This is a genomic window from Paracoccaceae bacterium (assembly GCA_019454225.1).
In the GTDB taxonomy this organism is placed as follows: Bacteria; Pseudomonadota; Alphaproteobacteria; order Rhodobacterales; family Rhodobacteraceae.
This window is the reverse complement of record CP075370.1, coordinates 1,980,211-2,095,553: the sequence shown is the minus strand read 5'-3', so window position 1 is coordinate 2,095,553 and position 115,343 is coordinate 1,980,211. Positions and strand designations below refer to the sequence as shown.

Below are 115,343 nucleotides of genomic sequence, written 5' to 3'. Positions count from 1 at the left end.
CATGGCGCGCCCGCGCCTCGCAGTCGAGCGCCCCCCTGCCGGTCTCGTGCGCCGCGCGCTGCCGTTCCAGCCAGGCATCGGCCAGGTGCAGCGCCGAGAGGGTCAGGACGATGGTTTCGATGGGCGTCATGGGATGTCTCCGGGGCGGAATGCCCCGTGACCTAGATGCCATGCCCGCAGCCGCGACCCTACCGAAGATGCTGAAAACATTGGAAAGGCCGACTGTCATCCAGCCGAAACACATTCGTTACAGGCGACCCTGCAGGTTACAGCACGGCCGGAGCGGCGCGCTCGAACCAGTCATAGATCTGCCCGCGCGCCGCCTGTCCGGCCACCGGCCGGTCGCCCGCCGCCGCGGCCGGTGTCAGCGCCACCGCGAAGCGGACCGTCACCGCCGCCGCCACATGGGCCGCAACGCTCGGCGGCACCGCGCAGAGCCGGGCGGTGTCGGCGACGGCGGATCTGCCCAGCCCGGTCTCCTCGCACAGGTCCGACAGCGGATCGCCCCCGGCCCTCGCGGCGCCCACGAGGACATCCGCAAGCCCCGGCAGGATGGCCGAGAACTGAGCGACCACGACCGCGGGCATCAGTGCGGGATCCGCCAGACGCCGGGCGAAGCCTTGCACGATCAGGCCCGCCTGATGCGGCTGCGTCAGGGTCAGGGGCGATTCCACGAAGCGCCTGATCGTGGGACGACTGACCCCGTGCACCACGTTGCAGATCGGTCCGGCCGCATAGACCAGCCCCGCCCTCGCGCACCAGCGGCGCAGATAGGGCAGGCCGCAGCGCGCCTGCTGCGTCTGGGCCGGACTGGGCGACAGCTGCGACCGCAGGACATCCGCATAACCCATGACACGCTCTCCCTGCCGCAGTTTTCCTTGACACAGGGTCAAGACTTCCTGTGACAGCGGCGTATGGATTCCGTGACCCTCCGATGAAGGCGTCCGGTCAGACCCGGTCGGCCCGTCGCCGCCGCGCCAGCCATGCGTGCATCGCCATCCCCGCCAGACACAGCGGCAGCGCAAAGGCCACCACGCCCCATCCCCCCGCCCCCGCCATCAGCGCGGCCAGGATCGGCGTGCCCGTCACCGTGCCCACATTCCCCATCTGCGCCAGGGCTCCCGCCGCCCGCGCCCGGTCGCCCGGATCGGGGTTCAGCTGCGGAATGGCCGCGAAACTCGCCCCCTGCACGAGGCCCAGCGCCCCCGCCACCCCCAACGCCCCCGCCAGCATCAGCCCCTCGCCCAGCACCAGCCCCAGCGCGAACAGAACCACGCCCGACGCCCCCGCCGCGAACCCCGCCTGCACCAGCCGCACCGCCGCCATCCGCCGCAACGCCCAGACCCCGAGGCTCAGCGACAAGGCAATCGAGACCAGCGGCATCCCCGTCGCCGCCACCCCCCGCAGACCGGGCGAAAACAGCGGCGGCACCAACGTCAGCAACGCCACATAGGCCATTGTATAGAAAACGAACCCCAGCGCAGGCGCCGCCACCCGCGGGCTGGCATAGATCGCCCGGTGCTGCGCCAGCAGGCCCCCGAAGGGCCCCACCTCCCGCGCCCCGTCCCGCGGCACGATCCACAGGCACAGCACCGCGCAGACCGCCATCCAGACAGCATGCCCCCAGAACAGCCCCGCCACGCTGCCCGCCAGCGGCGCCACCAGCGCCAGCACCGCATAGGTCACGCCAAAGAACGACGACCACAGCGTCATCGCCAGCCCCTGATGCCGCCCCGCCGACACGCCCGCAATGATCACCGGCCCCGCCACCACGATCGCCAGATGCGACACCCCTTCGGCCACCCGAAGCGCCATCATGGCACCATAGCCGGGCAACCCCGACTGCAACGCCGAGGCCAGCGCGCCCAGCGCCAGCGCGCCCGCCATCACCCGCCGCGCGCCCAGCCGCGCCACGATCAGCCCCGCCGTCGTGCCGAACACCAGACCCACCAGCCCGACAACCGACACCAGCAGCCCCAGCGCCACCGGCGAAACCCCGCCATAGTGCTGCGCCATCAGATCCCAGGCGACGGATACCTTGCCGAACTGCGCCGCAGCACCCAGCCCGGCGAGCCACACCGCCAGAACGATTCCCGCAGCGCGCATCCCGCCGCCCTCTCACTTCGACAGGCGCCACGCGCCAGGCCAGGCAATCACCCGATGTGCCGGGACCACCGACGCCGCCATGGAACCGTCAGCCATGCTGCATCAGAAATGCAGCGCCCGGCCGTAGGCGTCCAGCACCGCCTCGTGCATCATCTCGGACAGGGTGGGATGCGGGAAAACGGTTTCCATCAGCTCGGCTTCGGTCGTCTCCAGGCTGCGGCCCACGACATAGCCCTGGATCAGTTCCGTCACCTCGGCACCGACCATGTGCGCGCCCAGCAACTCGCCCGTCTTGGCGTCAAAGACGGTCTTGATCATGCCCTCGGGTTCGCCAAGCGCAATGGCCTTGCCGTTGCCGATGAACGGAAAGCGGCCGACCTTCACCTGATGGCCCGCCGCCTTGGCCTTGTCCTCTGTCAGGCCGACGCTGGCAACCTGTGGGTGGCAATAGGTGCAGCCGGCGATGGAATTCGGTTTGATCGGGTGGGGATGTTTGCCTGCGATCAGTTCGGCCACCATGACACCTTCATGGCTGGCCTTGTGGGCCAGCCATGGCGCCCCGGCGACATCGCCGATGGCGAACAGCCCGTCGACGCCGGTCCGGCAGAATTCGTCGGTCACCACATGTGTCCGGTCGATCCTGGCGCCCAGTGCCTCAAGTCCGAGGTTCTCGACATTTCCGACAATCCCGACCGCGGAAATCACCGTGTCGAACTCCTGCGTCTCGACCTTGCCGTCGCGCTCGATATGCGCCGTTACGCCGACGCCGGGCTTGCGATCGAGTTTCTTGACGCTGGCCTTCTCGATGATCTTCATGCCGTGCTTGACGAACTGCTTCTTCGCGAAGGCCGCGATCTCCGCATCCTCGACCGGCAGGATGCGGTCCATCACCTCGACAACCGTGGTCTCGGAACCCATGGTGTTGAAAAAGCTCGCGAACTCGATGCCGATGGCGCCCGACCCGATGACCAGCAGTTTCTTCGGCATGCGGCTGGCCACCAGCGCATGCTTGTAGGACCAGACCAGATCGCCATCCGCCTCGAGCCCCGGCAGTTCGCGCGCCCGCGCGCCCGTCGCCAGAACGATGGCGGGCGCCGCCAGGTCCTCGGTCCCCTTGTCGGTCTTGACGGATACCCGGCCCTTCGCGGGGATCGTCGCCTGCCCCATGAACACCGTGACCTTGTTCTTTTTCATCAGGTGCCCGATGCCGCCGGACAACTGCTTGGCCACCGCCCGGCTGCGCGCGACCACCGCCCCCAGATCGAAGCCGACCTTGTCGGCGGACAGGCCGAACTCCTTGGCGCGGTGCATCAGGTGAAAGACTTCCGCAGACCGCAGCAGTGCCTTGGTGGGGATGCAGCCCCAGTTGAGGCAGATGCCGCCCAGATGTTCGCGTTCGACAATGGCGACCTTCAGGCCCAGTTGCGCGCCCCGGATCGCGGCCACATAGCCGCCGGGACCTGCCCCGATGACGATCATGTCGAAGTCTCGCGCGGCCATCGGATCCTCCCTCGTGGCGAAAGTCGTTTACCCTTAAACTATCGCTGCATGGCGAGCAATGAACGCCGCGTCACCGGCCCATGCAACAGACGCATGGCTAGCCCTGCAGGCGCCGCACCTCTGCCATGTATCCGCCGGCCTCCAGCCACTCCGTCTCTTCCGCCGTGCTCGTGCGGCCCAGCGCGGCATTGCGGAACGGAAAGCGGCCGAACCGGTCGATCACGGCCTGATGGGCGCGGGCGTGCAGCAGGTTTTCCGGTTCGGACGGCAGGCGTTCGGCGAAAAGGCGCACCGACAGGGCCTGGTCGGCGGGGTCCTCGGAATGCTCGAACGGCAGATACATGAACTGCCGTTCCGGTTCCGGTACGGCCATGTCCCAGCCCGCGTCCAGCGCCCGACGTGCTGCGGCGCGCGCCATCGGATCGGTCGCGAAAGCCTCGGCGCGGCCACGATGGATGTTGCGCGGAAACTGGTCGGTCACGATCAGGAAGGCCAGTGTCGGCGCGGGGCCATCAACCCAATGTGCCAGGCCACCCCCATGCGCCGCCGCCCAAAGATCGAGCCAGCGCTCGCGGATCTGGGCGTCAATGGCCTCGCCCCCGACATACCAACCGTCGGGGCCGATCTCGTCCAGCCAGTAGTCCAGCACCGAAGCCGGATCATCCATCGCGCATCCTCCGCCCTTGCCGGGGCAGCCTGACAGGTCGATTGCGATGGCGCAACCGTCCGGCGACTAGGGCTGGCGCGGCACCGGGTCGGAACCCTTGTCCTCGACCAGCCGACCGACAGCCAGGGCCGAGGCCCCCGGTGCGATGGTGACGGCAGCGCCGGACCGCCCGGGCGCCGCCCGGCGTGTCATCCGCCATGCGGCATAGGCCGCGAGGGCCGCGAACAGCACGCCGATGAACAGGAAGAATCCGCCCGGCCCCGCTGTCTCCATGATCCAGCCGGTGGCCAGCGGGCCGAAGATCGCACCGAACCCGTTCAGGAACAGCAGCCCGGCCGAGGCCGCGGCCATGTCCTCCTTCGGCAGGAAGTCGTTGGTATAGGCGATCAGCAGGGCGTAAAGCGGGTTGGCGATGCCACCCAGCAGGAACGATACCATCAGCAGCACCGCGAATGGCGGCGCCGCCAGCACCGCGATGGCCATCACCAGTGCCCCGCCCCCCGACAGCCACAGGATCAGGCCGCGGCGATCCATGCGGTCCGATGCCCAGCCGATGGGGTACTGAAGCACCAGCCCACCCAGGTACATCACCCCGATGAATATCGAGATGCCCTGCACCGAAAGCCCTGCAAGACCGCCCCAGACCGAGGCCATGCCGAACATGGCCGAGAATACCCCGCCCGTCAGCAGCATCCCGACGCAGCCCAGGGGCGAGATACGGAACAGGCGACGAAAGCTGAGCGCGCGTGTCTCCTCGAACACCGGGGCCTGGGTGGCGGCCAGCAGGATGGGCGTGAAGGCCAGCGACACCAGAACCGACGGAATGATGAACAGAACGAATCCCGATGGATCGCCAAGGTTCAGCAGCGCCTGAGACGAAATGATCCCGATCATCTGCACGATCATGTAGGCCGACAGCGCCTGTCCGCGCGTCTCGTTCGTGGCGGCGTTGTTCAGCCAGCTTTCGGCAGTGACATAGACCCCGGAAAAACAGAACCCGATCAGCATCCGCATCCCGGCCCAGGCGATCCAGTCGGGAATCGCGGGATAGAGGATCAGGATCGCCGAGATCAGCGATCCGAGCGCAGCAAAGACGCGGACATGCCCGACCTGCCGGATCATGCGGGGAGCCAGCTGCGAGCCACCGAGGAAGCCCACGAAATAGGCGGACATGACGACGGACATCTGGAAGGTCGAAAACCCCTCGATCGCGCCGCGGATGCCCAACAGCGAGCCCTGGACACCGTTGCCGACCATCAGCAGCATGATGCCCAGAAGAAGCGGCCAGCTGACCTTGAGAACCTTCAGCATTCCGCCCCCTTGACCCGGCGCGATTCGCCGTCGCCCCTTTCCGATGTGCCATCGGTGAACTATCTTCGGCAAGTCGCGCTTCGGCTGCACCGCAAATCTGTGGTGCGCGGGGCTGCGCACCATCACAAGACGTTCCCGGGCCAGGCCCGGAGCGACCCCGCCAAGTCCCGCCCCCGGTGGCCCGCAAGCCCCCCCGGACCCGACCAGAGGAGAGGCCGCCATGAGCCTGCGCGTTACAACGGACGACCACGCCCCTGCGGGAAGCCCCGACGCCGCGCGGCTGCGGTGGCAGGGCATACTGACACCCGCCGACCGTGACTGGTGTCGGCGTGAGGGCATGGCGCTAGGCTTCGATCCCGTCCAGGGTGGCTGGGTCGTGATGCCGGACAGGGGCTATGCCGACGACCTGCCCGAGGCCGATGCCCCGCTGTCGCATGCCGCGGGTCTGTCGCTTCGGCCCTGGGCCATGGGCGACCTGCCCGTCTATCATGCGCTGCTGGACGATCCCGCAGTCTGGCAGTACCTGCCCGAACCGTTTCCCGATCCGCTGACAACCGACATGGCGGCCGACCTTATTGCCCTCTCGGCGATGTCGGACCGCCACGCGGTGCGCGCTGTCGTGTCTGAAGGTCGGCCCGTCGGTCAGGTGCGGCTGGAGTTCGGCAATGATCCGGCCGAGGCGGAACTCAGCTACTGGCTGGGTCGAAACCAATGGGGGCGCGGGATCGGGCGCCGGATGGTGGCGAAGTCGGTGGCCTGGGCGCGGACGGAATTCCCACAGGTAGCGCGACTGACGGCCCGGGTACGGCCGACCAATGCCGCATCTGCCCGCGTGCTGCTGGCGGCGGGCTTCGGCTGCGAGGGCCAGCGCGGCGGCTGGGACCTCTACGGCCTGACCCTGCACCGCGCCTGACGCCCGGCACGGCACACGCGCCGGCGCCGATTATCCCTTCTTGTCCAGATGCTTGCGCAGGCGCGACGGCGTGCCGAAATTCTTCTTCATGCGGAAGGGGTTCTTGTCGCCCTGGCTGCGGAAGGTGATGCGGATCGGGGTTCCGGGCATGTCGAAATGATCGCGCAGACCGTTCACCAGATAGCGGCGATAGCTTTCGGGAATGTCCTCGGGGTGGCTGCACATCACGATGAACCCCGGTGGCCGGGTCTTGATCTGCGTCATGTAGCGCAGACGGATGCGGCGCCCCCCCGGCGCCGGTGGCGGATGCGCCTCGGTCATCGCGCCCAGCCATGAATTCAACCGGGCAGTGGTCACACGACGGTTCCAGATGTCATGCGCGCGGCGAATTGCATCATGCAGCCGGTCGAGGCCCCGGCCGGTCAGGCCCGACACGGTCACCAGCGGCGCGCCACGCAACTGCGGCAGCAGACGGTCGAACATTTCCTTCAGTTCGGCCAGTTTCTCCTGCTTGTCGGTTTCCAGGTCCCATTTGTTGACGGCGACGACCACCGCGCGACCCTCGGTCTCGGCGAAATCCGCGATGCGCAGGTCCTGCACCTCGAACGGGATCTGCGCGTCCAGCAGAACGACCACCACCTCGGCAAAGCGCACGGCGCGCAACCCGTCCGCTACCGACAGTTTTTCCAGCTTTTCGGTCACGCGCGCCTTCTTGCGCATGCCCGCCGTGTCGAAGATGCGCACCGGTGTGCCGTGCCATTCGGCACGCACCGAGATCGCATCGCGGGTGATCCCGGCCTCGGGGCCGGTCAGCAGGCGGTCATAGCCGAGAATCCGGTTGATCAGCGTCGACTTGCCCGCGTTGGGCCGCCCGATCACGGCAATCTGAAGCGGCTTCTTCGCGGTGGGGCGGTGTGCCTCGGGGTCAGCCTCGGTATCGGCATCATCCTCGGCGATATCCTGGTCGATCACCGGGGCATTCTCGGCCTCGCGCTCGGCGAACTCGGCCTCGAACGGCTTCAGCAGGCGGTAGAGATCGTCCATCCCCTCGCCATGCTCGGCGGAAATCGCCACCGGTTCGCCCAGCCCAAGGCTCCAGCCTTCCAGCGCGCCAGCCTCGCCGGCGCGTCCCTCGGCCTTGTTCACCCCCAGGATCACCCGGGCGCCCTTCTTCCGCAGGATGTCGGCAAATGTCTCGTCCGACGGGGTGACCCCGGTCCGCCCGTCGATCAGGAACAGGCTGACGTCCGCAAGGTCCACCGCGCGTTCGGTCAACCTGCGCATCCGGCCCTGAAGGCTGTCGTCGGTCACCTCTTCAAGCCCCGCCGTGTCGATCACGGTAAAGCGCAGGTCGAACAGCCGCGCATCGCCCTCGCGCAGGTCGCGGGTCACGCCGGGCTGGTCGTCCACGAGCGCCAGCTTGCGGCCCACCAGACGGTTGAAAAGCGTGGACTTGCCCACGTTCGGGCGACCCACGATGGCAAGGGTAAAGCTCATGCGAGCCTCCGGCGATCAGGAAGCCGCCCCCTTACACGCCCGCGCCGTCAGCGGAAAGCGTGAAGTTGCCCGTTCTGCCCCGCGATCACCATCAGACCCTGCGCAAAGGCCGGGGCGGCCGCTGCACCACCCGGAACATTCACGGCGCCCAGCGGACTGCCGTCAACCGGATTGAAGAACCGCACCAGCCCGTCACCCGACGCGACCACCAGCCGCCCGCCCGCCAGCACCGGTCCGAAATGCGGCACGATCTCGGCCCGACGGCGTTCGCGGGTCGCGGTGAAATAGGGCATCTCGACCGACCAGACCGTTTCGCCGGTTCCGGCGTCCAGCCGCACCAGTCGCGCCTCGTCCGACACCAGGAAGACGGCGCCACCGATCGGCAGCACGGGGCCGTAGGCGCCTTCCTTGGCCGTCCAGCGGCGGATGCCAGTGCCGGTGTCGATCGCCACGGTGCGGCCCGACTGGTTCCCCACATAGGTCACATCGCCCGCCACGACCGGATCGCCGGTGATCTCGGACAGCCTGGCGTAGGTGCGGCCCCGGCGCGATCCGGCTACCGTCGCCGACCACAGCCGCACACCGCCTTCGCGCAGCGCCGCCGTAACCTCGCCACTGGCAAAGGGCAGCAGCACGGTCGTGCCGGTCACCGCGGGCGACGCGGCACCGATCATCCCCGATGGCGATGGCGTGCCCGGCAGTTGCCAGACCACGCGCCCGTTCTCGGCCGCAACCGCCCAGGCGGAACTGTCGCGCGCGACGGCAAAGACGAGGTTTCCATCAACCGTGGGTGCGCCCGCTGCCGGTGCGCCCAGCTTCTGGCGCCAGATCACGGCACCGGTCTGCGGGTCCATCGCGATCAGTTCGCCATAACCGGTGGTCGCAAAGAGGCGACCATTGCCAAAGGCGAGGCCGCCGCCCGAAATCTCGTTCCGGGCGATCTCGGGCGTGAGGTCGGCCGTCCAGGCGGTGCCTCCGGCGGGGGAAACCGCGGTGACCCGCGCCACCGAATCCATCGCGAACACAAGGCCGCCACCGATCACCGGCTGCGCCGCGATGCGGGTGCGGCGGCTGTTTCCCTGGCCGATGTTCACGGACCAGACCAGCGCGGGTTGTGCAGACAGGGCGGCATGGGGCGGCAGATGGCGGGCGTTGCCACCGCGCTGAGTCCAATCGGCAACCTGCGTCTGCGGCGGCAGCGAAATGGGCTCGGAGCGGTTGACGATCTGGTTTGTGGTATCGACCGGCGGGGGCGCGCCTTCCTCGACAAGGGACGCCTCAAGCGGTGCGCGGGGATCGAAGCGCTCGCCTTCGAGGATCAGCTCGCGTTCCTGGCAGGCGGCCAGAACAAGCAATGCGGCAAGGCCGAAGGCTGCACTCCGGGGGATAGCCCCGATCTTTCCCGCCGCTTGCGCCATTGCCCCACCGTCCTTTTCCTGCGACCGCCCTGCCCGGCGGGGCACGTCACACCCCGTCACGCCCACCCCCGAGCGCGGTGATCATCTGCTCGGCACGGCGCCGCAAACCAGCAGGCGCTTCCTGATCCGTCGTCAGCGCGCGCAGTTGCGTGATCGCAGCGTCGGTGTCACCCGCCTCGACCGCCAGATAGGCAAGCTGCTCCAGCGCAAGCGGCCGCAGGGATCGCCCGGGCGCCGCCAGCGGATCGAGCGCCGCGCGCCGCTCGGCCGCAGGCATGTCGGTCCCCGCCACGATCACGCGCCGAAGGGTCGCCATGTCGCGCCAGACCTGCGGCAGCGCCGCGTCGGTCGCAACGGCATCCAGCGCGGCAAGGGTTCCCGCCCGGTCGCCCTGCGGGTCCGACGCCAGCAAGAGGCCGACCAGCGCCGCACGTTCCCGGCTGTCTCCCGTGGGAACCGAAGCCAGGGCCGCGCGCCGCGCATCGGGCGTCGGCGCATCCAGGGCATCCAGAACGGCATCGCCGAACATCCGCGCCTCGGACTGCGCCTGGGCCTTCCGCCACTCCGAAAAAGCGGTGCCGCCGACGAGAAGAAGCACCGCAAGGATGCCGATCCAGCCATAGCGCCGCATCAGCGCGAACAGGCGGTCGCGGCGCACCTCTTCGGTGACCTCTTCGATAAAGCTGTCGGGGTTGCTCACGCCGCCGTCTCCTTGCCTTCCCGCCGTCTTACACGGGAAGCCGAGACCTTGCCAAGCCCTGCGCCGGATTGGTGGTCCGCGCGATGTGACGTTGCGTCCTGCGTTGTGCATTTGCAGAAAGCACGCAACGTCACCTTGCGCGGCCCTTGCGAAAAGACTAATCTGAACCGGATAGTTCAGCGTATGAGCCTCAGGATCGCGGCGCATGCCCTGCGCCCACCGCCGCGGTTCGTGCGATGTGAGGCAAGAATGCGGTTTCTCCCCCTTCTGACGGCTGCGCTGGTTTCGGCGACGCTTTACCTTCTGGTGTTCGAGCGTGATCGGCTGACGGCCTTCGCGTCCGGCGATGCCGCTGCGGCACCCGACGCCGCCCCTGTCATCGATGCACCGCCGGGCGCTGCCGAGATGCGGCGGATTTCGGTTGTCGTCAGACAATCGACGGCGCAGGAGGTCGACAACGGCGTGCTCGCCCGTGGCCAGACCGAGGCCGCGCGGCAGGTCGAGGTGCGATCCGAAACCTCGGGGCTCGTGATCTCGGAACCCCTGCGCCGGGGGGCCTATGTCGCCGCAGGCCAGGTGCTTTGCGAACTTGACCCCGGCACCCGCGCCGCAACCCTTGCCGAAGCCGAGGCCCGGCTTTCCGAGGCGCGCTCGCGCCTGCCCGAGGCACAGGCCCGCGTGGTCGAGGCGCAGGCGCGCCTGAACGAGGCACAGATGAACGACCGCGCCGCCGTGCGGCTGTCGGAAGGCGGCTTTGCATCGGAAACCCGGGTCGCGGGCACGCAGGCGAGCGTCGAGTCGGCGCGCGCCGCGGTCGAATCTGCGCGGTCCGGTCTGTCGGCCGCCGCGTCCGGGATCAGTTCGGCCGAAGCCGCGGTGGAAAGCGCCCGGCGCGAGATCGACAAGCTGACGGTCCGCGCGCCCTTCGACGGATTGCTGGAATCGGATGCCGCCGAACTGGGGGCGCTGCTCCAGCCGGGCAGCCCATGTGCGACGGTCATCCAGCTCGATCCGATCAAGCTGGTCGGCTTCGTGTCGGAAACCGACGTCGACAAGATCGAGGTCGGCGCGATGGCGGGGGCGCGGCTGGTGTCGGGGCGTCAGGTGGCGGGGCGCGTGACCTTCTTGTCCCGGTCGGCCGATCCGCTGACCCGCACGTTCCGGGTCGAGGTCACCGTTCCGAACTCCGATCTGGCCATACGGGACGGCCAGACCGCCGAAATGCTGATCGCCGCCGAGGGGCGCAGCGCGCATCTGCTGCCGTCCTCGGCGCTGACGCTGGATGACGACGGCAAGCTGGGCGTCCGGATCGTCGACGGGGAAAGCCGCGCGCAGTTCGTGCCCGTGACGATTCTTCGCGATACGCCGCAGGGCGTCTGGCTGTCGGGGCTCCCGGACACGGCCACGGTGATTCTGGTCGGCCAGGAGTTCGTGACCGACGGTGTCGAGGTCACGGCCGTCGTGCGCGAGGTGGCGCCGTGACCGGACTCGTTGACTGGGCCGCATCACGGGCCAGGATGGTCGTTGCCTTCGTGATCCTGTCGGTGATCGCCGGAACGTATTCCTATGTCAGCCTTCCCAAGGAGGGCGAGCCCGACATCGAAATCCCGGCACTTTTCATCTCGGTCCCCTTCCCCGGCATTTCCGCCGCCGACAGCGAGACGATGCTTGTCAAGGTCATGGAGACCGAGATGGCCGGTCTCGACGGCCTGAAAAAGATGTCGGGCACGGCGGCCGAGGGCTACGGTGGCCTTGTGCTGGAGTTCGAGTTCGGCTGGGACAAGACCCGAACGATCGCCGACGTGCGGGACAAGATGAACAACGCCGAGGCAAAGTTCCCGTCCGGCGCGGAGAAATACTCGATCAACGAGATCAACTTCTCCGAGTTTCCCATCGTCGTGGTCGCGCTGTCCGGTCCCGTGCCCGAACGCACATTGCTTCGGGCCGCAAAGGACCTGCAGGACCGCATCGAAGGGATGGATGCGGTGCTGAAGGCCGAGCTTGCCGGCCACCGCGACGAGATGCTGGAGGTGGTGATCGACCCGCTCCGGCTTGAAGCCTACAACGTCACGGCGGGCGAGCTGATCAGCGTCGTGGTGAACAACAACCAGCTGATCGCGGCAGGCGAGGTCGAGAATGCCGAGGGGGCCTTTGCGGTCAAGATCCCGTCGTCATTCTCCAATGCCCGCCAGGTTTATGGCCTGCCGGTCAAGAAGAACGGCGACCGCGTGATCCGGCTGGGCGATATTGCCGACATCCGCCTGACCTTCGAGGACCGGCGCGGCACGGCCCGCGTGAACGGAGAGACCACAGTCGCCATCCAGGTCGTGAAGCGCAAGGGGTTCAACCTGATCGACACGGTCGATGAGGTCCGCCGGGTGGTCGAGGCCGACCGCGCCAACTGGCCGCCCGAAATGCAGACCGCCGTGCAGACCACCGTGGCGCTTGACCAGTCGACGCAGGTGGCCTCGATGGTCAGCCAGCTGGAAGGCTCGGTGCTTACGGCCATCGCCCTGGTGATGATCGTGGTGCTCGCCTCGCTGGGTACCCGCTCGGCGCTGCTGGTGGGCTTTGCCATCCCGACCTCCTTCCTGCTGTGCTTCGCACTGCTGGCGGTGATGGGCATCAGCGTGTCGAACATCGTGATGTTCGGCCTGATCCTTGCCGTGGGGATGCTCGTCGACGGGGCGATCGTGGTCGTCGAATATGCCGACAAGCGCATACAGGAAGGTTCGGGCCCGATGGCCGCCTATACCGAGGCGGCCAAGCGCATGTTCTGGCCGGTCGTCAGTTCCACGGCAACGACGCTCTGCGCCTTTCTGCCGATGCTGTTCTGGCCCGGCGTGGCGGGCGAATTCATGGGGATGCTGCCCGTCACCATCATCTTCGTGCTTTCGGCCAGCCTGGTGGTCGCGCTGATCTACCTGCCGGTCATGGGCGGCGTCGCAGGCCGGATGAGCCGCAACTTCACCCGCGCGGCGCAGGTGCTGCGGCGCGTGATGCCGTGGTGGGCGCGTGCGATCCTGGTGCCGCCATCGCTGTACCTGATCTTTCTCGGGGCGATGCAGGCGCTGAACCCGGCCTACCTGCTGGGCAGCGCCGCGCCGACCGGTGCGATGTCGATCGTTCCCGGGGCGCTGCTGTTCATTCTGGGGGGTATCCTGTCCTCGATCACGCTCGAGGCGGCAAAGATCGAACGGCGCGCACGCAGCATCCGCGCGGGCTATCGCCGCACGCCCTTCGGATGGGTCATCAAGACCATCGCGGGAAATCCGGTGATGCCGCTGGTCACCATCGGCGCGGTGATCTTCTTCGTCGTGTCGGTGTTCGGCTATTTCGCCACGCATTCCAAGGGCGTGGAGTTCTTCGTCGAATCCGAGACCGAGCAGGCCATCATCTATGTGCGCGCCCGCGGCAACCTGAGCCTGGCCGAAAAGGACGCCCTGTTGCGGCAGGCCGAGTCGATCGTGCTGCAGACCGAGGGCGTCGATACCGTCTTTGCCTTCGCCGGCCAGGGCGGTCTGAACTCGAACACCGGCGGTGCCACGGCCCCGCTCGACACCGTGGGGCAAATCCAGGTCGAGATGATCCCGTGGGACGACCGCAGGGACCGCCCGGACCTGGACGGCGACGTGGTGCTTGACGCGATCATGGCGAAGCTTGCCGCCCTGCCCGGGATCGAGACCGAGTCGATCAGCCAGAGCCGCGGCCCCGCCTCCGGCAAACCGGTGCACCTGCGGCTGAAGGGCGACGATTTCGCGACACTGCACGAAGCGGTGCGGATCGTCCGGTCGAAGTATGACGCAACCACCGGCCTGATCGCGGTCGAGGACAGTCTTCCCCTGCCCGGAATCGATTGGGAAATCAGCGTCGATGTCGCGCAGGCGGGCCGTTTCGGTGCGGACGTGGCGACGGTGGGTGGCATGGTGCAACTGGTTACCCGCGGCATCCTGCTTGATACGATGCGGGTGGATACATCGGACGAGGAAATCGAGATCCGCGTGCGCCTGCCCGAGGACGACCGCGTGCTGTCCACGCTCGACACGCTGAAGGTACGCACGCAGGAAGGGCTTGTGCCGCTTTCGAACTTCGTCACGCGCACGCCTGTCGCCAAGCTGGGCCGGATCGACCGGGTCGACCAGCAACGCTATTTCGACGTGAAGGCCGATGTGGCGCCCGGTCTGACGACCGATGCGGGCGCGGCGATCAATGCCAACGAACGCATCGCGCATCTGACCGAATGGCTGACCGAAGAACGCCCCCTGCCCCCCGGCGTGACCTGGGAATGGACCGGCGACCAGGAAGAGCAGGCGGAATCCGGCGCCTTCCTGATGTCGGCCTTCGCCGGGGCCCTGGGCCTGATGTTCATCATCCTGCTGGCACAGTTCAACAGCTTCTATAACGCCGTTCTGGTTCTGGTGGCCGTCGTGCTGTCGACCGCCGGGGTTCTGATCGGGATGCTGGTGATGGACCAGACGTTCTCGATCATCATGACCGGGACGGGCATCGTCGCCCTGGCCGGGATCGTGGTGAACAACAACATCGTTCTGATCGACACCTATCAGGACTTCAGCCGCTACATGCCCAAGGTCGAGGCCATCGTGCGCACGGCCGAACAGCGGATCCGCCCGGTGCTCCTGACCACGATCACCACCATGGCCGGCCTGACGCCGATGATGTATGGCCTCAGCCTCGATTTCATCGGCGGGGGCTGGTCGATCGACAGCCCGACGGCGCTGTGGTGGAAGCAGCTCGCGACAGCGGTGGTGTTCGGGCTTGGCATTGCAACGGTGCTGACGCTCGTCTTTACCCCCGCGCTGCTCGCAGCGCGCGTCTGGTTCGAGACAGGCGCCTATCGCACGGCGCGGGGCCTGGCGGCGCTCGCCGGACGCGACAGCGCGGCATCGCGCGAGATCGCCCTGGACCGGGCCGCCCGCAGGGTGCGTTCGCCCTTGATCCTGTGGGAGGATGCGGCGGAGCCACCGCAGGAGACCACCGCGGACACCGCACCGCCACCGCCCCCCGAGACGGCTGCCGAGGCAGAAAAGACACCCGTCCAGGGCATGCCCCGTCCGCCGCTGCGCGCCGCCGAATAGCAACCGGTCGCCGTCACTTGCGTCACGGGGTCATGGTTCAGCGAACCGTCAGGCTGCGGCCTCTGCCCCGTCCTCGGAGGACTGCGCCGCCCACATCGCGGCATATCGCCCGCCCCGGGCGATCAGCGCCTCATGCGTGCCCTCCTCGATCACGCGGCCGGCCTCCAGCACCACGATCCGGTCTGCATCGGCGATGGTGGACAGGCGGTGCGCGATCATCAGGACCGTCCGCCCCTGCCCCATCTCGCGCAGGCTGTCCTGGATGTCGCGTTCAGTCTGGGTGTCGAGCGCGCTTGTCGCCTCGTCCAGCAGCAGGATCGGCGGATCCTTCAGCAGCGTCCGCGCGATGCCGACGCGCTGCTTCTCGCCGCCCGACAGCTTCAGGCCGCGCTCGCCCACGCGCGTCTCGTATCCCTCGGGCAGCGAGACGATGAAATCGTGGATCTTTGCCGCCCGCGCCGCCGCCTCGACCTCGGCCGGGGTGGCACCCGGGCGGCCATAGGCGATGTTGTAATAGACCGTATCGTTGAACAGCACGGTGTCCTGCGGCACCACGCCCACCTGCGCGTGGATCGACGATTGCGTGACATCGCGCAGATCCTGCCCGTCAATGCGGATCGCGCCGCCGCCCACGTCATAGAACCGGAACAGCAGCCGCCCGATGGTCGATTTTCCCGAGCCTGACGGACCGACCAGGGCCACCCGTTCGCCGGCCCCCACATGCACGGTTATGCCCTTCAGGATCGGGCGCGCGGCCTCATAGCCGAATTCCACCCTGTCGAACACCAGGTCGCCGCCGCGCACGGCGAGGTCGGGCGCACCCGGCCTGTCCTGCACCTCGGCGGGCTGGGCCAGCAGCCCGAACATCTCGCCCATGTCGACAAGCGCCTGCCGGATCTCGCGATAGACGGTCCCGAGAAAGTTCAGGGGCAGCGTGATCTGGATCATGTAGGCATTGACCAGCACGAAGTCGCCGACCGTCAGCACCCCGGCATGGACGCCGCGCGCCGCCATGACCATGACGATGACAAGGCCCGTCGTGATCAGGAACGCCTGCCCCGCGTTCAGGAACGACAGCGACAGGCCGGTCTTGACGGCGGCCTTCTCATAGGCCGCCATGGCCCCGTCATAGCGGCTGGCTTCCAGTCCCTCGGCATTGAAATACTTGACGGTTTCAAAGTTCAGCAGACTGTCGATGGCCTTCTGGTTGGCGTCGGTGTCCTGGTCGTTCATCTCGCGGCGGATCTTCACGCGCCATTCGGTGACGCGGAAGGTGAACGCGACGTAGAGCGTGATCGTGACGACGACGACCAGCATGTACTCGACGCCGAATACCACGGCAAAGATCACCGACACCATGACCAGTTCCAGCATCAGCGGACCGATCGAGAACAGCAGGAAACGCAGAAGGAAATCGACGCCCTTCACGCCGCGCTCGATCACCCGTGACAGTCCGCCGGTCTTGCGCGTGATGTGATAGCGCAGCGACAGGCGGTGGATATGGGTGAACGTCTCCAGCGCCAGCTTGCGCAGCGCGCGCTGACCCACCCGCACGAAGATCGCGTCACGCAGCTCCTGGAAGGCCACGGTGCCCAGGCGCGCGATGCCGTAGGCGATCGTCAGACCCACCGCACCCAGCATCAACATGGTCGGTCCGTCGGGCGCGCCGCCCGCCAGCTGATCCACCGCCGCCTTGTAGAGGAAGGGTGTGGTCACCGCGATGACCTTTGCCATCATCAGCATCGCCAGCGCCGCCACGACCCGGCGTTTGACCCAGGACTCACCATGCGGCCAGAGGTACGGCATCACCCGCAGGATCGTCTGCCAACCCGAGGACGCGCGCCCTGCCGCATCGCTGCTTGTCGCCTTTGCCGTCACTCGCCGCATCGTCCGTCGCCTCCGTCTTCCGCCCCTACCTATGGCGTGACGACGGCAATGGCCAGAGGCAGGGGTCAGGGGCGCGGGGGAACCTCCGGCAGGGTGAATACCTGACCGGGATAGATCAGGTCAGGGTCGCGGATCTGGCCGCGATTGGCCTCGTAGACCTGCACATACAGGACACCGTCGCCATACTGCCCCTTGGCGATGGCCCAGAGGGTAAAGCCCGGCTGCACGGTGACCGACACCGAGGCGGGCGGGGGTGGCGGAACCGGCTCGGCGGGGGGCGCCACCGCGACCACCGCAGGGGCCGATGCTGGTGCCTCGGGCAGCGGGGGTGCGGGCGCGGGAACCTCCGCCGATGGCGTGGTGCCGGCGGCTGCCGGGGCAGGTTCGACCGATACGGCGGCCTGGGCCGGGACGGCGGGCTCTGCCTGAACCGGCGCAGGTGCGACGGTGACGGCAGCAGCGACGGGCGGCGCGGGTGCCGGGGCGGGCGCCTCCGGGGCGGGTGCGGCCGCGATCACCGCGGGGGCCTCGGCGGGCGGCGGCATGACCGGGGCTTCATCGACCGGCGCCGCGGCATCTTCCGGTGCGGCGTCTTCCGGTGCGGCAGGCACCGGGACGGTCACCGTGGCCACCGGTTCCGAAACCGGCACCCCGGGAACGACCGGGGTCTCGGCCATGGGCACGACCGGCTCTGCCGTCGGCATCTCGGCAACGGGCGCCGGAGGCTCGGGCGGCGTCTGCGGGGCAGGCGCGGGCGTCTCGGCAACGGGCGCCGGAGGCTCCGGCGGTGTCTGCGGGGCGGGCGCGGGCGTCGGGGCCACCGGCGTGGCCAGCTGTTCCGGTGGCGATGACCCCTGCCCCAGCACCGCCGCCAGTCGTTCAAGCGTCTCGCGCTGGAACGGGGTCTCGAACCGGGCGGTCACCCGCCCCGTGCCGTCGATCTGATCGGCGCGCAACAGATAGACCCCCGGCGCGATGTCGGGCAGCACGCCGCCCCATCCGCCATCGGCACCCACCGCCATGTCGGCCAGCGGCGCATCGTCCAGATAGAGCCGCACCACCGCCAGCGGCGCCCCCCGGCCGGCGAGGATCACCTCGCCCTCCGGGGTGTAGGAAATCGCGTCGATCCAGACCCGCCCGGCATCGCCCGGTGCCGATCCGGGCTGCAGCACCTTGGCGCCGTCCTGCCCCAGCAGGATCGCAACAGGCGCGGTTTCGGACACCGGGTCCGGCGCGGGTTCCGGCGGCGCATCGGCGACAGCCTCGGCAGCCACGACAGCGGTACCCGGAGATTCGGCAACCGGGGCCGCCGGTTCAGGTGTCTCCTGCGGCAGAACCTCGGGCACGGCCGCCTCGAGCGTCGGCGCCTCGGGCACGGCCGCTTCGGGTGCCGGCGCCTCGGTCACGGCGGTCGCCACTGTCTCCGGCGCGGGCGGCGGTTCCGCTGTCGGTGCCGTCGCATCGGCCAGCGGTTCGGCCGGGGCGGGTTCCGGCGCGGGCGGCGTGGCCGCAAGCATCACCTGCGTGTCCGACACGATGTCACGCCCGTCGGCCAGTCGCATGCGCAGGCTGACAAGACGGGGTTGCGCCGATGGCGGCAGTTCGAACAGCGCGACAAATGCGCCGCCACCGTCGGCCACCGTCTCGGCCGTCACCGCGTCATCCACCAGCACCGCCACCCCGGCCCCCGGGCTGGCCCGCCCGGCAACCAGGGCGGCACCGTCCGGCGCCACACGCACCACATCGAAGCTTGGCGGGGTGACCGCAGCCGGTGCTTCGGCCGGGGCGGACCCGGCCACCACCTCGGCCTTGGACGCGGCCGGTTCCTCGGCTGCGGCCTCGGCGGCTGGCGGGGTGGCGGCCGCTTCGGGCGGCGGCGCGGGGGCCGGATCGGGTGGCGCGGAGGGGGTCGGCACCGCCGGGACCGCGGCGGCGGGCGGCGGGACCGGGGGCGGCGTCTCGGCTGTCAGCAACCGGAGCAGCACCGCCCCTGCCGCGACGGCCGCCACCGCGCCCGCCGCGACTGCGGCCTTCGCCCCCGTCCCAAGTCCCTGCCATCCGGCCATCGCATCCCCCCGTGCCGCCCCGTCGGGCACCTGCGGCACCCCCGCGCGACAGATCCCCATCCGCCGCGCGACCGGGCGACGCCCCGGTCCTCTTCCTTTCCTCTAGGAACGCCATTACAGGCAGGGAAAGCAACAGGTTTTCCGAAGGTAACGCATGAACACGCGCCGTTCCGTCTGCGTCTTCTGCGGCTCGCGCCCCGGGCGCGACCCCGCCCACGCCCGCGCCGCCGCCGACACCGGCCGGATGATCGCGATGGCGGGCTGGAGGCTGGTCTATGGCGCAGGCGATGTCGGCCTGATGGGCGAGGTCGCCCGCGCGGCGATGGAGGCGGGCGGCGCCACGATGGGGGTGATCCCCATCCATCTGATCGGCCGCGAAAAGGGGCGCCGCGACCTGTCGCAGTTCGTCGTGACCGAGGACATGCACGAACGCAAGAAGGTCATGTTCATGAACTCGGACGCGATCATGGTGCTGCCGGGCGGGGCCGGGTCGCTTGACGAGTTCTTCGAGGTGCTGACCTGGGCGCAGATCGGGTTGCACGGCAAGCAGATCATCCTGCTGGATGTGAACGGCTACTGGCAGCCGCTGATCGGCCTTCTCGATCACATCGTGGCCGAGGGCTTTGCCGATGCCTCGATGCTGACGCTGTTCCAGGCCGTCCCCGACGTGACCGCAGCCGAGGCGGCGCTGGCCGCGGTGCTGGGGTGACCGGCTGCGGGCTGCGCAGTTTTCCCAGCCGGCCGCCGGGCCGACGCCGAAGTCCTGCCTGCCCACCCGGACCGGGCGGACCGCTGCCAAAGGAAAGGTCTGCCGGGGGCCCCCCGGCAGACCTGCATCAATCGGCCGCGCGTGGATGCGGGATCACAGGTTCGCTGCGACCGCTTCCCAGTTGACCAGCTTTTCCAGGAAGTTCGTCAGATAGGCCGGCCGCTTGTTGCGGAAGTCGATGTAGTAGCTGTGCTCCCACACGTCGCAGCCCAGAAGCGCGGTCTGGCCGAAGCACAGCGGGTTGACGCCGTTCTCGGTCTTGGTGACCTTCAGGCTGCCATCCTTGTCCTTGACCAGCCAGCACCAGCCAGACCCGAACTGGCCCGCACCGGCAGCGGCGAAATCGTCCTTGAATTTCTGCACCGATCCGAAGCTGTCGGTCAGCGCCTTTTCCAGCGCGCCCGGCATGCCCTTGGCTTCACCCGGAGCCATCCAGCCCCAGAACATGTTGTGGTTCCAGTGCTGGCTGGCGTTGTTGAAGATGCCGTTCTGGGCGACCGCACCGGCCTGATAGGTGCCGCGCACGATGTCTTCCAGCGACTTGCCTTCCCATTCGGTGCCGGCGATCAGCTTGTTGCCGTTGTCGACATAGGCCTTGTGGTGCAGGTCGTGGTGATATTCCAGCGTCTCCTTCGACATGCCGAGCGATGCCAGCGCATCATGGGCATAGGGAAGATCGGGAAGCGTGAAGGCCATGGCCGTTCCTTTCGGTTGACGTGGGATTGAGGGCAATAAGGGCCCGCCCGCGCCCGAGGTCAAGGGATCGGGCGTGCTATTCCGCAGGTCAGCCGCGTTTCGCCTGGCACGTCCCCTCGCCCGTCCACTGGTTGTCATAGCCAGAGGGTGCCGCCGTCATCCGTGCCGGGCGGCCGTTGGAATAGTAGCTGAAGGTATAGACCATCCGGGCCTGCTGACGCTCGCTCAGCCCGCGCCGCGCATCGACCGTCCAGGTGTAGGTGCTGCGCGCGGCCGTCTGGCCCGACAGTGTCGCGGCGATCGGCGCGCCCACGAAGTGCTTGATCACCGGATCAAAGACGATGATTTCGCCCGTCGCGGCGTTGTGGTTGAGCACGAGTTGCGTCGGAATCCAGTTGCCGTCGCGTGCCGTGCCGGTGGCGAACTTGCATTGATACTGCGTCACAGTGGCGGCGGCAGCCACCGGAAAGACCGCCAGGGTGGCAACCAGGGCGAACCGCTTCAGCATCCCCATGACAACCCCCTACCCACCTGCGCCATAATGAGAACCGACGCGGCAACCCGGGTCAAGCCCGTGCCGCGTTCGCCAGAAGGTCGAAGGCATAGCGCGCGACAGAGCGGAAGGTCACGACCGTCAGCCCGCCATCCTGCCGCCACAGCGCGGCAGCCACCTGCGCCATCCGCGTCCGGCGCAGTTCACCTTCGCCAAGCGACGGGAAATCCAGCGGAAACAGCGTCATCGCCACCTCATCGGCCCGATCCCCCTCAATGCGGAACAGGGCACGGGCATCGGATACGTCGACCGCCAGGTGATGCCGCCCCGCCAGCGCCGCCGACAGCGTGCCGACGGCCGCGGGCACCTCGGCATGCGGCAGGACCAGCAGGTATTCGTCGGGCGACATCCAGCCCGCGGCGCGGTCGCCGTTGTGCAGGATGGCCCGGCGCTCCGGCAGGGCCGTTCCGGTGATCGCGCGCAGGGCGGCCTCCAGCCCCTCGGTCCCCGGTCTGGCGCGCAGCGTGATCATGCCCTGCGGGCCGATCTCGCGGACGGTGGCGATGCCGGCCGCGCGGGCATTGCCCATCGGCGTGACGGTGTCAGACATCCTGCCGCTCTCCCTTCGGATCGTAGAACACCGGGTTCACGATGCGCGCCTCGACCGTGCCGCCCTCAAGCTTGGTGAAGCGCAGCGTCTGGCCCATCCGTTCCGGTCCGCGCGCGACCAGGCCCATCGCGATCCCGCGCTTCAAGGTCGGGCTGTAGTAGGTTGATGTCACACGACCTTCCGTCATCTTCTGTCCGTTGTCATTCACCCCTTCGGCCACCGCATAGGCGCCGTCGGGAATGACCGAACCGTCCGTCGTCTCCAGCCCCACCAGTTTCCAGCGGTCGGGTTTGTGGAAGTGGCTGCGCTCCTGCCCGCGCTTGCCGAGATAGTCGGCCTTCTTCTTCGAGATCGCCCAGTCCAGGCCAAGATCCTGCGGAATGACCGTGCCGTCGGTTTCGTCCCCGATCATGATGAAGCCCTTTTCGGCCCGCATGACATGCAGCGCCTCGGTGCCGTAGGGCATGATGCCGTGGGCCGCACCGGCCTCGGCAATCTTCGACCACAGTTGCAGGGTCTGCCCGGAAGGCACTGAAATCTCGTAGGAAAGCTCACCGGAAAAGCTGATGCGGAAGACCCGGACAGGGTGCCCGGCAAGCGTTCCCTCGGACCAGCCCATGAATGGCAGCGCCTCTTTCGAGACGTCCATCCCGCCCAGCGACTCCAGCAGGGCGCGGGCCTTGGGGCCGACGACGGCGATCTGGCCGTACTGCTCGGTCAGGTTGGCGGTGAACACCTGCCAGTCCCACCATTCGCATTGCAGCCAGTCTTCCATCCAGCCGTGGATGCGATCGGCCCCACCAGATGTGGTGTGGCAGAGCCAGGTGTCCGCATCCAGTCGTGCCACCACGCCGTCGTCGGACAGGAATCCCTGTTCGTTGCACATCAGGCCATAGCGGCAGCGGCCTATCGGCAGGGTCGACATCACATTGGTGTAGAGCATGTCGAGGAAGCGGCCCGCATCGGGGCCCTTGACGACGATCTTGCCAAGCGTGGATGCATCAAGCATTCCAACGGCTTGGCGGGTGTTATTCACCTCTCGCTCGACCGCTTGCGCATGGCTTTCCCCGGCCCTGGGGAAGCAGTAGGGGCGGCGCCACTGGCCGACGGGTTCCCAGTAAGCTCCTGATTTCTCGTGCCATTCGTGGATAGGGGTGCGGCGCAGGGGCTGGAAGATCGCGCCGCGCGCCTCGCCGGCCAGCGCGCCGATGGTCACCGGGGCGTAGGGCGGCCGGAACGTGGTGGTGCCGACATCCGGAATTGCCGTGCCAAGGGCCTTGGCAAGGACGGACAGCCCATTGATATTACTTGTCTTTCCTTGATCCGTCGCCATCCCCAGCGTGGTGTAGCGCTTGGTGTGTTCGACCGATTCATAGCCCTCGCGGGCGGCCAGTTCGACGTCCGACACCTTCACATCGTTCTGGTAGTCGAGCCACATCTTGGCCTTCAGCGCGGGCCCCGCACCCAGCGGAACGGGGGCTGGCGCGGGTATGGCAGGCGTCTGGCTTGCGTCTGGCATCCGTCCCGACAGGGCGCCCGCTGACTCGACCGCCTGCGCAACATCCATGAAGCCCGCGGCAGCGCCCACGGGCAGCACCAGCGCCGCCCCGTCATGATTGACCGGCGGACGCGACAGGTCGGGCAGGAAGGCCGACATCCGGTCGTCCCAGACCAGCTTGCCGCCGCAATGGCTCCAGAAATGCACGGCCGGGGTCCAGCCGCCCGACATGGCGACGGCCTCGCAGGCGATTTCCTCAAGCACCGCACCCTCGCCCTGCACCAGCCCGACGCCGATGCCGGTGACGCGCTTGCCGCCCTTGACCCGGACCACGCAGCGACCGGGTTCCACCCGGATGCCCATGGCGCGGGCCCGGTCGGGCAGGTCGCCCGAGACCACCGGCCGGGTATCGAGGATCGCGGGCACCATCAATCCGGCCTCGACCAGCCGGAAAGCGGTCAGGTACGCGCTGTCGTTGTTGGTCACGATCACCGTGCGGTCGCCCGGGCTGACGGCCCAGTTGACCAGATAGTCGCGCACCGCCCCCGCCAGCATGACGCCCGGCACGTCATTGCCGGGAAAGGGCAGCGGGCGTTCGTGCGCGCCGTTGGCGGCGATCACCCGGGCGGCGCGGATGCGCCACAGCCGCTTGCGCGGGCCGGGCGCGGCCAGCGTTTCCTCGGCCAGCGCATAGCCGTGGTCATAGATGCCCGCCGCCATGCAGCGGGTGCGCAGGGTGACATTCGGCAGTCCGGCCAGTTCGGCGACGGTGGCCGCCACCCAGTCCCCGGCGGGCTGACCCTCGATCGTCTCGCCCTCGACCGGGGCGCGGCCGCCCCAATGCGGCGTCATCTCGACAAGGATCACCCGGCGGCCGGCACGGCCCGCCGCCCGGGCGGCGGCCAGGCCGGCAGCGCCGCCGCCGATCACCAGATCGTCGCAGAAGGCATAGGCCTGGTCGTAGGTATCGGCATCACGGTCCTTCGGCGCCCGGCCAAGGCCCGCCGACTGGCGGATCACCGGTTCGAAGACATGCTTCCAGAACGGCCGGGGATGTATGAAGGTCTTGTAGTAGAACCCGGCCGGCAGGAACCGCGCGGCATGGGCGTTCAGCGCGCCGATGTCGAAGTCGAGGCTGGGCCAGTGGTTCTGGCTGGCCGCCTGCATGCCTTCGGCCAGTTCGGTGGTGGTGGCGCGCTGGTTGGGCTCGAAATGCCCCCCGGCGCCGAGATTGACGAGTGCGTTCGGTTCTTCCGCGCCCGAGGCCAGGATGCCGCGCGGCCGGTGATACTTGAAGCTGCGCCCGACAAGCATCTGGCCGTTCGCCAGCAGCGCCGAGGCCAGGGTATCGCCGGGGTGGCCGGTCATCCGCTTGCCGTTGAAGGTAAAGTCGAGCCGTCGCGTGCGGTCGATCAGGCGGCCCTGAAGGGGAAGGCGGGCGGTCATGCGGGGCTCCATCCCGGGCGGCGGGCGCGGATCGCGTCAATGATGTGGTCGGGCGGGGCCGTGGTCTGCGCCGGATAGGTGCCGAACACTTCGAGCGTGGCGGTGCAGCGGGCGGCCAGGAACCACTTGCCGCAGCCATAGGCGTGGCGCCAGCGTTCGAAATGCACGCCGCGCGGGTTCTTGCGCGCGAACATGTAGGCATCGAAATCGTCGTCGGACGATCCCGGCCCGAAACGCTTCAGATGCGCCTCGCCCCCCGGGGCGAGTTCGGTTTCCTCGGCTTGGACGCCGCAACAGGGGCAGGTCAGGATCAGCATGGGCGGGCCTTGGGCATGGGAAAGGCCCGGGGGGCGGTTGCCCCCCGGGGTGTCCGGGTCGTTGCGGCGGGCCCGCGCGCGGCGTCAGTTGGCCGGAGCGGGCGCGGGTTCGGGCAGCGGGTCTGCCGGAGCAGCGGCGTCGGGCGCCGTGGCGCCGGGTTCCGCCGGAACGCTGGGCGCGACAGGATCGACGGCGCCGGGCTCAGTCGGGACGCTGGGCGCGGCGGTGCCGGGCAGCGCGGGATCGGCAGCGCCCGGAGGCGCCGCGTCAGGCGACGGGGCTGCGGGTGCCACGACGGCGGGCTGCGTCGCGGGCGCCGGATCGTCCGAGCCGGTCGAGCCGAAGATGACGAGCGCCACGATGGCGAGGACGGCAACGACACCCGCGAAAGGCCAGAGGCCGTAGCCCGTGGCCGGTTCCGCCGGATGGATGCGGTTGCCGGTGATGCGGTCTTGTTCGTAGGCCATGGGAGTGTCTCCATTCCAGTTGCTACTGGACGAAGAACACCCGCGGCACGGGCAAGGTTCCGGGCGGTTCCCGCGGTACGGCGGAGTTCCGCCCAGGCCGGGGCCGCAGGGCCGGTCTGCACCCCATGCGTGGCGTGGCGCGATTGCCGGGTCAATGTGCCACCCCGGCCGCCACCGATTCGTCGATGAAGCGTCCCTCGCGGAAGCGGAACATGTCGAACTCGGCCGCCAGGGGCCCGGGTTCGCCGCGTGCCATCAGTTCGGCCATCGCCCAGCCCGAGCCGGGGATCGCCTTGAACCCGCCGGTGCCCCAGCCGCAGTTGATGAAGCAGTTGGCCAGCGGGGTTTTCGAGATGATCGGGCTGCGGTCGCCCGTCATGTCGACGATCCCGCCCCACTGGCGCAGCATCTTGAGGCGGCTGAGCATCGGGAAGGTCTCGACCAGGGCGCGCAGCGTCTCCTCGATGTGGTGGAAGCTGCCGCGCTGGGTGAAGTTGTTGAAGCCGTCGGTGCCGCCGCCGATCACCATCTCGCCCTTGTCGGACTGCGACATGTAGCCATGCACCGTGTTGGCCATGACGACCACATCCATGCAGGGCTTGATCGGTTCGGACACCAGCGCCTGCAGGCAGAGCGATTCGACCGGCAGGCGGAAGCCCGCCATGGCGGCGAGCTGCCCCGAATGGCCCGCGACCACGATGCCGAGGCGGGTGCAGCCGATGTCGCCGCGGGTCGTGGTGACGCCGGTGACGCGACCGCCCTCGGACCGGACGCCGGTGACCTCGCAGTTCTGGATGATGTGCATGCCCATGTCCGAGCAGGCGCGGGCATAGCCCCAGGCCACCGCGTCGTGCCGCGCGGTGCCGCCGCGGGGCTGCCACAGCGCGCCGAGGACCGGATAGCGCGGCCCGTCGATCGAGATGATCGGGACCAGTTCCTTGACCCGTTCGGGGGTGATGAATTCGGTGGCGACGCCCTGCAGCGAATTGGCATGGGCGGTGCGCCGGTAGCCGCGCACCTCATGCTCGGTCTGGGCCAGCATCATCACGCCGCGGGGGCTGAACATGACGTTGTAGTTCAGGTCCTGGCTCAGCGTCTCGTACAGGCTGCGGGCCTTTTCGTAGATCGCGGCGGAGGCGTCCTGCAGGTAGTTCGACCGGATGATGGTGGTGTTGCGGCCGGTGTTGCCGCCGCCCAGCCAGCCCTTCTCCAGCACCGCGACATTGGTGATGCCATGGTTCTTGCCGAGGTAATAGGCGGTGGCCAGCCCGTGCCCCCCCGCGCCCACGATGATCGCGTCATAGCGCGCACGCGGCTCCGGGCTGGTCCAGGCGCGGGTCCAGCCGGTATGGTGGCGCATCGCCTCGCGTGCGATGGCAAAGACCGAATAGCGTGACATGGGCGCGCGAATCCTATGGCTGAACGGGGCACCGGTTGCCTTGCCGTTCATGGGGTGAAACCGACCATCCCCCAAGCGCCGATACGGCGCAATCCATCCGATTGCGACATGGTGTCAGACCCCGCGCCCTGGCGTCACCCCCCGCCTGCGCGCTGGATCTGCGCCTCGAGCAGGCGGCGGAACAGGCGGTCCTGCATGAAGCCTTCGGCAAAAAGCCGGGCGTAGGCGCGCGGACCCGACGAGCCGCGGCACGCCTCGAGCAGCCGCCGGACCGTGCCCGGACCTTCGCGCAGCATCTGCTGGATGGCGCCGGTGACGGCGTCTTCCAGCATGGTATTGGTGATTTCCATCGACATCCCGCCGGTCAGGTTGCCGCGGCTGATCTCGCGGCGGGCAAAGGTGGTCACGTCGCCGACAAGCGGTTCCAGGAAGTGGCCGACCACTTCGCCCAGCATCGCGTCGGTCAGGGCGCCGATGGCATCGTTCATGATCTCGGACCCGGTTTCGGAATAGGTCACCCGTTCGCCCGCCATGGTGCGCCCGATGTTGGTGGCACAGTGTTCGATCTGCGAGATCAGGAAGGTCGAGGCCGCCGACCGCATCAGGGCGCTGCCTGTCGTGACCGCCGCGGCCTCGGCCGCGGTGCTGGCACCCGCCGTCAGGATGCCGGCGCAGACGCTGAGCGTGAAGAACGAGGCGTCGCGCGTCACCTCGGCGATCGTGATGAGCGTGCCGGTCCCGCCCACCACCCGGTCGAGATAGCGGCGCATGTCGCGCACGAAGCGCCCCTGCCGACGGTCATATTCGGGGAAACGGCGAAAGAACTCGCCGATCCGCCGCGGCGTCAGGCAGGAGTTCAGGGCACGGTTGAGATTGCGCAGGCGGTTGACGTTGGCCGAGGACGGCAGGGTCGCCCCGCCAAGCGCCTCGACCGTCCAGAGGAACAGGTTGATGTCATGATAGCGGCTGTGGCTCTGCCATATGCGGTAATAGCTCTGGAAATAGGAATCCGGCCCGCCCGCCCTGCCCCAGACCTGGAGGCGGACCATGCGCACAAGCTGTGTGAGAACCCTGTCCGCGTCGGCGTCGTCAAGGATGACCACCTGAGAACCGATGCGCAGGATATACGGCATGATATCACCGTTCCAATATGGTCGCGGACGCCCCGGCAGTGGGGCGCGCGGCAGGAAATTCACTTTGGTCAATAGATCAGATACGGAGTCGGTAGCATCCGGCGGGGGCGTCGGTCAATCGTGGCCTGCAGCTTGGCCGATCGTGAAATCGAGCACATCGGCATCCGCGGCCTCGGGGGTGCCGAACACGATGCGCCCGCTGTTGATCAGGCCGAATTCCTCGCGTCGCAGGCGGATCGGGCGGTCGGCGCCAAGGATCAGGCAGGTGCCGTTGGAACTGTGGTCGATCAGGATCACCTTGTCGCGGCGCAGTTCGATCGTGGCATGCTGGCGGCTGGCCGAGGGGCCGGTCAGGATCACGTCGCAACCGGCCTCGCGCCCGAACAGGATCCGCCTGCTCTGGGCATCCATCCGCAGTCTGCGACCCCGGTAGGACAGGGCGATGCTGATCTCGGCAGCACGCGGCGGCGCAGGTGCGGCCAGGCTGACAAGGGTGTTTTCCTTGGCAGCCGAATCATCGGCCACGCGCGCCACCCGCACCGGATCGTGCCGGCCCTTGACCTCGATCTCGGCAAACTCGGTCGCGAGCGCGCGCATGTAGGGCGCAAGCTGGTCGAGCAGGTCGCCGGTCGTCAGGATCTGGCCAGCGCTGGCCATTTCGGACATGCGGGCGGCGACGTTCACGGCATCGCCGAAATAGTCATCGTGCTCGCGCAGCGCCTGGCCGAAATGCAGGCCGACACGGACGCGCGGCCGGATCGGGCGGTCGCCCGCCTCGATCGCGGGCAGCGCGTTGATCCGGCGCCGCAGGTCCATCGCGCCGAGAAAGGCAGGTTCGGCGGCCGGAAAGGTGGCCATCACCGCGTCGCCGATGGTCTTGACCACGCGGCCGTGCTGCGCCTCGACGGCCAGCGTCATCGCCTCCATGCACGCGTTGACGACGGCCAGTGCCCGTTCATCGCCCAGCATCTCGTAGAGACGCGTGCTTCCGACGATATCCGCAAACAGGATGGCGCAGGCCAGGCGCTCGGTCATGCCCGGAATCTCTGCTGCGCGATCGCGTTGCGCGCAAGTGATTTCGCGATCCGCAGACGCAGCCTGCGACGGTTTAGGGGGTTTTGCCCGGCCCGCGTGGCGCCTATGTGGACAGGGAATGCGCAAGGCACGGGGCGGCGAGTGGCAGACACGGTGTGGTTCTGGGTTGCGGCGGGTGGCATGGCGTTGGCGGTGACGGCGCTGCTGCTGGTCAGCCTGCGGCGAGGCGGGGACGATCCGGGGGCCACCGCCCGGCATGACGCGCAGGTCTATCGCGACCAGCTGGCCGAGATCGCGCGCGACGTGGCGCGCGGCGTGGTGGCCGAGGATGAGGCGGCGCGGCTGCGCACCGAGGTGGCGCGGCGGCTGCTGGCGGCCGACACGCGGGCTGCGGCGCCCGCGGTGGCGGCGGCGCGGGGCCCGCGCGCCCTGGCGGCGATGCTGGCCGTCGCGACGGTGATCGGCGGCGGCATCTGGGGCTATCTGACGCTGGGCGCGCCGGGATATCCCGACCTGCCGCTGTCGGCGCGTCATGCCATGGCCGAGACCCTGCGCGCCGCCCGGCCGGCGCAGGCCGAGGCCGAGGCGGCCGCGACCGCCCTGCCCCCGGCCGAGGCGCCGCCGGATTTCATGGAGCTGATGGCGCAGTTGCGCAGCCGCCTTGCCGAGCGGCCGGACGATCTGGTGGGTCATCGCCTGCTGGCCGAGAACGAGGCGCGGCTGGGCCGCTATCCGCAGGCGCGCGCGGCGCAGGAACGGGTGATCGCCATCCGGGGGGGCGAGGCATCGGCGCAGGATCATGTGCTGCTGGCCCGCTACATGATCGCGGCGGCGGGGGGCGCGGTTTCGCCCGAGGCCGAGGCCGCGCTGGCCGAGGCGCTGGCACGCGCGCCGAACGATCCCGACGCGCTGTTCTTCATGGGGATCGCCCAGTTGCAGACCGGGCGGCCGGACCTGGCCTTCACGCTGTGGCGCCGCTACCTGGAGGTGGCACCCGACGAAAGCCCATGGCAGCCCGAGGTGCGCGGGCGGATCGGCGATCTGGCTGCGGTGGCAGGGGCGCGGTTCGATCCGCCGCCGCCGCTGGCAGGGGCGGCGGCCGGGCCGGATGCCGCGGCGATGGCGGCGGCGGCCGAGATGCCCGAGGCCGAGCGCGCCGCGATGATCGGCGGCATGGTGGACCGGCTGTCGCAGCGCCTGGCCACCGAGGGCGGCCCGGCAGAGGACTGGGCGCGCCTGATCCGCGCCCTCGGCGTGCTGGGCCGGACCGACCGCGCCCGCGCCATCGCCGACGAGGCGCGCGGCAGCTTTGCCGGGCGCGAGGGGGACCTTGCCCTGATCGACGCCGCCGCCCGCGAGGCCGGGGTGGCCGAGTGACCGGGGCGAACGCCGCCACCGAGGACGCTGCCGCATTCGCCGCGCTGCTGCCGCCGGTGGGGGGGCTGATGGGCCTTGACCTGGGGGAAAAGACCGTGGGGCTGGCGCTGTCGGACCGGCTGCGCGTTGTGGCAAGCGCCCTGCACACGCTGCGGCGGGTGAAGTTCAGCCTCGACGCCGCGGCGATCCTGGCCGTGGCGGCCGAGCGCGGGGCCGTGGGGTTCGTGCTGGGCCTGCCGCGCAACATGGACGGTTCCGAAGGCCCGCGGGCGCAGTCGACCCGGGCCTTCGCGCGCAACCTGTCGCGGCTGACGCCGATGCCGATCCTGTTCTGGGACGAGCGGCTGAGCACGGTTGCGGCAGAAAGGGCACTGCTGGAGGCGGATACGTCGCGAAAGCGTCGCGCCGAGGTGATCGATGCCGTGGCGGCGGGCTATATCCTGCAAGGCGCGCTGGACCGGCTGGCGCATCTGGCCCGCCAGGGAGAGGCGCCTTGAAGGACGAGACCGACGACATCTGGCGCCGCGACGAGATCGAGAGCCCCTGCGTGAAGGTCTGCGTGATCCATCCCGAGGCGCGGCTCTGCGTCGGCTGCCTGCGCACGCTGGAGGAGATTGCGGCCTGGTCGCGGATGGGCCATGCCGCCCGCAGCGCCGTCATGGCCGATCTGCCGACCCGCGCACCGCGAATCGCCCGGCGCAGGGGTGGCCGTGCGGCGCGGATCGACGGGCAGAACGGCTGAACCCCGCCGCGCCGGCCTATTCCAGTTCGATGGTGCCCGGGGGTTTCGACGTCACGTCGTAGAACACCCGGTTGACGCCGCGCACCTCGTTGATGATGCGGGTGGCGGTCTCGCCCAGGAAGTCGTGCGTGAACGGGTAGTAGTCGGCCGTCATTCCGTCAACCGAGGTCACCGCGCGGAGCGCCACCGCGAAGTCATAGGTGCGGCCGTCCCCCATCACCCCCACGGTCTTCATCGGCAGGATCGCGGCGAAGGCCTGCCAGATCTCGTCATAAAGCCCGTGCCTGCGAATCTGGTCGATGTAGACGGCGTCGGCGCGGCGCAGGATGTCCAGCTTTTCCGTGGTGATCTCGCCAGGGCAGCGGATTGCCAGGCCCGGGCCGGGGAACGGGTGGCGGCGAATGAACTTCTCGGGCAGGCCCAGTTCGCGGCCGAGCGCGCGCACCTCGTCCTTGAAAAGCTCGCGCAGCGGTTCGACCAGCTTCATGCCCATCTTCTCGGGCAGGCCGCCGACGTTGTGGTGGCTCTTGATGGTGACCGAGGGGCCACCGCTGAACGACACGCTTTCGATCACGTCGGGATAAAGCGTGCCCTGCGCCAGGAACTCGGCCCCGCCGATCGCCCTGGCGTGCTTTTCGAACACCTCGATGAACAGGCGGCCGATGGTCTTGCGCTTGGTCTCGGGGTCGCTGACCCCTTCCAGCGCGCCAAGGAACAGGTCGCGTTCATCGGCATGGATCAGCGGCAGGTTGTAGGCCTCGCGGAACATCGTCACGACTTCCTCGGCCTCGTTCAGCCGCATCAGGCCGTGATCGACGAAAACGCAAGTCAACTGGTCGCCGATCGCCTCGTGGATCAGGATCGCCGCGACGGATGAATCGACACCGCCGGACAGGGCGCAGATCACCTTGCCGTCGCCCACCTGGGCGCGAATCCGGGCGATCGCCTCGGCCCGGTAGGCGCCCATGGTCCAGTCGCCGGTGAAGCCCGCCAGGCGCACGAAATTCTCGTAGAACTGCGCGCCCTTCGGGGTGTGATGCACCTCGGGGTGAAACTGCACGGCATAGAAATGGCGCGCAGGGTCGGCGGTGATGGCGAAGGGGGCATTGGGCGAGGTGCCGAACACCTGGAACCCCGGCGCGATTTCCGAGACATGGTCGCCGTGGCTCATCCAGACCTGTTCGCGCGCCTGCGGACCATCCTCGGGCGGGAACCAGCCCGACAGGATCGGATGCGTCAGCGCCGTGGGCGTGACGAAGGCGCGGCCGAACTCGGCCGTGCCGTGGCCGCGTTCGACCCGGCCACCCAGGCAATGCATCATCACCTGCTGGCCGTAGCAGATGCCGAGGATCGGCACGCCCAGATCGAACACCCCGGCCGGAGGCATCGGCGCACCCTCGGCAAAGACCGAGGCCGGGCCACCCGAAAAGATGATGGCCCGGGGCGCGAAATCGGCCAGGAAGGCCGCATCGACGCGGTTGTAGGGGTGGATTTCACAATAGACGTTCAGCTCGCGCAGGCGACGCGCGATCAGCTGCGTCACCTGAGAGCCGAAGTCGATGATGAGAAGGCGCTGATGGGTCATGCGCTGCCCTAGCGCGCGGCGCGCGAGGGTGCAAGCGGGCGGCGGGTTCAGACCGGTTCCTGTCCGGCCGCCGGCCGCCGATTCATCGACCCCGGCGACCAGGCCCTGGCGCATCCGGCCTTGCCACCCCGCCCTTTCCGGCCCGGCGGCGGCAGGGTGGTCGGGCACGGGCATCGCCGGACTCGGCGGCTTCCGCGAGGCGCGGCCGGGAACTGCCGGGGACCGACATCGCCGGATGTCGTTTTCGGGCGGCAAGCGGCGGATTCGGGGGGCGGCGGGGCGGTGCGCTTCGACATAAGCGAGGCACAGGACGGAGGCGGCAATGAGCGATGTGGCGGATGCGGCGGCGGGCAGCGGGCGGCGGGCGCGGGGCGGCGGCGGATCGGCACGGCGGGCCGAGCGGACGGCCGTGCATTTCGACACCGCACGCTTCATCGAGCGCAACATCCCGAACTTCGAGATCCTGAACGAGGAAGCGCTCCAGATCATCGAATGGAACGCCGAGACGGTGCTGGAAGAGATCGGCGTCAACTTCGTCGACAACCCTGCCGCGCTTGACCTCTGGCGGGGCGCCGGGGCCGATGTGCGGGGCGAGCGGGTGCGCATTCCGCGCGGGCTGGCGCGGAAGCTCTGCGCGACCGCGCCGTCGCGCTTCACCCAGATCGCGCGCAACCCCGCGCGCAACGTCGAGATCGGCGGGCGCAACCTCGTGCTTGCCCCGGTCTACGGCCCGCCCTTCGTGCGTGACCGCGAGCAGGGACGGCGCTATGCCACGATCGAGGATTTCCGCAACTTCGTGAAACTGGGCTACATGTCGAAATGGCTGCACCATTCGGGCGGCACGGTCTGCGAGCCCACCGACGTGGCGGTGAACAAGCGGCACCTCGACATGCTGCACGCCCATATGACGCTGTCGGACAAGCCCTACATGGGGTCGGTGACCGAACCGTCGCGGGCCGAGGATTCGGTCGAGATGAGCCGCATCCTGTTCGGGTCGGATACCGTCGACCGGAACGTGGTGATGACCAGCCTCATCAACATCAACAGCCCGCTGACGTTCGATTCGGTGATGATGGGCGCGATGGAGGTCTATGCGCGGGCCGGTCAGGCCAGCATCATCAGCCCGTTCATCGTCGGCGGCGCCATGGCCCCGGTCACCGTCGCGGGCACGCTGACGCAGGTTCTGGCCGAGGTGCTGGCGGGCGTGGCCTACAGCCAGCTGGTGCGCGCGGGCGCACCGGTGATCTTTGGCGCCTTCGTCACCTCGATCGACATGAACAGCGGCGCGCCGACCTTCGGCACGCCCGAGGCGGCGCATATCACCTGGGGGGCGGGGCAGCTTGCCCGTCGGCTGGGCCTGCCCTACCGGTCCGGCGGGGCGTTCTGCGGGTCGAAGCTGCCCGATGCGCAGGCCGCCTATGAAACGGCGAACAGCCTGAACATGGCGCTGACGGCGGGCGTCAACTTCATGCTGCATGCCTGCGGCTGGCTGGAAGGCGGACTGGTCAGCTCCTACGAGAAGTTCGTGATGGATGCCGACCAGCTGGGCACCCTGCACCATCTGGCGCAGGGCATCATGATGGACCAGAACGGCCAGGGCATGGACGCGATCCGCGAGGTCGGGCCGGGCGGCCACTATCTGGGCTGCGCCCATACGCAGGCGAATTTCAAGAGCGCGTTCTGGCGGTCGGACCTGCTGGACTACAAGCCCTTCGAGACCTGGGACGAGGAAGGCGCGCGCGACACGCAGAGCCTGGCCGCGCTGCGGGTGAAGAAGATGCTGGGCGACTATCAGCAGCCCGCCCTGGACGATGGCATCGCCGAGGCGCTGGCCGACTATGTGGCACGCCGGAAGGCTGCGGTTCCCGACGCCTTCATCTGACCCTGCGGGCGGGGGACAGCACCCCCGCCCGGCCCTCCGGCCTCAGCGTGCCACCAGGCGCACCTCGGCCATCATCGCGATCAGAATCTCGATGTGGCGGCCGATGGAATAGCCCGCGTCGCCCGCAACCCGCGTGGCCTCGATCTGCGCCTCGGCATCGACCAGCCGCGACAGAACCGCCTCGACCGTCTGGGCGGCACCGCCCTCGATCAGCCGCCGCAGGTCGCGATCGCGGCAATAGTCGTGCAGGCCATGGCGGGCGGCGCGGATCAGAAGGCGGGGGCGTCGCAGGTCGGCAAGCAGGCTGCGGAAGTCGGTCATCATTGGCCTCGTCGGATCGGTTGTCATTTCGGTTGGCATGTGCCGCCGGCATCAGGCGGCGCGCGCATCATGCCGCAATGCAACCCAGCGTTGCGCGTTGTCCGTTTGCGCCGTCCGATGGGTTCGGTTTTGTTTAGCTTTTGGAAACAATTATCGGGAAACGCGCTGGCATTAACCACTCGGTAACCAATGCTACCCAAAGTTGAAAATGTCCAAGGCTGGACAAATCGGGCCCCGCGCCCGGCACGGGATGCTGAGATGGCCAAGAACCGGACCGCGCCGAACACCCTGCCAGCATGGCTTCCCGATGCCCTGCGGCACTACCTGCGCCATACCGAAACGGGTCAGTCGTTCCGGGAAATCGCCCGGATCGAAGGCTGCGCCGCCTCGACCGTGATGCGCCAGGTGCGCCGGTTCGAGAGCCGCCGCGACGATCCGCTGTGGGACGAGGCGCTGTCCGCCCTGTCCGGCAGCCGCCCTGCCGCCCCCCCAGCCAGAAAGGATGCCCCCACGATGTCAGCCCCGATCCGCACCGCGCCGGTCGCGATGGATGCCGCCACGATCGCCGCCGAGGCGCCGCGCATCCTGCGCCGCCTGGCCGAACCCGGCGCGTTCCTGGCCATCGCCCCCGACATGGACCGCGCGGCGGTGCTGAAGGCCCTGTCGGACGGCCGGTCGGTGCGCACCGCGGTGGTCGAGCGCGCGGTGGCGCAGGGCTTTGCGCTGCGCGACTGGATCGCCTGCCGCAAGCCCGGCCGCATCGCCACCTACGAGATCACCTCGGCGGGCCGGGCCGCCCTGCGCCGGATGATCGACGACGACGGCACCGCCCCCCCCGGCATGGCCGAGGCCGCCACCCCGTTTGCCGACCAGCACCGCACCTGGGACGAACGCCCCATCGCAGGCCCGGACGGCCCGCGCCGGATGCGCTACAACCTGGCGGAAAGCCCTGTCGCGGTGCTGGGGCGGCGCCGCGACAAGGACGGCAAGCCGTTTCTGGAGCCTGCACTCGTCGTCGCGGCAGAACGCCTGCGCGAGGATTTCGAACTCGCCCAGATGGGGCCGCGGGTCACGCAGAACTGGGAACGGTTCCTGACCGGCGGCGACCGCGGCTCGTTCCGTCCCGAGGCGGGCCGCGCCGAGGGCCCGCAGAACGCACGCGACCGCGTGGCGGCGGCGCTGCGCGATCTGGGGCCGGGCCTGGGCGACGTCTGCCTGCGCTGCTGCTGTTTCCTCGAGGGGCTTGAGGTTGCGGAAAAGCGCATGGGATGGGCCGCACGCTCGGGCAAGATCGTGCTGCGCATCGCGCTGATCCGCCTCAAGCGGCACTATGACGAAACCTATGGCCCGGCCGGGCCGCTGATCGGCTAGGGTCCGGCGGCGGGCCGCGTCAGCCCTGGTCCTCCAAGGCGTCGATGGCGTCGTCCACCTCGCCCTCGACCTTTTCTGCGGTGTTCACCGCCTCGCGCAGCGCGGCGATGCGGGCAAGCTTTTCGTCCAGCCGCGCGAACCGCTTCTGGAACGACTTGACCGCGCCGCCGACACCTTTGACCCGCCCCTCGACGCCGTCGAGCGCCTTGCCCAGCGCATCGAGGCGCTGCTTCATCTCGGTTGCCCGGCGCCGCAGATCCTCGCGCTGGCGGACGTCGTCCGGGGCGCCCTTCGCCTCGGCGTCCAGCATCGCGTCCGCCTCCTTCAGCGCCTCGTCGAGATCGTCGCCAAGCGCTGTGACCGCCGCCCGCAGGTCGCCCAGATTGTCACCCAGATCGCCCATTTCATCGCGCAGCCGGTCCAGCACCTCGACCGCCGCCGCTTCCTCGTCCTGCGTGTCCGGGTCGTCCTCGGCGGCGTCGGCGCGGGATTCGGCGGTCTCCACGCCGCCCGCGCGCTCCAGCTTGTCGGCCACCCGCAGGATGCCCTGCGCCTTCTTCCAGTCCTCGGCCTCGATGGCCTTGCGCAGCAGGCCCAGAAGCTTGGTCGCCTGATCGCCGGCCTTCTCGTCCGGGCCATCGGCGACCGCCTGCAGGCGCGGCACGATGTCGGCGGCCATCTCCTCGACCAGTTCCTTCAGCGGGTCCCCGCCCGCATCGTCCTTGCGCGACTTGCCGCGCCGGGTCTTGGTGGCCGACCCACCGGGTGCGATGATGTCGTCGGCCTCGTCATCGTCGCTTTCGCCCAGTTCCGCGCCGCCGGGCAGCAGGATGCGTGGCTTGAACTTCATGAAGCCCTCGTTCTTCAGCAGGACCTTGAGCTTCTTGGTCATGCTGCCCGGGACCTTGTCGTTCTCGCATTCGAACCGCAGCTCGCCCGATTCCAGCGTGACCTTGCCGAAGGCGCCCTTCGACGTGCCCGCCTGCTTCTTCGCCTGCTTGCCAAGAAACTCCGCGTTCTTGCGCTTGTGCGCCGCGATCAGGACCGGGCTGTCCTTGTCGCCGGTGAAATACATTCCGAAGTTCATGCTGCCGGACTTCAGTTTCCGCAACACCTCTTCCAATGGCATGAACGGGCTTTCGCCGTCGTCCTCGTCGCCACCCTTGCCCTTGCCCTTTGCCTTGATTGCCATCTGCGAATGTCCCGAAAAGGGGCGCGGGCGGAACCGCGCGAATGAAAGCCAGGCGGTCCGGCACAATCCATGCGGACAGCCGAACGATATCACGCAGCCGGCAGATCGCAATTGCCCTGTGGGGCGGAATTCGTCCGGCGATCAGGTGCCGCAGAATGTGCGATAGGCGCCGTCAAATCCCTCCGGTGCGGGCAGCGCAAGGCGTGTCCGCCCCGGGCTTTCGGTGAACGGGTCGGTCACCGCCGCCATCAGGGCATGGAATGGCGCCATGTCGCCCGCCGTGGCCGCCGCGAGCGCCTCTTCCACCAGATGATTGCGCGGCACATGGACCGGGTTCGCCGCGCGCAGCCGCGCCGCCGCATCCGGGGCCGAACGTGCCAGCCGGTCGCGCCAGCGCGGCAGCCAGCCGTCCAGCGCCGCCGGATCGGCCAGCCGCAGCCGCAGCGGCGCGGCATCGCCCTCGGCCGCCTCGGCCAGCCTGCGGAAGGCCAGCGTGAAATCCGCGCCCTGCCCGCCCGCGCCCCGCGCCGCCAGCGCCTGAAGGAAGCCGTCGGCCAGCGCGCCGTCGTCTGGCTCCTCGCCCGTCAGCCCCAGCTTGCGGCGCATCACCGCCTCCCACGCCGCGCGATAGCGGGCGGCGACGCCCTCCAGCACCGCCATGGCACGATCCACCGCGCGGTCCGCATCCGCATCGATCAGCGGCAGCAGCGCCTCGGCCAGGCGGGCAAGGTTCCAGACCAGGATGCCCGGCTGGTTGCCGTAGGCATAGCGGCCCTGATGGTCGATCGAGGAATAGACGGCGCCGGGGTCATAACCCTCCAGGAAGGCGCAGGGACCATAGTCGATGGTCTCGCCCGACACCGCCATGTTGTCGGTGTTCATCACCCCGTGAATGAAGCCCACCCCCATCCACCGCGCGATCAGCGCCGCCTGCCGTCCCGCCACCCGGTCGAGAAACCCCAGCGCATCCCCGGCGGCAAGGTCGGGGTCATGGCGCGCGACGGCATGTGCCAGCAGGCGCGCCAGCCGGTCCCGGTCGCCACGCGCCGCGAAGAACTGGAAGGTGCCCACCCGGATGTGGCTGGCCGCCACCCGCGCCATCGCCGCGCCCGGCATCTCGGCCTCGCGCCAGACACCGCGCCCGGTGGTGGCCACGCCCAGCGTGCGGGTCGTCGGAATGCCCAGCGCCGCCATCGCCTCGGACACCAGCGCCTCGCGCAGCATCGGGCCCAGCACCGCGCGGCCGTCGCCGCCGCGCGAGAACGGGGTGCGCCCCGACCCCTTCAGCGCGATGTCGAACCGCCCGCCGCCGGGCGGCGTCACCTCGCCCAGCAGATGCGCGCGCCCGTCGCCCAGCTGCGGCGAGAAGCCGCCGAACTGGTGCCCGGCATAGGCCTGCGCGATGGGCCGCGCGTCGGGCGGCAGCGCCGCGCCGGAAATCACCAGCCCGCCCGCTGCCTCTGCCCCGTGCGGCAGGCCCAGCGCCTCGGCAAGACCGGCATTCCACCACACCAGCCGGGGCATCGGGGCCGGATCGGGTGCGATCTCGACATAGCCGCCGGGCAGCGCCTCGGCATAGCTGTGGCTGAAGCCGAAGGGTGGCACGCTGGGGGAATGAAGGGTCATCGCGGTCTCCTTCCCGCCGATATGGGGCGGGACGCGGGCCAGCGCCATGGTCGGAGTGGAGGGATTCGAACCCCCGGCCCTCTGCTCCCAAAGCAGATGCGCTACCAGGCTGCGCTACACTCCGCCGACCCTTCCCTAGCCGGTATCCGCAGGCGGGGAAAGACCCGCCGAACGATCCCCGGGGGCAGGCCCGCCGCGTCAACCCAGGATCACGTCGCCCGGATCGAACGCGGCACCCAGCCCGGTCAGTTCGATCTGCAGGTCGGTCACCCCGTCGCCATCGCGGTCGATGGTCAGGACCGAGGCCGTGGCGTTCCAGCGAATCTCGTGGCCTGCGCCGGTGAACCGGCCGGTGACAAGGGTCAGCCCCAGGGCAGAAAGGTCCAGCACATCGACACCCGCCTCGAAATCCCCGATCACGTCACGGCGTCCGCCGTTGCCCAGGTCGGAAAACGCCTCGATCACGAAGCGGTCCGCACCGGCGCCGCCCGTCATCACGTCGCGCCCCGGCCCGCCGACGATCGTGTCGGCACCGTCACCCCCGGCGATCACGTCATGGCCCGCCCGGCCCCGCAGCAGGTCGTCGCCGGTTCCGCCATCCATCGTGTCGGCGCCGCCGCCACCGTTCAGGGTGTCGCGGTCTGCCCCGCCGTACATCGTGGCCCGCCCCTCGATCGCCGTCAGCGTGTCGTCGCCGTCGCCGCCATACATCAGGTCGTTGCCGCGGCTGTCGAACAGCAGGTCGTTGCCCGCCCCGCCGTAGAGCGTGTCGGTGCCATAGCCGCTGTAGATGGAATCGTTGCCGTTGCCGCCGTGGAACAGGTCGGCGCCGTTGCCGCCATAGCCGACGTCATCGCCGGCGCCCAGATCGACGGTCGCACCGCCCCCGCCGCCCGCCACGGTATCGTTGCCCGCGCCGGCGTCGATCAGGTTCGATCCGTCGCCGCCATCCACCGAATCGTTGCCGCCGCCGCCATGGATCGTGTCGTCCCCGGGGCCACCGCTCAGCGTGTCATGTCCGGCGCCGCCGTCGATGACATCGTTGCCATGGCCGCCGTACAGACGGTCGTTTCCGCCGTCGCCGGTGATCGTCTCGCTGCCGGTACCGCCAAAGACCGTGTCGTGACCTCGGCCGCCGTGGATGACCCCGCCCGCGGGCGAGCCGATGATCATGTCATTGCCGTCGCCCCCGTCCGCGAAGGATCCGCGCCCGGCGCCGAACGCGAAATCCAGCACGATCGTGTCGTTGCCTGCACCACCCCAGGCGGCGCCCCTGTCCTCGAAGGCCAGGTAGTCGTTGCCCTCGCCGCCATAAAGCAGGTCGTCCCCGGTTCCGGCATAGAGCGAATCGTGGCCCGCCCCGCCCTCGATCACATCGTCGTCGCCGTGACCCGAGATCGCGTCGTCGCCCCCGTTGCCGCGCAGCGTATCGTCGCCCGCCCCGCCCTGGATCGTGTCGTCGCCCTCGCCCGCGCCGGCGACAAGATCGCCGCCGCCGCCAAGCAGATAGACGGCGCCATGTTTCGGGATCAGCGGAATGCCCTGGTGGCTGGTCCAGCCGCCCGCATGCGCATCGGCGGCGGCACTGCCCTGAAAGGTCCAGTCCATCGCCATGAACAGGTTTTCCATGGCCCGGACGTTGTTGCCCGACCAGTCGGCCACCATCGCCTTGCGCAGCACCGGCGCGGGCAGCGCCAGTCCGGTCACCAGATAGTCGGACAGGCCAGCGGTGGACATGGTGATGCCGGCGATGGTTCCGCCGTCGATCCACAGCCTGCCGCCGATCACCGTCGTCGCCAGCCCGTCGCCGGTAAGCCGATAGGTCACGGCCGCATCCAGGCGGATCACGACCTCGGCCGGTGACGCGCTCTCGATCGTGCCCTGCTCCATGAACGCAAGCAGATGGAACGCCTCGCCGATATCCGAAAGGCCGGTATCTGGCAGGTGCAGGACAGGCATCGCCGTCGTCTCCTTGCGGCCGCGGGTGTCCGCCGTGCCGGCAGGATGCGCGGCGGGCCCCGCTGCGGCGGGGCCCGCCCGCCGTTCGTCACATCATGTCAAGCGTCAGGATCAGGTCGGCAGCATCGAAGTTCGAACCGATCCCGCTCAACTCGATCTGGTAGTCGGTCAAGGTGTCGCCGTCCACGTCGATGTAGAGCCGCGACTGCGCGGCAATCCAGCGCACCTCGTTGCCCGCGCCGGTGAACCCGCCCGAGGCAAGGAAGGTCAACCCCAGGGCCGACAGGTCGATCTGGTCGACGCCGACCTGGTGGTCGGCGATGACATCGCGGTTGTTGCCGGTGCCGAGGTCCGAGAAGGACGAGAACACGAAACGGTCCGCACCCGTGCCCCCATACATCAGGTCGGCCCCGGCACCGCCGACGAGCACGTCGGCGCCGCTGTCACCAATGAGCGTATCGTTGCCGATCCCGCCGTTGAGCGTGTCGAGACCCGAGCCGCCATAGATCAGGTCGGCGCCCGCATCCCCGTCCAGCAGGTCGTTGCCGCCGTCACCCGACAGCGTGTCGTTGCTGTCGCCGCCATAGAGCGTATCGACACCGGAACCGCCGTACAGTTGGTCAAGGCCGGACCCGCCATCCAGCAGGTCGTTGTCCGCGTCACCATAGAGAACGTCGTTGCCGTTGCCGCCGTAGAGCGAATCGTTTCCTTCCCCGCCGAACAGGTAATCGGCCCCGTTTCCGCCGCCGCCCAGGATCGAGTCGTCGCCGTCGTCGCCGCTCAGCGTGTCGTCGCCCTGGCCGCCGTTCAGCAGATCGTTGCCCTCGCCGCCATTGGCCTGGTCCGCGTCGTCGCCGCCAATGATCGAGTCGCTGCCCTCGCCGCCGTACATGACGTTGGCGCCACTGCCGCCAAAGAGCGAATCGTCGCCCTCGCCGCCGTACATCTGGTCAGCGCCGTCCTCACCGAACAGCCGGTCGTTGCCGTCGTCGCCGAACAGGGTGTCGCTGTCGCCACCACCGTTGAGCGTATCGCGCCCTCCGCCGCCGAGGAAATAGTCGCCATTGACCCCGCCTGTCAGCTGGTCGTTTCCGATGCCGCCATCGGCATAGCTGCCCTCGAACCCACCGATGAACACGTCGTTGCCCGCGCCGCCATAGAAGTTGCTGCTGGCATAGGCCACGTTCATCGTGTCGTTGCCGGTGCCGCCGTAGAACGTGCCGTCGCCGTTGAACACGTCGTTCCCGGCACCGCCGTAGAATACGCCATCCCCGTTGAACGTGTCGTTGCCGTTGCCGGCGGTGATGTTTTCGGCTCCCCCATTGCCGTTGTAGATCGTGTCCCGGTTCAGCGCGAGCGGCACGCCGTCGCTCGAGGTGTAGATTGCCTGGAACAGGTCGCCGTCCGAGGTTCCCTCGACCGTCCAGATCATGTTCAGGAACAGGTTCTCGACCGCCGCGTTCTTGGTGCCCTGATAGTCGTCCCGCATCGCGTTGCGCAGCGTCGCGCCGTTCAGCGTCAGGCCCGAGGCGGTGAACATCGGGCTGCCGAAATAGTCGCAGCTGATTTCGGTCACCGTGCCGGTGTTGATATAGCTGCGGCCGTTGATCACGGTGGTGGTCAGGCTGGTGCCGGTGACAGTCCAGACCGCACCGCCGAATTCCAGCGTGATCTCGGTGGAACTGGAGGCGGTGATCTCGCCGTATTCGATCAATGTCAGGAAGTAGAGTGAGTTGTCGATGTTCGGCTGACCGAACGGGTGGGAAAGCGTGGGCATGTCAACTGTCCTCTTGGCGATATGCAGAACTGGTCAGGTTGTCCCGACAGCCGGCAATCTCCGGATGCCCGGGTTCCCCGGAACACCGCATCCCGCCCCCGCACGGCCTGCGCCATTGGCGAGCAGCAATCGGCAGCGGCCTTCCGGCGCGACGCTGCGCCGAGCCGTGATTCGCTGCAATCGTCAAAACGGCCGTTGACGATGGCCCCGCCAAAATACATCCGAAGGTTGCGCACTGCCGCGCATCCGCTAACCGCGACGCGGGGCACAGGGCCCGGGCAGCGGGATTTCTTGTCGCTTTTGTAAACCGTTGCGGCTGCAACTTCCGCCACGCGCGCGGAACGGATCAGTCGCAGGGCCAGGCGGCCGCGTCGCCGAAGGCCGGATGCCGCATCTGCGTGCCCGGGGTGATTCCCAGCCGCGCCGCCAGCCCGCCGTTGATCTCCAGCACCGCCTTCACGCCCTCGCCGCCATGGATCGGCGTCTCGTCGCGCGGTACCGCATTGGCATGGACGTGACGCACCACGCCGTCCGGCCCGGCAAAGATCATGTCCAGCGGGATCAGCGTGTTCCGCATCCAGAACGACGCCCGCTGCGGGCGCGGATAGACGAACAGCATGCCCGCCGACCGTGCCAGGCTTTCGCGGAACATCAGCCCGCGCGCCTGTTCGGCCGGCGTCATGGCAAGCTCGACCCCGAACCGCACTAGGTTACCCGCGGGCGTGCGCAGTTCCAGTTGCGCCGGATCGCAGGCCGCGACCGCGGGCCCGGCCAGCGCCGCCGCGACGACCGCCGCCAGCACGACGCGCCGTGTCAGTCCGCCTGTCGTGCCGCCACGTCCCATCCGACCACCTGCGCCGCCATGCGGCCCCGCTTGCCCTCGACGATGCGCAGCGCGACCGCCTCGCCCGCCACAAGATCGGCAAAGCCCGAGGCACGCAAGACCTCGACATGGATGAACACGTCCTCGGCGCGGCCGAACACGTTGGCAAAGCCGAAGCCCTTGCCCTTGTCGAACCACTTGACCCGGGCAGGCTCCAGCGGCAGCGCAAGAACCTCGGGCGAAATGGCCGCCGCGGCCTCTTCCGCGCCGCCCTCGCCGGGCGCGGGCGGATCAATCGCCAGCACCTCCACGGCCTGCGCACCCCGTGCCGTCTGCTGCACGATCACGCGTATGCCGGCGCCGTCCGCAACCGAGCCCTGGCCGAAATTGCGCAGGACGTTGGCATGCAGCAGGATGTCGCTGGCCGCACCCTCTGCCACGACAAAGCCGAAGCCTTTGGCAGGGTCAAACCATTTCACGCGACCCTGCAATTCCTGCAGGGCCTTGTCGTCGTCTGTCATGTAAAGGCCGCTTCCCCAGATTGAGCCCCGCCTCTTGTGACGCGATGTCCGCCGCAGGTTCAAGCGAAAAAATGACTGCCCGCGCGGCAACGTGCCGACAACCAGACAACTTCACGCTTGTCCGCCGCGTGACCGCCGGCCGCTCAGGGATTCAGCCGCACCACATCCCAGGGCATCCCTGCCCCCGCGCGGCGCCAGCGGAACCGGTCGTGCAGGCGGAACGCCCCGTCGGCCCAGAACTCGATCTCGACCGGCACGATGCGGATGCCGCCCCAGAACGGCGGGCGTGACGGGTTCACCCCCTGCTGCGCCGTCACCTTCGCCACCTCCGCCAGCAGCGCCCCCCGTGACGACAGCGGCTGCGACTGGCGGCTGGCCCAGGCGCCCAGACGGCTTTTCAGGCTGCGGCTGGCGTAATAGGCATCCGCCTGCGGCCCCTCCTCGCGCGTCGTGGTGCCGCGCACCCGCAGCTGGCGACGCAGCGATTTCCAGTGCATGACAAAGGCCGCCTTGCCCGCCGCCTCGATCTCCTGCGCCTTGGCCGATCCGTAATTGGTATAAAAGACAAAGGCATCCGCCTCGATCTCCTTCAGCAGGACCATCCGCGCATTGGGCATGCCCGCCGCATCGACCGTCGACAGCGCGATGGCATTGGGGTCGTTCGGCTCGGTCCGCTCGGCCTCGGCCAGCCAGGCCCGCGCGATGGCAAGGGGGTCGTCGCCCGCAAAGATCCCGTCCCGGTCCATGGTTTCCCCAATCCGCATCCCACCCCGGAACCTAGGCCGCCCGGCACCGCCCGGCAAGCCGCCCTTGCCCGGCGCCGCACCTTCGCCTATGCGTGGCGATCAGACCGGAACGGCGCGGGGGACGGCACATGGGCGGATTGCTCGACGGCAAACGCGGCCTGATCATGGGCCTTGCAAACGACAAGTCGATCGCCTGGGGCATCGCCCGCCAGGCCGCCGACCACGGCGCGACACTGGCGTTCTCCTACCAGGGCGACGCCTTGAAGAAGCGCGTGGAACCGCTGGCGGCCAGCCTCGGCACGCCCTTCCTCGCCGAATGCGACGTCGCGGACGAGGCGTCGGTGGATGCGCTCTTCGACCGCCTGCGCGCCGAATGGGGCACGCTCGACTTCCTCGTCCACGCCATCGGCTTCTCCGACAAGACCGAACTGCGCGGCCGCTATGTCGATACCTCGGCCGCGAACTTCCGCATGACGATGGACATCTCGGTCTATTCCTTCACCGCCGTCTGCCGCCGTGCCGCCGCGATGATGCCGAACGGCGGCAGCCTGCTGACGCTGACCTACTACGGCGCCGAAAAGGTCATGCCGCATTACAACGTGATGGGCCTCGCCAAGGCGGCGCTGGAAACATCCGTGCAGTACATCGCCGAGGACCTGGGCAAGGACGGCATCCGCGTCAACGCGATCAGCGCGGGCCCGATCAAGACCCTCGCCGCCAGCGGCATCGGCGATTTCCGCTACATCATGAAATGGAACGAACTGAACTCGCCGCTGCGCCGCAACGTCACCCAGGATGAGGTCGGCAAGGCCGCGCTCTACCTGCTGTCCGACCTCGGATCGGGCACCACGGGCGAGGTGCTGCACGTCGATGCGGGGTACCATGTCGTCGGCATGAAGGCGGTCGACGCCCCCGACATCGACGCCACGAAGAAAGGCGGCGGCGAATGACGCGGGCACCCCGCCCCGCCGTCGCGCGCCGCCGCGCCGCCTGCCTGCCCCTGCCGTCCTGACATGTCCCCGGGTCCGCGGGCAGCGCCCCGCGGACCCGCCGCCACACCCGGAGCCCGCCATGAACGACCGCCTGCCCCACGAACGCGGCTTCCACGTCAGCTGGGACCAGATCCATCGCGATGCCCGCGCGCTGGCTTGGCGCCTGCAGGGCCGCGGCCCGGGGGAAGAGGGTGCCTGGAAGGCGGTGGTCGGCATCACCCGCGGCGGCCTCGTCCCCGCGATGATCGTCAGCCGCGAACTCGACATCCGCGTGGTCGATACGATCAGCGTGAAAAGCTACAACCACCAGTCGCAGCTCGAACCGCGCGTCACCAAGGCACCGCAGGGCGACCTGATGGGCGATGGCGCGGGCATCCTGGTGGTCGATGACCTGGTGGACACCGGCAAGACGCTGGAACTGGTGCGCCGCCTCTACCCCCGGGCGCATTTCGCCACGGTCTACGCCAAGCCTGCGGGCCGCGCCCAGGTCGACACCTACATCACCGAGGTCAGCCAGGACACCTGGATCTTCTTTCCCTGGGACATGGCGCTGCAATACGTCCAGCCGCTGCGCGGCTCGGACTGATCCCGGCCTCAGATCCCCGTGGCCGCCTCCCAGCGGCGCTGCATCTCGGCGGGGGTCACCGTCTCGATGGCCTGGGCCAGCATCCAGCGGTGCCCGTAGGGATCGGCCAGCGTCGCCGTCCGCTCGCCAAAGCTCTGGTCGGCAGGTGCCCGCAGCAGCACCGCACCCGCCGCCACGGCCCGCGCCGCCACCGCGTCGCAATCCGCCACCGCCAGATGAAGCGTGACGGGCGTGCCGCCGATCGTGTCCGGGCTGACCGCGCCGAAATCGGGGTATTCGTCCGCCAGCATCAGCCGCGACTCCCCGATCGTCATCTCGGCATGGCCGATGCGCCCGTCGCCCGGGTCGGTCATGCGGAAATCCTCCACCGCCCCGAAGGCGGCGGTGTAGAAGGCCATCGCGCCCCGGCCGTCACGCACGACCAGATAGGGCACCAGCAGCGGAACCGTGGCGGGCATCGGCGTCTCCCTGTTGCAGCTTCGATTTATTTACGTTACGTTTCGTAATGAAATGAGTCAAGACACCGATCCTCCCCATGGCCGCCCGCGTGGCCGCCCCCCCAGCGCCGAGGCCCGCGCCCGCATCCTGCGCGCCGCCCACGACATCCTGATGGCCGAGGGACTGGCCCGCCTGACGGTCGAGGCGGTGGCGGCGCGGTCCGGCACAGGCAAGCCGACGATCTATCGCCATTTCGCCAATGCCCATGACCTCGCCATGGCGGCCCTCGTGGCCCGCCCTGCCCCCCCCGCCGACGCGTCCGCCGACGCGCCGGCCGAGGGGCCGCTTGGCCCCGCGCTGACCGCGCTTCTGGCGAATCTGGTCGCCGCGTTTGCCACGCCGCGCGGTCGGCAGGTCGCCCTGATGCTGGCCACCGCCGATCCCGACAGCGAATTCACCCGCGCCTTTCGCAACCGCGTCATCCTGACCAGCCGCGAGGCCGGACGCCGCCTGATCGCCGCCGCCGCCGCGCGGGGCGAGATCGCGGAACCGCCCGGGGTCGAGGTGCTGCTCGACATGATCTTCGGCCCGGTGTTCTATCGCCTGCTGGTCGGGCACCAGCCGCTGTCCGCCGATCTTGCGCCAAGGATCGTCGATCTGGCGCTCGCCGCGCTGCCGCCCCTTCCGGCCCCGGATGCGGCCTGCTAGCGTCGCGCTGTACCGACAGATGTCGGTACGGATGCCATACGCAGAACCGACGGAAACCGGACGGGAAACCGACGCGATGAACAGCCTTCACCCCCTGAACCCGGCCATGGCCGCGACCGAGGCCCCCCCGGTGATGGAGGCGAGGCGCTGGCTTCAGGGTGTGACCTTTCCCCCCGACCGCCCGCTGATCAACGTCAGCCAGGCCGCACCCGTCGCCCCGCCCCCGCTGGCCCTGCGCCAGGCCATCGCCGAGGCCGCGCTGAACGACCCGGCCGCCCATCTTTACGGCCCGGTGCTTGGCCTGCCCGCGCTGCGCGAGCAGATTTCGCAAGATTGGTCAAAGGCTTATGGCGGAACCATTGCAGCGGGCCAGGTGGCGATCACGCAGGGCTGCAACCAGGCCTTCACCGCCGTCATGTCGACGCTGGCGGGCGCCGGGGATCAGGTGATCCTGCCGACGCCGTGGTATTTCAACCACAAGATGTGGCTCGACATGGCCGACATCGCGACCGTGCCGCTGCCCACCGGCGACGGGCTGTTGCCCGATCCGGCGCGGGCGGCCGAACTCATCACCTCAAGCACGCGCGCTATCGTATTGGTTTCGCCCAACAATCCGGGTGGCGCCGAATATCCGGCCGCGCTCGTCGCCGCGTTCCGCGATCTGGCGCGGTCGCGCGGTCTGGCGCTGATCCTCGACGAGACCTATCGCGACTTCGACAGCCGCGACGGTCGCCCTCATGACCTGTTCACGGACCCGGACTGGCCGGACACCTTCATCCATCTCTACAGCTTTTCAAAGGCTTACCGACTGACCGGCCACCGCGTCGGCGCCATCGTCGCCGCCGAGGCCCGGCTGGCCGAGGTCGAGAAGTTCCTCGACACCGTCGCCATCTGCCCAAGCCAGCTTGGCCAGATCGCGGCGCTCTGGGGGATGCGCAACCTTGGCGACTGGGTCGCCGGGGAACGCCGCGAAATCCTTGCACGGCGCGCGGAAATGGTCAGTGGATTCAATGACATGGCAGGCTGGCGCCTGCATGGCTGCGGGGCCTATTTCGGCTATGCCGAACATCCCTTCGCGCTGGACAGCATAACCCTGTGCAAGCGTCTGGTCGCCGAGGCGGGCGTGCTGATGCTGCCCGGCACCATGTTCCAGCCCGACACCAACCCGCAGGGCACCCGTGAACTGCGCATCGCCTTTGCCAATGCCGATGTCGGCGGCATTCAGGAATTGTTCCGTCGTCTCAAGAACTTCCAACCCTGAGTTAAGGCAGCATCACCGCCGTCAGCGGCGCCAGCGCCACACTGGACGCGCGCCCCTCGACCGTCCATTCCAGGATCGCGGCCACCGTCTCGGGCCGCGTCGTGCCCGCCACGACGACCCGCCCATCCTGCGCCGCCTTGAACGCCGCCCGGTCCAGATAGCGCCGCATCGTCGGCGCCGTCTCGCCCTCGGCATCGATCCGCCGCAGCACGGTCGCCGCCTCCAGCCCCTCGCGCCGCGCCACCTGTGCCGCGGCGTTCAGCCCGCGGTCCCAGGACAGCAGGCCCCGCCCCTGCCCCTTGACCACCGGAACCACCTGCCCCGCCAGCACCCGGTTGTCCTGGAAACCGCCCGACTCGGCGTCCATCACGGCCACCGCCTCGGGCATGGCCGCTTCGAGAACCGCAAGGTTCACCTCCACGTCCGTGGCCGTCGCGCCCTGCGGAAGCCCGGAGACCAGCATCACAACCTCTTGCCCCGCCTCGCGATAGATCGTCGCCGCCAGTTCCGCGCCGGGGCGCAGCGGATCAAGCGCGAAGGTCACCGGAAACGGCAGGGCGGCCAGTGCCGTGCGGTCAAGGTCGGGCTCGCCGGTGTCGATCAGGACGATGGCAAAGGCCGGTTTCGCGGCCGGATTGTCAAAGGCCCGGGCATAGCGCAGGCGCGGAGCGGCATCTGAACCCGTGGCGGCGTCCGCTTCGGCGGGCACCTCGGGCGCGGCGCCGATGCGCGGCAGCCGTCCGGTCGTCACCCCCTCGGCCCGGGTCAGGCCGGGCGCGGGGCGCAGGGGGTCGGGGCGGTTCATCACGGCGGGCGGCGGCGCGGGTTCGGCGGGCGGCGGCGGCGGTGCCGCAGGCGTTGCCTCGGCCAGCACGGGCGGCGCCGGCTGAGGTTCGGGCGCGGGCACGGCGGCAACCGGGGGTGGCGGCACGGCCGGCACCGGGCCGGGTGGCGCGGCGTCGGACGCGACATCGTCGAGGCCGCCCGCACGCTCGGCGCGCGCAACAACGCTGTCGGGTTCCGGGCTGACCGGCGGCGCCCCCGTCGGGCTGGCCGCACGTGCCAGCGGCGGGACCGAGGCAACGATTCCCGGGCCCGATCCCGCTGGCGGCGCGACGGGTCCGGGTGCGGCGGGGGACGGGACGGCAAGACCGGGTGCGGGCGGTGCGGCCTGCGGTGCGACAGGCGGCTGCACCCCGGGCAGCGCGGCGAGGTCCGGCGGCGCGTCGCCCGCGACGGGCACGGCGGGGATGCCGGGCGCCTCGGTCACCGCGACAGGCGGCGGCTGATCCGGGATTTCCGTTTCCGTCGAAGGCACTGGCACGGAAGCCGCATCCTGCGCCGCCGCAGGTACCGCAGCCTGATCGGCAGGCGCCGCCGCGATGGCGGGCGGTTCGGGGGGGGCGGACACGACCGGCGCAACAGGGGCGGACGGTGGCGGATCGACGGCGACGACGACCGGCGGCGGCGGCGCCTGTGGCGCGGATGCGGGCGGCTCGACCGGTGCCGCGCCCTGCGGGACAACGGCATCCGGCTGGGCCGCGACGGTGGCGGCGGGCGGCTCGGCGGCTGCGGGCGTCGAGACCTCTGCCGCGGGGGCCGTGGCGGGCGCCTGCGCGACTGGTCCGGGAGCGTCCTGCGGGACAAAGGGCTGGGGCGGCGGGGCCATGACGGACACGACCGACAGCCCCAGCCCCGCTGCCAGGGTGCCCCAGGCCAAACCAGAAATCAGCCCGCGTCTCACCTGTCCGACCCCCGCTGTCACATCGCACAATGCCACGCCGCCGGCCCGGCCTTGACCTATCGGCGCCGGTCTGACCATCTATAGCCCGGATGGGGGCGGCATTCACCCCCTCTTGTGCCAACCCGGGCAGGACGCCGCAAGATGTTGCTTCTGATCGACAACTACGACAGTTTCACCTGGAACCTCGTGCATTATCTGGGCGAACTGGGCGCCGATGTGCGGGTTGTGCGCAACGATGCGGTCGACGTGCAGGCGGCGATGGGCATGCGCCCTTCGGCCATCGTGCTGTCGCCCGGCCCCTGCGACCCCGATCAGGCGGGCATCTGCCTGCCCCTGACCGCCGCCGCGGCCGAGGCGCGCATCCCCCTTCTGGGTGTCTGTCTCGGGCATCAGACGATCGGACAGGCGTTCGGAGGCCGGGTGGTGCGCTGCCACGAGATCGTGCATGGCAAGATGGGCAGGATGCATCACGGCGGCCAGGGCGTCTTTGCTGGCCTGCCATCGCCCTTCCTTGCCACGCGCTATCATTCGCTGGTGGTGGAGCGCGACAGCCTGCCTGCCTGCCTTGAGGTCACCGCCTGGCTTGAGGACGGCACGATCATGGGCCTGCGCCACCGCGACCGGCCGGTCGAGGGGGTGCAGTTCCACCCCGAATCGATTGCCTCGGAACATGGCCACGCGCTGCTGCGCAACTTCCTCGACCTGGCGCGGGTTCCGGCATGAGCGGACTGAAGCCGCTGATCGGGCTCGCGGCCGACCGCGCGCTGAGCCGGTCCGAGGCCGAGACGGCCTTTGGCGCACTTTTCGCGGGCGAGGCGACGCCCGCGCAGATGGGCGGGTTCCTGATGGCGCTGCGCACGCGCGGCGAGACGGTCGACGAGATCGCCGCGGCGGCCTCGGTGATGCGGGCGAAATGCGTGGCGGTGGCCGCGCCCCCGGGCGCCATGGACATCGTCGGCACCGGCGGTGACGGCAAGGGCACCCTGAACATTTCCACCGCGGCGGCGCTGGTCGTCGCAGGGGCTGGCGTGACAATCGCCAAGCATGGCAACCGCAACCTGTCGTCAAAGTCGGGTGCGGCCGATGCGCTGACCGAGCTGGGCCTGAACGTGATGGTCGGGCCGGATGTGGTGGAACGCTGCATCGCCGAGGCGGGGATCGGGTTCATGATGGCCCCGATGCACCATCCCGCCACGCGGCATGTCGCGCCGGTGCGGATGGAACTTGGCACGCGGACGCTGTTCAACGTTCTGGGCCCGCTGACGAATCCTGCCGGGGTGAAGCGGCAGTTGTCGGGCGCCTATGCCCGCGCACTGATCCGGCCGATGGCCGAGGTGCTGATGGCGCTGGGGTCGGAGGCGGCCTGGATCGTCCATGGCGCGGACGGGACCGACGAGATCTCGATCGCGGGGGAAACCTGGGTTGCGGCGTTGGAAGGTGGCAGGCTGCGCGATTTCACGCTGCATCCCGAGGCGGCGGGCCTGCCCGTCCATCCGTTCGACGCGATCCTTGGCGGGACGCCCGCCGACAACGCCCGCGCCCTGCGCGCCCTGCTTGACGGCGCGGCGGGCGCCTACCGCGATGCGGTGCTGCTGAACGCGGCGGCGGCGCTGGTGGTGGCGGGCGTGGCGGGCGACCTGCCCGAGGGCGTCGCGCGGGCTGCGGAATCGATCGACTCCGGCGCGGCCAAGGCGCGGCTCGCGGCACTCGCGCGGATCACGCAGGGCGGATGACGGCCGGGCGCGACGGTTCCGCGGCGGCGCGGTCCGGCATGGGGCATCGCGGCGAAACGGCCGGGCCCCGGGCATGACGCGCCCGGACCCGCCCGGCGCCTGGGCCGACCTTCCGTTCTTCCAAGACGCCTGGCCCGCGCTTTGGCAGCGCCTTGCGACGGCGCCCGCCCCTTGGACCCCTGCGCCCGATGCGATCTTCCGCGCCCTTGCGCTGACACCACCGGACCGGGTGCGCGCGGTGATCCTGGGGCAGGACCCCTATCACACGCCCGGCCGGGCCACCGGCCTGGCCTTCGGCTTTCCGCCCGGCGCCCCGCCCCGGCATTCGCTGGCGAACATCCTGGCGGAACTGCGGGGGGATCTGGGCATTGCGCGGCGCGATGGCGACCTTGCGGGCTGGGCGTCGCAGGGGGTGCTTCTGCTCAACACCGCGCTGACGGTGCCGATCGGCCGGGCGGGGGGTCATGCCGGGTGGGGATGGAATGGCCTGATACCCCAGGTTCTGGCGCATGTGGCAGAGCGGCGGCCGCTGGCATTCATGCTCTGGGGCGGACCCGCACAGAGGTCGGCCCGTGCGTTGGCAGACCCTGCGCGCCACCTGGTGATCACGGCGCCCCATCCCTCGCCGCTGTCGGCGCATCGCGGGTTCTTCGGGCACCGCCCGTTCAGCCGGGTGAACCGCTGGCTGGCCGACAGGGGCGAGGTTCCGGTGGACTGGTCCGCCTGACACCCTTTCATCCCGGCGCCCCCCGCGCTAGCAAGGGCAGCAGGAGGGCCGCGCATGACCACCATCCTCGACCGCATCAGGACCTACAAGCTGGAGGAAGTGGCCGCGCGCAAGGCGGCGCGCCCGCTTGCCGAACTGGAGGAGGCCGCAGCCAACGCCCCCGCGCCCCGTGGATTCGAGGCCGCGCTGCGCCGGGCGGCCGCGCAGGGCTATGGCCTGATTGCGGAAATCAAGAAGGCCAGCCCGTCGAAGGGGCTGATCCGCGCCGATTTCGACCCGCCCGCACTGGCCCGGGCCTATGAGGCCGGGGGGGCGACCTGCCTGTCGGTGCTGACCGACGGACCGAGCTTCCAGGGCGACGACAGCTTCCTGACCGAGGCGCATCGGGCCACGAAACTGCCCTGCCTGCGCAAGGATTTCCTTTACGATCCCTGGCAGGTCACCGAGGCCCGCGCGCTGCATGCCGACTGCATCCTGATCATCATGGCCTCGGTCTCCGACGGCCAGGCGGCCGAGCTTGAGTCGGCGGCGCAGGCCCTGGGGATGGACGTGCTGGTCGAGGTGCATGACCGCGCCGAACTCGACCGGGCGCAACTGCTGTCGTCGGGCATGATCGGCATCAACAACCGCAACCTGCACAGCTTCGATGTGGATCTGGCAACCACCCGCACGCTTGCGCGGCTGGTGCCCGAGGATCGGTTGATCGTGGCAGAATCGGGCCTGTTCTCGCCCGCGGACCTTGCCGATCTTGCCCAGTACGGCGCGCGCTGCTTCCTGATCGGCGAGGCGCTGATGCGTCAGCCGGATGTCGAGGCCGCGACCCGCGCGATCCTGGCGCGGCCCCTGACGGCCGAAGGGGGCGCGTGATGCTGACGCATTTCGACGCGCAGGGCCGCGCCCAGATGGTCGATGTGTCGGACAAGCCCGTCACCGCGCGGCTGGCCGTTGCGCGGGGCGCGGTGCGGATGTCGGCCGAGACGCTGGCGCTGATCACCGAGGGGCGCGCGCAGAAGGGCGACGTGCTGGCGGTGGCCCGGCTTGCCGGGATCATGGCGGCCAAGCGCACCGCCGATCTCATCCCGCTGTGCCATCCGCTGCCGATCACGAAGGTCGCGCTTGACCTCTCTCCCGACCCGTCGCTGCCCGGCGTGCAGGTCGAGGCGACGGTCAGGACCGGTGGCCAGACCGGCGTGGAAATGGAGGCGCTGACCGCCGTGTCGGTGGCCTGCCTGACCGTCTACGACATGGTCAAGGCCGTGGAAAAGGGCATGGTGATCGAGGGCATACGGCTGGTCCTGAAGGACGGCGGCAAGTCTGGCCGGTTCGAGGCGCCATGATCCCGGTGGACGAGGCGCAGGCGCGGGTTCTGGCACTGTCGCGGCGCACGGAAATCGAACGGATTCCGCTGGCACGCGCCGCGGGGCGATGGCTTGCCGCCCCGGTCAGCGCGACGCGCGACCAGCCGCCGTTTGCCGCATCGGCGATGGATGGCTATGCGGTTTCGGGCCCGGTCGCGCCCGGTGCCACGTTCCGCGTCGTCGGCCGCGCGGCCGCAGGGCGCCGCTGGGACGGGCGGCTGGCGCCCGGACAGGCGATCCGGCTGTTCACCGGATCCCCGGTGCCCGAGGGGACGACGGCCGTGCTGATCCAGGAGGATGCCGAGGTTGCGGGCGACACCGTCACGGCCCGCGCGAACCACGACGGCGCACGCCACATCCGCGCCCGCGGGCAGGATTTCACCGAGGGATTCACCGTGGAACCGCGGCGTCTGCGACCGCTCGACCTCGGGTTGCTGGCGGCGATGAACCTGGCCGAGGTGCCGGTGGCGCGCCGCCCGGTGGTCGCGCTGATCGCCACGGGAGACGAGCTTGTCATGCCGGGCGAGGTGCCGCATGACGACCAGATCGTTGCATCGAACACGTTCGCCCTCAAGGCGATGGCCGAGGCTGAAGGCGCTGTGGTGCGGATGCTGCCGGTGGCGCGCGACGATCCGGCGCTGCTGGCGGCGGTGTTCGATCTGGCGGCGGGCGCCGACCTGGTCGTGACGACCGGCGGCGCCTCGGTCGGTGACCACGATCTTGTGGCGGGCGTCGCACAGTCGGCGGGCATGGAGGTGTCGTTTCACAAGGTGGCGATGCGGCCGGGCAAACCCCTGATGGCCGGCCGCATGGGCGGCGCGGCGATGCTCGGCCTGCCCGGCAATCCGGTGTCCGCCATCGTCTGCGGCCTGCTGTTCCTGCTGCCGCTGATCCGGTCGATGCAGGGCGACCCCGCACCCCTGCCGCGACCGCAGGCGGCGCGGCTGCTGACCGATGTGGGCCCGACCGGACCGCGCACGCATTACATGCGGGCGCGGATCGAACCTGGCGACGGGCTGCCCGGCATCGCACCCGATGCCCGGCAGGATTCGGCATTGCTGTCGGTGCTCGCAGGCGCCGATGCCCTGTTGATCCGGCCGGCGGGCGACGGGCCGCGCCTGGCCGGCGAAACCGTGACATTCCTGCCGATCTGACACGGCAGACTTGACACAAAGAGCGAACACGGGCAGAACATCAGGCGAACCCTTTTCTGCAATGCATGGGGACCCCTGCCGATGCTGACCCGCAAGCAACTGGAACTGCTGGATTTCATCCGCCAGCGGATGACTGCCGAAGGCGTGCCCCCCTCGTTTGACGAGATGAAGGATGCGCTCGACCTGCGGTCGAAATCGGGAATTCACCGGCTGATCACGGCGCTTGAGGAACGCGGGTTCATCCGGCGCCTTGCACATCGTGCGCGGGCACTGGAGATCGTGAAGCTGCCCGAGGCGATGGAACGGCCCGGTTTCCAGCCGAAGGCCTTCCCTGCCCCCGCCTTCACCCCCCGGGTGATCGACGGCGACCGTCCGCAGACCCCGCGCGGCGCCATGCCGGTACAGGCCGTGCATGCCACCGAGCTTCCGGTGATGGGCCGGATCGCGGCGGGCGTGCCGATCGAGGCGATTGCCGAAGTGTCGCATCATGTGGCCGTGCCGGGCTCGATGCTGACCGGACGAGGCAACCACTACGCGCTCGAGGTCAAGGGCGACTCCATGATCGAGGCCGGGATCAACGATGGGGACATCGTGGTGATCCGCGAACAGTCCACGGCCGAGAACGGCGATATCGTGGTGGCCCTGATCGAGGATCAGGAGGCAACACTGAAGCGGTTCCGCCGCCGCGGCGGCATGATCGCGCTCGAGGCGGCGAACCCGGCCTATGAGACGCGCGTGCTGCCCGACCACAAGGTGCGGGTGCAGGGCCGTCTTGTCGGGCTGATCCGCAGCTACTGATCCCGCCGCGGCGCGGGCGACCAGCGGCGGCGCGCGCCCTCGGTCGGCCGAAGGTGAAGGCCACCACCATCGACCCATGCCGCGATCGCACCGGTTTCGGCGCGCATCCGGTCGTCGATCACCAGGCAGCCAGGCGGTGTGCCCGTCGCCGCGCCGCGCAGGATCACCAGATCGGCCCGCGCGCAGGCCGACGCAAGGCGCGCCGTCGCGTCCTTGCCGGTCAGGTGCAGGCCCCTCAGGGTTCCCAGCAGGAAGCTCCGTTCATTGCCGGGGCCGTCGAACCCGGGGCGCGCTGCGGCCGCTGCCTGCGTGGCGCGGTCGCCGTCGTTTTCCAGCCACTGCCGGGCGGCGAAACCCGCGCCCTTCGCGGCGGACAGGGCCCGCCCCTCGGCGCCCGTCAGGCCCAGCAGGGCGCCGTCCGCGCTGATCAGAAGCGCGGGGCGCTCGGCGAGGGCCCAGCCCGCCACCGCGACAGCGACCGGGACAAGGCCGACGATCCGCGCCCACCCCGGCCAGACGATCAGCCAGAGCGCGCCAAGCGCCATCGCCGGCAGCACCCAGCCCGGTGGCACGGGCACCGTGGTCACCGCACCGTCGAGCGCCGCCACGCCATGCGCGACCGCAAGGATCCACCGCGTGCCCAGATCCATCGCGGCAAGTGGCAGTCCCTCCAGCCCCAGCGGCGCCAGAACCCCGGCGACCACGGCCGCCGGCATCACCAGCATGCCCATCACGGGCACCGCCAGCAGGTTGGCCAGCAGGCCATAGTCCGCCATGCGGTTGAAATGGGCCGCCGCGACCGGTGCGGTGGCAAGACCGGCAAGCATCGAGGAAAACAGCGTCATCGCCAGCGGCGCCAGCCACCATGGCAAGGACCGCTGCGAGAACCGGCCGCGCAGCGCACCGAACCCCGCGATCAGCGCGACGGTGGCGGCAAAGGACATCTGGAAGCCCGGTTCGGTCAGCGTCTCGGGCTGCAACAGCAGCAGGATCGTGCCCGCAATCGCCACCGACCGCAACGACAGCGCCCGCCGGTCGAACAGCACCGCCACCAGCATCACGGCCACCATCACATAGGCCCGCTCGGTCGCCACGTTGCCGCCGGACAGCAGCAGGTAGAACGCCCCCGCAAGCAGCGCGATGACCGCCGCGACCTTCTTGGCATTGATGCGCAGGGCCAGCGGCGGGATCAGCGCAAAGCCCCAGCGAAAGGCCGCAAAGACGAAGGCCGCCAGCAGCCCCATGTGCAGCCCCGAGATCGCCAGGAGATGCGCGAGGTTCGAGTCGCGCAGCGCCTGCAGCGCGGCGGGCGACAGCCCTGCCCTGTCGCCGGTCACAAGCGCCGCGGCGAATGCCCCCGAATCACCCGGCAGACGCGCCTCGACCCCCGCGCGGATCGTCGATCGCAGCCGGTTCACCCGCGCCTCGCCCGGCTCGGGATCGGCCCAGACCAGAACCGGCGTCCGGGCATATCCCACGGCCCCCAGCCCATCGAAATAGGCCATCCGGCGAAAATCGAAGCCGCCGGGTTCCACCGGCCCGTCCGGCGGCGAAAGATGCGCGGTCAGGATCACCACCTGGCCGGGCCAGAGATCGCCATGCCCCTCGGCCGCGCCGTGCAGCGACACGCGCACCCGTGCGGGTGTGCGGCGGGGCGGCACATCCGCAAGCCGCACGCGATCAAGCGTGAGGCGGGTGCGGTCGGCCTGCGACCGGTCGATGGTCACGATGCGGCCCTCGACCGGGCCGTAGTAGCGGAAGGACAGGCGCGGCGCGTCGACCATGCGGGCGCGCAGATCGGCCGCCAGAAAGCCTGCCGCGATACAGAACGCGGCAATTGCCAGCGGTGCCGCGGTGTCGCCGCCGCGCCAGCCGATCACCCCGCCCGCCAGCATGATCGCCCCGGCAAGCGCAAGCGCGCGCGGCGAGGGATCAGCGGGCAGCATGAACCAGAGGCCGACACCGCAGCCGATCAGCACCGGCACGAAGGGAAACAGCCGCCCGCGCGCCGCCGCCAGCGGTGCCGCAATCCACCACCGGAACTGCCACCCCGGCTGCGCACCCGCGATCATCACATCCGGGGCCGCCACCTTGCCCTTGCCCCCGTCCTTGCCTAGACACCTTCGGGCAGCCTACGGGCTTCATGGTTTCCGAAAGGTTAAGGCGCCCGACATGGCCCACACCCCTGCCCCGCGCCCCGTGGTCACGCGCTTTGCACCCTCGCCCACCGGCGACCTGCACATCGGCGGCGGACGCACCGCGCTGTTCAACTGGCTGTTCGCCCGGGGCCGCGGCGGCAAGTTCCTGCTGCGGATCGAGGACACCGACCGCGAAAGGTCCACGCCCGAGGCAACGGCCGCCATCCTGAAGGGCCTTGCGTGGCTGGGCCTCGACTGGGACGGCGAGGCGGTCAGCCAGTTCCTGCGCAAGGATCGCCATGCCGAGGTGGCCCATGCGATGCTGGCGCGCGACCGTGCCTATCGCTGCTTTTCGACGCAGGACGAGATCGAGGCGTTCCGCGAGGCGGCGCGGGCCGAGGGCCGGTCGACCCTGTTCCAGAGTCCGTGGCGCGATGCCGATCCGTCCTCCTGGCCCGACGCGCCCTTTGCGATCCGCATGAAGGCACCGCGCGCGGGCGAAACCGTGATCATGGATGCCGTGCAGGGCCGTGTGGTATTCCGCAACGATCAGCTGGACGACATGGTGGTGTTACGTTCGGACGGCACACCCACCTACATGCTGGCCGTCGTGGTGGACGACCACGACATGGGCGTGACGCATGTGATCCGGGGCGACGACCACCTGAACAACGCGGCACGCCAGCAGATGGTCTATGACGCGATGGGGTGGGAGGTGCCGGTCTGGGCGCATATCCCGCTGATCCACGGGCCGGACGGCAAGAAACTGTCGAAACGCCACGGCGCGACGGCGGTGGGGGACTATCAGGCGCAGGGCTATCCCGCGGCCGGGATGCGGAACTATCTGGCGCGCCTCGGATGGAGCCACGGCGACGACGAATTCTTCACCGACGCGCAGGCGATGGAATGGTTCGACCTGCCCGGCATCGGCCGCGCCCCGGCACGGCTGGACTTTCGCAAGCTCGAACATATCTGCGGGTTGCACATTGCGGCCATGGACAATGCTGCGCTGCTGCATGAACTGGTCGCCTACATGGCCGCAGCCGGGCTGCCCCCCTTGGGCGACGGGCCACGCGACACCCTGTCACGTGCGCTTCCGGTGGTGAAAGAGCGTGCCAAGACCTTCCCGGAACTCCTTGATAAGGCGCATTTCGCCCTGCTGTCTCGGCCGGTTCGGCCCGACGGTCAGGCGGCGTCCGCACTTGACTCGGTATCCCGTGGCATACTGAAATCCTTGACGCCGCAGCTGCAAAATGCAGAGTGGACGAAACCAGTGCTGGAGACCATCCTGACCGAAACGGCAGCCCGGAACGGACTCGCGTTCGGAAAACTGGCGGCGCCCCTTCGGGCGGCGATAGCGGGACGCACGGCGACACCCAGTGTCTATGACATGATGCTGGTCATCGGGCGCGACGAGACGGTGGCGCGGCTGGACGAGGCCTCGGCATAGCCGGCCCGTCCGCCCGCGCGAATGAAATTCGTCGTCCGACCACGGGGGCCGGACGGGCGCGGAAACCGGAAGGGGACGGACAATGGCCGAGACCAAGACCGCAAAGCTGACCATCGGCGACACCAGCTATGACTTGCCCATGAGATCACCCTCGCTGGGGCCCGACGTGGTGGACATCGGCAAGCTCTACGCGCAGGCCGACGTCTTCACCTACGATCCGGGCTTCACCTCGACCGCGTCCTGCGAGTCGACGATCACCTTCATCGACGGCGACAAGGGTGAACTGCTCTATCGCGGCTATCCGATCGACCAGCTGGCCGAGAAGTCGTCGTTCCTCGAAACCTGCTTCCTGCTGCTCTACGGCGAACTGCCGAGCGCGGCGCAGATGGCGGATTTCGAGAAGCGCGTGACGCGCCACACGATGCTGCATGAGCAGATGCAGTATTTTTTCCGCGGGTTCCGGCGCGACGCGCATCCGATGGCCACCATGGTGGGCGTGGTCGGCGCGATGTCGGCCTTCTATCACGACTCGACCGACATCAACGATCCCTGGCAGCGCGAGGTCGCGGCGATCCGGATGATCGCCAAGATGCCGACGATCGCCGCCTGGGCCTACAAGTATTCGATCGGCCAGCCCTTCGTCTATCCGCAGAACAACCTCGACTATGCCTCGAACTTCCTGCGGATGTGCTTTGCCGTGCCCTGCGAGGAATATGTCGTGAGCCCCGTCCTGGCCAAGGCCATGGACCGGATCATGACATTGCACGCCGACCACGAGCAGAACGCCTCGACCTCGACCGTGCGCCTGGCCGGTTCTTCGGGGGCCAACCCCTTTGCCTGCATCGCCGCCGGCATCGCCTGCCTCTGGGGCCCCGCCCACGGGGGCGCCAACCAGGCCTGTCTGGAAATGCTGCGCGAGATCGGCACCGTCGACCGCATTCCGGAATACATCGCCAAGGCGAAGGACAAGAATTCGGGCTTCCGGCTGATGGGCTTCGGCCACCGGGTCTACAAGAACTTCGACCCGCGCGCCAAGGTCATGAAGGAATCGGCGGACGAAGTGCTGGGCCTGCTGGGCGTCGAGAACAACCCGCTGCTTCAGGTCGCCAAGGAACTGGAGCGGATCGCGCTTTCCGACGAATACTTCATCTCGAAGAAGCTCTATCCGAATGTCGACTTCTATTCGGGCATCATCCTCGAGGCGATGGGCTTCCCGACCTCCATGTTCACGCCGATCTTTGCGGTCAGCCGGACCGTCGGCTGGATCGCCCAGTGGAAAGAGATGATCGCCGACAAGAACCAGAAGATCGGTCGGCCCCGGCAGTTGTACATCGGCGCCCCCAAGCGCGACTACGTCGATATCGCGCAGCGCTGACGCCAGGCAAATCGCAGTGGCACGGGGGCCTTCGGGCCCCCGTTTTCGTTCCCGGTGTCGCAAAACATTCACTGGCAGGACTGTCGATATTTCGTTATTTCGTGAATTATGGAAACGATGCAGGCAGCGGCGCTCTTCGCCGTTCTCGGACACGAAAACCGGCTGGAAATCCTGCGCATGCTGATGCGGCGCGCGCCGCAGGCCGTGCGGGCGGGCGAGATTGCGGGGGTGCTGGGCGTCGCGCCGTCAACGCTGTCGGCGCATCTGGCGGCGCTTGAAGGCGCGGGGCTGATCGGTTCGGAGCGAAGCGGCCGTCTGGTGCTGTACCATGCCGAAGTGGCCATGGCCGGTGCGCTGATCGGTTTCCTGTATGACGACTGCTGCCGGGGCCGGGCCGACCTGTGCCTTCCCGGCCTCACATCCACACCGTTGGGGAAAACCGCGATGTCCGAACCGTTCCACGCCCTCTTCATCTGCTCGGGCAACTCGGCCCGCTCGATCTTTGCCGAAGCATTGCTGCGCGACCTCGGTCAGGGCCGGTTTGCGGCACATTCGGCGGGCACCCGGCCACGGTCCGAACTGAACCCCTTCGCGCTCGAGGTGCTGGCAAGGAACGGGCACGACACATCCAGCCTTCGGGCCAAGAACGTGTCCGAGTTCCAGGGCGCGGAGGCGCCCCGGCTCGATTTCGTCTTCACGGTATGCGACGCGGCCGCGAACGAGGCCTGCCCGCCCTGGCCAGGACAGCCCATCACCGCCCATTGGGGGATGCCTGATCCGGTCAAGGCCGAGGGGACCGAGGCCGAGAAGGCGCTGGCCTTCGCCAGGGTCTATGGCGAATTGCGCCGCCGGATCATCGCCTTCACCGCGTTGCCGGTTGCCGAACTGACCAAGCTCGCCCTGCAGGAGCGTGTCGACGCCATCGGCCGCAGCCAAGCCTAGCCGGAAAGGACCTGAAATGCCGCGCATTGCCATCAACGGCCTTGGCCGCATCGGGAAACTCGTGCTTCGCCGCATGGTCGACGAAGGGCTGCACCACGATGTCGCGCTGCTGAACGATCCGTCCGGCACGCCTGAACAGCATGCCCTGCTGATGGAATTCGATTCGATCCATGGCCGCTGGCGGGGTGACATCGGGCACGATGCCGAGGCCCTGACGATTGCCGGCCACCGGATGCGCCTGACGGCGGAACGGACCATCGAGGCGATGCCGCTGGCAGGCATCGACCTGGTGGTCGACTGCACCGGCGTCTTCAAGACCGGCGCACGGATCGAACCCTATTTCGGGGCGGGCGTGCGCAAGACCGTGGTGTCGGCCCCGGTCAAGGACGGCGATGCGCTCAACCTCGTCTACGGGGTCAACCACCACCTCTACGACGCCGCACGGCACCGCATCGTCACCGCCGCCTCATGCACCACGAACTGCCTCGCGCCGGTGGTCAAGGTCATCCATGAAACCCTCGGGATCGAACACGGCATGATCACCACGATCCACGATGTCACGAATACCCAGACCATCGTGGACCGTCCGGCCAAGGACATGCGGCGCGCGCGCTCTGCATTGGTCAACCTGATCCCGACGACCACCGGATCGGCCACCGCGATCACGCTGATCTATCCGGAATTGAAGGGCCGCCTGAACGGTCATGCGGTGCGGGTGCCGCTGCTGAATGCCTCGCTCACCGACTGCGTGTTCGAGGTGCGGCGCCCGACGACCGAGGCAGAGGTCAACGCCCTGCTGCGGGCGGCAGCCGAGGGGCCGCTGGAGGGGATTCTAGGGTACGAAGACCGCCCGCTTGTCTCGTCCGACTTCCTGAACGACCCGCGATCGGCGATTGTCGATGCCGCCTCGACCATGGTGACGAACGGCACGCAGGTGAAGATATTCGCCTGGTACGACAATGAATGGGGCTACGCCTGCCGGTTGGTGGATGTGACCCGGATGGTGGCGGCATCGCTGTGAAACTGTCTCGGCCTCTGGCGGCCTATGGGGCAGTAACCGCAGCCTACTGGGCCTTCATGCTTTCGGACGGCGCACTGCGCATGCTGGTGTTGCTGCACTTCAACGCGCTCGGCTTCACACCGGTGCAACTGGCCTGGCTATTTCTGCTCTACGAGATCGCGGGCATCGTGACCAATCTCTGCGCGGGCTGGATCGCCGCGCGCTTCGGCCTGACAACCACGCTTTACGCCGGGCTGGGCCTGCAGGTGGCGGCGCTGCTGGCGCTGTCGCAGCTCGATCCCTCCTGGTCGGTTGCGGCGTCGGTCGGCTTCGTGATGGTGGTGCAGGGCGCATCGGGGGTGGCCAAGGATCTGGCCAAGATGTCCTCGAAATCCGCCGTCAAGGTTCTGGCACCCGGCGAAGGCGCGCTTTTCCGCTGGGTGGCGATCCTGACGGGATCAAAGAACGCGGTGAAGGGGGCGGGGTTCTTCGTCGGTGCGGTCCTGCTGGCAACGGCCGGCTTCGTGCCTGCGGTTCTTGCGATGGCCGCCGTTCTTGCCACGATCCTGCTGGGGGTGGTGCTGTTCATGCCCTCCGGCCTGCCCGCAGGCCGCAAGGAGGCAAAGCTCAGCCAGGTCTGGTCGACGGACGCGCGTGTGAACCGCCTGTCGCTGGCGCGGATGTTCCTGTTCGGGGCGCGCGACGTGTGGTTCGTCGTGGGCATCCCCGTCTATTTCCAGTCGATCCTGTCAGACGGCACGGATGACGGGCGCCGCGCAGCGTTCTTCCTGATCGGCGGCTTCATGGCCGCGTGGATCATCGCATATGGCGCCGTGCAGGCGGCAGCGCCGCGCATCCTTTCGGGCACGGCGGATCTTGCCCGCGCGGCCGCCCTGTGGGTGGGCATCCTGGCCGCGATACCCGCGATCCTGGCGCTGGCCGCGGTGCTTGCCGCAGGCCCGACCGGCTGGCTGACCGCCACGCTGATCGCGGGCCTGATGCTGTTCGGCTTTGTGTTTGCCGTGAACTCGGCGCTGCATTCCTACCTGATCCTGGCGTTCACGAGCACCGAACGGGTCACGATGGACGTCGGGTTCTACTACATGGCCAATGCAGCGGGTCGTCTGGCGGGCACGCTTCTGTCGGGGGTCAGCTACCAGATCGGCGGCCTGCCCGCCTGCCTTGGGACGGCGGCCGCGATGGCGGCGCTGTCCTGGCTGGCCGCGCGCCGCCTGCCCCCCACGACAGGCAGCACCTCCGCCACGGTTTCCGACGACTGAGCCTAGCCGCGCGCCTGCCGCCAGTCGTCGAGCGCGGGATTGCCCGGTTCCGGAACCTCGGGCGCCGCGGCAGCAGGGGCGGCCACCGGCCGCATCCGGAAGTAATGCGCCTCGCGCGCGCCAAAGTAGAACCCGACCACCGCAGCCAGCAGCCACCACAGCGGTTCCGGCACCGCATTCAGCCCGACCATCCGCGCGCCGAAGCCCGCGGGATCGGCCATGGCATAGACGAACAGGCCCATGGTCCCGAAGGCAAGCATCGGACGCGGCAGGCGGTTCAGCCCGTTCACGAAACGGTCGAACCAGCCCGCGGGCGCATTGGTGAACTCCACCCCGAACTGCCGCAGCGCCGCCGACTGGGCCTCGGCGCCAAGCTCCATCCGCCGCGTCGCGTTCGGCGTGAAGACCTCCGCAATGCCCTTCGCCGCCTCGGCGGTGGCCGCGATGGCGGCAGGGCCGCCCAGAATCTTGCCGATCACACCCATGCCGCCACCCTGGCGCGATGCTGTGCCTCGGTCAGCCGATACCGCGCCGCCATGAATTCCTCCGCCCGGTTGATCCACCCGCCCTTCCCGCCATCCCGGCGACGGGCATACTTGCGGCTGGCGGGGCGGGCGTCGGCAAGCGCGTAATAGTAGTTGCGCCGCGCGATCGCATAGGCATCGGCGAGATGCGATGGCGCCGCCTCCCAGGCCGCCTGCGCGGCGTGGATGGTCTGCGGCCCGATCGCACCGTCCGCATCGCAGGGAAAACCCATGTCGGTCAGCAGGCGCTGCAGCACCTTCACCGCGTTCCCGCCCGCGTTCACATACATGTCGAACACCGACGGCTGGATGGCATCGGGCAGGGCGTCGATGCGGGGGCGGCGGAAATAATGCTCGACGAAGATGCGCTGCGCGTCGGCCCGTGTCAGCCGCTTCACGTCATCGACGGTCACCTGACCGTCGCCGGTCAGGTCAAGGCCCAGCCGTCGCAGGGTGTGGATTGTCACACCGTACTTGGTGGCGCCGCCGGGATCGTCCGGGTCGTTCACGAACCCGCCTTCGCGGGCGACGATTTCGGCTGCAATGTCTTCGATGGTCTTCATGGCCTGCCTCCGGCTTTGCGGGGCAAGGCTGGCGTCATGACGTTAACGGTGGCTCAATCAGCCGTTCGGTGCCTTCGGGTCCTTGTAGACGCCCTGTTCCTTCAGCACGTCCACGACCTCTTTCGGCATGTAGGTTTCATCGTGCTTCGCAAGGATTTCGGATGCTTCGAAAACCCCATCGACATAGCGGCCGGTGCCCACCATTCCCTGCCCCTCGGCGAACAGGTCCGGTAGGATCCCGGTATAGGCCACGGGCACCGTCGCATTCGTGTCGGTCACGCGGAACCGGATGGTCTCGCCCTGGCCGCGCTCGATCGACCCCTCCTCGACCAGACCGCCGATCCGGAACGTCTCGGTCGGAGGAGGCGGCGCCTCGACCACCTGGGTCGGAGACCGGAAGAAGTTGATGCCGTCGCCCATCGCATAGACGACCAGAACGGTTGCAATGATCAGCGCAGAGAAGGTCATCAGGATGACCTGGACACGCCGCCTTTTCTTCAGGGACTTCATTGCCATACCGTCACACCCTTCTACGGGAACACGGGCGCGAGTGTCAGGCCCGCCGTTTCCTCGATCCCCAGCATCAGGTTCGCGTTCTGGATGGCCTGCCCCGACGACCCCTTGGTCAGGTTGTCGAGAACCGACACGATCACCGCGCGCCCCGGGATGCGATCGCCGATCACACCCAGATGACAGAAGTTGGACCCTGCGATGTCGCGCGTCGAGGGGAGTGTGCCGAAAGGTAGCACCTTCAGGAAGGGCTCTGCGGCATAGGCCGATGCAAGCGTCGCGTGAACCGTCGCGGGGTCGGCCTTGACGTAGACGGTGGCCAGGATGCCCCGGTTCATCGGCAACAGGTGCGGCGTGAACTGCACATGCACGGGGCGCCCCGCCAGGGCGCTGAATTCCTGATCGAATTCTCCCAGATGCCGGTGCCTGCCCCCGGCGGAATAGGCGTGCGTGCCGCCCGACAGTTCCGCGTGCAGCAGGTTTTCCTTCAGGCTGCGCCCCGCACCGGACACCCCGGCCTTCAGGTCGATCAGGATATCGTCAAGGTCCAGCACACCTGCTGAAATCAGCGGACGCAGCGCATATTGCCCCGCAGCGGCATTGCAACCGGTGCCCGCCACCAGCCGCGCCCCCCGGATCGCATCGCGGTAGAACTCGGTCAGCCCATAGACCGCCTCGGCCTGCAGATCGGTCGCGGCGTGGGGCTGGCCATACCATTTCGCGTATGCGGCGGGGTCGCGCAGCCGGAAATCGGCGCTCAGATCGACAATCCTCAAGCTGCGCGGGAGGTTTGCGACCACTTGTTGAGTCGTCGCATGAGGAAGCGCGCAGAAACACAGGTCAATGCTGGAAAAATCGATCTCCTCGATCTTCACCAGCGAGGGCAGGTCCAGGTGGCGCAGAAACGGGAACACCTCAGCCATGGCCATGCCTGCCTTGCGGTCCGCCGACAGTGCAACGATGCGCATGGAGGGGTGCGTGGCGATCAGGCGCACGAGTTCGGCCCCCGTATAGCCCGATGCGCCCAGGATGGCGATGCGATGCGTCATGACTCTGACCCTTTGATGAGCGCGGCCTTTCTGCGCAAATCGCGGGCCTTTCGCAACCGGCAATCTGCGGTGGTCCGCGTGGAACGCGCGGCCAGCCCCTGACGGTCGGCCGCGATGTCGCCGAGGCGCCTGGACCCGCGCTCTCCGGCATCTTCTCTTGTGCCACGCGCGGGCCGCAAGGGCGGGACAGCGGCAACACGAACGCGAGCGACCGGGTACCACCAGGAGATCGGGGTCGCTGCCCCCCGGGGAACGAACCGCTGTTCAGGCGGCCGCCTTTCCACTAGTCTTGGCGTCAAGGACATTGAGCAACTTCCGTTTCAGAAAAGGGTGGACCAGATGGGTGACGCCAAGATTCCGGTCGTGCTGGGCAAGGTGACCGTGGTGAAGAGTTTCGATGCCAAGATGAACAAGGTCGCCGGGGACGCCTTGCGATCCGAGATCGAGGCCGCCGTGAAGAAATCCGGAAAGCTGGCCCTGGCGGGGTCCGTGTCCGGCAAGGACAAGGGATTCGAGATTCAGGCCCGGATTGTCGTGATCGAGATGGACGACAAGAAGGGTGAGCTTTCCGGCAGCATCGAATTGATCCTTCACACCCTGCCCGGCCCCAAGATGTTCAGCAAGGTGACCGGCAACAGCAAGTTTCAGGGGATCAACCCCAAGAAACTCGAAAAGGAAGTGTCCGACCTGATGGCCGAGATCATGAAGAAGTCAGGCCCCACGCTGAAGAAGGGGCTGGAAGACAAGATCGACGCGATGTAGCGCCGTCACGCCGCTTCAAACGCCACGCGCTTGCGCAGGAACTGCGTCGCCCTGTCGCTGACCGCGCGGGGATCGCCCGTGGTCAGGAACCGCGAAACGGTGCCCGACCCCAGAAACTCCGGCCGCCGCGAAAGGTAGTCGGCCAGGGCTTCCGCCACCAGATTGGCCTGCGAGTACACCTTGACCTGCGGTCCAAGGGCCTCGGAAAAGACCTTCTCCATCAGCGGGTAATGCGTGCAGCCCAGCACCGCTGCCTGCGGATGGGGCATCCGGCGCTTCAACGCCTCGACATGGCTGCGCACGAGCGCTTCGGCCAGCAATTCGTCGCCCTGCTCGATGGCATCGACCACGCCGCCGCACGGCTGCGCCTCGACATCGACGCCGATGGCCCGGAACGCCAGTTCGCGCTGAAACGCGCGGCTGGCCACGGTGGCGGGCGTGGCGAACAGCGCCACGTGCTTGACCGCCACCTCTCGGGGCGGGCTGTTGTCGCCCCATTGCCGTTCGGTCAGCGCCTCGATCAGCGGCACGAAGACACCCAGAACCCGCTTGTCACGCGGCACCCAGGTTTCCTGCATCCGCTTCAGCGCCGCTGCACTGGCGGTATTGCAGGCAAGGATCACCAGATCGCAACCTTCGGCCCACAACCGCTCGACCGCCGCACAGGTCAGGTTGAAGATGTCGTCATGCGTGCGCACACCGTAGGGTGCATGGGCATTGTCGCCGAGATAGACGAACGGCACATCGGGCAACCGCCGCGCCACGGCATCGAGGACGGTCAGGCCCCCGAGCCCCGAATCGAACACGCCAACGGCCACGCCCTGCCCCCTCAGCCCCGGTTCCGGTATTTTTCCTCGAACTCGTAGCCATAGTCATAGGACTTCAACGGAAGCGGCGAAAGGGCGTAGGTTTCCCGGCGCAGGAAATCCATCATGCCCTTGGGATCAGATTTGAGCGGGTCAAGGCGGGTGCTGGCAATGGGGTCGCCTATGACCACGCGCACCGGTTCGTCGATGCGCGACCGGAACTCCTTGATCAGCAGGCCAAGGCGCAGGGTGCTGTGCATGTGGCTTGCCAACTGGAACAGGCGCGAATTGTGCCCGACAAAGAAGATCGGCACGACCGTCGCGTCCGACTTGGCGATCATCTTGGCGGTGAAGTTGCGCCAGCCGGGATCCATCGGGCGCGAGAACGGCTTGGCGGCCGTAGACACCGTGCCGCCCGGGAATACCCCGATCGCGCCGCCGCCGCCGAGGTAGTCAAGTGCCGCAGCCCGGGTCTGAAGGTTGAGCCTGACCGCTTCCTTGGTCTCGTCGAACGAGATCGGCAGGATAACCCGGTTCAGCGCCTCGGCCCGGCGAAACACCGAATTGGCGAGGATGCGGAAATCACCGCGCGCGGCATCCAGAAGGTGCCCCATCATCAGGCCGTCGAGAATGCCGTAGGGATGGTTCGCGATCAGGATCAGCGGACCGTTCGCCGGAATGTTCGCCAGACTTCCGCCCACCACATCCAGCGACAGGCCGAACCTTTCCGGCATCACCTGCCAGAACGACCGGCCGCGCTGCACCTCATGCTCATAGCCCTCGGCACGGCGGATCAGGCCGATGCGTCCGGTGACATTCTCCAGCACCCGGATGAAGGTGCGGCCCCAACGGGTCTGCGCGGAAGACGCATAACTGATGTCGCGCGTGACTTCGTTCTTCGGCATCGCCGCCAGACCCCCAGTTTGTCCCGTCTTACCCCTGACATCGGATTGTCGCCAGTAAAGATGACGGGACGACGACGGTTTTGCTATTCTGCGGCCAGCGGCGCGGTGTCGCCCCCCGCCCGGATGCGCGCCATAAGGGCAGCGCGGCGCTGCGCTGCACGTTCCGCGTTCGCTTCCTTGACCGGACCGAAGCCGCGGATCGTCAACGGCAGTTCGGCCAGTTCGCGCACCAGCGGCAGCGTTGCGGGGGTCAGGGCGGCCAGTGCTTCGGTCATGTCGGCTTCGTATCCGGCGATCAGGGCGCGTTCCATCCTCCGCTCTGCGCTGCGGCCGAACAGGTCCCACCGCGTGCCGCGCAGGTGCTTCAATCGGGCCAGCAGGCGGAACGCGTGGATCATCCAGGGCCCGAAGGCGCGTTTCTTCGGTCGCCCGGCGGCGTCCTTGCCCGGCAGAACGGGCGGTGCAAGCCAGAATGTGGGCCGAAGCGCACCGTCGAATTCGGCCCTGGCCTTGTCCAGGGTCGAAAGGTGCAGCCGCGCCACCTCGTATTCATCCTTGATCGCCAGAAGCTTGTGATAGCCCCTGGCGACGCTTTCGCGCAGGTCAGGGGGGGTGCGGTCGACCAGTGCGAGGAACCGCTGCGCCAGTGCGTCGTCCTGATACTGCCGCAGGTGATCCGCGCGGAACGCGACCGGATCGACCTCTGGCGGGACCGGGGGGCTGATCAATGCGGCGGCCTTCTGCGGGTGCAAGGCGGCCCAGCGGCCAAGCGTGAACGCCCGCGCATTGGCCTCGGGGCCGGCGCCGTTCAGTTCGATCGCCTTGAGGATCGCGGCCAAGGATACCGGAATCAGCGCCCTCTGCCAGGCAGCACCAAAGACAATCATGTTGGAATAGATCGAATCCCCCATGACAACCCGCGCCAGGTCCGACGCATCGAAGAAGGTCACCCGATCCGCCAGCCGCGCCTCGAGCGACAGGCGCAGCCGCCCGGACGGAATGCGGAACTCGGTGTTCTTGGTGAACTCGCCCGTCACGATGTCATGGTCGTTGACCACGGCGCCGGTCCGGCCCGTGGTCATCAGGCCGATGGTCCGCGCCCCTGCCGTCACCACCAGATCACCGCCGATCACCGCGTCGGCCTCGCCCGTTGCAACGCGGATGGCGCTGATGTCGTCGGGTGTGTTGGCCAGACGGCAATGGATATGCACCGCACCGCCCTTCTGCGCCAGCCCCGCCATTTCCATCAGCCCCGCGCCCTTGCCGTCGACATGCGCGGCCATGGCAAGGATGGCGCCGACCGTGACGACCCCGGTGCCGCCCACCCCGGTGACGACGACGTTCCAGGTTCCCTGGATGTCGGGCAGGACGGGCTCCGGCAACGTTCCCACCTCGACCGAGGCGGTCGCGGCCTTCTTCGGGCGGGCCCCTTCCAAGGTGACGAAGGACGGGCAGAACCCGTTCACACAGGAATAGTCCTTGTTGCAGGACGACTGGTCGATCGCGCGCTTTCGTCCCAGTTCGGTTTCCACCGGCACGATCGACACGCAGTTCGACTGGACCCCGCAGTCACCACAGCCCTCGCACACATCTGTGTTGATGAATACCCGCCTGTCCGGGTCTGGAAACTGCCCGCGCTTGCGCCGGCGCCGTTTCTCGGCCGCGCAGGTCTGCACATAGAGGATGGCGGAAACACCGGACACGCCCGCCATCCGCTCCTGCACGGTCTGCAGATCCTCGCGCGGGTGGATCGTGACCTCGCGCGGGAAAAGACGCGGGAAAACGTCCTCCTTCCTGTCATGGACGACAGCGACGGTCCTGACCCCCATGGCGACCAGTTCGCGCGCGATCTGATAGGCCGTCAGACCGCCGTCATTGCCCTGTCCGCCGGTCATTGCCACGGCGTCGTTGTAGAGGATCTTGTAGGTGATGGTCGTACCTGCGGCCAGGGCCGCGCGGATCGCCTGCACGCCCGAGTGGTTGTAGGTGCCGTCGCCAAGGTTCTGGAACACATGGCCCGTCTTCGAGAACGGCGCCTCACCGATCCAGTTCGCCCCCTCGCCGCCCATCTGGGTGAAACCCACGGTCTCGCGGTCCATCCACTGCACCATGTAGTGACATCCGATGCCGGCATAGGCACGGCTGCCTTCGGGGACGCGGGTGGAGGAATTGTGCGGACATCCCGAACAGAAATACGGAAGCCGCGCAGCGATGTCGGTGGCATTGTCGGCCTTGCGCGTATCCTCAAGCCGTTGCAGTGCGGCCTTCAGGTAGTCGGGGTTGCGCCCTTCCTCGATCAGGATGCCGCCGATCCGTTCGGCGATCAGCACCGGATCAAGCGCATAGCGCGTCGGGAACAGTTCCACCCGGCGCCCGTTCTCCCAACTGTCGCCCTTGTGCCAGCCATAGACGCGGCGGCCCCGACGGTCGTCGAAGATGGCCTCCTTGACCTGAACCTCGATCAGCTTGCGCTTTTCCTCGACCACGACGATCAGGTCGAGCCCTTCGGCGAAGTCGTGGAACGACATCATGTCCAGCGGAAAGGTCTGGCCCACCTTGTAGGTCGTGATGCCCAACCGTTCTGCCTCGGCCGCGTCGATGCCGAGCAGCGAGAAGGCATGCACCAGGTCGAGCCAGTTCTTGCCGGCCGCGACAAAGCCGATCCGCGCGCCCGGCTTGCCCCAGACGCGCCTGTCCATCCCGTTGGCGCGGCTGAACGCCTCGGCCGCGAAACGCTTGTGGTCGATCATCCGGGCTTCCTGCGCCACCGGCGTGTCGATCAGGCGGATGTTCAGGCCGCCCGGCGGCATGGCAAAGTCGGGGGCGACGAATGCCATCCGATCCCACCGGCCGTCCACCACGGCGGTCGCCTCGACGGTGTCCTTCATCGTCTTGAGCCCCACCCAGACCCCCGCAAACCGGCTGAGCGCCCAGCCGTAAAGGCCGAAATCGAGGATCTCCTGAACACCTGCAGGGCTGACCACCGGCATGTAGGCATCGACCATGGCCCAGTCCGACTGGTGCAAGGTGGTCGAGCTTTCGCCGGTATGGTCATCGCCCATGGCCATCAGCACACCACCACGGGGCGATGTGCCGGCCATGTTCCCGTGGCGCATCACATCGCCAGACCGGTCCACCCCCGGGCCCTTGCCGTACCAGAGCGCGAATACGCCATCATACCGGCCCTCGCCCCTCAGTTCGGCCTGTTGGGTGCCCCAGACGGCGGTAGCCGCCAGATCCTCGTTCAGCCCCGGCTGGAACCGGATGTCCTGCGCGCCCAGCAGTTTCTCGGCCCGCCACATCGCCTGGTCGACGCCGCCAAGCGGCGATCCGCGATAGCCCGTCACATATCCGGCGGTATTCCACCCCGCCGCGCGGTCGCGCGCCTTCTGCATCAGCATCAGCCGCACGAGCGCCTGCGTGCCGTTCAGAAGCACGGGCGATTTCGTCAGATCGAACCGGTCGGCCAGCGTGATATCCTGCCTGCCCATGACGCACCTCCCATGCCCACAGCGACTTGGTCCTGATGATAGGTCAATAACACTGACCCACAAAGCGGAAAATTTGTCGGGAATCGACGTTCACCTGACAAGAATAGTGTCTATCTCGATCCGCGCGTGTTAGCGCCCGACAAGTTGAAGAGAGTTGCGCCGATGGATTGGGACAAGCTTCGGATATTTCACGCGGTCGCCGACGCGGGCAGCCTGACGCATGCGGGGGACACGCTGCACCTCAGCCAGTCGGCCGTCAGCCGCCAGATCCGTGCCCTGGAAGAGACCCTGGGCGTGACCCTGTTCCACCGCCACGCGCGGGGCCTGATTCTGACCGAGCAGGGCGAGCTGCTGTTCGACGCCACGACGGCGATGGTGAAGCGGCTGGATGCCGCCGCAGCCCGCATTCGCGACAGCGAGGACGAGGTGTTCGGCGAGCTGCGCGTCACCACAACCACCGGCTTTGGCACGCTGTGGCTGGCCCCCCGCCTGCCCGCGCTTTACCGCAAGTTTCCCAGCCTCAAGATCGACCTGATGCTGGAGGAGCGTGTGCTTGACCTGCCGATGCGCGAGGCCGATGTGGCGATCCGCATGAAGGAGCCAAGCCAGGCCGATCTCATCCGCCGCCGCCTGATGACCATCAACATGCGGCTTTACGCGACACCCGAATATCTGTCCGAGGCCGGAACCCCCGCCACGATGGAAGATTTCCGCAGCCACCGGCTGATCTGCCAGCATCCCGGAACCCCGCAGGTCAGTGCGGGCGCGCTTCTGGTGCAGCAACTGATGGCGCATGATGTGCCCTCGACCCTGACCGTAAACAACTACTTCGGGGTCCTGCAGGGTGTTCTGTCGAACCTCGGGATCGGGGTCTTGCCGGACTATCTGACCGAGGATTTCCCCAAACTGGTGCGCGTGCTGCCGGACATCGAATCGGCCGAGGTCCCGGTTTTTCTGGCCTACCCCGAGGAGTTGCGGCATTCCAAGCGCGTGGCGGCGTTCCGGGATTTCGTGACCGAAGAGATCTTCGCCTACCGGAAGCGTCAGCAGACGTGAACGCACCATGACAATCGCCATGCGTTGAACGCATAGCGGATCTGCAATATGTGCGACAAAGGCACACTTGCGCGGCATCAAAAGCCACCCTATTTCGGATGGCGAAGGGCGGGCTCGCGCCCACCTTCATACCTCCCTGTTGGACTTGGGCCGAGCTTTTGCTCGGCCTTTTTTTTCGCGCGGGCCATTTTCTGCGGCCGCTGCCGCAGGTCTGACCGCGACAGGCCGATTTGCGGGCAACTGGCGAACGTCGCCCGTTCAGGGCGGCGGTATGCGCCCGGCCACGGCAATGCGGCCGAATCCGTCGCGCGACAGCACGACGATTTCGCCGGCACGGGGCACGAGGCCCGTCAGCGCCGTGATGTTCACCTGATGCGTCACGAGAAGAAGGCGCGCACGAAGATCGCCTTCCGCCAGAAAGCGGCGCAACGCAGCCGTCTGCGCCGGTTCGTTGGGAAAATCACCGAAGAACGAGTTCAGCACCGGAAACGCCTCGGGTTCGCCCAGACCCAGGAACTGCGCCGTATCGCGCGCGCGGCACCATTGGCTTGTCAGGATGCGATCAGGTTGCAGGCCGCGGACCGCAAGCATGCGCCCGATCGCTCGCGCCTGCAGGCGCCCCCGCTGGTCGAGGTTCCGCTGCGTCGCGCAATCGTCCAGCCGGAACTCCGGCGGATCGCCGACGCCCGGCGCGATGGCGTGCCGCATGATCAGCACCGCGCCAGGATCACGCGCCGCCTGCCACACGTCTGCCGCCACCGGCGCAGCCAGGAGCAGGAACAGAAGAACCAATCGCAACACTCTCATGCCGCGCAGCCTAGCCCGGGAGGTGCCCAGTACAAGCCCGCTTCAGGCAGCGGCCTGTAACGAAGGCGCGAACGGCATCAGGCTGACATCGGAAGCGGCGAAGGTGCAGAACGTCGCCTCGGGCACTTCCTCCCAGCCGGTCTCGCCCAGGTCCAGAGGTTCGGACACCACCGCCCGCCCGGCGCGACTGTCCGACCAGCGGTGATACAGCGTCGGTGCCGTGCCTGTCGTCGCATAGCGCAACGCGTAAAGCCGCTGGCCATCCGACAATGCGCAGGTCATCCGGACGTCGGGGGCGATCCCTCGCGCCTCGGCCAGCCCCTCGAACCGCGCCACGGCACGGCGCATCGCGCCCCGGGGGTCACTGTCCAGCCCTTCCGAAAGGGCGACCAGGAACAGCGCCTCGCTGTCGGTGGCACCGCGGCGATAGGGATACAGCGCCTCGGGGATCATCATGTCGGCATCCCGGCGAAACGACTCGTATCCACCGACCTGCCCGTTGTGCATGAAGGACCACCGCCCGACCGCGAACGGATGGCAGTTGTTCCGGCTGGTGGCCGTGCCGGTCGAGGCCCGGACATGCGCCAGGAACAGCCCCGATCGCACCTGCGCGGTCAGACTGCGCAGGTTCGGGTCCGACCAGGCGGGATAGACATCGCGATAGAGCCCCGGCTCTTGCCGTTCGCCGTACCACGCAATCCCGAATCCGTCGGCATTTGTTGCTGTCGGGCAGCGCGTCGCGCAGTGGCTCTGGCGGATCAGGGAATGATCCGGACGGCTGACGATATCCTCAAGAAAAATCGGCGCCCCGATGTAGGCGGCCCACCTGCACATGACGTTCAGCCCTGCCCCGGCCTTGTTGTTTGTCGCATCCTAGCGGGAATGAACAGCGGCGCCTAGCGCCGCAGGCCATCACATCGCGTTGCGCGGTGTTTCAGGACGCCTCTTCGACCACCACCAGATCACGCACGGCCGCGCCTCGCGCGTGGTCGAGCGCCGCCTGATAGGCCGTCGAGTTGTAGCAGTCGACCGCCGCCTCAAGGCTGGGGAACCGCGCGACCACGTTGCGTGCGCGATCGGTACCCTCCAGCTGCACATGGCGGCCACCGCGGGCAAGGAACACCCCGCCATGTGCGGCGATCGCCTCGGTCGCCCCCTTGGCGTACCGGCCATAGGCCTCGACATCGGTCACGGTCACATGGGCGATCCACAGCGCGGTCGGCATGGTCTATCCTTTCAGCACGGTTTCGGCGGCGGCGATGGCGGCACCCGCCAGGGCAATGTCGGCGCCACCCGCCTGCGCCATGTCGGGGCGGCCGCCACCACCCTTGCCACCCATGGCCTCGGCAGCGGCACGGGCCAGCGTCACCGCACTGATGCGGCCCGTCAGGTCGGCTGTCACCCCGGCCGCGACCGCGGGCTTGGCGCCCGTGTCCGCGATCAGCAGCACGACGCCCGAACCGATCCGCCCCTTCATCTCGTCGATCAGGGCGGGTAGGTCCCTGCCCGACACACCGGTCAGCGTCTGCGCCAGGAACGCCACGCCCCCGACATCGCGCGTCGCCGCCCCCTCGCCCGAGCCGCCCATGGCAAGTTCACGGCGCAGCTGCGCCACCTCGTTCTGGAGCGCGCGGCGCTCCTCGACAAGCGCGCGCACGCGGTCGACAACCTCCGCGGCCTGCGCCTTCAGCGCTGCCGCGATCTCGGACAGCCGTGCGTCCTGCGCCCGCAGATGGGACAGCGCGGCCTGCCCCGTCAGCGCCTCGATGCGCCGCACCCCGGCAGCCGATGCAGCGTCGCCCAGCATGACGAAGGCCCCGATGTCGCCGGTCCGCGCCACATGCGTTCCACCGCACAGCTCCAGGCTGTAGGTCGCGCCATCGGCACCCTTGCCGGAACCGGGCAGGCGCCCCATCGACACGACACGCACCTCGTCGCCATATTTCTCGCCGAACAGCGCCTGCGCGCCGATGGCCCGCGCATCGTCCGGCGTCATGATCCGCGTCTCGACCGGTGCGTTCTGCCGCACATAGCCATTCACCTCTGCCTCGACCTGCGCAAGCTCCGCTGCCGTCAGCGCCTTGCCGTGGCTGAAGTCAAAGCGCAGGCGGTCCGGCGCATTCAGGCTGCCCTTCTGCGCGACGTGATCGCCAAGCGCCCGGCGCAGGGCCTCATGCACCAAATGCGTTGCCGTATGGTTGGCCCGGATGGCACTGCGGCGAGCGTGGTCCACCTCCAGCTTCGCGGGCTGTCCGCGCAGCACCGTGCCCTCGACCACCTCGGCCACATGGATGAACACGCCGGCCGATTTCCGCGTGTCGGTCACCCGCGCAAGACCGGTATCGGTGCGGACATATCCATGGTCACCCACCTGCCCGCCGCTTTCCGCATAGAACGGCGTCTGGTTCACAACGATCTGCACCTGCGCACCGGTTTCGGCAGAGCCGATCTCGGAACCGGCGACCACCAGGGCAACGATCTGGCCTTCGGCCGTCTCGGTCTCATAGCCCAGAAACTCGGTGGTGCCATGCGCCTCTGCGAGATCGAACCAGATCGCGGCATCCTTGGCCTCGCCCGTTCCCGCCCAGCTTGCGCGCGCCTTCGCCTTCTGCTCGGCCATGGCCGCATCGAAGCCCGCCACATCGACGGCCCGGCCCTTCTCGCGCAGGGCATCCTGCGTCAGGTCGAGCGGGAAGCCATAGGTGTCATACAGCTTGAAGGCCGCGGCTCCCGGCAGGTCGGCGCCTTCCGGAATGCGGGAAAGCTCGTCATCCAGCAATCGCAGGCCACGGTCCAGCGTCTGGCGGAACCGTGTCTCTTCCGAACGCAGGGTCTCTTCGATCAATGCCTGCGCCTGGGTCAGTTCGGGATAGGCCCCGCCCATCTGACGAACGAGTGTCGGCACCAGCCGGTGCATGACCGGGTCTTGCGCGCCCAGCTGATGCGCATGCCGCATCGCGCGACGCATGATGCGGCGCAGCACATAGCCGCGCCCCTCGTTCGAGGGCGTGACGCCATCTGCGATCAGGAAGGAGGTGGACCGCAGGTGGTCTGCAATGACCCGGTGGTGCACCTTGCCCGAACCGTCCGGATCGGCGCCGGTGGCATGGGCCGAGGCCTCGATCAGGCTGCGCATCAGGTCGGTATCGTAGTTGTCGTGCTTGCCCTGCAGCAACGCGCCGATCCGCTCCAGCCCCATGCCGGTGTCGATCGACTGCATGTCGAGCGTGCGCAGCGTGCCATCCTGCATCTGCTCGTTCTGCATGAACACGAGGTTCCAGATCTCGATGAACCGGTCACCGTCCTGCTCCGCACTGCCCGGCGGTCCGCCCCAGATCCCGGGGCCATGGTCGAAGAATATCTCGGTGCAGGGGCCGCAGGGACCGGTCGGGCCCATGCGCCAGAAATTGTCATCGGTGGGGATGCGGATGATGCGGTCATCCGGCAGTCCCGCGACGCTTTTCCAGATTGCCGCCGCCTCGTCATCGGTGTGGTAGACGGTGACCAGAAGGCGATCCTTCGGGATGTCGAAATCCCGCGTCAGCAGTTCCCAGGCAAAGGGGATCGCATCCGACTTGAAATAGTCGCCGAAGCTGAAGTTTCCCAGCATCTCGAAGAACGTGTGATGCCGGGCCGTGTAGCCCACGTTGTCCAGATCGTTGTGCTTCCCGCCTGCGCGCACGCATTTCTGCGCGGTGGTGGCCCGCACATAGTCGCGCCGCTCCACGCCGGTGAAGCAGTTCTTGAACTGCACCATCCCGGAATTCGCGAACATCAGCGTGGGATCGTTCCGTGGCACCAGCGGGCTGGACGCGACCACGCGGTGCCCGTTCCGGGCAAAGAAGTCGAGGAAGGTCGAGCGGATCTCGGTCAGCGACGGCATAGGTCGGGCGGCCCTTTCGCGGCGGAACTTCGGGTGGCGTTCCGTTTATCGCCGCCAGTGAGGGCTGTCCATCGCCGCGTGGCCGTGCGGGCCCCGGCGATGGTGCGAACCCGTCCCGCGCCCTACATCTCGGTCACGTCGTCGGCCCCGCCGGCCATCGCGAAATCGAGCCCGTGGCTGGCCCGGATACGGTCTTCGATGGCGGTGGCGACCGCCGGGTTCGCCCGCAGGAACGCCTTTGCATTCTCGCGCCCCTGGCCGATCCGTTCGTCACCATAGGAATACCAGGAACCGGACTTCTCGACCACGCCCGCCTTGACCCCCAGATCGACAAGCTCGCCGGTCTTCGAGATCCCTTCGCCATACATGATGTCGAACTCCACCTCCTTGAACGGGGGCGCCACCTTGTTCTTCACCACCTTCACGCGGGTCGTGTTGCCCACCACCTCGTCACGATCCTTGATCGAGCCGATGCGGCGGATGTCCAGCCGGACCGACGCGTAGAACTTCAGCGCGTTGCCGCCCGTCGTGGTCTCGGGGCTGCCGAACATCACGCCGATCTTCATGCGGATCTGATTGATGAAGATCACCATGCAGTTCGACCGGCCGATGCTGGCGGTCAGCTTGCGCATGGCCTGGCTCATCAGGCGGGCCTGGCTGCCCATCTGCATGTCGCCCATGTCGCCCTCGATCTCGGACTTGGGGACAAGGGCCGCCACCGAATCCACAACGATCAGGCTGACCGCGCCGGACCGCACCAGCGTGTCCACGATCTCCAGTGCCTGTTCGCCCGTATCGGGCTGGCTGATCAGCAGTTCGTCCAGGTTCACCCCCAGCTTGCGGGCATACTGCGGGTCAAGCGCATGCTCGGCGTCGACAAAGGCGCACACGCCACCCTTCTTCTGCTCCTCCGCCACGACATGCAGCGTCAGCGTCGTCTTGCCCGAGCTTTCCGGACCGTAGATCTCGACGATACGGCCCTTCGGCAAACCACCGATCCCCAATGCGATGTCGAGACCCAGCGATCCGGTCGAAGTCGCCTCGATGTCCATCACCGGGTTGTTCTCGCCCAGCTTCATGATCGAGCCCTTGCCGAACTGCCGCTCGATCTGCTGCAGCGCGCTTTCCAGCGCCTTCTTCTTGTCCATGTCCCGCTTGTCCTTGAGATCGAGAAGTGTCGCGCCCGCCATCGTCCGCCTCCTTATTCCATAGCCGCCGCAAGGCAGCAATTGCCGTGATGTTCCACACTTGTTCCCGACCTTATGCGATCAAAACGGGAACAGATCAATCGCATTCTCTGAAAACCAGCTTTTTCACGCATCGGTTAACGGCTAGTTTACGCGTGCCGCGAAACATGCGGCGGCATGACAAGGGGCACGAATGCTCGTCTTCTGGGATCAACGGCTGGCATTTCTCGCAACCCCCAAGACCGGATCGACGGCCATCGCAATGGCGCTCGAATCACTCGCCTCCGTATCGGTGCAGCGGCCACCCGTGCTGAAGCACACGACCGTGCAGCGCTATCACCGTTTCATGGGGCCGTATCTTGCAGCAGCCTCGGGGCATGACTTCACCGTTGTGGCGCTGATGCGCGAACCGCGCGACTGGCTGGGAAGCTGGTACAGGTATCGCTCACGCGATGATGTGACCGATCAAAGGAAAAGCACGAAGGGCATGAGCTTTGACGCATTCGTGCAGGCCTGGTGCGACGATCCGCAGCCCGAGGCGGCAGCGGTCGGTTCGCAGGCGCGGTTCCTGCAGCCGCGAAACGGCAAGGGGATCGACCGCCTGTTCCGCTATGAGCGGATCGACCGTTTCGTGGCCTTCCTGGAAGAACGGCTGGATTGCGAGATCATCCTGCCCCGGGTGAACGTCTCGCCCGTCGCGTCGCTGAAACTCTCGCCCGAGAACGAGTCGCGTCTGCGGCGGGCGGCCGCGGCTGACTATGCGCTGTATGAGGAGCGGGCCGAGGGCTGATACCACCCGTCCCGCCGCATGCGATGAGCGTTCCGCGCGCGGGCGATCGCCCACCCCGAGCCAACAGGCGTGAATCACTGCCGGGTTCCGATCGTGGCTGGATGAAGGACCGATGGCAGGTCAGATGGGCCCGCGGCGTGGCGGCAAAGACCCGTCTGCGTAGGGGTGCTCGGCGCTGCCGGGGCTGCGTCTTGCCCGCTTCGTGGCCTGGCTGGCGGCCCTGCGGTGCCCTGTGTCCCCGGGGTCGATGCTGCACGGACCGCCGAGCTCTGGCTTGCGCGGGGCCGGTCCGCCCCCTTGGGGGTAAATGAACGGACCTCAGCGGTTGCGGGCCATCATCCAGATGAAGAAGATCCCGCCGCAAAGGCCGGTGACCACGCCGATCGGGATATCTTCGGGCGCCATGACGGTCCGGGCAGCGGCGTCGGCCCAGATAAGGAACACCGCCCCCGCCAGTGCCGATCCCGGCAGCACGCGGGCATTGTCCCCGCCGACGACCAACCGCACCAGATGCGGCATCATCAGCCCCACAAACCCGATCAGGCCGGAGAACGCGACCATCACCCCGGTGATCAGCGCCGCCATCACGAAGATGGCAAGGCGGAACCGTCCCACCTCGATCCCGAGGCTGGCCGCCGTTTCATCCCCGAGGCTCATGGCGTTGAGCCGCCCCGCCTGCGCCCAAAGCCACAGGCCGCAAGGCACCAACACGGCCAGCGGCCAAAGCAGATGGGCCCATTGCGCCAGGCCCAGCCCGCCCAGCATCCAGAACACCACCGTATGCGCGGCCTTGGGATCGCCCAGAAAGATCAGGATATTGGCGCAGGCCATGATGACGAAGCTGACGGCGACCCCCGCGAGGACCAGACGGTCTGCACTGGTTGCCCCGGCCAGTCGGGCGACACCCAGCACCAGTATCGTGGCGCAAAGCGCGCCACAGAAGGCCAGCAGCGGCACGGTCAGCAGCCCCAGGAACAACCCGGTGTGCAGCAGCGCAGCAATCGCGCCGAGCGCCCCTCCGGACGAGATACCCAGAAGATGCGGGTCCGCCAGCGGATTGCGGGTAACGGCCTGCAACGCGGCCCCGACAAGACCCAGCCCCGCCCCGACCAGTCCCGCCAGCACCACCCGGGGAAAGCGGATTTCCCAGACGATGTTGGCGCGCCCCGCGCTCCAGTCCGGGGTCACGACCCCTGGCAGGATGCGGTCCAGGGCGACGCCCCAGACCGTCCCCAGGGGAATGGCCACCGCCCCCACCGACACCGCAACGACGGCGGAAACCAAGAGCACCGCTGCCGCCGCGAGGGCGATGCCGGTGCCGGCGCCGATCCTGCGGGCCAGCGAAGAGGGGGCGGTGAGGTCAACCATGGCCTACCGCCTCCAGAAACCCGCAACCAGCTTTTCCACCGCCCTGATGTTGCGCGGCCCGGGCGTGGCCTCGACATATTCCAGCACGACGAACCAGTCGTTCCTGACCGCGTCGATGTTGGCGAAGGCGGGGTTCTCTTTCATGAAGGCGATCTTCTGCTCGGCCGTGACGTCGCCATAGTTGATGATGACGACCACCTCGGGGTTGCGCTCGACCACCGGCTCCCAGCCGATCTCGGCCCAGCTTTTTTCCAGGTCGTCCATGATGTTGACCCCACCCGCCGCCTCGATCAGCGCGGTCGGCATGGCATAGGCACCGGCGGTGAACGGTGCCTTCTCTCCGCTGTCATAGACAAAGACCCGCAAGGGGTCGGTGCGATCGACCTCCGCCGTCACCGCGTCAAGCCGCCCCCTCCAGGTCGCGACCAGTTCAACGGCACTCGGCTCGACCCCGAAGATGCGGCCAAGGTTCAGGATGTCGTTGTACATGTCATCCATGCTGGACCGCGCCTTGGGCCCGATGTGGATGCAGCTTTCCGTCAGTTCGTAGGTGGCTATGCCAAAGGGTTCCAGCGTCTCCGGCGTGACCTCGCCACCGACTTTCATCCCGTAGTTCCAGCCAGCGAAGAAAAAGTCGGGTTCGGCGGCCGCCAGCACCTCCTTTGTCGGGTATCGTGCGGAAAGCTCGGGCAGTTCGGCCACGCCGGCGCGCATCTCTTCATCCAGGGTCTTCCAGCCCGAGATCCCGGTATAGCCCACCATCCGGTCGCGCAGACCGAGGACGAGCATCATTTCCGTCAGGTTCACATCGTTCGAGATCGCGCGCGTCGGCGGTACGTCAAAGGTCAGGGTGCGATTGCAGCTTTGGACCGTGACCGGAAAGGCGGCGGCGGCCCCGGACCAGACAACAAGGGCAAGGAAGGAACAGTAGATGAAGCGCATGATTTCGTCCTGCAGTCAGAGATGGAAGGAAAACCGCGGGACATCGCCCGTACGGTCGATCCGCGCCCTTACCTGGAAGGCTGCGGCAAGCGTCGTTTCGGTCAGTGCCTGTTCGGGAGGGCCATCGGCAAGGATCCGGCCGTGCGACAGCACGAGAACCCGATCGGCAAAATCGGCGGCGAGCGACAGGTCATGCAATGTGGCGATCACCGTCAGGCCAAGCCCCCGCAGCAGGGCCAGCAGTTCAAGCTGGTGGCGGATGTCGAGATGGTTGGTCGGTTCATCCAGCACGATCACCCGGGGCTGTTGCGCCAGGGCCCGTGCAACCATCACCCGCTGGCGTTCGCCGCCGGACAACGTGCCGAACGGCCGGGCGGCCATCTTGCCCAGATCCATGCGGGCGATGGCGGCAGCAACGATTGCCGCGTCCTCGCCCCCCGGCGTGGACAGGCCTGCACCCCAGCCCCTGCGATGCGGCAGCCTGCCGAGCGCCACGATCTGCCGCACGGTCAGCGCGAAATCGGTCGGCTGCTCCTGCAGAACGGCGGCAAGGATGCGCGCGGTGTCGGACCTGCCCATCAGCCAGATGTCCCGGCCCATCAGGCGCACGACTCCATGACGGGGTGCATGGTGGCGATAGATCAACCGCAAGAGCGACGATTTTCCTGCCCCGTTCGCGCCGCAGATCGCGACAACCTGCCCCTCCGGCACGGCGAGGTTGATGTCGGTCAGGATGTCGTCCTGACCCTTCGGGCCCCAGCAAACCCCTGACAGCTCGACCGCGGGCGTCATTGCAGGACACCCTCGCGGGTGACGATCATGGCGGCGGGAATGCGGGCGAGGGTGCCGTCGCGCAACCGCGGCGGACAATCGGCACCGCTGCACCACCCATCTCCAAGCCCCGCATAGAGGCGGGAGAAGGCGATCAGGTCGTCGATCGGCTGTGCCGGGTCGATGTCGCCGAACAGCCAGGTCGCCTTGCCGGTGGCCCGCCAGGCGACCGTGCAGGGATGGTCGCAACCCGCGAGGCAGGCCGTTCCGGACACCTCGAAAGCGTCCCCCAAGCCGGCCGCCGCCACGGCATCGCGCAACCGCCGCAGCAGTTCGAACCCCGGTCCGCACGCCTGGCCGGTATGTCGACAGGCCTTGCAGACAAGAATCTGATGTGGCGCCGACTGCGCCACTGAATAGGGGGGCGTGGCCACGGGCCGACGCGGGACGTCATCCATCGAATGCTCCTTCCGGGGCACCCCGCCCGGTGGCTGGTTGATTCGATGGCAGGTCTCCTGACTTCGCGGGTCGTCGCTTGCCCCGCCTTCCCGCACCCCTTGGGGCACAGTGGCATCGGGGGTCGCTCGCCGCTTACAGTTGCGGGGGCAGTCACGGACTTGGCGCCTGATGGCTACACCGCACCGTGTTCCCATTTCATCCGGCTGCACGTGGGCTGGCCGGAAACCATCTCGTGATGCGTAGCGCGGGTGGCGACGGCGTGGCAACCACGAAAGCGACGGTTCGCTTGCGAATTGCGCAGCTTGCGACTGGGGCATTGCCGATGACCCCCGGGCGGGCGCGAGAGGTTGCGCCCCGCGGGCACCGTGCGAAACGGGGCCGATTGCTGCGGCCGCCACGTATCGTTGCCGCGCAGAGGGGCGGCGCCCGGCAGCTGCATTCCGGGCAAACAACCCCCGGCTGTGCGGGTTGCGATTTTCCGGCCTGGAACACCTTGAACGGCGGGGGTCTTGCTGTTACGGCTGCACTCCGCATCTGCGCCACGCAGCAATTCGCAACTCGTTGCCAAGCCGTTGGAATAAAATGGTGTTTGCGACGTGGCTCTGGCGCGAAAGTCGCTCGCTGCCCGCCACACCGACAGCAGTCCGTGGCAGAGGGGACGATAATCTCTGCGGCGCCGCCCGGATGGCCGCATTCGAGGGACAAGATCATGTTCAAGCGGCTTTTCATCGCGATCATCCTGCTCGGCCTCGTGGTCGGCGGGATCGTCTGGTTCAAGTACTTCCGCGATGAGATGATCGCGCAGTTCCTGACAGGCATGGTGCCGCCGCCGGTGCCGGTCAGCACCGAGACGGTGGAGGCGGTGACCTGGGAGCCGGGGATTGACGCGATCGGCACGGCGCTGTCGGCGCGGGGGGTCGATCTGGCAATCGAATCCGGCGGTCTGGTCCGCGAGATCATGTTCATGGCGAACGACACGGTGACCGAGGGCCAGTCGCTGGTGCAGATCGACGACGACAGCGAACGGGCCGCCCTTGCTGCGGCACAGGCGGCGCTGAACGTCGCACTGGCCGAGGCACGCCGCGCCCAGACCCTGTCCGAACGCGGTGTCGGGGCGGCGAACACGGTGGAGTCGGCCGAGGCACAGACAGAAAGCGCCCGCGCGCAGGTCGCACAGGTGCAGACCGCATTGGACAGCAAGAAGCTGACAGCACCCTTCGCGGGCGTGATCGGCATCCCGCAGATCGAGATTGGCCAGTATGTTCCGGTCGGCACGATCTACGCCACATTGCAGGATCTGGGCCAGATGCGGGTCGACTTCACGGTGCCGGAACAGCAGATCGCCGCACTCGAGCTTGGGCGCGCCGTCACGGTCACAACCGAAGTGGGCGATTTCAGTGCAGGCGGCCGGATCATCGCGATCGAGCCGCGGGTAGACCCGAACTCGCGCCTTGTCACGGTGCGCGCGCAGGTGGACAACCCGTCCGGAAAGCTTTTCCCGGGTCAGTTCCTGCGGGTGCGGATCGCGCTTCCGACGGAAGAGGATGTGATCGCTGTGCCGCAGACGGCCGTCAGTTCAACGCTCTATGGTGACTCGATCTATGTGCTGAAACCCGGCGAGTCCGCCGACGAGACGACCGTGGAGCAGGTCTTCGTGAAGATCGGCCGGCGATCCGGGGGGCGGATCGAGGTGATCGAAGGGATCAGCGCCGGACAGCAGATCGTGACATCGGGCCAGAACCGGCTGACGGCAGGCGCACGGGTCAAGATCGACAACGCCGTGGCACTGAATGCGCCGGCAGGCAACTAGGGGACGGCCGTGCAGTTTTCAGAGATCTTCATCCGGCGGCCGGTACTTTCCACCGTTCTCGCGGCACTGATCCTGTTCCTCGGCCTCGCGGCGGTGGTGAACCTTCCCGTCCGCCAGTATCCCGAGGTCGCCGAGACGGTGATCACCGTCACCACCGTCTACCCCGGCGCGGCACCGGACCTGATCCAGGGTTTCGTTACCTCGCCCATCGCATCTGCGGTCTCGACCACCGAGAACATCGACTACATCACCAGCCAGTCGCGTCCGTCGGCCTCGGTCGTGACGGTACAGATGAACCTGGGCGCGGACCCCGACATCGCACTGACCGAAGTGATGTCGAAGGTCCAGCAGGTGCGCGGCCAGTTGCCTGCCGATGCCGAGGACCCGGTCATCGTGAAGGGCACGGGGATGACCTTTGCGCTGATGTATCTGGCCGTCCAGAACCCGAACATGACGCCGGAGCAGCTGAACGAATACCTCGAACGGGTCGTGCGGCCGCGCGTCACCAACATCGACGGTGTCGCGCAGATGGAGATCATGGGCGCATCGCAATACGCGATGCGCATCTGGCTCGATCCGCTGCAGATGTCGGCGCGCGGTGTCACGGCATCCGAGGTGCTGGCGGCCATCCGGTCATCCAACTTCCTGTCGGCACCCGGCAAGACCGAGAACGACTATTTCGCCTATTCGCTCACGCTCGAATCCACGATCCAGACTGCCGACGCCTTCGGCGCCCTGCCGCTGGTCCAGGGCCGCAACGGCGTGGTCCGGCTGCGCGATGTCGCCCGGATCGAGCTGGCCTCAGGCGCGGCAGATGCCATCGTGACCTTCGGAGGCGAGCGCGGCACCTTCATCGGGATCATTCCGGCCCCGGGCGAGAACCAGCTCGACGTGGCCTCCAACGTGCTTGCGGAACTGCCGCTTCTCAGCGCGACGCTGCCGCAGGGCATGTCGATCCGGCTGGTCTATGACTCGACCGAGACCATCTCGGCGTCCATCGAAGAGGTGTTCAAGACCATCGCCGAGGCGGTGGCGATCGTGGTCGTCGTGATCCTGCTGTTCCTCGGATCGTTCCGGTCGGTGCTGATGCCCGTCGTCACCATCCCGCTGTCGCTGATCGGCGTCTGCGCGATCATGCTGGTGCTGGGCTATTCGATCAACCTGCTGACACTGCTGGCGATGGTGCTGGCCATCGGGCTGGTGGTCGATGACGCGATCGTCGTGGTCGAGAACATCCACCGCCACATCGAGGACGGCATGTCACCCGCGCGCGCGGCGATCAAGGGCATGAAGGAAATCACCGGCCCGATCATCGCGATGACCATCACGCTGGCCGCCGTGCTGTCACCCCTGGCCTTCACCGGCGGGCTGACAGGATCGCTCTTTACCGAATTCGCGCTGACGCTCGCCGGGTCCGTGCTGCTGTCGGGCCTGGTCGCGCTGACCATCACACCGGCAATGTCGGCGCGGTTGCTCAACCATGGTGAGCCCGGCCGCTTCCAGCGGATCGTGGACCGCACGCTGAACGGGCTTGCGAACTGGTACGAGCGGCGGGTGTCATCCTCGCTGGATTATCGGCCGGTCACGCTTCTGATGGTGATGTCGCTGCTGGGGGCGACCGGATTCATGTTCCTGAACACCTCGTCCGAACTGGCGCCGGAAGAGGACTCCGGCGCGCTGTTCGCGATCCTGAACGGCCCGCGCTATGCGACGCTCGACTATACGGCGGCCTTCACGGACGAGATTGCGCGGCGCACGGCCGATATCGAGGAGGTTCAGACCTCATTCTCGGTCGCGGGTATGGGCGGGGCCGGGAACACCGGCTTCTACATCTGGGCGCTGAAGGACTGGTCGGAACGCGAGCGCAGCCAGGCCGTGATCCAGCAGCAGATCCAGGCGACGCTGGACGGTGCACCGGGCGTGCAGGGCTATGCCTTCGCCCCGCCGTCGCTGCCGGGGGCGGGTGGCGGATTGCCGGTGTCGATGGTGATCCAGTCGATTCACGCCCCCGAGCGCGTGGTCGAGATCGCCGAGGAAATCCGCGCCAAGGCGATGCAGAGCGGCATGTTCATCGTGGTTCAGAACAGCCTGTCCTTCGACGCGCCGCAGGTCCGCGTCACGATCGACCGCGACCGCGCCGCGAACCTCGGCGTCGCGGTCAGCGACATCGGCAGCACACTTGGCCTTCTGGTCGGCGGCGGTGCGATCGGGCAGTTCGACCGCGACTCGAACAGCTATGACGTGATCACACAGGTGCCCCGCGCCTGGCGCGACAATCCCGAACGGCTGCAGGAGTTCTTCGTGCGGGCGGGTTCGGGCGCCATGGTGCCGCTGTCCTCGGTTGTCACGATCACCCCGGGCGTGACGGCCGCCTCGATCGAACAGTTCAACCAGCTGAACGCGGCCACCCTGTCGGCGATGCCGATGATCGGCCTGTCCTCCGGCGTGGCGCTGGCCGAGCTGGAACGCATCGCGGCCGAAACGCTGCCGGATGGGTTCTTCATCGAGTATTCCGGTCAGTCGCGGCTGGAGAAAAGCGAAGGGAACACGATCCTCCTCGCATTCGGCGCGGCGCTGATCGTGATCTACCTCGTCCTGGCGGCACAGTTCGAAAGCTTCCGCGACCCGTTCATCATCATGATGTCGGTGCCGCTGTCGATCTTCGGGGCGGTCCTGCCGCTCTACTTCGGGGTCAGCACGCTGAACATCTACACGCAGGTCGGGCTGATCACGCTGATCGGCCTGATCACCAAGCACGGGATCCTGATGGTCGAGTTCGCCAACCAGCAGCGCGCCGAACATGGTGCTTCGCGCCGTCAGGCCATCGTCGCGGCCGCAAAGACCCGGCTGCGACCGATCCTGATGACGACAGCCGCGATGGCCCTGGCGGTGGTGCCACTGATCATCGCCGAGGGTGCGGGGGCTGCGGCGCGGCAGGCCATGGGCCTGGTCATATTCACCGGCCTCCTGATCGGCACGTTCTTCACCTTGTTCGTGGTGCCGATGTTCTATTCGCTGATCTCGCGCAGCGATGCGTCCTATGCCATGCACAACCGCAAGGTGCAGCAGCAGTTCGGGACCACCTAGGACCGGCCCGGCCCCACCGCCGGGCGGGCACCGGGCCGCGTCGTGTCAGTTTCCGGTGGCGTTGTTGATCTGGTTGCCGGCGCCAAACACCGCCCCCACGACCTGTGTCACGCTCTGGAGTGCGGTCAGCGGGCTTTCCGAGACATAGATCACATCGTTCGGGTTGACGATGAAGCGCCCGGCGCTGAACAGCCCGTCCGCGGTCGTGAGGTCGATGACAAAGATCACGCGCGTCGCCTCCGGGCCGCGCACGCCGTCACGCACGGCAGACGCGTGATATTCGCGCAGGATCAGCACAGCCTGCGGGTCGGCGCGGGCGTCGTTCACGCCGCCGACCGCCGCCATCGCCTCAAGCGCGGTCGGCCGGTCGTTCGGAAAGCGCAGGATCTGTTCGCGCCCCGCAGCACCAAGCGCAATGAACTGGCGGCTGTCGCTGTCGATGATCAGCTTGTCACCCCCCTGCAGCACGGTATCCAGATCGGGGTTCTCGTAGAGCCGCTTCACCGTTGTCACATATGTCTTTCCGCCGCGGACCAGACGCACCAGCGGATGCTCCAGCCCGCCGCTAACACCGCCCGCCAGCGCGATCAGGCCCAGCACCGTCAGCGCGCCATCCTCCAGCGGATAGCTGCCCGGGCTGCCGACACCGCCGACCACATCCACCGAGTTTGCCCGACCGACCGACAGCGACAGTTGCACCTGGGCCGACGGTGCAATGGCGGTCAGCTGTTCCTGGATCGACTGGCGCGCGTTCTCTGCCGTCATCCCTGCCACGGTCACCCGGTCCAGATACGGCACGAAGATCTTGCCATCGGACGCAACGGTAAGCTGCGCAAGCGGAACCGCCTTGGTCCCCGAGGGCGCAAGAAGCGATGTCTCGGACGAATCCCAGACGACGAGGTCCAGCTTGTCGCCCGCCCGGATGGTCCGCGCGGACCGGCCACCGCCGCCCGATATCCAACTGCCGCTCGGCCCGCCGCCGGTCATCGGCCAGTGCGCCACACGGCCGACCAGATCGCGGGTGACCGGGTAGATGGCATATTCCGAGGCTGTCTGCTCCTCGGTCGCGGTCGCGAGAATGCGGCGACCCTGCGCCGCCCCGCGCGGCAGGCTGCACCCGCTGACAAGCGTTGCACCGACGATTGCCGCGAATCGGCGCCTTGTGATGACCGGCATCATGGTCCCCCAGAACCGTATGGCCCACCGCCCACGAGCAGCATTGCGGAGACCCTTTGCGCGCACATTACGCCCGGGGGGTGCGGGGTCAACCGTCTGCGTCGGATTGCGCGGGCAGGCGCCGGATCCCTGCGCAACGGGGCAACACCCCGGCCGTCACACATCGTATCCGCCCGTCCGGTGCCACCGCCATGCATCCTCGATCATCTGCCGAAGGGTGGAGCGGGCGGGGCTCCACCCAAGCTCGTCAAGTGCCCGCGCGGACCCCGACACCAGACGCACGGCATCGCCCGCACGGCGCGGACCCTCCACCACGGGCACCGTCCGGTTTGTCACTGCCCGGGCGGCGTCGACAACCTCCCGCACCGAGAACCCTCGGCCCGACCCGAGGCAGAACACTCGATCGGGCCTGCCATCCTCAAGCCATCGCAGCCCCGCCACATGCGCCTCGACCAGGTCCATGACATGAACATAGTCACGCACCGGCGTGCCGTCGTGCGTCGCATAGTCGGTGCCGTGCAGCGTCAGCGCCGGGCGCCGCCCCTCGACCGCGTCCAGCATCAGGGGGATCAGATGCGTCTCGGGTCTGTGGTCCTCGCCGATTTCGGCGTCGGGGTCGGCGCCCGCGACATTGAAGTAGCGGAATATCACATGCCGCAATCCATGCGCCCGGCCGAAATCGCGCAGCATCTCCTCGATCGCGCGTTTCGTGGCACCGTAGGGGTTGATCGGATTCTGCGGCGTATCCTCGTCGACCGTCACGCCGTCGGGTTCGCCATAGGTCGCACAGGTCGACGAAAAGACAAAGGACAGGCATCCTGCGGCCACCGCCGCCTCGATCAGGTTCAGCGACCCACCCACGTTCACGCGCCAGTATTGCCCGGGGTCCGCCATCGCCTCACCCACCAGCGACAGGGCGGCAAAATGCATCACGGCAACCGGCCGCCACCGCGCGAACACCTCGTCCAGCCGCGCGCGATCCAGCAGGTCGCCCTGCTCGAACGGGCCGAAGCGTACGGCATCGCGCCAGCCGGTCGAGAGATTGTCCAGCGTCACAGGCTTGAAGCCGGCACGCGCCAAGACCTTGCAGGCATGCGAGCCAATGTAGCCGGCACCGCCGGTCACCAGTACGACTCGGTCCATCGCGCATCCTTTCGACACCGCGTCGAAAGGGCACCGGGCGCGCGGCGGTGTCAACCGCCCTGCCCCGTCACTTGCCGTCCGGACGCAGGCATGGTTCATCAGACAGGCACGACCGCGGGCGCAGGATGGACGAGATGCAGACCAATGCCGAACCGCAGGCACGGCGCGCCGCGACCGAGGCGGCGGGCAAGCGGGTGATCGGGATCGAAGGCGCAGCGCTGACCGCGCTGGCCGACAACTTGCCCGCCGGTTTCGCCGATGCGGTCGAGGCGATACTCGCCTGCCGTGGCCGGGTAATCCTGTCGGGCATCGGCAAGTCGGGCCATGTGGCGCGCAAGATCGCGGCAACGCTGTCCTCGACCGGAACCCCGGCACATTTCATCCACCCGTCCGAGGCGAGCCATGGCGATCTGGGCGCGATTGCCGATACCGACCTCTGCCTGTTGCTGTCGAACTCGGGCGAGACATCCGAGTTGTCCGACCTGATTGCCCACGCCCGCCGCTTCGGCATCGCCGTGGTGGCGATCACCGGACGGGCCGGGTCGACGCTGGCGGGGGCCGCCGATGTGGCGCTGATCCTGCCCGCCGCACCCGAGGCCTGTCCGCACGGCCTCGCGCCCACCACCTCGACGACCCTGGCGATGGCTCTGGGCGATGCGCTTGCCGTCGCGCTGATGGAGCGGCGGGGGTTCGAGGCCGACCATTTCCGCACCTTCCATCCCGGTGGAAGGCTGGGTGCCCGGCTGGCGCGCGTGGCGCAATTGATGCGTGGCCCCGAAGCGGGCCCTTTGCCGCTGGTCGCGCCAGAAACGGCGATGGACGAGACGCTGCTCGCGATGACCGCCGCGGGCTACGGCATCGCAGGGGTGGTGGCGGGCGGGCGTCTTTGCGGTGTGATCACCGACGGCGACCTGAGGCGCAACATGGTCGGTCTGATGGACAGGCGTGCAGGCGATGTCGCAACGCGCAATCCGCTTACCGCGCCTCCGGGAATGCTGGCGGTCGAAGCGGTGGCGCTGATGAACGCACGCAAGATCACCCAGCTCTTCGTCGTGGATGAGGGCGGGCACCCGCTGGGGATCCTGCACATCCATGACTGCCTGCGCGCGGGCGTGACATAAGGAGATCAAACATGCGGACCGTCATCGTCATCCCCGCGCGCTTCAAGTCGACACGCTATCCGGGCAAGCCGCTGGTGTCGCTGCGTGCGCCCGACGGAACGGCAAAGACGCTGGTGCAGCGATCCTGGGAGGCCGCCATGGCGGTGCCTGACATCGCGGCCGTCTATGTCGCCACCGACGACGACCGGATCGCCGAAGCGGCGCGGGGATTTGGCGCGCAGGTGATCATGACATCCGAGGAATGCCGCAACGGCACCGAGCGCTGCGCCGAGGCGGTTGCGGGGCTGGAGGCGGATCTTGTGGTGAACCTGCAAGGCGACGCGCCGCTGACACCGCCATGGTTCGTGACCGCGCTTGTTGACGCAATGGCCGCCGATGCCGCGGCGGGCGGCGGCGCGGAAATTGCCACGCCGGTGATCCGCTGCGACCAGACGACGTTCGACAATCTTCTGTCCGACCGCCACGCCGGCCGGGTGGGCGGCACGACGGCGGTCTTCGGCGCGGGTCACCGCGCGCTCTACTTCTCGAAGGAAGTCATTCCCTACACCGCCGGGCTGGGCGCGGGGCCGATACCGGTGTTCCACCATGTGGGCCTCTATGCCTACCGCCCTGCCGCGCTTGCCGCCTATCCCGGCTGGCCGATCGGCCCGCTCGAGGCGCATGAGGGCCTGGAACAACTGCGCTTCCTCGAGAACGGGCGGCAGGTTCTGTGTGTCGAGGTCGAGGCGAGGGGCCGGGTGTTCTGGGAACTGAACAACCCCGTGGACGTCGGCCGCATCGAGGCCGCACTTGCCGCGATGGGCTGAGACGGCGCTACTTCGACGGGTCGATCAGATCCTTCCAGTATCGCCGCACGAAGAACAACCCCACTGGCAGCAGGAACGCAATGATCCCGACGACATAGGTCACCGACAGATAGGTCGGCTGGTAGGTCGGATAGATTCCTGTCCGAACCACGGCAACGAAGTGCACGATCGGATTCCATTCCAGCCAGTCGCGATACGGCATCGGTATGTCGTCGATCAGGATGATGATGCCCGACAGCAGCATGAGTGGCCGGTTGATCAGCGACCATATCCGGTCCCAGAGCGGAAAGAAGTGGAACAGCACGCAGTTCATCGTGCCGATCGAAAACGCCAGCATGAGGGCAAGCGACAATCCGAGGATCATCTTTGAATAGTCGAACAGCGGGCTCAGATCGTACATGATCAGGATACCCCCGAGGACCAGGACGTAGATGACGATCTTGGTCATCGCGCTCAACAGGAACTTGGCGATCAAGGCATCGATGAAGGTCACGCCCGGGTAGGACAGGAGCGGTTTCGAATGCCGCACCGCAACCGCCACCTTGTTCGACAGATCGGCAAACATGATGTAGGGCACCAGCCCCGAGGCATAGAACAGGGGGAAGTTGTGCCCGATGGGAGGTGAGCGCATGATCAGCGTGAAGATCACCGTCAGGACAAGAATGCCCGCCGCAGGTTCAACGATTTCCCAGACATACCCCAGGGCGCTGCGCGCGTTTGACATGGTCATGTCGCGCAGCATCAGCGCAAAAATCGTGCGCAACGCGCGCAACCGCAGCGCGCGCTGCGGTCTGGGCCGGCGTGCACGCGGCGCTGATGCCGCAGATGTGGCAAGTGGCGGGTCTACCTGCATGGTCCCGACTGGATTTTCCACAGCCGAAGGGGTAACACCATCGGCGAAAGCCTTGCGGTTGCGCCGCATCGCGCGTGCCGGGGTCGCCTTGCCGAAATCCCGGGACGGCACGACGAGCGGCGCGATCCGGTCCTTCCGGCCGACGCCCCCGCACCTCGGCCGGAACCATAGTCGATAGGACGGAATTTGGAAGACACATCCGACAATTCGCGCCGCGTGGGCCAACCCGCCGGACGTCCACCCGGCGCGGCACCTGCACCGCAGCAACCGACGCCCGGCCAGCGTCCGCCGCTCGCCGCGATCGCGGCGCCCACCGGCCCGGCTGCGGCACCGCAGGACATGGCGCCGCCACGGCTGGGCCCGATCGCCCTGGCGCGTGCCAAGGCCGCCGCCGAGGCCGAAAGCGGCGCCGCGCCCCCTGCGAACCCGCCCCCGGCAAAGCTCGGGCCCATTGCGATTGCCCGGGCAAAGGCCGAAGCCGAAGCGGCCGCCGCTGCTGCCGCAAATCCGCGCCCTGTCGACCCTCCCCCGCTTCCCGGTGCGGGCACAGGGCAGGGCCTTCCCGCGTTCAGCGGCGCGGGACCCGCGCGCGTCCGGCGCCGGCACGTGGGCCTTCTGGCAGCGTTCATCCTGATGGTGGCGGCGCCCGCGACGGCGATGGCCTTCTACCTGTGGACGATCGCGTTGCCGCAGTACGACTCGCGTCTCGGTTTTTCGGTCCAGAAGGAAGAGTTCAGTTCAGGCCTGCAGATCCTTGGCGGTCTGACCGAGCTTTCCGGCAGCAGCACCAGCGACACCGACATCCTGTTCAAGTACATCCAGAGCCGGGAACTGGTTCGTCAGATCAACGAACGCCTGGACCTCGTGTCGATCTACACAAGGCCCGAGGACCCGCTGTTCAGCCTTGGCCAGGACCCGACCATCGAGGATCTCGAGGATCACTGGGGCCGCAAGGTGGATGTGTTCTACGACACGTCGAGCCGCCTGATCGAGGTGCGCGCGCTGGCCTTCACGTCCGAGGACGCACTGGCGATCACCAGGGCGATCTCGGACGAAAGCACGAAGATGCTGAACCGGCTTTCGGCCATCGCGCGCAATGACACCACGCGCTATGCCCGCGAGGAACTGGATGTCGCACAGGAAAGGCTGAAGCAGGCCCGGCAGGCGCTGACCGCCTTCCGCATCAGCAGCCAGATCGTCGATCCTGCCGCCGACGTGCAGGGCCGCATGGGACTGCTGAACAACCTCCTGGCACAGCAGGCTGCCGCGCTCATCGATCTCGATATCCTGGCGGCCAACACGAATGCCAACGACCCGCGCTATCTGCAGGCGCAGAAGCGTGTCGAGGTGATCGAGACCCGGATCCGCGCCGAGCGCGCGCGCTTCGGCGACAATCCGGCGGAAGAGGATCAGCGCTATGCCGAACTGGTCGCCGAGTTCGAGGCGCTGTCGGCCGATCTCGAGTTTGCCCAGCAGGCCTACACGACCTCGCGCGCCGCCTATGACAATGCCCTGGCCGAGGCGCAGCGGCAGTCGCGGTATCTGGCCACCTACATGCCGCCGACCCTCGCGGAACGCTCGATCTATCCCCAGAAACCGATGATCCTCGGCCTGACGACGGGCCTGCTGTTCTCGATCTGGATGATCGCGGCCATCGTGTTCTACTCGCTGCGCGACCGTCGATAGGGGGCGTTGCGGGCGCGATGATCCGGCTTCAGGGGCTTTGCAAGACCTATCATACCAAAGGAAAGTCAAAGGTGGTGGCAGATCACATCACCTGCACCTTTCCGTCGCGCACCGGCGTCGCGATCCTCGGTCGCAACGGCGCGGGCAAGTCGACCCTGCTGCGGATGATCGGCGGCACGCTCGACCCCGATGCGGGCACCATAACCCGGGTGGGCACGGTGTCGGCGCTCGTGGGGTTCGGCGGCAGCTTTCACGGCGACATGACCGGGGCGCAGAACACCCGCTTCGTGGCCCGGATCAGCGGCGTGGATACCGAGGAACTGGTCGCCTATGTCGAGGATTTTGCCGAACTTGGCGAGCATTTCTACCTGCCGGTGCGCACCTATTCGTCGGGCATGCGCGCACGTCTGGCGTTCGGTGTCTCGATGGGGATCAAGTACGACACCTATCTGGTGGATGAGGTGACAGCGACCGGCGACGCGATCTTCCGCGCCAAGAGCCAGGCGGTCTTTGCCGAACGCATCAAGGACAGCGGGCTGATCTTCGTGACCCATTCCATGAGCTCGGCGCGCAGCATCTGCCAGCACGGCGCCGTGCTGGAGGGCGGAAAGCTGACCTATTACACCGACATGGACGAGGCGATGAAGCACCACGAGGAAAATACCCGCAGGCTGCAGGCCGCCTCCGGCCGCGGATAGACCGTCAGCCCCCGTTCAGAACATGAAGTCGTCGACACCGATCTCGGTCGGCTGGACCGCCTGCAGGATGATCGTCTGGTCCCCCCGCACGATCTGCGTGCCCAAGGCATGGGCCGAAATGGCCAGCGACGCGAACTTCGTTTCGGCCGGCGCGGGAACGCCGAAGCTCAGATTGATGCGATCCTCGCCCGGCACGAAGTCGGTGATCACGTCAAGCTCCGGCCCGACCAGCAGGCGCAGGTTGAAGACGAACACATCCGCCCCTTCGTCACCCGTCATCCAGTCCGACCCGAGCCCAGCGTTGATCGTGTCGTTGCCTGAACCGCCAAAGATCGTGTCGTTGCCGTTTCCGCCCGAGAGCATGTCGTGGTCGGCGCCGCCAAAGATCAGGTCATCCTGGTCACCGCCACCGATCGTGTCGTTGCCGTCACCGCCATACAGCGTGTCATAGCCGTAGCCGCCGCCGATGGCATCATTCCCGGCGTCGCCATAGGCCATGTCATTGCCGTAGGAACTGGCGATCGTGTCGTGGCCCGCACCGCCGCGCAGAAGATCGTCCCCGATACCGCCGCTGACATAGTCGCGCCCGTCACCGCCATCCATCAGGTCATTGCCCGGTCCGCCGCCCATGATGTCGTCACCGGCGCCGCCGAACAGCGAATCGTTCCCCTCGCCGCCGCCGATCTGGTCGTTTCCGATGCCGCCGTAGGCTTCGTCATCCCCGGTGGACCCGGCAATCGTGTCGTCACCCGCATCGCCATAGAGGACGTCGTTGCCCTGCTGGCCGCTGACCACGTCGTGATCCGCGCCCCCATAGAGCGTGTCATGGCCGTCGCCACCGCGCAGGACGTCATTGCCGCCATACCCGAAGATCAGATCGGGGCCGGTGGTACCGGTGCGGCTGTCGGCTCCCGGGCCGCCCTCGATCGCCCCATTGCCCAGCAACGCGCCGGATGCGACCGTCTGGTCGGTGAACCGCACGAATTCGACACCATAGACAAGATCGGTCCCGTCGGCGGACACCAGCCTGTAGCCGCCTTCTATGGCCGTCACCGTGGTGGCGGCCCGGGTTGCGTTGATCACCACGGTGTCGTTGCCCGCGCCGCCGTAGACGGTATCGTTCCCCCGGCCCGGCGTGATCTCGTTGTCGGCGCTGTTGCCCGTCAGATGGTCATTGCCGGATCCGCTGCGCAGGTTCTCGATGATCGTGCCCGACATGATCACGACATTGCCGCGCTCACCCCCGACGTCGGAGGCCGCGCCCGGTGTCAGGTCGATGCGCTGATCCGACGTGTGGTTCGACAGGTCCAGCAGGTCGGTTCCACCGGTATCGCGGATGGTCAGGCCGATCGGATAGGCATTGACATCCGATGCGGGCAACCATTCGGTGGCGTTTGTCGCGCCATCGAACATGTAGCCCATGATGCGGCCCAGATAGCCGCCCACATTGCTGCCGGTTCCCCAGACGGTATTGCCCGCATGAACCGGCCCGGCCGCACCATAGACCGAGGCGATGGCAGCCATGTCGCCGATCATCGGCGTGACCGGCAGCCACCCGGTGCCGCCGATGTAGGTGTTCTCCTCGGCCGAGAAGTAAGACATCACCGACATCTGGTAGCTGTCGTTCAGGAAGAACGCGTCCGAGGAGTAGCTGGCACTGCCGTCGTAGGGACCCATGTGGCCCAGACCGAGGGCGTGCCCGATCTCGTGGATATAGGTCACGAAGGAATAGCTGTTGAACTGCGCGCCGTAGGATGCCAGCCAGTTCTTCGACACATTGACGCTGGCAAGGCTGACGATGCCCGTCGCCGGATCATAGAGATCGGGACCCGCGAAGGCACCGGCCGCATTGTCGTCGATGACGATCTGCGCGGTTCCGCTGGTCGTGATGCTGAATGTCAGCCCTGTCGCATAGGTCCATGCCTCCAGTGCCCAGTCCGCCAGCCGCCGCCCCGCGGCATCCAGCCCGCTGATGTTCACCGAGATGGCCCCGCCAGCCGCCGGAATGATCCGAAGCGGGGCAGAGATGCCCCAGTTGAACTCGGTCAACTGGCTGACAACCTGATCGACGGTATAGACATTGGTGGCGGTCTGTACCGTGTACTGCCCGTTGCCCGCCTCGTAGGGCCAGCCCGACACGGCGATGTAGTGGCGCCCGGTCGTCGTGGCCGTGAACGTGATGCCGGAAAAGAAGTTCTGCGAACCCGCCTCGATATCGTCGTTGTAGGCAAGCTGAAGACCCGAGGGCGACATCACCCGCAGCACGCTGTCCTCCAGCCCGACCTGGCCACCGCCGCGCCCGAATACCGTGAACACGTAGGATTGCCCGGCGACAAGGTTGATGCCGATCCAGTCCTCGTCACCCGGCGTGATCGTGCCGTCGAGACGGTCGCCCACTGCGATCGTGTAGGCCGTCATCGTCGAACCCGCCGCATCCGCCAGTTCGACAAGCTCCGCCTGCCTGAGTCTGGGTTCGAAGCCGTCCACCAGCGTGGGATCGGCCTTCCGGGCAACAAACGCGTTCATGCGGACCTCCTACGCGGCCAACTCGAGCAAGGGACAGCGGCAGATTGCCACCCCGCCTACTAATTCGAACTCAACGATTCGGCATCCGCCACACAACTTCGGCGAGACTGAGCGCATCACGTCACGCCGCAGCGCAGCGACGGTTGCGCGGAGTCTCGCTTCTGCGATAGGACGAGGCGTCACCGCACGGGTCCCCGCGCCGGACCGACCCACGCTTGGAGCGATCGACCCCGCGCATGTCACCCGACGTATTCATTGTTCTGCCCATATTCCGGCCCCAGCCCAGGTTCCTGACCGCGCAGCTTGCTTCGGTCGCGGCGCAGACGCTGCCGCCAAAATGTGTCGTCTTCGTGGTTGCAGACCGGACGTCCGGCGCCCTTGTCCGCAAGGCCGCGCATGCGGCAGGGCTGCCGGCAGAGATCGTGGAGCCGCCGCAGAAGCTCGACGCGCCCCGGGCCTTCGAGGCCGGGCTGGAACGGGTGCTCAATCTGGCCGGGCCCGAGGCTCTGGTTGCGATGTGCGACCAGGATGACATCTGGCACCCCGATCGCCTGGCGCGGGGCGCCGAGACGCTGCAGAGCACCAGCGCGGCGCTGGTGCATTCGGATGCCCGGCTGATTGATGCCGAAGACCGCGTCATCCATCCGTCGATGTTCGCCTTTGAACGTCGCCACCGCCGCCCCGGGCTGCGCGGACTGCTGCTGCGGAACAACGTCACCGGCATGACGGTGCTGATGCGCCGCAGCCTGGTGGAACGCGCCCTGCCCTTTCCGCCGCAGGCCGGCGTGCATTTCTACCATGACCTCTGGGTCGCGCTGCTGGCCGAGGCGACCGAGGGCACCGCCCTGATCCCCGAAGCACTGGTCGACTATCGCCAGCACGGCGCCAACGCCCATGGCGCGGTGGATCGCCGCGCGCGGGCGCTGCGGATCGGCCTGCCCGGCATGACATGGCTGCGGCGCGAGGCGGCGGCCTATGCCCTTGCGCGCTACCTTGCCCATTCGGTGCACAACCGGCTGACCGACTGCGTGCAACTGGGGCAACTGCGCCACGGCGCGGCGCGCGTGGCGCCGCTGCGTCCCTACCTGCGCCGGGGGCCGGGAACGCTGCGGCACTGGGCCGATGCCGCACGGTTGGCACTGACGGGGCACCTGCGCCTTGCCCATACCGCATGGGCGCAGGGCGTGGTGTCGATGGGCCGCATGGTCTGGGCCCTGCGCGAGGCCCTGGGCCCGGGGATGAATGCGGCGCTCGACCGGTTCGACGAACGGCTGTTCAGCCTGTCGCCCGGCGCGCTGCCCGTGGTGCCGAAAAGCCTCCAGCCGGCGCAGGCCCCTCGCCCCGCCGCCGCGATCATCGACCGGCGCAAGGCGCTGCGCTTCCGCGCCACCGCCGACGCCCCCGCGCCGGCACTGCAGATCCTGGTGCCGACGCTGAACCCGACCGAGATCTTTGCCGGAATCGCGACGGCCATCGACCTTGGCCTGATGCTTGCCGGGCGCGGTGTTCCGGTGCGCTTTGTCGCCAGCGATCTTCCCGTCGGATCGGCCGATGCCTCGCGCCGCCTGCTTCTGGGCCGCATGACCCGCGACGACGACGCCACAGGCGCCGCTGACCGCGTGGACTTTGCCTGTGGCGTGACACCCGAGACGCTGGCCTTCCATCCGGAGGACGCGATCCTTGCCACCGCATGGTGGACAGCCCATGCCGCCGACCGGCTGATCCGCGAGGCCGACCTGAAACGCCGCCGCTTCCTCTACATGATCCAGGACTACGAGCCCAATTTCTATGCCTGGGGCCCCGAACATGCCGAGGCCGAGGCAAGCTATGGCCTCGACTTCGACGCGGTGTTCAACACCACGCTTCTGCGGGACTATTTCGCCATGCTGGGCCATGGCTTCGCAACGCCCGACGCGCCAGCCTTCCATCCGGCAATCGACATCGACCGCTACGCCCGCGGCACACGCCCGGATCGCGGCGGGCCGCGCCGCATCGCCGTCTATGGCCGCCCCGAGGTGCCGCGCAACATGTTCCCGACCGCCGTCGAGGGGTTGACCGATTTCATCACCGCACGCGGCCTGACGCCCGACATGGTCGAGGTGCTCTCGGTCGGCCTGCGCCATGATCCGGTGACGCTGGCAAATGGCATCGTGATGCAGAGCCTGGGAAAACTGCCCTTCGAGGACTATCCGAACTGGCTTCTCGGCATCGACATGGGGTTGTCGCTGATGCATTCGCCGCACCCCAGCCATCCGCCGATCGAGATGGCGGCATCGGGTGCGCGCGTGGTCACGAACCGCTTCGCCACCAAGGATCTGTCGCGCCTGACACCCGCGATCCTGTCGGTCGACGGCACGGCGCGCGGCGTTGCCGACGGGCTGGCGCGCGCATGGGACATGCCGCCGGTGGCCGATGCCGACCGCCGGATCGACCTGCGGGCGCTCGGCGGGCCGCTGGCCGAGGTTGCGTCACGCCTGGCCCCGGACCTGCCGCGAAGCTCGGCGATGAAGCGCGCGGCCGAATGACACGGACGATCCTTCTGCATATCGGCGCGCCGAAGGCGGGCTCGACCTACCTGCAACGGGTGCTGCTGCAGAACCGCGACCGGCTGGCGGCGGCAGGCATCGCCTATCCGCATCCGGGCACCGGCCACCCCGGCAACGCCCGCGACCTCGCCAGGATCGACGAGGCCGGGTTCGAGGCGCTTTTCGAGGGCGGCGCGACCCGGGTGATCCTGTCCCACGAGGATCTTTTCGCGGTCGAGCGCGACGCGCAGCCGCTGTCGCGGCTGGCGCGCGCGGCCCGCGTGCCGGTTCAGAAACTGGTTTTCCTGCGCCCGTGGAGCCATTTCTGCCTCGGCGACTATTCCCAGCACATGAAGCAGAACTTCGACCGCTACCTTGCCGCGCGGAACCCCTTCGATGGCAAGACCTTCGAGGAAATGGCGGCGCGGCGGGCGGCGCAGATCGACGTTGTCGCCTTCTTCCTGCGGTGGGCCCGGGTGTTTCCCCTGCCGCCGCTTGTCATTGCGCCGCATACCGAAATCCGCGCCACGGTCGAGCGTCTGACGGGGCTGACGGACATGGACTGGTCCGTGCCGCGCCACCTGACCAACCCCTCGCTCCGGCTCTGCGACCTGGAAGAGATCGCGTCCCTGATGCGCGACCCCGCGGTCCCGGCCGAACAGGTCAGGCAGGTCTATCTGGCCGCCTACCATCGCACCGCCGAAGCCGATCCGCTGCGCACGCCCGAGTTGATCGCCCGGATCGAGGCGCTGTTCGAACGGCAGAACCGCGAGCTTCGGGATGTCTACCGCTACGACAACCGCGCGGTGGTCTGAACCGTCAGGCCGTCGAACAAGGCGGCCAGCGTCGCATGGGCGCGGGGCAACCGGTCCTCGCCATCGGGGGCCTCGGCCGCCCAGAACGCAAGCTGGATCGTGGCGCCGTTCAGCATGTGCGCCAGGGCCACCGGGTCCAGCGGTCGCACCCGTCCCGCGGCGACATGCGTCTGCAGGTCGGCCACCAGTTCACCGAACCCGGACTCGAGCAGGATGTCCACGGCCTTCAGACCCAGCACCGCAGGGGCATCGCAGAACAGGATGCGCCGGGCGCCGGGCGCAAGTGCGGCATCCAGATACCGGTGATAGCACCGGCGGAACCCGTCCCAGGGCTCGGCCGCAAGTTCCCATTCCGCCTGCATGGCCTGGGCCAGTTCGCCGTCGACGCGGCGCAGCACCGCCTCGAACAGGCCGGCCTTGTTGCCGAAGTGGTGGTGAAGCGCGCCGCGCGTCACCCCGGCCCGTTCGGCCAGCGTGTCGAGGGACACCGCCGCATATCCTTCGGTCGCAAAGGCCGCGCGAGCGGCGGTCACCAACGCGTCGGCAGTATCCTGCGCGGTCTCGGCGCGCGTCTTTCGGGCAGTTGACATACCATCCGTATGTGATCTAGGAGTTTCGCATACACACCGTATGCGAACACCGAAAGACCCGCAAGATGACCCTCGCCGCGATCCGGGCCGAAATGCCGGGCACGTTGCGCCTTTCCCTGCCGATCGTGGCCGGAATGGCCGCGTCCACCCTGCTGGGCGTGACCGACACGATCATGCTGGCACCGCTGGGGGCCGTGCCGCTGGCGGGCGCGGGCCTTGCGTTCTCGTTCTCCATCATCGTCGGTGCCACGGTCTACGGGCTGATCTCGGGCGTGCCCATGCGGATCGGCGCCGCCTTCGGTGCGCGGCGCGGACGCAGCCTGACCGCCATGGTCAAGGCGGGGCTCGTGCTGGGGGCGCTCGTGGGGGCCGCAGGCGCGCTGGCCATGGTGGCAGCTTGGCCGCTGCTGCCGCTGTTCGGCCAGCCGCCCGAGGTGCTGGCGATCCTGTTCCCCTACTGGTGCCTGATCGCGGGCTTCACCCTGCCCTTCGCCATGCTGATCGTGCTGAAATCGGTGTTCGAGTCGGTGGGCCGCCCCTGGATCGGCACGGCCTTTGCCTATCTCGGCGCCGTGCTGAACGTGCCGCTGAACTATGTGCTGATCTGGGGCGCCGGGCCGATCCCGCCGCTCGGGCTGACGGGGGCGGGCATCGGCTCGGTCCTGGCGGAAACACTGGCCCTGGCGGCCGCGCTCGCCTGGTGGCGGCTTGCCCCCTCGACCCGCAGGTTGCGCCTGCGCGGCCGGCTTGACTGGTCCGAGGTGCGCGCGGGCGCGCGGGAAGGTGCGCCGATGGGCATGATGTATCTGGCCGAGACCGGCGCGCTGACCGTGCTGACCCTGATCATCGGCACGTTCGGGGCGGTGGCCCTGGCAGCCAACCAGGTGGCGATGTCGGTGGGCGGCCTGATCTACATGCTGCCGCTCGGCATCGCGCAGGCGGTCGCGATCCGGGTGGCGCAGGCGCGCGGGGCGGGTGAACCCGACCGTCTGCGCCCGGTGGTCTGGTCGGGGCTTCTTGCGGCGATGCTGTGGCTCGGCGGGGCCATGGTGCTGCTGGCGGCCGGCGGCCGCGCCATCGCCGCCACCATCAGCCCCGACCCCGAGGTCGTGGCGCTGGCCGCCGTCATCTTCGTGGTCTTTGCCGCGATGCAGCTTTTCGACGGGATCCAGTCGACCATGGTCGGCGCGCTGCGCGGACTGTCGGCCAGTTCGGCTGCGGCACGCGTGTCAACCCTGTGCTTCTGGGGCCTCGGCCTGCCTGCCGCCTGGGTTCTGGCGCATGACGCGGGGCTTGGCGTGCCGGGTGTCTGGGGCGGATGGCTGGCCGCGCAGATCGTCGCGGGCGGCCTGCTGGTCGCGCATTTCCTGCGCCTGACGCGCTTGAGCGCGGGCGCGGACCGGCCTAACCTCCGCCCCGCAACCGCAGGGGATTGTCCATGAAACGCAGCCGGATCAACAGCATCATGGCGCAGGCGGACGCCATGATCCGCGCCCAGGGCTTCGTGCTGCCGCCGTTCGCCTACTGGTCGCCCGACACGTTCCGGGCCCGCGCACCGGGAACCCGCATCGCCGCCGCACGCATGGGGTGGGACATCACCGACTATGGCCAGGGCGATTTCGACCGGTTGGGCCTGTTCCTGTTCACCCTGCGCAACGGACGGCTGGACGACCTGACCGCCGGCCGCGGCATGGCCTATGCCGAAAAGCTGCTGATCTCGCGGCAGGATCAGCTGTCGCCGATGCACACCCATGTCATCAAGGCGGAAGACATCATCAACCGCGGCGGCGCGACGCTGGTGATCGAACTGTTCGGATCCGACGACCGGGGCGGGTTTGCCGCCGACCGGGGCGGCAGCGTGCTGTGCGACGGGTTGGCGCGCAGCTATGCCCCGGGCGAGAAGCTTCGCCTGGCCCCGGGCGAAAGCGTCACCCTGATGCCCGGCGACTGGCATGCCTTCTGGGGCGAGGGGGGCGATGTGCTGATCGGCGAGGTCAGCACCGTCAACGACGACCTGACCGACAACATCTTCCGCGACCCCATCGGCCGTTTCGCCGAGATCGAAGAGGACGAGGCGCCGCTGCACCTGCTTGTCTCGGACTACGACCGCTGGCTGGGCTGATCCATCGCCGCCTGTCAGTCGATGCGCAGGCCCGAAAGGCTGGCCTCGATCAGGGTTGCGGTGTCGTCGCTGTCGGCTGAAATCGCGAGGCCCACCAATGCCATGGGCGGCCCGCCAAAGGCGCGGGCATGGTCGGCGGCCAGATCGACCGTCTCGGAAAACCGCCCCGTTTCAGGCCCGCGCAGCACGACCGTCCGCCCCCGTGCCCCCAGATAGGCCGACGGCAGGACCGCGCCGCGCGCGGCATCGCCGCCCCGCACATAGACCAGCACGCGCGCCTGATCCTCGCCCAGAAGCCGCCGCAGGTTCGGGCGGCTGCCGAAGGCGCGGGCGCGATCCTCGGGCATGAAGACGAAGTAGAGCGCCAGGTTGCGGTCATCCCCGCCCTTCACGGTCAGGTCCGTCGCAGGCACGCCCTGCGTCACGTCCCAGGTCCAGCGGGCGCTGCGGGCAGGCCAGAACGGCGCGGGCAGCGCCCGCCAGATCAGCGAGACGGACCGGTCCGCCCGCACCGCAACACGGTCCGCCCCCTGCCGGAACAGCGCGGGCGAGAACAGCGAGAAACGCTGTTCCGTCCAGGCACCGAAGTCCACGGGGCCGGCGGCCCGGGCCGGGGCCGACAGCAACAGCACCAGGGCGACAAGCAGGATGCGGGCGGGCATGCGGAAACTCCGTGCGGATGACCTGCCCGATGATACGCGCGCCGCGGCCCGCCGGTTTCAGCCCGCGGCCCGGATCGCGGCACCGTGATGGCGGCGTTAGGCCCCGGCCACGACGCGGGTGGCAGCCTGAACGCCGCCCGCCCCGTGCGGGATGCCCAGCGCGGCAAGGCCCGCCTCCATCACCCCCAGCACCCCGAGCGTCATGTGGGCGTTCACATGGCCCATGTGGGCCACCCGCAGGAAGCCGTGCCAGGCCGGGTCGCCGGGGGCGGCCATGCCGAGGCCGATGCCCAGCGTCACGCCCGCCTGCTGTTCCGTCCAGTCGCGCAGGCGGGTCGCGTCGGGGCTGCCGAGGCGGGCCGCCGTGACCGACCGGCCGCGATCCGCCGGATCGGAAACGTTCAGCGAAATCGCGGGGTTGCCCGTGGCCCAGACATCGAAGGCAGCCCAGACCGCCCGGGCCAGAACCTCGTGCCGGGCCCAGACCGCAGCCAGCCCCTCTTCCCGCAGGATCATGGTCAGCGCCTCGGCCAGGCCATAGAGGTGATGGGTGGGCGCGGTGCCCGCGAAATGCTGCCAGAACTCGGTGCCGAAAACCCGGGGGCGCCAGTCCCAATAGGGCGTGCGGAGGTCGGAATTCTCGCAGGATTTCCGGGCCTTGTCGCTGAACCAGACAAACGCCATGCCGGGCGGCGTCATCAGGCCCTTCTGGCTGGCGGCAACCATCAGGTCGACCCCCCAGTCGTCCATCCGGAATTCGTCGCAGCCCAGCGAGGCGATGCTGTCGACGCAGAGCAGCGCCGGGTGGTCGGTGCTGTCCAGCAGGCGGCGCAGCGCCGCGATATCGGTGCGGACCGACGATGAGGTATCGACATGGGTGGTCAGCAAGGCCTTGATTTTCCGGTCCTTGTCGGCCCGCAGCGCGGCCTCGACGCGGGCCATGTCGACCGGGGCGGACCGGCCGAAATCCAGCAGTTCCACCTCGACCCCGATCGCCCGGGCGCTGTCGGCCCAGCCGTTGCCGAAACGGCCCGTGGCCAGCACCAGGGCCTTGTCCCCACGGGAAAAAAGATTGGTGTTGGCGGCTTCCCACCCGGCGTGGCCGTTGCCGATATAGGCCGCGACGTGGTGGCGCGTCATCGCCACGGCGCGCAGGTCGTCCCAGAGACCCGCCACGAGGTCATGCAGCCCGCCCGCATAGATGTTGGGGGCGGCGCGGTGCATTGCCGCCAGCACGCGGTCCGGCATGACCGAGGGACCGGGAATCGCCAGATAGGTGCGGCCGGCGGACAGGGTGGCGGGGCGGACGGCGGGGGGGTGCTGCATCGGGGTCTCCTGCGGTGGCCCATGGATATGCGAGCCGCGCGGGAGAGGGAAGCGGGGGTGGCGGGGCCGGGTCGGCCAGAGGGCACCGAACGGCCGGGCAACCCGCTGTTCCGGCATGGTTTTCCGATGCTGGCACACGTCTGGCCCGCGTCTGGCATGCGTCTGGCATCTGTCCCGACGCGCGGATGGGCAGGATGGCGTTAACCACGGGGGACGAATCGGCGGCGGGACCACGGCACCCGCCGGGCGACCGCGCGCGCCGCCGAGGCCATCGCGGGCGCGCCTGCCCCGTTCCTGCCGGCTCGGGATCATGCGCCCGGACGGACCGGGCCGAAGCGCCGGCGACCGCCGCCCGGACGGGCGCGGCACGTCGCCTGGCTGGCAGGGGCAGGGCGGCCCGATTTCCCGCCGCTCGCCGTGCTGCGGGTCGCCGCAGGGGCCACCCTGCGCCAGGCCTGCACCGCTGCGGGCATCGCCCCCGGCGCGGCCCTTGTGGGCCTCTACGCCGAGGCCTGCTGATCTTCCTCAAGGCCAATAGGAAGCAACTGCCGTCCCTTCGGGGGCGGCTTTTTTCATTGCGGTTGTCGTATTCAGTTGGGGTTTTCGAGATATTCGGCGAAATCTTCGGTGAACTCATACCTGTCAACGTTGTTGAAAGTAATGTTCACAACGGCCCCGTAGTTTTCGCAGATTTTCATCTTTTCCCGAAGGTGTTCATGTTCTTCGAAGTAGTAAAAAAAGATCATCTTCCCGGACCCGTTGTAGATCCATTCTTTCGACATGATAACTATCTCGCGCGCGAAAGGGTGTTTCTGTATGTCCTGCCGCATTTCTGCGATTAGTTCGGGCATCTTGCGTTCAAGGTCTTTGAAGTTGCGCGACCGAACAACTTCAAGATTTCTTAGTGCAAGGTATGCTTGGATTTCTGACAGCCTCTTCCATTCGACAAGCGTATCGGCAGGATGGCTAGAAACATCGGTGTCGATCAGGCGGCTGCACGTCTGGCAAAGCCATATGCCATTTTCGATAGATGACCGCCGTTCCGGCGTCATAGTAGGGTCAAACCTTGGCCCGCCTGCCGCCGCGGCAGCGATGTGTGCGGCAACTCCGATACTCGCGCTTCCACCGTCGCCGTCTGGTCCGACCGTCGCCCTTCGACACGAAGGGTTCGAACAGACATAGCCGCTTTGTCGTGCAAGCTTCGCTACTTCGGCTTGTTTGAAATCGTCCCTCATGCCAATCCCTTCGACCGATCCTTCGCCGCATTGTGCAGCGCAGGCGGCGATTGGGGCAAGCTGGCCATTCACGAATGCGCAACGGGCCCCCGCGCTTCGGCGGGCAAAAGGGGCTGATTTTTCGTTGTAGCAGTTCTGTAGTAGGATTTTGGCGCTTAGAAAATGCGCAGCAAAACCAATGACTTACAGAAGGAAGTGGCAGCCCGTAGGGGAGTCGAACCCCTCTTCCCAGGTTGAAAACCTGGTGTCCTAACCGATAGACGAACGGGCCGCGCTTCGGTGTGGCGGGTATCTAGCGGGGGGGGCGGCGGGGTGCAAGGGGAAAAATGCGCGCCCGCGACGCGGCCGCGCGGCGCCCCGCCGCGTCAGTCGAGCGCGCGGCGATAGACGTGCCAGCTGGCATGGCCAAGCACCGGCAGCACGACGAACAGCCCCAGGAACCAGGGCAGCATCGCCACGAACAGCGACAGCGCGATCCCCGCCCCCCACAGCCCCATGACCAGCGGATTGGCCAGCACGACCGAGACGCTGGTGATCATCGCCGTCACGAAATCCACCTCGCGGTCCAGCAGCATCGGCAGGCTGACCACCGTCAGCGCATAGAGCGTTCCGGCGAAGACCGCGCCCACCATGGTGCCGACCGTCAGCATCATGACGCCCTCGCGCGTCAGGAACACCGCCAGCGACGAGGTGACGTTGGTCATCGTGGACAGGCCCAGGAACAGCGCAAAGATCATGTGCGCGAGGAAGTTCCAGAACAGGAAGAACACCACCACCACGGCCGCCATCGCCGGGATCTGGCGGTCCTTCTGGCGCAGCACCACGCCCAGCACGCCCGGCCAGTCCAGCCGCTCGCCCGCCTCGATCCGGCGCGACACCTCGTAGAGGCCGCAGGCGACGAACGGGCCGAGGATCGGAAAGCCCGCGGCGGCAGGCAGGGTCCACCAGAGCGCGCCCTTGGTCGTCAGCGCCCAGAAGATCAGCCATCCCCCGGCCACGTAGACGGCCGCAAAGAAAAGCCCGAAGGCCGGCGCGCGCCGGAAATCCTGCCAGCCCGCGCGCAGGCTGTCGGCCAGATCGCGGGCGGTGACGAAGCGGACGGTGGCGGGTGGTGCGGGCGCCGGTGCGGACATGCGGTTCTCCCTCTCCTCGGGATCACGATAGCGCCGCGCGGCGCCCGCCGCAAAGATGCGAATGCAATGCAGCTTGGCTGCGGCCTCAGCCCTCGGCCTGCGCCTCGGCGCGGCTCTTGCCGGCCACGTCCATGGCCAGGGTCGCGGCCATGAAGCGGTCGAGGTCGCCGTCGAGCACGCCCTGCGTATCGCTGGTTTCCACCCCGGTCCGCAGGTCCTTCACCATCTGGTAGGGCTGCAGCACATAGCTGCGGATCTGGTTGCCCCAGCCCGCCTCGCCCTTGTTCTCGTAGGCGGCGTTGATCGCGGCGTTCCGCTTGTCCAGTTCCATCTGGTAGAGCCGCGACCGCAGCGCGTTCATCGCGATCTCGCGGTTCTGGTGCTGCGACTTCATGCTGGAGGTGACGACGATGTTCGTCGGCAGGTGGGTGATGCGGACGGCGGAATCGGTGGTGTTCACGTGCTGGCCGCCCGCGCCCGACGAGCGGTAGGTGTCGATGCGGATCTCGTTGTCGGGGATGACGATCTCGATGTTGTCGTCGATCACCGGATAGACCCAGACCGAGCTGAAGCTCGTGTGGCGCCGCGCCGCGCTGTCATAGGGGCTGATCCGCACCAGGCGGTGCACGCCCGATTCCGACTTCAGCCAGCCATAGGCGTTCTTGCCGCTGATCTTGTAGCTGGCCGAGCGGATGCCCGCCTCTTCGCCGTCGGTCATGCTTTGCAGTTCGACCTTGTAGCCCTTCTTCTCGGCCCAGCGGGTGTACATGCGCGCCAGCATGGCCGCCCAGTCGCAGCTTTCGGTGCCCCCTGCCCCGGCATTGACCTCGAGGAAGGTGTCGTTGCCGTCGGCCTCGCCATCCAGCAGCGCCTCGAGCTCCTTCTCGCGGGCCGTGACGACAAGCGCCTTCAGCGCGGCCTCTGCCTCGGCCACCACATCGGCCTCGCCCTCGGCCTCGCCCAGTTCGATGAGTTCGAGGTTGTCGCGCAGCCCGCTGTCCAGCAGCCGCCACGTCGACAGCGCGTCCAGCAGTTCCTGGCGCTCGCGCATCAGCTTCTGCGCCTTGGCCGGGTCGTTCCACAGGTCCGGCGCCTCGATCATGGCGTCGAACTCCTCCAGCCGGTGCTGCGCGGTTTCCATGTCCATCCGCTGCGCCAGAAGCGTCAGCGTCTTGCGGATGGCATCGGCATGGGCTTGCGTCTCGGCGCGCATCGGGCGGGTCCTTCGGGATGGCTTGGTCAGGCCGCGGTGATAGCGGCAAGCGGGGTGGCGGGCAAGGCGGGCGCGGCCGCCGCGCTCAGTACAGCCCGCCCGCCGACAGGGTGCCGAAATCGGCCTTCTTCGGCACCACGCGGGTTTCGCCGGTGGCCGTGGTGACGACCTGCCCGCCCTCGCCCTCGGTCTCGCCATAGGAGAACAGCGGCAGGTTCGACCCCATGCCAAAGCCGCCGTCGACATAGAGCCCGAGCCCCGCCAGCGGATCCTCGCCTTCGCGGAAGTATTCCGACACCACGTTCGGCCCGCTGGCCGTATCCGGCAGGATGGCCCCGGTGAAGCGGTCGATCTTGCGGAAATACCCGCCCGGCGGCACGGCGAACCGCGCCCCGCCGTATTTCTTGATCGCCACCTCCATGAAGGACTGGAAGACGGGTGCGCAGGTTCCGCCGCCCGAGGCGCCGCCCAGACTGCGCGGCTGGTCGTAGCCGATGTAGCAGCCCGCCGCGATGTTCGAGGTATAGCCCACGAACCACACGTCCTTGGCATCGTTGGTCGTGCCGGTCTTGCCCGCCACCGGCACCGGCAGGTTGATGCCCCGCGCCGTGCCATGGGTGATCACGCCCTGCAGCATCGAGGTCAGCTGATAGGCGGTGACCGCATCCATCACCCGGTCGCGTTTCGACACGATGTCGGGGATCGACCCGGGGTTCAGGCTGGCCAGCCGGCAATCGTCGCAGATCCGCTGGTCGTGGCGGTAGATCGTGGCACCGGTCCGGTCCTGCACGCGGTCGACCAGCGTGGGTTCCACCCGCTCGCCGCCGTTGGCGAACATCGCATAGGCGGCAACCATCCGGAACAGCGTCGTCTCGTCCGAACCCAGCGAGGCCGCAAGAACCTGGTTCATCCGGTTGTAGACGCCGAAGCGTTCGGCATAGCCCGCAACGGTGGCCATCCCGATCTCCTGCGCGATCCGCACCGTCATCAGGTTCCGGCTCTGCTCGATCCCCACACGCACCGACGTGGGCCCGTAGTACTTGTTCGACGCGTTCTTGGGGCGCCAGATGCCCTGCGGCGTGTCCACCTCGATGGGCGCGTCGACCACGATGGTCGCGGGCGAGAACCCGCTGTCGAGCGCCGCGGCATAGACGAACGGCTTGAAGGCCGACCCCGGCTGCCGCATCGCCTGCGTGGCGCGGTTGAACACCGAATGCTGGTAGGAAAACCCGCCCTGCATCGCCAGAACCCGGCCCGAGGTCACGTCCATCGCCATGAACGCACCCTGAATCTCGGGCACCTGCCGCAGCGACCACCGGGTGAACTTGCCCTCCTTGTCGGTCACGGCGCGGACCAGCACGACATCGCCCGCCGACACCAGATCGCCCGGCACCTTGGCCTTGGCACCCAGCCGGCCATCGGCCTGGCGCTTGCGGGCCCAGGTGACATCCTCGGCAGGGATGAAATGCCCGTCCTCGTCCTCGGCCACCGCCTCGATTCCGATGCGCGCCGACTTGCCCTCGGTCGACAGCACCACGGCCGGGAACCATCCGGTGACGTCCCGGGGCACGTCCACCTCGGCCAGGGCCGTGCGCCAGTCCGCCTCGGACCCGAGCTTGTCGGCCGCGACGACCTTTGCCGTCCCGCGCCAGATGCCCAGGCCGCGGTCATAGCGTTCCAGCGCGTCGCGCAGGGCGCGCGCCGCCGCGCGCTGCAGGTCCGGGTCCATCGTGGCGCGGATCGTCAGGCCGCCGCCGAAGAACTCGTTCTCGCCGAACCGGCCCGACAGCTGGCGCGAGATTTCTTCCGTGAAGTAGTCGCGGGGCGGCAGCGCATCGCGGAAGGCCGGATAGTCGCCGTTCTGCACGCTGCGCAGCGGCTCGGCGATGGCGGCCTCCATCGTCGCGCGGTCGATGTATCCGTTCTCGTGCATCTCGCGCAGCACGTAGTTGCGGCGCTGCGTGACACGTTCCCTGGCGCGGACGGGGTGGTACTGGCTGGGTGCCTGCGGCATGGCCGCCAGCATCGCGGCCTCGGCGGGCGTCAGTTCGGACAGGATCTTGTTGAAATAGGTCTGCGCGGCGGCGGCGACGCCATAGCTGTTCTGGCCGAGGAAGATCTCGTTGAGGTACAGTTCCAGGATCTTGTCCTTGGACAGCACCTCCTCGATCCGCGTCGCCAGGATGATCTCCTTGATCTTGCGCTCGCCCGTGCGGTCGCCCGACAGCAGGAAGTTCTTCATCACCTGCTGCGTGATGGTGGATGCGCCGCGCAGGTTCTGGCCGCGCGACCGGATCGCCTCGATCGCCGCCGCGGCCATGCCGCGCGCGTCATATCCCTTGTGCAGGTAGAAGTTCTTGTCCTCGGCCGAGATGAAGGCGTGTTTCACCAGGTCGGGGATTTCCTCGATCGGCTGGAACAGTCGCCGTTCCTTGGCGAACTCGTCCATCAGTTGCCCCTCGCCCGAGTAGATCCGGCTGATGGTGGGCGGCGCATAGCGCGCAAGGCTGTCATGGCTGGGCAGGTCGCGGGTATACATGTGGAACACCGCACCCACGACCAGCGCGATGAAGAACACACCCAGGGTGACCATCGTGAAGATGGCACCGAAGAACGACCCCACGAACCGGACCACACCGACCCCCTGACGCAAAGACGCCCCGCGGACGGGGCCTTTCGACCGTCTTACAGGAAACCCGCGTCCGGCGCAAAACCGCGCGGCGGAAAACCGCGCCCCGCCGCCCGCACGTTTGCGTCAGTCGCGCAGCGCCGACAGTGCGGCATCCTCGGCCGCCCAGGCGGTCAGCCCGATGCGGATCGACGCGACCATGCGTGCGCGCCAGTCCGGATCGGTCAGGCGCTTCAGGTCGCGGGCCGAGGACAGGAACCCCAGTTCGATCAGGATCGACGGAATGTCGGGCGATTTCAGCACCGAGAAGGCGCCATACTGCCGGGGCCGCCGGTGCATCACCAGACCCCGCGCCTTGATCGCGGTTTCCATGGCCAGCGCCAGGCGGTCGACCCGCGGCCGGGTTTCGGTGCGGGCCATGTCCATCAGCACCTCGGCCACCAGATCGTCCTGTCCCGTCAGATCGACCCCCGACAAGAGGTCGTCGCGGTCGTGGCGCTCGGCCAGCGCCGCCGCCGCCCGGTCGCTCGCGGCCTCGGACAGGGTGTAGAGCGTGGCGCCCGTCGCCTGCCCCTCGGCAAGCGCGTCGGCATGCAGCGACACGAAGACATGCGCGCCCGCCGCCCGTGCGATGGAAATCCGCGTCTCCAGCGGAACGAACACGTCGTCGTCGCGCGTCATCACCACCGAAAAGCCGCCCTCGCGGATCAGGTCCTCCTTCAGTTCCCGCGCGAAGGCCAGCATCAGGTTCGCTTCGGTCAGCCCGTCGCGCTCGGCGCCGGGGTCGATGCCGCCATGCCCGGGGTCCAGCACCACGATCATCGGCCCGGTGCCCCGCGACGGCGGCGCGGGCAGGTCGACCCCCCGGGGCAGCGCCCAGCCCGGCGGATCGGGCAGCGCCGCGCGGGCGGCAAAGGTCGCGGCATCGGCGGGCACCAGCCGCAGCAGGATCCGCACCGAACCCGTCCCGGTCTCCATCGCGGCCTGATCGACGACCATCGGCCGGTCAAGTTCCATCACCAGCCGCGACCAGCCCTGCCGCAGCGGCCCCGCGCGCAGTCCCGTCACCGGCCCGGCCCGGCGCAGCGCCAGAACGCCGCGCCAGCCCACCTCGCGCGTGTCCAGCACCAGGCGCGGCGGGCCGTCCAGCACGCGCACGCGCCATGGCACGGGCTGGGTGATGCCAAGCTGCACCTCGACCGCGTCGCCCGCGGCAGCGATCGCCGATCGCGCCGGTTCCAGCCGGGCCAGCGCCGAAAGATCCTGCGCCGCACCGCCATGAGCGAGTGCCAGCCAGACCGCCAGACCCCACAGAACCGCCCGAATGCCCGTCATCTCGCCCCGAATACCCCGCGCGCGCGGATCACCACATCACAACCGCGCGCGCCGCGCCATGTAGCCCGTCAGCCGCGCGATGCCCTCGGCAATGTCCTCGGTCGACCGCGCATAGGAAAACCGCAGGGTCCGGGCGCCGCGCACCGGGTCAAAGTCCAGCCCGGGCGTGCAGGCGACCCCGGCACCGCCCAGCAGCTCTGCCGAGAACGCGAGGCTGTCGCCGGTCAGGTCCGCCACATCGGCATAGATGTAGAACGCGCCGTCCGGCGGCGCGATGCGGCTGAACCCCGCCCCCGGCAGGCCCGCCATCATCAGGCGGCGGTTCTCGGCATAGACGGCGCGGTTGGC

Annotated in this window: 99 protein-coding genes, 2 tRNA genes and 1 riboswitch (2 of these 102 only partly in view); of the genes, 38 read left to right on the top strand and 63 right to left on the bottom strand. The window is 68.1% G+C overall.

The window, feature by feature from the left end:
• The 6 genes from KF887_09945 to KF887_09920 all read right to left on the bottom strand — a co-directional run.
• Positions 1–130, bottom strand: the 5' portion of a protein-coding gene (locus KF887_09945; GenBank protein QYK39800.1) for a hypothetical protein. Its footprint begins 80 nt before the window's first position; 130 of the gene's 210 nt are visible here — the first part of the coding sequence; its start codon is at positions 128–130; its stop codon lies beyond the left edge, outside the window.
• Positions 131–266: 136 nt separating this feature from the next.
• Positions 267–851 carry a hypothetical protein gene (locus KF887_09940; protein ID QYK39799.1) on the bottom strand — a complete coding sequence of 195 codons (585 nt, stop codon included), beginning with the start codon at positions 849–851 and terminating at the stop codon, positions 267–269.
• A gap of 97 nt (positions 852–948) precedes the next feature.
• The gene (locus tag KF887_09935) at positions 949–2,106 is read right to left on the bottom strand and encodes an MFS transporter (GenBank protein QYK39798.1); all 1,158 of its coding nucleotides are present in this window, start codon (positions 2,104–2,106) and stop codon (positions 949–951) included.
• A gap of 102 nt (positions 2,107–2,208) precedes the next feature.
• The gene (lpdA, locus tag KF887_09930; protein ID QYK39797.1) at positions 2,209–3,606 is read right to left on the bottom strand and encodes a dihydrolipoyl dehydrogenase; all 1,398 of its coding nucleotides are present in this window, start codon (positions 3,604–3,606) and stop codon (positions 2,209–2,211) included.
• 97 nt (positions 3,607–3,703) lie between these two features.
• A complete protein-coding gene (locus tag KF887_09925) occupies positions 3,704–4,273 on the bottom strand; it encodes a DUF924 domain-containing protein (GenBank protein ID QYK39796.1) in 570 nt (189 codons plus the stop codon).
• Positions 4,274–4,339: 66 nt separating this feature from the next.
• Entirely contained in the window at positions 4,340–5,584 is a 1,245-nt protein-coding gene (locus tag KF887_09920) for an MFS transporter (protein QYK39795.1), read from the bottom strand.
• 220 nt (positions 5,585–5,804) lie between these two features.
• On the opposite strand from KF887_09920, the gene KF887_09915 reads away from it, so the two are divergent.
• Entirely contained in the window at positions 5,805–6,497 is a 693-nt protein-coding gene (locus tag KF887_09915; GenBank protein QYK39794.1) for a GNAT family N-acetyltransferase, read from the top strand.
• 30 nt (positions 6,498–6,527) lie between these two features.
• On the opposite strand, the gene der is transcribed toward KF887_09915, so the two are convergent.
• Genes der through KF887_09900 form a run of 3 tightly spaced genes read right to left on the bottom strand, consistent with a single transcriptional unit; the run spans position 6,528 to position 10,112 of the window.
• Complete coding sequence (gene der / locus KF887_09910) at positions 6,528–7,994, bottom strand: ribosome biogenesis GTPase Der (GenBank protein ID QYK39793.1); 1,467 nt, start codon at positions 7,992–7,994, stop codon at positions 6,528–6,530.
• Positions 7,995–8,041: 47 nt separating this feature from the next.
• Positions 8,042–9,412 (bottom strand): PQQ-binding-like beta-propeller repeat protein, encoded by a 1,371-nt coding sequence (locus KF887_09905; protein ID QYK39792.1) that lies wholly within the window; start codon positions 9,410–9,412, stop codon positions 8,042–8,044.
• Positions 9,413–9,458: 46 nt separating this feature from the next.
• On the bottom strand, positions 9,459–10,112 hold the full coding sequence (locus KF887_09900) for a hypothetical protein (GenBank protein QYK39791.1): 654 nt from the start codon (positions 10,110–10,112) through the stop codon (positions 9,459–9,461).
• 249 nt (positions 10,113–10,361) lie between these two features.
• Here KF887_09900 and KF887_09895 point away from each other — a divergent pair, with 249 nt between their 5' ends.
• Both KF887_09895 and KF887_09890 read left to right on the top strand, forming a co-directional pair.
• The gene (locus KF887_09895; GenBank protein QYK39790.1) at positions 10,362–11,594 is read left to right on the top strand and encodes an efflux RND transporter periplasmic adaptor subunit; all 1,233 of its coding nucleotides are present in this window, start codon (positions 10,362–10,364) and stop codon (positions 11,592–11,594) included.
• Positions 11,591–15,208: an efflux RND transporter permease subunit gene (locus tag KF887_09890; GenBank protein ID QYK39789.1), complete on the top strand. Its 3,618-nt coding sequence runs from the start codon at positions 11,591–11,593 to the stop codon at positions 15,206–15,208. The genes KF887_09895 and KF887_09890 overlap by 4 nt, the downstream gene beginning before the upstream one ends.
• A gap of 48 nt (positions 15,209–15,256) precedes the next feature.
• On the opposite strand, the gene KF887_09885 is transcribed toward KF887_09890, so the two are convergent.
• Complete coding sequence (locus tag KF887_09885) at positions 15,257–17,095, bottom strand: ABC transporter ATP-binding protein/permease (GenBank protein ID QYK39788.1); 1,839 nt, start codon at positions 17,093–17,095, stop codon at positions 15,257–15,259.
• A gap of 65 nt (positions 17,096–17,160) precedes the next feature.
• Entirely contained in the window at positions 17,161–18,117 is a 957-nt protein-coding gene (locus KF887_09880; GenBank protein QYK43514.1) for a LysM peptidoglycan-binding domain-containing protein, read from the bottom strand.
• A 1,198-nt stretch (positions 18,118–19,315) separates the two neighbouring features.
• Between KF887_09880 and KF887_09875 the strand changes: the two genes are divergently transcribed.
• Positions 19,316–19,870 (top strand): TIGR00730 family Rossman fold protein, encoded by a 555-nt coding sequence (locus KF887_09875; GenBank protein ID QYK43368.1) that lies wholly within the window; start codon positions 19,316–19,318, stop codon positions 19,868–19,870.
• Between the two features lie 153 nt (positions 19,871–20,023).
• On the opposite strand, the gene KF887_09870 is transcribed toward KF887_09875, so the two are convergent.
• From KF887_09870 to KF887_09830, 9 genes are all read right to left on the bottom strand, one after another.
• Positions 20,024–20,626, bottom strand: coding sequence for a superoxide dismutase (locus KF887_09870; GenBank protein ID QYK43367.1), 603 nt, complete (start codon positions 20,624–20,626; stop codon positions 20,024–20,026).
• Positions 20,627–20,714: 88 nt separating this feature from the next.
• Positions 20,715–21,140: a hypothetical protein gene (locus KF887_09865; GenBank protein QYK43366.1), complete on the bottom strand. Its 426-nt coding sequence runs from the start codon at positions 21,138–21,140 to the stop codon at positions 20,715–20,717.
• 52 nt (positions 21,141–21,192) lie between these two features.
• Complete coding sequence (locus KF887_09860; GenBank protein QYK43365.1) at positions 21,193–21,729, bottom strand: sarcosine oxidase subunit gamma; 537 nt, start codon at positions 21,727–21,729, stop codon at positions 21,193–21,195.
• Positions 21,722–24,673 (bottom strand): sarcosine oxidase subunit alpha family protein, encoded by a 2,952-nt coding sequence (locus KF887_09855; GenBank protein QYK43364.1) that lies wholly within the window; start codon positions 24,671–24,673, stop codon positions 21,722–21,724. The genes KF887_09860 and KF887_09855 overlap by 8 nt, the downstream gene beginning before the upstream one ends.
• Positions 24,670–24,990, bottom strand: coding sequence for a sarcosine oxidase subunit delta (locus tag KF887_09850; protein ID QYK43363.1), 321 nt, complete (start codon positions 24,988–24,990; stop codon positions 24,670–24,672). Before KF887_09850 ends, KF887_09855 begins: the two co-directional genes overlap by 4 nt.
• Before the next feature lie 84 nt (positions 24,991–25,074).
• Positions 25,075–25,458 (bottom strand): hypothetical protein, encoded by a 384-nt coding sequence (locus tag KF887_09845; GenBank protein ID QYK43362.1) that lies wholly within the window; start codon positions 25,456–25,458, stop codon positions 25,075–25,077.
• Positions 25,459–25,609: 151 nt separating this feature from the next.
• Positions 25,610–26,857, bottom strand: coding sequence for a sarcosine oxidase subunit beta family protein (locus KF887_09840; protein QYK43361.1), 1,248 nt, complete (start codon positions 26,855–26,857; stop codon positions 25,610–25,612).
• Between the two features lie 134 nt (positions 26,858–26,991).
• Complete coding sequence (locus KF887_09835; protein QYK43360.1) at positions 26,992–27,990, bottom strand: hypothetical protein; 999 nt, start codon at positions 27,988–27,990, stop codon at positions 26,992–26,994.
• Positions 27,991–28,104: 114 nt separating this feature from the next.
• Complete coding sequence (locus KF887_09830) at positions 28,105–29,025, bottom strand: adenylate/guanylate cyclase domain-containing protein (protein QYK43359.1); 921 nt, start codon at positions 29,023–29,025, stop codon at positions 28,105–28,107.
• A gap of 105 nt (positions 29,026–29,130) precedes the next feature.
• Between KF887_09830 and ccmI the strand changes: the two genes are divergently transcribed.
• The 3 genes from ccmI to KF887_09815 all read left to right on the top strand — a co-directional run bounded on the left by ccmI (position 29,131) and on the right by KF887_09815 (position 31,144).
• Positions 29,131–30,402 carry a c-type cytochrome biogenesis protein CcmI gene (gene ccmI, locus KF887_09825; protein QYK43358.1) on the top strand — a complete coding sequence of 424 codons (1,272 nt, stop codon included), beginning with the start codon at positions 29,131–29,133 and terminating at the stop codon, positions 30,400–30,402.
• A gap of 68 nt (positions 30,403–30,470) precedes the next feature.
• Positions 30,471–30,899, top strand: a complete 429-nt coding sequence (gene ruvX / locus KF887_09820) for a Holliday junction resolvase RuvX (GenBank protein ID QYK43513.1) — start codon at positions 30,471–30,473, stop codon at positions 30,897–30,899.
• The gene (locus KF887_09815) at positions 30,896–31,144 is read left to right on the top strand and encodes a DUF1289 domain-containing protein (protein ID QYK43357.1); all 249 of its coding nucleotides are present in this window, start codon (positions 30,896–30,898) and stop codon (positions 31,142–31,144) included. The genes ruvX and KF887_09815 overlap by 4 nt, the downstream gene beginning before the upstream one ends.
• 16 nt (positions 31,145–31,160) lie before the next feature.
• Here KF887_09815 and guaA read toward each other — a convergent pair whose 3' ends face one another.
• Positions 31,161–32,729 carry a glutamine-hydrolyzing GMP synthase gene (gene guaA / locus KF887_09810; GenBank protein QYK43356.1) on the bottom strand — a complete coding sequence of 523 codons (1,569 nt, stop codon included), beginning with the start codon at positions 32,727–32,729 and terminating at the stop codon, positions 31,161–31,163.
• 322 nt (positions 32,730–33,051) lie between these two features.
• Here guaA and KF887_09805 point away from each other — a divergent pair, with 322 nt between their 5' ends.
• Positions 33,052–34,611: a trimethylamine methyltransferase family protein gene (locus KF887_09805; GenBank protein QYK43355.1), complete on the top strand. Its 1,560-nt coding sequence runs from the start codon at positions 33,052–33,054 to the stop codon at positions 34,609–34,611.
• 42 nt (positions 34,612–34,653) lie between these two features.
• On the opposite strand, the gene KF887_09800 is transcribed toward KF887_09805, so the two are convergent.
• On the bottom strand, positions 34,654–34,932 hold the full coding sequence (locus KF887_09800; protein QYK43354.1) for a hypothetical protein: 279 nt from the start codon (positions 34,930–34,932) through the stop codon (positions 34,654–34,656).
• Between the two features lie 258 nt (positions 34,933–35,190).
• Here KF887_09800 and KF887_09795 point away from each other — a divergent pair, with 258 nt between their 5' ends.
• The gene (locus tag KF887_09795) at positions 35,191–36,303 is read left to right on the top strand and encodes a helix-turn-helix domain-containing protein (GenBank protein ID QYK43353.1); all 1,113 of its coding nucleotides are present in this window, start codon (positions 35,191–35,193) and stop codon (positions 36,301–36,303) included.
• A 19-nt stretch (positions 36,304–36,322) separates the two neighbouring features.
• On the opposite strand, the gene KF887_09790 is transcribed toward KF887_09795, so the two are convergent.
• From KF887_09790 to pdxH, 8 genes are all read right to left on the bottom strand, one after another.
• Positions 36,323–37,495: a hypothetical protein gene (locus KF887_09790; protein ID QYK43352.1), complete on the bottom strand. Its 1,173-nt coding sequence runs from the start codon at positions 37,493–37,495 to the stop codon at positions 36,323–36,325.
• 141 nt (positions 37,496–37,636) lie between these two features.
• The gene (locus KF887_09785) at positions 37,637–39,121 is read right to left on the bottom strand and encodes a YdiU family protein (GenBank protein ID QYK43351.1); all 1,485 of its coding nucleotides are present in this window, start codon (positions 39,119–39,121) and stop codon (positions 37,637–37,639) included.
• Positions 39,122–39,168: 47 nt separating this feature from the next.
• Positions 39,169–39,245: transfer RNA gene (locus KF887_09780), tRNA-Pro, on the bottom strand.
• A 74-nt stretch (positions 39,246–39,319) separates the two neighbouring features.
• Positions 39,320–41,080, bottom strand: coding sequence for a calcium-binding protein (locus KF887_09775; protein ID QYK43350.1), 1,761 nt, complete (start codon positions 41,078–41,080; stop codon positions 39,320–39,322).
• Between the two features lie 88 nt (positions 41,081–41,168).
• On the bottom strand, positions 41,169–42,857 hold the full coding sequence (locus KF887_09770; GenBank protein QYK43349.1) for a calcium-binding protein: 1,689 nt from the start codon (positions 42,855–42,857) through the stop codon (positions 41,169–41,171).
• A 346-nt stretch (positions 42,858–43,203) separates the two neighbouring features.
• A complete protein-coding gene (locus KF887_09765) occupies positions 43,204–43,701 on the bottom strand; it encodes a DUF192 domain-containing protein (GenBank protein QYK43348.1) in 498 nt (165 codons plus the stop codon).
• Positions 43,671–44,201 carry a cold shock domain-containing protein gene (locus KF887_09760; GenBank protein QYK43347.1) on the bottom strand — a complete coding sequence of 177 codons (531 nt, stop codon included), beginning with the start codon at positions 44,199–44,201 and terminating at the stop codon, positions 43,671–43,673. The genes KF887_09765 and KF887_09760 overlap by 31 nt, the downstream gene beginning before the upstream one ends.
• 143 nt (positions 44,202–44,344) lie before the next feature.
• On the bottom strand, positions 44,345–44,947 hold the full coding sequence (gene pdxH / locus KF887_09755) for a pyridoxamine 5'-phosphate oxidase (protein ID QYK43346.1): 603 nt from the start codon (positions 44,945–44,947) through the stop codon (positions 44,345–44,347).
• Between the two features lie 128 nt (positions 44,948–45,075).
• On the opposite strand from pdxH, the gene fabI reads away from it, so the two are divergent.
• Positions 45,076–45,897, top strand: a complete 822-nt coding sequence (gene fabI, locus KF887_09750; protein QYK43345.1) for an enoyl-ACP reductase FabI — start codon at positions 45,076–45,078, stop codon at positions 45,895–45,897.
• A 121-nt stretch (positions 45,898–46,018) separates the two neighbouring features.
• Positions 46,019–46,525, top strand: a complete 507-nt coding sequence (gpt, locus tag KF887_09745; protein QYK43344.1) for a xanthine phosphoribosyltransferase — start codon at positions 46,019–46,021, stop codon at positions 46,523–46,525.
• An 8-nt stretch (positions 46,526–46,533) separates the two neighbouring features.
• Here the strand turns inward: gpt and KF887_09740 are convergent, their stop codons facing one another.
• Positions 46,534–46,983, bottom strand: a complete 450-nt coding sequence (locus tag KF887_09740; GenBank protein ID QYK43343.1) for a VOC family protein — start codon at positions 46,981–46,983, stop codon at positions 46,534–46,536.
• A gap of 52 nt (positions 46,984–47,035) precedes the next feature.
• Between KF887_09740 and KF887_09735 the strand changes: the two genes are divergently transcribed.
• Both KF887_09735 and KF887_09730 read left to right on the top strand, forming a co-directional pair.
• Positions 47,036–47,671: a TetR/AcrR family transcriptional regulator gene (locus KF887_09735; protein QYK43342.1), complete on the top strand. Its 636-nt coding sequence runs from the start codon at positions 47,036–47,038 to the stop codon at positions 47,669–47,671.
• A 76-nt stretch (positions 47,672–47,747) separates the two neighbouring features.
• Positions 47,748–48,932: an aminotransferase gene (locus tag KF887_09730; protein ID QYK43341.1), complete on the top strand. Its 1,185-nt coding sequence runs from the start codon at positions 47,748–47,750 to the stop codon at positions 48,930–48,932.
• A gap of 1 nt (position 48,933) precedes the next feature.
• Here KF887_09730 and KF887_09725 read toward each other — a convergent pair whose 3' ends face one another.
• Positions 48,934–50,652, bottom strand: coding sequence for a divergent polysaccharide deacetylase family protein (locus tag KF887_09725; GenBank protein QYK43340.1), 1,719 nt, complete (start codon positions 50,650–50,652; stop codon positions 48,934–48,936).
• 165 nt (positions 50,653–50,817) lie between these two features.
• On the opposite strand from KF887_09725, the gene KF887_09720 reads away from it, so the two are divergent.
• The 7 genes from KF887_09720 (at position 50,818) to lexA (ending at position 56,446) form a co-directional block, all read left to right on the top strand.
• A complete protein-coding gene (locus KF887_09720; GenBank protein ID QYK43339.1) occupies positions 50,818–51,399 on the top strand; it encodes an aminodeoxychorismate/anthranilate synthase component II in 582 nt (193 codons plus the stop codon).
• Entirely contained in the window at positions 51,396–52,409 is a 1,014-nt protein-coding gene (gene trpD, locus KF887_09715; protein QYK43338.1) for an anthranilate phosphoribosyltransferase, read from the top strand. The genes KF887_09720 and trpD overlap by 4 nt, the downstream gene beginning before the upstream one ends.
• Positions 52,410–52,482: 73 nt before the next feature.
• Positions 52,483–53,136, top strand: a complete 654-nt coding sequence (locus KF887_09710; protein ID QYK43337.1) for a uracil-DNA glycosylase — start codon at positions 52,483–52,485, stop codon at positions 53,134–53,136.
• A 54-nt stretch (positions 53,137–53,190) separates the two neighbouring features.
• Positions 53,191–54,003, top strand: a complete 813-nt coding sequence (gene trpC / locus KF887_09705; protein QYK43336.1) for an indole-3-glycerol phosphate synthase TrpC — start codon at positions 53,191–53,193, stop codon at positions 54,001–54,003.
• Positions 54,003–54,473, top strand: coding sequence for a cyclic pyranopterin monophosphate synthase MoaC (moaC, locus tag KF887_09700; GenBank protein QYK43335.1), 471 nt, complete (start codon positions 54,003–54,005; stop codon positions 54,471–54,473). Before trpC ends, moaC begins: the two co-directional genes overlap by 1 nt.
• The gene (locus KF887_09695) at positions 54,470–55,648 is read left to right on the top strand and encodes a molybdopterin molybdotransferase MoeA (protein QYK43334.1); all 1,179 of its coding nucleotides are present in this window, start codon (positions 54,470–54,472) and stop codon (positions 55,646–55,648) included. The genes moaC and KF887_09695 overlap by 4 nt, the downstream gene beginning before the upstream one ends.
• Before the next feature lie 81 nt (positions 55,649–55,729).
• A complete protein-coding gene (lexA, locus tag KF887_09690; GenBank protein ID QYK43333.1) occupies positions 55,730–56,446 on the top strand; it encodes a transcriptional repressor LexA in 717 nt (238 codons plus the stop codon).
• Here lexA and KF887_09685 read toward each other — a convergent pair.
• Complete coding sequence (locus KF887_09685) at positions 56,440–58,518, bottom strand: ComEC family competence protein (GenBank protein QYK43512.1); 2,079 nt, start codon at positions 58,516–58,518, stop codon at positions 56,440–56,442. The two genes, lexA and KF887_09685, sit on opposite strands and share 7 nt — an antisense overlap.
• A gap of 100 nt (positions 58,519–58,618) precedes the next feature.
• Here KF887_09685 and KF887_09680 point away from each other — a divergent pair, with 100 nt between their 5' ends.
• The 5 genes from KF887_09680 to arsJ all read left to right on the top strand — a co-directional run bounded on the left by KF887_09680 (position 58,619) and on the right by arsJ (position 64,631).
• Positions 58,619–60,034: a glutamate--tRNA ligase gene (locus KF887_09680; GenBank protein QYK43332.1), complete on the top strand. Its 1,416-nt coding sequence runs from the start codon at positions 58,619–58,621 to the stop codon at positions 60,032–60,034.
• Positions 60,035–60,116: 82 nt separating this feature from the next.
• Positions 60,117–61,409, top strand: coding sequence for a citrate synthase (locus tag KF887_09675; protein ID QYK43331.1), 1,293 nt, complete (start codon positions 60,117–60,119; stop codon positions 61,407–61,409).
• A gap of 108 nt (positions 61,410–61,517) precedes the next feature.
• Entirely contained in the window at positions 61,518–62,351 is an 834-nt protein-coding gene (locus tag KF887_09670) for a metalloregulator ArsR/SmtB family transcription factor (protein QYK43330.1), read from the top strand.
• A 16-nt stretch (positions 62,352–62,367) separates the two neighbouring features.
• Positions 62,368–63,372, top strand: a complete 1,005-nt coding sequence (locus KF887_09665) for an ArsJ-associated glyceraldehyde-3-phosphate dehydrogenase (protein QYK43329.1) — start codon at positions 62,368–62,370, stop codon at positions 63,370–63,372.
• The gene (arsJ, locus tag KF887_09660) at positions 63,315–64,631 is read left to right on the top strand and encodes an organoarsenical effux MFS transporter ArsJ (protein QYK43328.1); all 1,317 of its coding nucleotides are present in this window, start codon (positions 63,315–63,317) and stop codon (positions 64,629–64,631) included. Before KF887_09665 ends, arsJ begins: the two co-directional genes overlap by 58 nt.
• Before the next feature lie 2 nt (positions 64,632–64,633).
• Here arsJ and KF887_09655 read toward each other — a convergent pair whose 3' ends face one another.
• The 4 genes from KF887_09655 to argC are packed head-to-tail and all read right to left on the bottom strand — an operon-like array spanning position 64,634 to position 67,277.
• The gene (locus tag KF887_09655) at positions 64,634–65,116 is read right to left on the bottom strand and encodes a holin family protein (protein QYK43327.1); all 483 of its coding nucleotides are present in this window, start codon (positions 65,114–65,116) and stop codon (positions 64,634–64,636) included.
• A complete protein-coding gene (locus tag KF887_09650; protein QYK43326.1) occupies positions 65,107–65,718 on the bottom strand; it encodes a peptidoglycan-binding protein in 612 nt (203 codons plus the stop codon). Before KF887_09650 ends, KF887_09655 begins: the two co-directional genes overlap by 10 nt.
• A 57-nt stretch (positions 65,719–65,775) precedes the next feature.
• Complete coding sequence (gene ccmE / locus KF887_09645; GenBank protein QYK43511.1) at positions 65,776–66,228, bottom strand: cytochrome c maturation protein CcmE; 453 nt, start codon at positions 66,226–66,228, stop codon at positions 65,776–65,778.
• A gap of 20 nt (positions 66,229–66,248) precedes the next feature.
• The gene (gene argC, locus KF887_09640) at positions 66,249–67,277 is read right to left on the bottom strand and encodes an N-acetyl-gamma-glutamyl-phosphate reductase (GenBank protein QYK43325.1); all 1,029 of its coding nucleotides are present in this window, start codon (positions 67,275–67,277) and stop codon (positions 66,249–66,251) included.
• A 339-nt stretch (positions 67,278–67,616) separates the two neighbouring features.
• Here argC and KF887_09635 point away from each other — a divergent pair, with 339 nt between their 5' ends.
• Positions 67,617–68,039: a hypothetical protein gene (locus KF887_09635; GenBank protein QYK43324.1), complete on the top strand. Its 423-nt coding sequence runs from the start codon at positions 67,617–67,619 to the stop codon at positions 68,037–68,039.
• A gap of 5 nt (positions 68,040–68,044) precedes the next feature.
• Here KF887_09635 and KF887_09630 read toward each other — a convergent pair whose 3' ends face one another.
• From KF887_09630 to KF887_09620, 3 genes are all read right to left on the bottom strand, one after another.
• Complete coding sequence (locus tag KF887_09630; GenBank protein ID QYK43323.1) at positions 68,045–68,857, bottom strand: aspartate/glutamate racemase family protein; 813 nt, start codon at positions 68,855–68,857, stop codon at positions 68,045–68,047.
• Positions 68,858–68,868: 11 nt separating this feature from the next.
• Positions 68,869–69,750, bottom strand: coding sequence for a lysophospholipid acyltransferase family protein (locus KF887_09625; GenBank protein QYK43322.1), 882 nt, complete (start codon positions 69,748–69,750; stop codon positions 68,869–68,871).
• Between the two features lie 83 nt (positions 69,751–69,833).
• Positions 69,834–73,241 (bottom strand): indolepyruvate ferredoxin oxidoreductase family protein, encoded by a 3,408-nt coding sequence (locus tag KF887_09620; GenBank protein QYK43321.1) that lies wholly within the window; start codon positions 73,239–73,241, stop codon positions 69,834–69,836.
• Between the two features lie 162 nt (positions 73,242–73,403).
• Here KF887_09620 and KF887_09615 point away from each other — a divergent pair, with 162 nt between their 5' ends.
• Positions 73,404–74,297, top strand: a complete 894-nt coding sequence (locus KF887_09615) for a LysR family transcriptional regulator (GenBank protein QYK43320.1) — start codon at positions 73,404–73,406, stop codon at positions 74,295–74,297.
• A gap of 258 nt (positions 74,298–74,555) precedes the next feature.
• Here KF887_09615 and KF887_09610 read toward each other — a convergent pair whose 3' ends face one another.
• From KF887_09610 to recA, 5 genes are all read right to left on the bottom strand, one after another.
• Complete coding sequence (locus KF887_09610) at positions 74,556–75,104, bottom strand: histidine phosphatase family protein (protein ID QYK43319.1); 549 nt, start codon at positions 75,102–75,104, stop codon at positions 74,556–74,558.
• 42 nt (positions 75,105–75,146) lie between these two features.
• Positions 75,147–75,938: a class II glutamine amidotransferase gene (locus KF887_09605; GenBank protein QYK43318.1), complete on the bottom strand. Its 792-nt coding sequence runs from the start codon at positions 75,936–75,938 to the stop codon at positions 75,147–75,149.
• A 100-nt stretch (positions 75,939–76,038) separates the two neighbouring features.
• Complete coding sequence (locus tag KF887_09600; GenBank protein QYK43317.1) at positions 76,039–76,329, bottom strand: DUF1330 domain-containing protein; 291 nt, start codon at positions 76,327–76,329, stop codon at positions 76,039–76,041.
• Positions 76,330–76,332: 3 nt separating this feature from the next.
• Positions 76,333–78,987, bottom strand: a complete 2,655-nt coding sequence (gene alaS, locus KF887_09595) for an alanine--tRNA ligase (GenBank protein QYK43316.1) — start codon at positions 78,985–78,987, stop codon at positions 76,333–76,335.
• 122 nt (positions 78,988–79,109) lie between these two features.
• Positions 79,110–80,177, bottom strand: a complete 1,068-nt coding sequence (gene recA / locus KF887_09590) for a recombinase RecA (protein QYK43315.1) — start codon at positions 80,175–80,177, stop codon at positions 79,110–79,112.
• Between the two features lie 190 nt (positions 80,178–80,367).
• Between recA and KF887_09585 the strand changes: the two genes are divergently transcribed.
• Positions 80,368–80,964: a hypothetical protein gene (locus KF887_09585; protein QYK43314.1), complete on the top strand. Its 597-nt coding sequence runs from the start codon at positions 80,368–80,370 to the stop codon at positions 80,962–80,964.
• 318 nt (positions 80,965–81,282) lie between these two features.
• Here KF887_09585 and KF887_09580 read toward each other — a convergent pair whose 3' ends face one another.
• Genes KF887_09580 through KF887_09565 form a run of 4 tightly spaced genes read right to left on the bottom strand, consistent with a single transcriptional unit; the run spans position 81,283 to position 84,503 of the window.
• On the bottom strand, positions 81,283–82,332 hold the full coding sequence (locus KF887_09580) for an iron ABC transporter permease (GenBank protein QYK43313.1): 1,050 nt from the start codon (positions 82,330–82,332) through the stop codon (positions 81,283–81,285).
• A 3-nt stretch (positions 82,333–82,335) separates the two neighbouring features.
• Positions 82,336–83,274: an ABC transporter substrate-binding protein gene (locus KF887_09575; GenBank protein ID QYK43312.1), complete on the bottom strand. Its 939-nt coding sequence runs from the start codon at positions 83,272–83,274 to the stop codon at positions 82,336–82,338.
• A gap of 15 nt (positions 83,275–83,289) precedes the next feature.
• On the bottom strand, positions 83,290–84,066 hold the full coding sequence (locus KF887_09570; protein ID QYK43311.1) for an ABC transporter ATP-binding protein: 777 nt from the start codon (positions 84,064–84,066) through the stop codon (positions 83,290–83,292).
• Positions 84,063–84,503 carry a DUF1636 domain-containing protein gene (locus KF887_09565; protein ID QYK43310.1) on the bottom strand — a complete coding sequence of 147 codons (441 nt, stop codon included), beginning with the start codon at positions 84,501–84,503 and terminating at the stop codon, positions 84,063–84,065. The genes KF887_09570 and KF887_09565 overlap by 4 nt, the downstream gene beginning before the upstream one ends.
• 29 nt (positions 84,504–84,532) lie before the next feature.
• A riboswitch (cobalamin riboswitch) is annotated at positions 84,533–84,749 on the bottom strand.
• Positions 84,750–85,213: 464 nt separating this feature from the next.
• Here KF887_09565 and KF887_09560 point away from each other — a divergent pair.
• Both KF887_09560 and KF887_09555 read left to right on the top strand, forming a co-directional pair.
• Positions 85,214–86,314, top strand: a complete 1,101-nt coding sequence (locus KF887_09560) for an efflux RND transporter periplasmic adaptor subunit (protein QYK43309.1) — start codon at positions 85,214–85,216, stop codon at positions 86,312–86,314.
• Positions 86,315–86,323: 9 nt separating this feature from the next.
• A complete protein-coding gene (locus KF887_09555; GenBank protein ID QYK43308.1) occupies positions 86,324–89,401 on the top strand; it encodes an efflux RND transporter permease subunit in 3,078 nt (1,025 codons plus the stop codon).
• Between the two features lie 45 nt (positions 89,402–89,446).
• On the opposite strand, the gene KF887_09550 is transcribed toward KF887_09555, so the two are convergent.
• Positions 89,447–90,580 (bottom strand): polysaccharide biosynthesis/export family protein, encoded by a 1,134-nt coding sequence (locus tag KF887_09550; GenBank protein ID QYK43307.1) that lies wholly within the window; start codon positions 90,578–90,580, stop codon positions 89,447–89,449.
• A 153-nt stretch (positions 90,581–90,733) separates the two neighbouring features.
• Positions 90,734–91,720, bottom strand: a complete 987-nt coding sequence (gene galE, locus KF887_09545; GenBank protein ID QYK43306.1) for a UDP-glucose 4-epimerase GalE — start codon at positions 91,718–91,720, stop codon at positions 90,734–90,736.
• 134 nt (positions 91,721–91,854) lie between these two features.
• On the opposite strand from galE, the gene KF887_09540 reads away from it, so the two are divergent.
• Complete coding sequence (locus KF887_09540; GenBank protein ID QYK43305.1) at positions 91,855–92,841, top strand: KpsF/GutQ family sugar-phosphate isomerase; 987 nt, start codon at positions 91,855–91,857, stop codon at positions 92,839–92,841.
• 11 nt (positions 92,842–92,852) lie between these two features.
• A complete protein-coding gene (locus KF887_09535; protein ID QYK43304.1) occupies positions 92,853–93,647 on the top strand; it encodes a 3-deoxy-manno-octulosonate cytidylyltransferase in 795 nt (264 codons plus the stop codon).
• Positions 93,648–93,654: 7 nt separating this feature from the next.
• Here the strand turns inward: KF887_09535 and KF887_09530 are convergent, their stop codons facing one another.
• Complete coding sequence (locus KF887_09530) at positions 93,655–94,377, bottom strand: ABC transporter permease (protein QYK43303.1); 723 nt, start codon at positions 94,375–94,377, stop codon at positions 93,655–93,657.
• Positions 94,378–95,106: 729 nt separating this feature from the next.
• Here KF887_09530 and KF887_09525 point away from each other — a divergent pair.
• The gene (locus KF887_09525) at positions 95,107–96,186 is read left to right on the top strand and encodes a sugar transporter (GenBank protein QYK43510.1); all 1,080 of its coding nucleotides are present in this window, start codon (positions 95,107–95,109) and stop codon (positions 96,184–96,186) included.
• A gap of 17 nt (positions 96,187–96,203) precedes the next feature.
• Positions 96,204–96,884: an ABC transporter ATP-binding protein gene (locus KF887_09520; protein ID QYK43302.1), complete on the top strand. Its 681-nt coding sequence runs from the start codon at positions 96,204–96,206 to the stop codon at positions 96,882–96,884.
• A 15-nt stretch (positions 96,885–96,899) separates the two neighbouring features.
• Here KF887_09520 and KF887_09515 read toward each other — a convergent pair whose 3' ends face one another.
• Positions 96,900–99,410, bottom strand: a complete 2,511-nt coding sequence (locus tag KF887_09515; GenBank protein QYK43301.1) for a M10 family metallopeptidase C-terminal domain-containing protein — start codon at positions 99,408–99,410, stop codon at positions 96,900–96,902.
• Between the two features lie 236 nt (positions 99,411–99,646).
• Between KF887_09515 and KF887_09510 the strand changes: the two genes are divergently transcribed.
• Both KF887_09510 and KF887_09505 read left to right on the top strand, forming a co-directional pair.
• Positions 99,647–101,935: a glycosyltransferase gene (locus tag KF887_09510; GenBank protein ID QYK43300.1), complete on the top strand. Its 2,289-nt coding sequence runs from the start codon at positions 99,647–99,649 to the stop codon at positions 101,933–101,935.
• Positions 101,932–102,750, top strand: a complete 819-nt coding sequence (locus KF887_09505; protein ID QYK43299.1) for a hypothetical protein — start codon at positions 101,932–101,934, stop codon at positions 102,748–102,750. Before KF887_09510 ends, KF887_09505 begins: the two co-directional genes overlap by 4 nt.
• Here the strand turns inward: KF887_09505 and KF887_09500 are convergent.
• Entirely contained in the window at positions 102,726–103,340 is a 615-nt protein-coding gene (locus KF887_09500) for a TetR family transcriptional regulator (protein QYK43298.1), read from the bottom strand. The two genes, KF887_09505 and KF887_09500, sit on opposite strands and share 25 nt — an antisense overlap.
• 65 nt (positions 103,341–103,405) lie before the next feature.
• Here KF887_09500 and KF887_09495 point away from each other — a divergent pair, with 65 nt between their 5' ends.
• Positions 103,406–104,782 carry an MATE family efflux transporter gene (locus KF887_09495; protein ID QYK43297.1) on the top strand — a complete coding sequence of 459 codons (1,377 nt, stop codon included), beginning with the start codon at positions 103,406–103,408 and terminating at the stop codon, positions 104,780–104,782.
• Positions 104,779–105,462, top strand: coding sequence for a D-lyxose/D-mannose family sugar isomerase (locus tag KF887_09490; GenBank protein QYK43296.1), 684 nt, complete (start codon positions 104,779–104,781; stop codon positions 105,460–105,462). Before KF887_09495 ends, KF887_09490 begins: the two co-directional genes overlap by 4 nt.
• 14 nt (positions 105,463–105,476) lie before the next feature.
• On the opposite strand, the gene KF887_09485 is transcribed toward KF887_09490, so the two are convergent.
• The 9 genes from KF887_09485 to KF887_09445 form a co-directional block, all read right to left on the bottom strand.
• The gene (locus KF887_09485; protein ID QYK43295.1) at positions 105,477–106,124 is read right to left on the bottom strand and encodes a DUF3047 domain-containing protein; all 648 of its coding nucleotides are present in this window, start codon (positions 106,122–106,124) and stop codon (positions 105,477–105,479) included.
• Between the two features lie 96 nt (positions 106,125–106,220).
• Positions 106,221–107,450, bottom strand: coding sequence for an alanine--glyoxylate aminotransferase family protein (locus KF887_09480; GenBank protein ID QYK43294.1), 1,230 nt, complete (start codon positions 107,448–107,450; stop codon positions 106,221–106,223).
• Between the two features lie 590 nt (positions 107,451–108,040).
• On the bottom strand, positions 108,041–108,757 hold the full coding sequence (locus KF887_09475) for a hypothetical protein (protein QYK43293.1): 717 nt from the start codon (positions 108,755–108,757) through the stop codon (positions 108,041–108,043).
• Between the two features lie 124 nt (positions 108,758–108,881).
• Positions 108,882–108,956 (bottom strand) — tRNA-Glu (locus KF887_09470).
• A 94-nt stretch (positions 108,957–109,050) separates the two neighbouring features.
• Positions 109,051–109,818, bottom strand: coding sequence for a DUF2189 domain-containing protein (locus KF887_09465; GenBank protein QYK43292.1), 768 nt, complete (start codon positions 109,816–109,818; stop codon positions 109,051–109,053).
• An 85-nt stretch (positions 109,819–109,903) separates the two neighbouring features.
• Entirely contained in the window at positions 109,904–111,031 is a 1,128-nt protein-coding gene (gene prfB, locus KF887_09460; protein QYK43291.1) for a peptide chain release factor 2, read from the bottom strand.
• An 85-nt stretch (positions 111,032–111,116) separates the two neighbouring features.
• Complete coding sequence (locus KF887_09455; GenBank protein ID QYK43290.1) at positions 111,117–113,666, bottom strand: PBP1A family penicillin-binding protein; 2,550 nt, start codon at positions 113,664–113,666, stop codon at positions 111,117–111,119.
• 120 nt (positions 113,667–113,786) lie between these two features.
• Positions 113,787–114,995: an N-acetylmuramoyl-L-alanine amidase gene (locus KF887_09450; protein QYK43289.1), complete on the bottom strand. Its 1,209-nt coding sequence runs from the start codon at positions 114,993–114,995 to the stop codon at positions 113,787–113,789.
• Between the two features lie 36 nt (positions 114,996–115,031).
• On the bottom strand, positions 115,032–115,343 hold the end of the coding sequence (locus KF887_09445; GenBank protein QYK43288.1) for an aminotransferase class I/II-fold pyridoxal phosphate-dependent enzyme. The gene runs 843 nt beyond the window's last position; 312 of the gene's 1,155 nt are visible here — the last part of the coding sequence; its start codon lies off the right edge, out of view; it ends in the stop codon at positions 115,032–115,034.

What these genes read in the sequence shown, in the direction of transcription:
- KF887_09450 (QYK43289.1), bottom strand. Translation starts at nt 114,995, where the DNA reads ATGACGGGCATTCGGGCGGTTCTGTGGGGTCTGGCGGTCTGGCTGGCA.
- trpC (QYK43336.1), top strand. Translation starts at nt 53,191, where the DNA reads ATGACCACCATCCTCGACCGCATCAGGACCTACAAGCTGGAGGAAGTG.
- KF887_09635 (QYK43324.1), top strand. Translation starts at nt 67,617, where the DNA reads ATGGGTGACGCCAAGATTCCGGTCGTGCTGGGCAAGGTGACCGTGGTG.
- KF887_09695 (QYK43334.1), top strand. Translation starts at nt 54,470, where the DNA reads ATGATCCCGGTGGACGAGGCGCAGGCGCGGGTTCTGGCACTGTCGCGG.
- ccmI (QYK43358.1), top strand. Translation starts at nt 29,131, where the DNA reads ATGTGGACAGGGAATGCGCAAGGCACGGGGCGGCGAGTGGCAGACACG.
- KF887_09510 (QYK43300.1), top strand. Translation starts at nt 99,647, where the DNA reads ATGTCACCCGACGTATTCATTGTTCTGCCCATATTCCGGCCCCAGCCC.
- KF887_09740 (QYK43343.1), bottom strand. Translation starts at nt 46,983, where the DNA reads ATGCCCGCCACGGTTCCGCTGCTGGTGCCCTATCTGGTCGTGCGTGAC.
- KF887_09615 (QYK43320.1), top strand. Translation starts at nt 73,404, where the DNA reads ATGGATTGGGACAAGCTTCGGATATTTCACGCGGTCGCCGACGCGGGC.
- KF887_09480 (QYK43294.1), bottom strand. Translation starts at nt 107,450, where the DNA reads ATGCAGCACCCCCCCGCCGTCCGCCCCGCCACCCTGTCCGCCGGCCGC.
- KF887_09490 (QYK43296.1), top strand. Translation starts at nt 104,779, where the DNA reads ATGAAACGCAGCCGGATCAACAGCATCATGGCGCAGGCGGACGCCATG.
- KF887_09895 (QYK39790.1), top strand. Translation starts at nt 10,362, where the DNA reads ATGCGGTTTCTCCCCCTTCTGACGGCTGCGCTGGTTTCGGCGACGCTT.
- lpdA (QYK39797.1), bottom strand. Translation starts at nt 3,606, where the DNA reads ATGGCCGCGCGAGACTTCGACATGATCGTCATCGGGGCAGGTCCCGGC.
- KF887_09465 (QYK43292.1), bottom strand. Translation starts at nt 109,818, where the DNA reads ATGTCCGCACCGGCGCCCGCACCACCCGCCACCGTCCGCTTCGTCACC.
- KF887_09850 (QYK43363.1), bottom strand. Translation starts at nt 24,990, where the DNA reads ATGCTGATCCTGACCTGCCCCTGTTGCGGCGTCCAAGCCGAGGAAACC.
- KF887_09795 (QYK43353.1), top strand. Translation starts at nt 35,191, where the DNA reads ATGGCCAAGAACCGGACCGCGCCGAACACCCTGCCAGCATGGCTTCCC.
- KF887_09830 (QYK43359.1), bottom strand. Translation starts at nt 29,025, where the DNA reads ATGACCGAGCGCCTGGCCTGCGCCATCCTGTTTGCGGATATCGTCGGA.
- KF887_09840 (QYK43361.1), bottom strand. Translation starts at nt 26,857, where the DNA reads ATGTCACGCTATTCGGTCTTTGCCATCGCACGCGAGGCGATGCGCCAC.
- KF887_09565 (QYK43310.1), bottom strand. Translation starts at nt 84,503, where the DNA reads ATGGATGACGTCCCGCGTCGGCCCGTGGCCACGCCCCCCTATTCAGTG.
- KF887_09560 (QYK43309.1), top strand. Translation starts at nt 85,214, where the DNA reads ATGTTCAAGCGGCTTTTCATCGCGATCATCCTGCTCGGCCTCGTGGTC.
- KF887_09860 (QYK43365.1), bottom strand. Translation starts at nt 21,729, where the DNA reads ATGTCTGACACCGTCACGCCGATGGGCAATGCCCGCGCGGCCGGCATC.
- KF887_09880 (QYK43514.1), bottom strand. Translation starts at nt 18,117, where the DNA reads ATGGCGGTGGGTGCCGATGGCGGATGGGGCGGCGTGCTGCCCGACATC.
- KF887_09535 (QYK43304.1), top strand. Translation starts at nt 92,853, where the DNA reads ATGCGGACCGTCATCGTCATCCCCGCGCGCTTCAAGTCGACACGCTAT.
- guaA (QYK43356.1), bottom strand. Translation starts at nt 32,729, where the DNA reads ATGACCCATCAGCGCCTTCTCATCATCGACTTCGGCTCTCAGGTGACG.
- trpD (QYK43338.1), top strand. Translation starts at nt 51,396, where the DNA reads ATGAGCGGACTGAAGCCGCTGATCGGGCTCGCGGCCGACCGCGCGCTG.
- der (QYK39793.1), bottom strand. Translation starts at nt 7,994, where the DNA reads ATGAGCTTTACCCTTGCCATCGTGGGTCGCCCGAACGTGGGCAAGTCC.
- prfB (QYK43291.1), bottom strand. Translation starts at nt 111,031, where the DNA reads ATGCGCGCCGAGACGCAAGCCCATGCCGATGCCATCCGCAAGACGCTG.
- KF887_09870 (QYK43367.1), bottom strand. Translation starts at nt 20,626, where the DNA reads ATGGCCTTCACGCTTCCCGATCTTCCCTATGCCCATGATGCGCTGGCA.
- KF887_09550 (QYK43307.1), bottom strand. Translation starts at nt 90,580, where the DNA reads ATGATGCCGGTCATCACAAGGCGCCGATTCGCGGCAATCGTCGGTGCA.
- lexA (QYK43333.1), top strand. Translation starts at nt 55,730, where the DNA reads ATGCTGACCCGCAAGCAACTGGAACTGCTGGATTTCATCCGCCAGCGG.
- KF887_09915 (QYK39794.1), top strand. Translation starts at nt 5,805, where the DNA reads ATGAGCCTGCGCGTTACAACGGACGACCACGCCCCTGCGGGAAGCCCC.
- KF887_09710 (QYK43337.1), top strand. Translation starts at nt 52,483, where the DNA reads ATGACGCGCCCGGACCCGCCCGGCGCCTGGGCCGACCTTCCGTTCTTC.
- KF887_09800 (QYK43354.1), bottom strand. Translation starts at nt 34,932, where the DNA reads ATGACCGACTTCCGCAGCCTGCTTGCCGACCTGCGACGCCCCCGCCTT.
- gpt (QYK43344.1), top strand. Translation starts at nt 46,019, where the DNA reads ATGAACGACCGCCTGCCCCACGAACGCGGCTTCCACGTCAGCTGGGAC.
- KF887_09580 (QYK43313.1), bottom strand. Translation starts at nt 82,332, where the DNA reads ATGGTTGACCTCACCGCCCCCTCTTCGCTGGCCCGCAGGATCGGCGCC.
- KF887_09760 (QYK43347.1), bottom strand. Translation starts at nt 44,201, where the DNA reads ATGACAGACGACGACAAGGCCCTGCAGGAATTGCAGGGTCGCGTGAAA.
- KF887_09920 (QYK39795.1), bottom strand. Translation starts at nt 5,584, where the DNA reads ATGCTGAAGGTTCTCAAGGTCAGCTGGCCGCTTCTTCTGGGCATCATG.
- KF887_09875 (QYK43368.1), top strand. Translation starts at nt 19,316, where the DNA reads ATGAACACGCGCCGTTCCGTCTGCGTCTTCTGCGGCTCGCGCCCCGGG.
- KF887_09805 (QYK43355.1), top strand. Translation starts at nt 33,052, where the DNA reads ATGAGCGATGTGGCGGATGCGGCGGCGGGCAGCGGGCGGCGGGCGCGG.
- KF887_09605 (QYK43318.1), bottom strand. Translation starts at nt 75,938, where the DNA reads ATGTGCAGGTGGGCCGCCTACATCGGGGCGCCGATTTTTCTTGAGGAT.
- KF887_09730 (QYK43341.1), top strand. Translation starts at nt 47,748, where the DNA reads ATGAACAGCCTTCACCCCCTGAACCCGGCCATGGCCGCGACCGAGGCC.
- KF887_09540 (QYK43305.1), top strand. Translation starts at nt 91,855, where the DNA reads ATGCAGACCAATGCCGAACCGCAGGCACGGCGCGCCGCGACCGAGGCG.
- KF887_09735 (QYK43342.1), top strand. Translation starts at nt 47,036, where the DNA reads ATGAGTCAAGACACCGATCCTCCCCATGGCCGCCCGCGTGGCCGCCCC.
- KF887_09530 (QYK43303.1), bottom strand. Translation starts at nt 94,377, where the DNA reads ATGACCATGTCAAACGCGCGCAGCGCCCTGGGGTATGTCTGGGAAATC.
- fabI (QYK43345.1), top strand. Translation starts at nt 45,076, where the DNA reads ATGGGCGGATTGCTCGACGGCAAACGCGGCCTGATCATGGGCCTTGCA.
- KF887_09625 (QYK43322.1), bottom strand. Translation starts at nt 69,750, where the DNA reads ATGCCGAAGAACGAAGTCACGCGCGACATCAGTTATGCGTCTTCCGCG.
- KF887_09905 (QYK39792.1), bottom strand. Translation starts at nt 9,412, where the DNA reads ATGGCGCAAGCGGCGGGAAAGATCGGGGCTATCCCCCGGAGTGCAGCC.
- KF887_09685 (QYK43512.1), bottom strand. Translation starts at nt 58,518, where the DNA reads ATGATCGCGGGTGCGCAGCCGGGGTGGCAGTTCCGGTGGTGGATTGCG.
- KF887_09570 (QYK43311.1), bottom strand. Translation starts at nt 84,066, where the DNA reads ATGACGCCCGCGGTCGAGCTGTCAGGGGTTTGCTGGGGCCCGAAGGGT.
- KF887_09770 (QYK43349.1), bottom strand. Translation starts at nt 42,857, where the DNA reads ATGCCCACGCTTTCCCACCCGTTCGGTCAGCCGAACATCGACAACTCA.
- ruvX (QYK43513.1), top strand. Translation starts at nt 30,471, where the DNA reads ATGGGCCTTGACCTGGGGGAAAAGACCGTGGGGCTGGCGCTGTCGGAC.
- KF887_09495 (QYK43297.1), top strand. Translation starts at nt 103,406, where the DNA reads ATGACCCTCGCCGCGATCCGGGCCGAAATGCCGGGCACGTTGCGCCTT.
- KF887_09885 (QYK39788.1), bottom strand. Translation starts at nt 17,095, where the DNA reads ATGCGGCGAGTGACGGCAAAGGCGACAAGCAGCGATGCGGCAGGGCGC.
- KF887_09515 (QYK43301.1), bottom strand. Translation starts at nt 99,410, where the DNA reads ATGAACGCGTTTGTTGCCCGGAAGGCCGATCCCACGCTGGTGGACGGC.
- KF887_09680 (QYK43332.1), top strand. Translation starts at nt 58,619, where the DNA reads ATGGCCCACACCCCTGCCCCGCGCCCCGTGGTCACGCGCTTTGCACCC.
- KF887_09670 (QYK43330.1), top strand. Translation starts at nt 61,518, where the DNA reads ATGGAAACGATGCAGGCAGCGGCGCTCTTCGCCGTTCTCGGACACGAA.
- KF887_09775 (QYK43350.1), bottom strand. Translation starts at nt 41,080, where the DNA reads ATGCCTGTCCTGCACCTGCCAGATACCGGCCTTTCGGATATCGGCGAG.
- ccmE (QYK43511.1), bottom strand. Translation starts at nt 66,228, where the DNA reads ATGAAGTCCCTGAAGAAAAGGCGGCGTGTCCAGGTCATCCTGATGACC.
- KF887_09835 (QYK43360.1), bottom strand. Translation starts at nt 27,990, where the DNA reads ATGCCGTATATCCTGCGCATCGGTTCTCAGGTGGTCATCCTTGACGAC.
- pdxH (QYK43346.1), bottom strand. Translation starts at nt 44,947, where the DNA reads ATGGACCGGGACGGGATCTTTGCGGGCGACGACCCCCTTGCCATCGCG.
- KF887_09585 (QYK43314.1), top strand. Translation starts at nt 80,368, where the DNA reads ATGCTCGTCTTCTGGGATCAACGGCTGGCATTTCTCGCAACCCCCAAG.
- KF887_09610 (QYK43319.1), bottom strand. Translation starts at nt 75,104, where the DNA reads ATGAGAGTGTTGCGATTGGTTCTTCTGTTCCTGCTCCTGGCTGCGCCG.
- KF887_09765 (QYK43348.1), bottom strand. Translation starts at nt 43,701, where the DNA reads ATGGGACGTGGCGGCACGACAGGCGGACTGACACGGCGCGTCGTGCTG.
- KF887_09785 (QYK43351.1), bottom strand. Translation starts at nt 39,121, where the DNA reads ATGACCCTTCATTCCCCCAGCGTGCCACCCTTCGGCTTCAGCCACAGC.
- arsJ (QYK43328.1), top strand. Translation starts at nt 63,315, where the DNA reads ATGGGGCTACGCCTGCCGGTTGGTGGATGTGACCCGGATGGTGGCGGC.
- KF887_09940 (QYK39799.1), bottom strand. Translation starts at nt 851, where the DNA reads ATGGGTTATGCGGATGTCCTGCGGTCGCAGCTGTCGCCCAGTCCGGCC.
- KF887_09600 (QYK43317.1), bottom strand. Translation starts at nt 76,329, where the DNA reads ATGCCGACCGCGCTGTGGATCGCCCATGTGACCGTGACCGATGTCGAG.
- KF887_09505 (QYK43299.1), top strand. Translation starts at nt 101,932, where the DNA reads ATGACACGGACGATCCTTCTGCATATCGGCGCGCCGAAGGCGGGCTCG.
- KF887_09650 (QYK43326.1), bottom strand. Translation starts at nt 65,718, where the DNA reads ATGAAGACCATCGAAGACATTGCAGCCGAAATCGTCGCCCGCGAAGGC.
- KF887_09935 (QYK39798.1), bottom strand. Translation starts at nt 2,106, where the DNA reads ATGCGCGCTGCGGGAATCGTTCTGGCGGTGTGGCTCGCCGGGCTGGGT.
- KF887_09720 (QYK43339.1), top strand. Translation starts at nt 50,818, where the DNA reads ATGTTGCTTCTGATCGACAACTACGACAGTTTCACCTGGAACCTCGTG.
- KF887_09855 (QYK43364.1), bottom strand. Translation starts at nt 24,673, where the DNA reads ATGACCGCCCGCCTTCCCCTTCAGGGCCGCCTGATCGACCGCACGCGA.
- KF887_09620 (QYK43321.1), bottom strand. Translation starts at nt 73,241, where the DNA reads ATGGGCAGGCAGGATATCACGCTGGCCGACCGGTTCGATCTGACGAAA.
- KF887_09655 (QYK43327.1), bottom strand. Translation starts at nt 65,116, where the DNA reads ATGGGTGTGATCGGCAAGATTCTGGGCGGCCCTGCCGCCATCGCGGCC.
- KF887_09575 (QYK43312.1), bottom strand. Translation starts at nt 83,274, where the DNA reads ATGCGCTTCATCTACTGTTCCTTCCTTGCCCTTGTTGTCTGGTCCGGG.
- KF887_09485 (QYK43295.1), bottom strand. Translation starts at nt 106,124, where the DNA reads ATGCCCGCCCGCATCCTGCTTGTCGCCCTGGTGCTGTTGCTGTCGGCC.
- moaC (QYK43335.1), top strand. Translation starts at nt 54,003, where the DNA reads ATGCTGACGCATTTCGACGCGCAGGGCCGCGCCCAGATGGTCGATGTG.
- KF887_09925 (QYK39796.1), bottom strand. Translation starts at nt 4,273, where the DNA reads ATGGATGATCCGGCTTCGGTGCTGGACTACTGGCTGGACGAGATCGGC.
- KF887_09845 (QYK43362.1), bottom strand. Translation starts at nt 25,458, where the DNA reads ATGGCCTACGAACAAGACCGCATCACCGGCAACCGCATCCATCCGGCG.
- argC (QYK43325.1), bottom strand. Translation starts at nt 67,277, where the DNA reads ATGACGCATCGCATCGCCATCCTGGGCGCATCGGGCTATACGGGGGCC.
- KF887_09500 (QYK43298.1), bottom strand. Translation starts at nt 103,340, where the DNA reads ATGTCAACTGCCCGAAAGACGCGCGCCGAGACCGCGCAGGATACTGCC.
- KF887_09520 (QYK43302.1), top strand. Translation starts at nt 96,204, where the DNA reads ATGATCCGGCTTCAGGGGCTTTGCAAGACCTATCATACCAAAGGAAAG.
- galE (QYK43306.1), bottom strand. Translation starts at nt 91,720, where the DNA reads ATGGACCGAGTCGTACTGGTGACCGGCGGTGCCGGCTACATTGGCTCG.
- KF887_09865 (QYK43366.1), bottom strand. Translation starts at nt 21,140, where the DNA reads ATGGGGATGCTGAAGCGGTTCGCCCTGGTTGCCACCCTGGCGGTCTTT.
- recA (QYK43315.1), bottom strand. Translation starts at nt 80,177, where the DNA reads ATGGCGGGCGCGACACTTCTCGATCTCAAGGACAAGCGGGACATGGAC.
- KF887_09675 (QYK43331.1), top strand. Translation starts at nt 60,117, where the DNA reads ATGGCCGAGACCAAGACCGCAAAGCTGACCATCGGCGACACCAGCTAT.
- KF887_09665 (QYK43329.1), top strand. Translation starts at nt 62,368, where the DNA reads ATGCCGCGCATTGCCATCAACGGCCTTGGCCGCATCGGGAAACTCGTG.
- KF887_09790 (QYK43352.1), bottom strand. Translation starts at nt 37,495, where the DNA reads ATGGCAATCAAGGCAAAGGGCAAGGGCAAGGGTGGCGACGAGGACGAC.
- alaS (QYK43316.1), bottom strand. Translation starts at nt 78,987, where the DNA reads ATGCCGTCGCTGACCGAGATCCGCTCGACCTTCCTCGACTTCTTTGCC.